This is a genomic window from Acinetobacter sp. C13 (assembly GCF_016809775.1).
GTDB lineage: Bacteria > Pseudomonadota > Gammaproteobacteria > Pseudomonadales > Moraxellaceae > Acinetobacter > Acinetobacter pittii.
The window spans coordinates 806,563-921,905 of record NZ_JAFBJL010000001.1; the positions used below are offsets into that span (position 1 = coordinate 806,563).

Sequence of the window (115,343 nt, forward strand, 5' to 3'; positions counted from 1 at the left end):
ACGATATGGTGAACGAATAATCGACATAAACAGTGCTTGATGCTCTGGATTATCGCGATAACTTTGGTTGATTCGTTTCGCAGCAAGAATAAGTAAGCGTAAAGTCCGAGCGCGGATTCCTTCAATATCTGGTCGATTGGCTAAAATATAGAACAACTCTAAAATCGCGCTTGGATGCTCTGCGAATATTTTGTGATGCTGTACGGCAAGTTTATTATCGACAATTTTAAAGTGATCGTTAACGACTTCAATTTTGCGTTCATAGTTGGGCAGTCGAGGAGTAATGACTGACTCGCTAAAATACGCAAGCAACATTTCATTCAGCGTTGAAACTTGCTGCGCCGTACGGTAGTAGCGTTTCATGAATTGCTCAACACCATAATTTACAGGTTGACCTTCTTGACGCACATATCCAAATTTAGCGGCAATTTCCCTTTGGTGGTCAAAGAGTAAACGGTTTTCGTCACGTTTAGCTAAACGGTGTAAATGATGTCGAATTTCCCAAAGAAAACTTTCAGCTTCTTCTAAAACTGCCAATTCAAACTCTGAAATGAAACCTAAATGCACTAAGTCATAAATACGATTTACGCGAAAGTGACGTTTAGCAATCCAGCCAATTTGGTTAATGTCACGAATACCGCCCGGTGCATTTTTAATGTCGGGTTCTAAATTACTTTCAGTATTGTTGTGTTGATGGTAACGCTTGGCTTGTTCGGCCATTTTTGCGTCATAGAATGTTTTGTCAGTCCATGTCTGCGAAACAATACGGCGAGGCCATTTCGCAAGCTGACTATTGCCAGTAATTAACCGTGCCTCAATTAAAGTTGTTGCAACGGTTAAATCGGTAGCGGCCTGTTCAACACAGCTTTGAATCGTGCGAACACTAATGCCGGGTTTGAAATTGCCAACGTCCCATAAAGAAGAAATAAATGTAGAGATACGTTTTTCGTTTTCTTCGTTAATTTCATGCTCCGATAGGATCATGATATCGACGTCGGAATAGGGCAACATTTCACGGCGCCCATAACCACCTACAGCAAAAAGGCCCAGTTCTGTCTGATCGAGTTCAGCATGTTTCCATAAAAAGATCAGTGCTTCATCTACTAAATCTGAACGGGCTTTAATGATTTCGCGAATAGATTGCCCATTTTCATATGAATCTTGCAACTGCTTTTCTACATCCGTTCGCCATTGATTAATGGCTTTAATATCATGATGACTTGAGACATAGTTCAACAATGGCGATATATTGATCATGAAAATGGGTCTACCAATAAGTAAAAATTAAGAATTTGTTTGAACGCTTACTTGATCAGCGGTTTCTTTCGCTAAAGTACGAGCAAGATCAGTATTTTCAGCACGAGCGGTTGCTACACCCATACGACGACGTTTGAAACCTTCTGGTTTGCCAAACAGGCGTAAATCGGTGTCTGGGTGTGTTAAAGCTACATTGAGGTTGCCATAACTTAAATTGCTGGAATCAACTCCAGCATAAATTACTGCACTTGCTGCAACACTGTGGCGTGCTGTGTTTACAGGTAAACCTAAAATTGCACGTGCATGCAGTTCAAATTCACTTTGAAACTGAGATGCTAAAGTTACGAGTCCTGTATCGTGTGGGCGAGGTGAGACTTCACTAAACCAAACCTTGTCGCCTTTAATAAACAGTTCTACACCAAAAATACCACAGCCACCAAGTGCAGTTGTCACTTTATTTGCAATACGTTTTGCTTCTTCGAGTGCCGCCGCCGTCATTGGTTGAGGTTGCCAGCTTTCTACATAATCCCCGGCATCTTGGCGGTGACCAATTGGGTCACAGTAATGAGTTTCGATTTCACCAGTTTCAGGGTTTTTAGCGCGAACGGTAAGTAATGTAATTTCAAAATCAAAATCAATTTGAGATTCAATAATAACCGTGCCTTGGTTAACACGGCCACCTTGCAATGCATATTCCCATGCTGCATCGACTTCATCGAAACTTTTTACACGAGACTGACCTTTACCTGAAGATGACATGACCGGTTTTACAAAGTTTGGATAACCAATGTCATCGCAAGCGGCGCGGAAGCTTTCGAGCGTATCAGCAAAACGATAAGCAGAAGTAGGTAGGCCAAGTTCTTCAGCCGCAAGACGGCGGATGCCTTCGCGGTTCATTGTGAGGTTTACAGCTTTAGCAGAAGGGATGACAGTTGCTGTTTTGCTCGCTTCAATTTCAAGTAAAACTTCTGTCGCAATTGCTTCAATTTCTGGAACAATTAAATTTGGTTTAATTTTCTCGATGAGTTGTTTTAATTGGGCAGGATCTGCCATGTTTAATACATAAGAAAAATGTGCAACTTGCATTGCTGGTGCGTGATCATAACGGTCGGCTGCATGTACTTCTACACCAAGGCGTTGTAAGGAAATTACAACTTCTTTGCCAAGCTCTCCTGAACCTAACAATAAAACTTTAAATGCAGAAGATTGAAGTGGGGTACCGAGTGTTACGCTCATGCGAATCATCCTGACAAAATTATTTTTTTAAGCATAGCAGAACTTATGGTGGAGTTAAGCCTTATCATGCATAAAAAAGTAATTTTGTCGGACAATTAAAAAAGTGGTTTTTAGATATTAACCTGATAGTTTAAAAGCAATTCATCCGCATTTTTACCACGGATGCCCCAATTTTCTTTAGGTGTTTCAAAAATAGTAATTTCAATGTCTTGTGGAGAAATTCTACATTGTTCTTGAATATTACGGAATAAGGTTTGAATAAGCTGCTTTTTAGTGGCTGCACTGCGGCCTGCAAACATTGAAAGTTCAATAATAATGTAATGCTGGCTTCTGTCAGAAGGGTAAATGAAATTTCCTGGTTTAAGGCTAATAAAACGTTGAAACTTCTTCTCAACAGGATATTTCAATTCTTCAATAAGCGCTTGATGGATTGCATGAGAAAGTAATTCCCGGTACTGCATAATGGTTTGTTCATTTGCATAAATTTTAACTTGTGACATTTTTATCTCTAATCGCTAGATGGATTTATCTTCTAATAAATTTCAAAAATGATTTTTTATGCTAGAAGTTATTATTCTTAATCACTTCTAGCATTTATATATTATATAAGGTTGATCAGTTTATCTATTTATAAAGGTAAATAAGTATAGATCAGACCATAAACAATTGCGGCAGTTAAAGTTGCCGGTACGATTTTCTTAAATTTAAAATAAAGACCTGCTAAAACTAAAAAACCGATAAGCATTGCGAAACTCTTATTGGGAGTTTCAAGGAGAGGTGGAAGGGTAGCAACTACAAGCATGGCACTAATTGCAGATATTCCAATACTTCCCAAAGCAATTTTTATCCAGATTGAGCCGCGTCTTTGCTGCGAACCCTGTAATTTTTGTATTACAAAAAAAGGTCCAAAGCGTGAAGCAAAATTGGCTATACCCACAATAATGCCGACCAGAATAATTTCTAGGTTCATATTAAGCCTCAACCTCATCATGCTGTTTCAACACATAATGTTTAAATAGACCAGCTAAAATGCCTGAAAAAATACCTATAAAAATAGCGGCTGATAAGTTAATCCAATAACACGCCAAAGCTGAAACTACTAAAGATACAGCAACAACAAGGCTATGCTTTCGTTCAAACGCTGCTAATAAAAAACTTAAAAATAAAGCAGGTAACAAGAAGTCTAAAGCTGCTTGTAAAAACTTTGGTAAATGAGCAACTTGATCGGCAAATAATCCGCCTAACAATGAGCCAGTTGCCCAAGCCATCCAACTAAATAGACTTAAGCCTAACATCCAAGACTCGGACCATTGTTGTCTGCGCTGTGAAAGTTGGATCATTCCACTGGCAAAAACTTCATCCGTTAAGCCCCAAGCCCATACTGCCGTTTTCTTAAGATTTAATTTGTTTGGAATCAGGTTGTATAGAGCAGGTCCATACAGGACATGGCGAATATCTAGTGCTATGACTGTTAATGCTGTTAGCCAAATGGATGAACCGCTAGCTAAAAGCGCGACAACCAAAAATTGGCTAGCGCCAGCATACATTGAACAAGATAGAAAAAAGGCTTCCCATGGTGTAAAACCAAACTGAGATGCAGAAACGCCAAAGGCAAAAGAAACGGGTAAATAAGTGAGTACGATAGCTTGACTATCTTTGGCGCCTTGCCAAAAAGTTGCTGTTTGGGCAGGCATCAATTGTTGTTCGGACACAATACACCTTGGCAATAAACCAAATGATAAAAATACTTGAAAGATTGAGTATTGTAGCCGAATTTAATAGCATAGTGCCGAAATGTTTAATCGGCAGTTTGATATGTTCAAGGCAAAGATTCGTTTAGTTTATATCGCCATGATGAGTGCAGGTATTTTTACATTGCAGGGCTGTGATAATGGTAATCAAGGTGCAGAAAAAAAAGTAGAAATTAAGCCAGCACCGAAACTAACCAATGATGCAACTGTTTATGCTCAAAAAGCATGGACATTAATTAACACGGTTGAGCATTTAGTTTATGAAAAACAACTCAGCCAAATTGATGACAAAGTTCGTAAACCTTTACGCCAATTAAGTACAGACTGGCGTATTAATGTAAAAATGACGGATTCAGTGACAGAAGGGAAATATGCACTCTGTCGTAAAGCTTTAACGAGTCTAGATATATGGGCACGCGAAACGCTAGAAAACAATAGTTCAGTTGCCCAAAAACAAGCGGACTATGAGCGAGATAAGGCTCAATGTAAGGATGCGATCGATACGCCGAATCTTGGAAATACTTCGCCAAAATAAAACTAATGAATTTAAAAAAGCGAGATGATCAATCTCGCTTTTTTGCTTTTAAACAATAATGAGTGAATGTGAATTACGGTTTTGTGGCAGCTTTAGCGGTGTTTGCAGTCTTCACAGCATCTTATTTCATTTGATGAGTCATTTGCTGTGATTCATGTTGAGCATGAGTCGCGCTGGTCATTGCATCATGTTTTTGAGTGCTTAAGTCTTTTTTAACATCCTGTTTAGTTTTAGTTACCTCTTTCTTGGCTTTTTGAGCGGTAGCTTTTCCATGTACCGCTACACATTTTCCACCTTTGTGATTTGGTCCTGTACCGCCTTGTAGTTGAGTCCCTTTTGGACATGCAAATGCCGAAACACTTAACATAGCCAATACGCCTGCTGTAAGAATTGTTGATAATTTTTTCATGTTAATCAGCGCCTTGTTGAGTATTATTGCTCAGCTTGAGTGTAGGGTGAAAATATCTGCTTTAACACATTTATTTTGTGGAAATAGAGTTTGAACAATGTTTTGATTTGCAGTGTTATCTAATTTTTTAATTTAATTTTAAGTTTTTATTATTTAGACGCTTTTAAAAAATTAGCATTGTGCTTTAGCAACTACTTTCAATTTCTCAATATCTAGAATCTCAATTTTTCTAAAAGCAATTTTAATGATTTTCTGTTTTTCGAGCAGGTTCAGTTCATGATTGATCGTTTGTCTAGATGTGGTCAGCATATTTGCCAACTGTTCTTGAGAAATATGTATGTGATGATCTTGAATAAGAATATGATTCCCATATCCTTCTAAAATGAATAGAAGACGCTGAGCCAGCCTTTGAGAAATACTACGTGTTTGGATAGCAATCTGTTCTAAGAAAACGTACCTGAGTTTTTGGCTGGTTAAACGTGCAAAATAGTACCAATAATATGGATTATCCTTGAGTAGCTCATTTAAAGGCTTCGCTGGAATATGTAGAACTGTACTTTTTTTCAATGCAATCGCATCGTGTGAGCGCGGTTCATGATCAATCAATGATATTTCACCAAACCACATGATTGGCTCAGCAATAGCAGAAAGAGCTTCATTACCATTTACATCGACATAACCCAAGCTAATCGAGCCTTCAAGTACGGTATAAATGCCATCAAATAGATCTTGAGCATGGAAAACATAGCTATTTTTCTCAAAGGTGATTTGTTTGCCATGTTCTAAAATAAAATTTTGGAATGTTTCCGGAAGCACACTAAACCATGTGTTTTCTTTTAGTCGATTAATATAAATTAGGTCCAATATTCGGTCATCCATGAAAAAATTCATTACTTTGTCAAATAGCTGACAACTTTACGTTTTCCTTATATGTACAGTATGACTATATGTAAGTGAATAGGGAATAACTCATGTCAAATCTGGAGCAAGAGCTTAGCAAATATGCGGCTTACCACTTAAATCATAAAAATATTTTGACGCACTTTATCGGTATTCCGCTCATCGTGTTTTCAATTTTGTGTTTAACCGCAAGAGCTGGAGCCGATATTGGTAGTTTTAAACTGACTTTAGCCATAGTTCTGATTGCAGCTAGTACGATCTATTATTTTATTTTAGATAAAGTATTTGGCTTAATCATGCTCGTTCTTTTAGCTGCTGTGTATCCACTAGCGAGCCAAATTGCTCAATTGTCTTTAGGAGAATGGTTAGCAGCAAGTATTGGCTTCTTTGTTGTCGGTTGGGTCTTTCAGTTTGTGGGACATTATTTTGAAAAGAAAAAACCGGCTTTTGTTGATGATGTGATTGGACTTGCGATAGGGCCGTTATTTGTATTGGCAGAATTTATATTTATGCTAGGTTTTAGAAAGCCTTTGCATGCACGTATTTTACAAGAGGCGCGCAGTAAACGAGAGGCGATGGATTTAAGTCATTAAATGTAAAAAAGCCCCAACATATTGGGGCTTTTTTAGCTTTAACTTAAACGTTAAAACGGAAGTGCATTACATCGCCGTCTTGAACAACGTAAGTTTTACCTTCTAAACGCCATTTACCAGCTTCTTTAGCGCCGTTTTCACCGTTGTATTGTACGAAGTCATCATATGCAACAACTTCAGCACGGATGAAGCCTTTTTCGAAGTCGGTATGAATCACACCAGCGGCTTGAGGAGCGGTTGCGCCAACTTTTACTGTCCATGCACGAACTTCTTGTACACCAGCAGTGAAATAAGTCTGTAAACCTAAAAGCGCATAACCTGCACGAATAACCACATTTAAACCTGGTTCTTCCATGCCCATTGCTTCTAGGAACTCAGCACGGTCTTCATCTTCTAATAATGAAATTTCAGCTTCGATTTGGTTGCAAAGAGGAACAACAATCGCATTTTCCTCAGCAGCAAGTTTTTTAACAGCTTCTAAGTGTGGGTTGTTTTCAAAACCGTCTTCTGCAACGTTTGCAATATACATGGTTGGTTTTAAAGTCATTAAACCAAAACCACGAACTAATTTGCGTTCGTCATCAGACAAATCAGCTGCACGCGCTGGTTTACCTTCGTCAAGTAACGGTTGGATTTTTTCTAAAACTGCTTTAGTTGCTACAGCTTCTTTGTCACCACCTTTAGCAACTTTAGTTAAACGTAAAATTGCTTTAGCAACAGTTTCAAGATCGGCAAGCGCAAGTTCAGTATTAATAGTTGCGATGTCGTCTAATGGATCAATTTTACCATTTACGTGAATCACGTTTTCGTCTTCAAAACAACGTACAACATGAGCGATTGCATCAGTTTCACGGATGTTAGCAAGGAATTGGTTACCTAAGCCTTCACCTTTTGATGCACCAGCAACAAGACCTGCAATGTCCACAAATTCCATTGTAGTTGGCAAAATACGCTGTGGTTTAACAATCGCAGCAAGTTTGTCTAAACGTGGATCTGGTACAGGAACAATACCTGTGTTTGGTTCAATGGTACAGAAAGGGAAGTTTTCCGCTGCAATCGCTGCTTTCGTTAATGCATTGAAAAGGGTAGATTTCCCTACGTTTGGCAGACCAACAATACCGCAATTAAAACCCATGAAAACCACTCACAAATGTGTAAATTAAAAATTGTCGCTGATTTTACATGAAAGCCATGACAAAGTCATGGCTAGAGCAGGGTTGTATTGCGTTTAAACTTTACGTTTATCAAGTTGCTGGGCTAATGCATCGCCAGTCGCTTGTACCAACATGACTAAAACAATGAGCACTAAAATTACAGCCAACATAATTTGCATATCAAAACGTTGATAGCCATAACGATAAGCAATGTCTCCTAGACCACCTGCACCAATAGCACCAGCAATCGCAGAGGAGTTAATCATAGTCACAATAGTCACGGTAAAACCCGCCACAATACCCGGCAAAGCCTCTGGTAAAAGTACATGCCAGATAATTTGTTTACGGTTACAACCCATGGCTTGTGCTGCTTCAATTAAGCCTTGATCGACTTCGCGTAAGCTGACTTCTGCAATACGCGCAAAGAAGGGAATTGCCGCAATCGTCAATGGAACAACGGCTGCCCAAACCCCATAACTTGTCCCGACAATCCAGCGAGTAAGCGGAATAAGTGCAACCATTAAAATAAGAAAGGGTACAGAGCGAGTAATGTTGATGACCCAACCCAAAGCTTGATTAATCTTTTGTGACGGATGAATGCCGTGCTCAGAAGTACTGACTAAAACAACAGCAATCGGTAAGCCAATTAAAAAAGCAATAAATGCAGATGCACCTACCATGAGTAAGGTATCTACAGTTCCAGTAATTAATAAATCAATGAGCTGGTCGTGCATAGCCAAGTACCTCAAATTGTGCAATTGCAGTTAATGCATCTTGTCGTATAGATGAAATATCAATTTCTACGTTAGGAATACCGACTAAAAGTGAACCAATAATATGCCCTTGAATGGTATCGACCTGACTTTGATATAAATTGATGGGCGCTTTAAATTTGGCAAGTAATTCTTGAATATCAGGAACCTGATGTGCTTCAGCCTCATATTTCAGTTTTACAATAATATGAGTCGAATCTTCATCGGGTAGAGGACTGATTTTAAAAGGCAGGGTAATTTGCTCAAGGTTTAACAATTCTTGAGTAATTTGTTGTTCTGGTCGTGAAAATACAGACCAAACTTGTCCAGCCTCTACTATCTCACCTTGATCAATCACCACCACTTGATCACAAATTTCTCGAATGACCTGCATTTCATGAGTGATGAGTACAATCGTTAGACCCAGTTCCTGATTAATCTTTTTAAGTAAAGCCAAAATAGTGGCGGTACTTTCAGGGTCAAGTGCCGAGGTGGCTTCATCACAAAGCAAAATTTCTGGGTGGTGCACAAGTGCACGTGCAATACCGACACGTTGCTTTTGTCCGCCTGAAAGTTGCGATGGGTAGTAGCCAGACTTATTTGCAAGACCTACGAGTGCCAGAACTTCATTTACACGTTGATCGATATCTACTTTGTTGTAATTGGAAACTTTTAAAGGCAATGCCACATTTTCCCAAACCGTTTTTGCAGACATTAAATTGAAATGTTGAAAAATCATTCCAATTCGTTGACGGGTTTGAATGAGTTCAGCATGGCTCAATTCAGCAATATTTTGTTGATGAATATGAATACTGCCTGTATTTACTTGTTCTAAGCCATTTAAAGTGCGGAGTAGGGAAGATTTTCCCGCACCACTTTTACCAATAATGCCTAAAATCTTACCTTGAGGAATATCAAGGTTAATATCTTTTAATGCATGCAGTTTTTGACCTTGCGATTGGTAAAACTTATTTAAACCGCGAATTTTGATATGGGGTAGAGAAAAATCAACTTGCGATCCAAAACTCACCATCATCATTCTCCTTATTTCCAGCCTTGAAACCACATACCTTTACCAAAGTCTTTATCCAGAATGTCTTGTGCTTGTTTTGAGTTCTGGAATGCTTTAACAAAGGTTGCAAGTTTTTGGTTTTTGTCTTGGTAATCGCGACGGGTCACAAACAAAATTGCATATTTTTTATCGATTGGATCTAAAAATAATGCGCTATGTGGGTCGGTTACTTTTGCCATTTTTAAGTAGTGGGGGAAGCCGAAAATTAAATCGACATCGTTATAGGCATGTGCTGTCTGTGGGCCTTCAACTTCAACGAAGCTCAACTGTTTAGGATTAGCAATAATGTCTTGAGTGGTTGAAAGCTCATTATTTATATCTTTAAGCTGAATTAAGCCTGCACGATGCAATAAAATTAAAGCACGAGCTAAATTGACCGGATCGTTTGGAATAGCCACACGGGCATTTGAAGGTAAGTCTTCAAGTGATTTATATTTTTTTGAATATAAACCCACATGACTTCCTGAACCCACACCAAATGCGTGTAAGTCATAACCTGTTTCTTTAACAGCATTACGTAGAAATACGCTTTGCTGGAAAAAGTTTGCATCAATATCGCCGTTTTGTACGGCAACATTGGGTGCTCGCCAATCAGAAAATTCAACGAGTTTGACATGAACGCCTTGCTTCTCTACTTTATTGGCTACGCTTTGTAATAGCTCAGCATAAGGTGGGCTAATGCCAATCGTTAAAACATCATCGGCTTGTTTATTTTTAATATAACGGTAACCGACGAGGCCCAGAACTACGATCAAAATCGTAATTCCGAGTAACCAAGGTTTATGCTGTTTGAACTGAATCGCCATAATCTTTCCGTTATTACTTCCAGCCAGGGAACCAAAGTGTTGGCCCAATCTCAGCATCTAACACAGCTTTAACTTTTGGCGAGTTTTGATAGATCTCAACAAATTTCTTTAATTTGTCGCCCTTATCTTGGTAGTCATCACGCACTACAAACAAAATTGCATAACGTTTATTGGTATTGTCATCAAGTAAAAGTGCACTTTCAGGGTCAGCTGTTTTTGCTAAGCGTAGGTAATGCGGATAGCCAAAAGCCAAGTCAACATCATCAATTGCACGAGCAGTTTGTGGCCCTTCAACTTCTACAAATTGTAAATTTTTAGGGTTTGAAACTACATCTTTAAGTGCAGATAAATGATTGTTTGAATCTTTAAGCGTAATTAATTTAGCTTGCTGTAAAAGTAGTAGGGCACGACCTTGGTTCACTGGATCATTTGGAATGACTACGCGTGCGTTTTGCGGCAATTCATCAAGGCTTTTATATTTCTTTGAATAAAGTCCCACATGTGATGCTGCACCCACTGCAAATGCCTTTAATTTAAAGCCTGTTTCTTTAATTGCATTGTCTAGGAAAGGTTGGTGCTGGAAAAAGTTCGCATCAATATCCCCATGATTTAAAGTAATGTTTGGTGTATTCCAGTCAGAAAATTCGACCAGTTTTACATTTAAACCCTGTTTCTTTGCTTCATCGGCAGCAGCTTGTAAAGTTTTTGCAAATGGTGGGCTAATACCAATCACAAGTTCATTTGAGCCACTTTGGCGATGTTTATTCCAAAAGAATAAAGCAACAATAAGGACTACAACGACTAAGCCTACGCCTAGCCATTTTTTTGAGGCTGTTTGAGCCATGTCTATCTCCAAATTTAAGCGGTTATTTCTTCAATTGTTGTTAAGTTTTTGCTGTTGTTATAGGGACTACATCGGAACGCTTGAACAGGGTGTTGTTTTGGTAATTGGTCACCCCGATTAAAAATTTTGTTACGTAGTGAACCCGTTTTATATGCAGTTTTATAGCGACCACGTTGTTGTAGCTCAGGAATGACCAAGCGAATAAAGTCGTGGTGAGACTCTGGTGCTACTGTACGTGTCAAATTAAAGCCATCAATATCAGTCTCATCTAAAAGATGAATTAAGTATTCAGCAACTTCTTCGCCACTGCCCACAATGAGGGGATAACGACCACCTAAAACATGCTGAGCTTTTAAGTCATTTTTCGTGATTTGTTGCTCTTTAAATTTTTCGGTAATCGAAACAATACTGTTACTTTTTTGGTAAGGAATTGCTTCATCGTCGGCAAATTTACTTAAGTCGATACCAGTTGAACTCGCATAATGTGCTAAGCCTGCTTCAGGACTTGCATGTTGACGATATTCATTAAGTTTCTGTACAGCGAGATCATGTGTTTCAGCAACAACAACGGTTATACCGACAAAGACTTTAATGTCATCCGCTGAACGGCCTTGCTGTTCTGCAAGAGCACGAATCTTTTTCACTTGTTCGCGTATTTTTTCGGGTTTATCTCCACCAATAAATACACACTCAGCATGACGAGTCGCAAACTGCATACCTTTAGGTGAAGCACCTGCTTGAAACAGTGTCGGGGTGCGTTGCACAGAAGGAGACACCTGAAACACACCTTCGCTTTGGTAATATTTGCCGTGGTGGTGAATGGTGTGAACTTTAGATGGATCTGTAAAAACACGCCGTGCTTTATCTTTTTTAACTGCGTCGTTTTCCCATGAACCTTCCCAATACTTGTAGCAAAGTTCTAAAAATTCTTCGGCTTGTTCATAGCGAGCATCGTGGTCTTTTAAACCTTTTTGACCAATTAATCGTTCGGCACTATCTAGATAACCTGTCACGATATTCCAGCCAATACGACCTTGAGTTAAATGGTCGAGACTCGCAAAGCGGCGTGCAAACTGATATGGATGTTCGTAGCTCAAATTCACAGTGACCCCAAAACTTAAGTTTTGAGTGACTGCCGCCATAGCTGAAATGAGTGTAGATGGGTCATGGCTCGGAAGCTGAATGGACTCTTTTAAAGTCAGATCAATACCGTTTTGATAGACGTCATAGACGCCTGTAATGTCCGCAATAAATAAACCATCAAATAAACCACTTTCTAGAGTTTTGGCTTGTTCTGTCCAATAGCTCAGTTCATTAAAGCGGTGTGATTCATCACGTGGATGTGTCCATAAGCCATGATTTATATGCCCAACACAGTTCATATCAAAAGCATTTAGTAAAATCTCTTTCGCTTTGAAATCTGCCATTACAATGTCCCCCGACGAGGTGGAAGCACACCGTTAAGCAGATAGTTCCCAATAAAGTAATATTTCCATCGTGCGGCATCATGTAAGGTATGTACTCGCGCATTACGCCAGAAACGATCTAGGCCATCTTGAGACTGACTACCACGGCTACCAGCAAGTTCAATCAGCTTAGACGATGCTTTTAGGGCGATATCTGTACTATGAGCACGCACTTTAGCCACATCAATGGATGCTTTAGCAATAGTTTCAGGTGTGGTCTCAATTTTTGCGGCATCGATTGATTGCGCAGCTTGTTTTAATAACACTTCGCTTGCTCGTACATCTACGGCAATGCGTCCTAGTTCATAAATCGTTAAAGGATCTTGGTTGGCTGTTTCTACTTGTGAGTCAATCCATGGGCGGGCTTGATGCACTCTTTGCAAGCTTTCTTCAAAGGCTGCACGTGCAATGCCTACCTCAATCGATGCATGCATAATTTGCGCAAAAGGACCCACTAAGGTTGGCTGTAAAAATGCAGTATCAAAAGGAATAACATCATCTGCTTCGACAAAAACCTGATCAAACTTGACCGTGCCGCTGCCTGTGGTTTTTTGCCCAAAGCCAGACCAGTCATCAACTAGTTTCAATCCTTGTGAACCACTTTTTACAAAGGCTAGATACTCTCGGCCTGCATCATCTAAAACTAAGGTTGGAATACGGTGAGCAAATAAACTTCCTGTGCAGTAAAACTTTTCACCCTGAATGAGATATCCATTTTCGTGAGGACGGATATTGGTTTGTTTGTGAGTTGAAGTTTTAGTTTTAAACTCGGCAAGTGCATTCCCAAAACGAGTGCCATTTAAAACTTCGCTGTATAAACGTTGTTTTTGAGCTTCTGTGCCTGTATTGCGCAATACTTCTAAGGCATAGAAATGGTTTTGTGGAATTTGTCCAATTGAACCATCTGCACCGCTTAAAAGTGCAATCACTTTAGCAACTGTATGACTTGAAACTTCGGCACCGCCATATTGCTTAGGTACTGTAATTGCCCAAAGACCAGATTGGCTCAAAGCATCGATTTCGGTATACGGTAAAATTCGTTTAGCGTCTCGCTCAACTGCGGTTTTTTTAAATTGCTCAGCAAACTCTTTGGCAACTTCTAATGCTTCAGCATCATTTTGAATAATGTGCGCTTGACCAGATGCCGATGTTTGTTTGGTTTGAACCGATTGATATGAAGTCATGACAATTTCTCCTTAAATCCAAGCATGGCGGGCAGGGAAATGACCATTAAGGTAATAATTGCCAATGGCATGTAATTTCCAGCGAACAGGGTCGTGTAAGGTATGTACACGGGCATTTCGCCAATGTTGATCTAAATTATGTTGGCTTAAGCTTGAACGACTACCACCCAGCTCTAGCAATTTTTCTGAAATTTGTAGAGCCGCATCATTGGCGTAGACTTTCGCTTCAGCAACCAAAATTGAAGCTTTAGCTACTTGTTCATCAGTCACCGTTTGAAGTTGATCAAGTTCATCTAAATACTCAGCAGCTTCATCAAGCAGTAAAATTGCAGCATCGAGCAAAATATTTAACTTACCTACCTCTTGCAGGGTGTAATGTTCAAAGCTGGCTTTTTCAACCTTTGCATCAATAATTGGGCGTGCTTTATGAATAGTCGATAAAGTATCGTCAAATGCAGCTTCTGCAATCCCCACATCAATGGCAACTTGTAATAACTGAGAATAAGCACCGCGATAGGTTGGAGTTTTCGTCAATAATCGTTCATCAAAAATAAGTTCAGGATTAACTTCAACTTGATTTAATTTAACTGTACCGCTCGCTGTCGTACGTTGCCCAAATCCATTCCAGTCATTAATGACTTCAATGCCTTGAGCGTCTCGGTTAACAATGACTAAAACCACATGACCTTCAGGATGAATTGCTTTAATTGCGAGCCAATGTGCAAAACTCGTACCTGTCGAATAAAACTTTTCGCCGTTTAAAATATATTTGTCGTTTTCAACAGTAAGTGTGGTTTTTAAAGTTTTTGAATCATGGGTATTTCGTTCTGGCCCACCGTTGGCAAGACGTTTACCTGCTAATATTTCTGAAAAGATAAATTGTTTTTGTTGTTCTGTGCCCATGATTTCGATCAGGTTTAACAGGCTAATCTGATTTTGTGGAATCTGACCAACATTTGCATCACCTTTACTTAAAATACGGAAAACTTGTGCCAGTGTTTTATTGGAAACAAAAGCACCGCCGTATTTTTTTGCAATGCGAATTCCGCCTAAACCTTTTTGGCTAAAGCTTTCAATTTGCTCATGCGGTAGTAAGCGTTGTTGATCACGTGTATTACGGCCCTCTAAAGCAAAATCAGCTACTTGATAAGCAGCATTAATTGCTTGTTGATCATTTTGAATGATTTGGACGTATGCCGTCGTTTTAGATAGAGAATTAGACATAATGACACCTTGTATTGCTGTCATTACCTTACAAAAGAAATATTTTTCCACTAAACGAGGACTTATGCTCAGCTTATGAAATAAAGTGCAAAGCATTTTTTTTGCTTTTTAATGAAAAAATAGAGATATTGAAAGATTATAAAAAACAATAGTTTAAGTTTGTTATGTGGAAAAATAATAATAGAATTGGTTTTAATATGAAAAAGAGCAATAAGTACGGTAAAAAAAGATATAAAAAAAATAGACTTAAGTGTCAGTGAAAAATGAGCACAATATCCATTGTTTTAAATAAAAATAGCTTCTAAAGTATCTACTTACCATCGACCATTTTTGTACAAATAGTCAAATAAAAATAAACGTGGAGATTTTATGCGGGTTTTGTATCAGTTTCCTTTGTCCCATTATTGTGAAAAAGCTCGCTGGTTGTTAGACCATAAAGAACTTGATTATGTGGCTCATAACTTAATTCCAGGCTTTCATCGTGCTTTTGCACAACTCAAAACAGGCCAAAATTTACTGCCTATTTTGAAAGATGATCATCAATGGATCGCTGAATCGACTAAAATTGCACTTTATCTGGATGATACTTATCCGGAGCATTCACTGTTACGTCGTGATGAACAATTAAGACAGCAAACATTAAAAATAGATAGCTTGGCTGATGAGCTGGGTATTCATGTCCGTCGTTGGGCTCTAGCTCATACGTTGGCGCAAGGAGACCATGCTTTAGAAATTATGATGGGTGAACAAGGCTATTTACGCCAATTTGAAAAAATATCGAAGCCATTCCTCAAAACACTGGTAAAGAAGAACTATAAACTTGAAGAAGAGCTAGTCAACCAGTCAAAAGAACGTATGGATGAACTCATAAATGAACTAAATAACTGCTTAATCGAAAATCAGGCACGTTATATGGTAGGCGATCGCTTAAGTCTTGCTGATATTTCTGTATGTTCTATGCTTGCTCCTTTATTAGAAATAAAGGGTACGCCGTGGGAGAGGGAAGAGGCTGAAGGTGTTTCGGAAGAATGGAATAACTATCAACAAAATTTACTCGATTTACCTCTAGGTCAGTATGTTTTAAGAATATATCAAACTGAGCGTAATGCGCGAGTAGATTGGCGCGGAATTTAAAATTATAAAATGCCCTGAGAAAATCGGGGCTTATTTTTATCTTTGCTAGTTATTTTATTAATGTAGATATTACTATCAATTTTCTAAATGATTTTTATTAAGCCATTTGTTTATATTATTTTGATGCCAAGATTACTTTTTACAATATAAATTCCATTTTATCTAAATGACTAATAACTTTAATTTTTATGATTTTTTGGAAAATACAATTTTTCTAAATACTATTTTTAGCCAAAGTTAAGCCACTTTATTGTGCATGTGTTTACAATGTAATCAATAATTGCCACATTTAAGTGTAAATAGATGAGCTTAATAATAGACAGAAGATTAAAACATAGATTAAAGTAGAAACATGTGAGCAGTTTTAAAGGTATTAATTCTGCAAAACAGATTGAATAGAATAAGTGAAGCAAATGGATGGGTCCGACTTGGAAAAGTTGGCTCGATAATTGCAATTTAATAAAAAATCACTCTATTGCTCTATATGAATGATTCTATAGATAAATAGAGAGAATGATCATCAAGGAGTTCTTATGAAACGTTCTGCAACCTCTCTCATTATTTCAACAGTTATGCTTTGTACGGTTGGCGCTACTTCTCAAATTCAAGCAGCAGATACATTAGCTAAAATTAAAAGTACCGGAAAAATCGTAATTGGTCATCGAGAATCCTCAGATCCAATTTCATATGTTGTTGCAGGTAAACCAGTAGGTTATGCAGTCGATATCTGTAACCAGTTTGCAAATGACATTAAAAAAGAATTGAAAATGCCTGGCTTAAAAGTTGAGTACAAGGCAGTAACTTCATCAACACGTATTCCTGAGCTTTTGGCAGGCAATATCGATATGGAATGTGGTACCACTACAAACTCTAAACAACGTCAGCAACAAGTTGGTTTCTCAACTAACTACTATGCAACAGAAGTGCGCATGGCTGTTAAAGCAAACTCTGGCATTAAGAGTTTGGCGGACTTAAATGGTAAAGCAGTTGTTACTACTCAAGGCACTACATCTGACAAATACATCAAGATGAATGAAAAAGGTCAGGCAGTTAATGTTCAAAATATTTATGGTAAAGATCATGCTGACTCTTTTGCCATGATGGCATCTGGCCGTGCTGCTGCATTTGTAATGGATGATAATATTTTAGCAGGCTTGATTGCGAAGTCTTCTACACCTAAAGCTTTCGCAATTGTAGGTCCGGTACTTTCATCTGAACCTTATGGAATTATGCTTGCTAAAGATGATCCAAAATTTAAAGCGGTTGCAGACCGTACTGTAAATAACTTGTGGAAAACTGGTAAAATGGACACTTTATATAAGAAGTGGTTCTTATCTCCAATTCCACCAAAAAACACAAATTTGAACATGCAACAAAGTTCATCTTATAAGAAATTAAAAGCTAACCCAACAGATGCAGGAATCTAACTGGATCTTTTTGTCCTAAATTTACTTGTGTAAGTGTAAAGATTCATTTGCACAAGTGGTCTATTTTCTAAAGATATTAATTTAAGGGGCAAACATGTCAGTCGGCTCGCTAAACTGGACTATATTCTGTGCGGAGTCTAATGAATATGGTGTCGATAAAGCCGCATGGGCAGAATCAGTTTGTAAAGCTATTGGTAGCTCAAGCTACAATGCTTATGCTGAGGCACCCACATGGTTACAAATGTTAGGTTCAGGCGTGTTCACTATGGTTTGGACAGCTATTATAGCCTTTCTTATCGCATTTTTATTAGGTTCTCTCCTAGGGGTAATTCGTACATTACCCAACAAACCTCTCGCATTTATCGGCAATTGTTACGTTGAAATTTTCCGTAATATTCCACTTATTGTGCAACTATTCTTCTGGGCTTTTGTTTTTCCCGAGTTTTTACCGGATAGCTTAAGTGCAGGTAGTGGGGATGTAGTTGCTGGTGGTTGGTGGAAAAATATTTTAAATCAGCAACCGGCGGTTATTGGTGTTTTTGCATTAGGTCTCTACACGGCTGCACGTGTATCTGAGCACATACGTGCCGGAATTAATACCGTTTCTCGTGGACAGAAGTTCGCAGCTTCCGCTATGGGTTTTACTACTGCACAAAGCTATCGTTATGTCATTTTACCGGTTGCATATCGTACCGTATGGCCAACGATTACATCTGAAGCAATGAACGTTTTTAAAAACTCAGCTGTTTTATATGCGTTGAGTGTGTTGAATTTCTTTGCTTACACGAAAACCATGCGTGAAGAAACTTCTCAGGACATTATCATTCTTATTCTCTCTACGCCTGTTTATTTGATTATCACTTATAGCATTAAGTTTGTGATGGCATGGATTGAGAAACGAATGGCTGTACCTGGCTTAGGTTCAGGAGGGAAGTAATCATGGATTTTTCTTTATTACAAAACCCTGATGTGATCGCGGCACTCAAAGAAGGTTTCATTTTTACGCTTACCGTAACGGTATTAGCAATGATGGGCGGTATCCTAATTGGAACCCCATTGGCAATGATGCGTTTATCTAGTAATGCCATCGCAAGTAATTTTGCAAAATTTTATGTTGATCTGTTTCGTGGTATTCCACTGATTCAGGTGATCTTTATCTTCTACTTTTTGTTGCCGAAAATATTTGAGTTTCAATCTGATACCTATTGGGGACCATTATTTTCGAGTGTCGTGACCTTTGCTATTTTTGAAGCAGCTTTTTTCTCGGAAATTGTACGTTCTGGAATTCAGTCTATTTCAAAAGGTCAGGTACATGCAGGCTATGCGCTAGGTTTTACCTACGGTCAATCAATGCGGTACGTGGTATTACCTCAAGCCTTTCGTAACATGCTCCCAGTATTGTTAACTCAAACAATCATTCTATTTCAGGACATCTCTTTAGTTTATGTGATTAGTGCACCTGACTTTTTAGGTCGTGCAGATACATTGGCTAATACTTATGGACCTGAAACAAAAGCAACATTCTATTTAATCGTCGCTGTAGTGTATTTCTGTAGCTCGTTTGTGCTGTCGCATTTAGTCAAACGCTTACAGCAAAAAATTGCCATCATTCGCTAATTGGAGATTTTAAATGCCAATGATAGACATCCAACATATCTCTAAATGGTATGGTGATTTTCAGGTTTTAACAGATTGCACGACGAGTATTGAAAAAGGTGATGTCGTTGTTGTTTGCGGACCATCTGGTTCAGGAAAATCAACACTCATCAAAACAGTAAATGCTTTAGAACCATTTCAACAAGGTGACATTATTGTTGATGGAATTTCGCTTAAAGATCCAAAAACAGATCTTGCTAAATTTCGTTCAAGAGTAGGAATGGTCTTTCAGCACTTTGAACTTTTTCCGCATATGACTGTTTTGGAAAATTTGACGATTGCTCAAGTTAAAGTGTTAAAGCGTTCAGTTGCAGATGCTCGTGCAAAAGGTCTGAAATATTTAGAGCGTGTAGGCTTACTTGCTCATAAAGATAAATTTCCGGGCCAGTTATCGGGTGGTCAGCAGCAACGTGTAGCAATTGCACGTGGTTTATCTATGGACCCAATCTGTATGTTGTTTGATGAACCAACTTCTGCACTTGATCCTGAAATGGTCGGTGAGGTTCTTGAAGTTATGGTACAGCTCGCACATGAAGGTATGACCATGATGTGTGTTACGCATGAAATGGGCTTTGCTAAAAGAGTATCTAACCGTTTAATTTTTATGGATGAAGGTAAAATTTTAGAAGACTGCCCAACCCATGAATTCTTTGACAATTTAGAAGCTCGTCATGAGCGTGCTAAACTTTTCTTAGAAAAAATTCAGGCGATGCACTAATAACCCTAGTAAAAAAAGAGCCATTAAAGGCTCTTTTTTTTATATCTAATTTTTAGAAGCTATACTTTGCTAGCAGGTTGATACGTGAATAATCACCCTTGTCACCTGCAAAAGTTTCACGTTGACCGTAAGTATATTCTGCTCCTAAATCAATATTTTTAGTTGGGTTCCAGATTAAATTGACTAAAGCGTTATAAATTTCTTTGTTATAGCTGGTATTGGTTAAATTGCTATTTGCATAGACATTATCATCTTTATATTGAATACCACCTACAGCAAAAGTAGAACGCAGAATAGGGCTCCATTTACGTTGATATCCAATTACTGCGCTATCGAATTCTCCTAAATTAATATCTTGTGTTGTTGTGTCATAGCTATAAGCCGAATTGCTATAAAGTAAATAACGGCCATCACCTTTAACATGATAGTAGTTAGCAACCACGCTATCTTGAGGCGTTAAATCATATTTACCACCAACACCGACACCCCAGCCAAATTTCTCTTCAGAAGTGCTATCTTTTGGAGCCACACGGTTTTCATGGGCAAGACCATGTAACTGTAATAGGCCTTTGTTATCCGTAGTTTTGAAATCATATCGTGCTGTTAAAGCAGGAAAACGGCTTCCACCGGCAGCATTACCAGCTTTTTCAACATCACCGCCTTCTAAGGCAACTAATATTTTTTGTTGTGCATTAATTGGCTGGGTGTAACGAACCTGTACTGTACGTGTAGTACCTGTACCAATAGCACCATTAAAATCTACTGTTTCTGGTGATGTATCTGTGTTTACAAAAGGTGAGGTCGTTTGACCAGCTAACCATTTTCCTAAAGACATATAGGCATGACGAACACGGAAAGTACCATTGCCATTATCTCCATTGCCACCCATGAAATCGGCTTCAATTTTACCTGTTAAATCTCCATATTGAGTTGGACGAGTAATATCTAAGCCAATTCGTGAAGTTGCTGCAGATACATTTAGTGAGTCTTGTTTTGGATCATCTTTATTGAGTGGATAATTGGCACCATTTGAAATACTGCCATTTGAACCTTTAAAGTCATAGGTTGCATCTGCGCGAACACTACCATAAAGCTTGACTTGAGTTTGCCCATCGGCCATAGCCATCCAACCCGGTTTTGATGCAGGAGGTGTAGGGGTAACTGGTGCTGCGGGAATTGTTGCTGGAGCAGTGACAGTTAAAGCTGTTTTTTGTTGATCAGATAGTTTCTGAACAAGTTGTTTTAACTCCTTTACTTCATCACGTAAGGCGTTAACTTCAGCATCTGTAGCGGCATGCACAGGCATCGTCACGCTCATTGCACCTAAAGAACTCATTGCTAATACTAGTGTTTTGATCTTATTCACAGGAACTCCCCCGACATGGATAAAAATTTTCCTGCAAATACATAACAAAAATGATGCCAACTTTAAGAAACTTGAAAAATAGTCAAATTTTGATGATTACTTCCTTTTTAGCGTTAAATAGTAGTGAGAATAAGGATTTTGCATCGATAAAACAGATTTAAGCATAAACCGACTCTCTAAAATGAATCGCCCCTGACACTACTTGCACGTTTAAAAGGCATAAAAGAATTAGGCTCTATAAAGGAAAAAGAGTTTTACTGTCTATAAACCTTTGTATTTTCAATGCAGAGGTGGTGGTATAGGGTTATACTGTCTTTACTGTGAAATTCTGGCTGGAGATAAGAGTGGAGTTAGATCGTTTTGATAAACAAATTCTAGAAATTTTGTCTCATGAAGACTTAAATTTGAATGAACTTTCAGAACGGATCAATCTGTCAGTCAGTTCTGTGCATCGCCGTATTAAGCACCTGATTGAAGCCAACATCATGGGGCAGCTCAAAAGGGAAATTAATTTTAGTAAGCTTGGTTTTACTTTACATATTTTATTGCAAGTTTCATTGAGTAAACATGATAGTGAAACATTTGATAAGTTTCTGTCTGAAATAGAAGCAATTCCAGAAGTAACCAATGCATTCTTGGTAACGGGTCAGAGTGCTGATTTTATTTTAGAGCTTGTAGCACGCAACATGGATGACTACAGTGAAATTTTATTAAGACGTATTGGAAAAATCGACAACGTAGTTGCTTTGCATTCTAGCTTTGTCATTAAAGAATATAATGTATTTAATTGCTATAACTTGCTCAACAAGCTATAAAAAAACGCACCAAATGGTGCGTTTTCTTTGATTCAAATGTTTGATTTAAGCATCAAGTTGAGCCAAAACCTCATCCGAGAATTCAACGTTAGTATAAACGTTTTGTACATCGTCAAGATCTTCAAACATATCAATCATTTTAAGAATTTGTTTTGCTTGGTCAACATCTGTAATTTCAGCTTTTGTAGATGGACTCATCACAACTTCTGCGTTATCAGATTTTAAACCAGCAGCAGTAAGGGCGTCTTGCACTTCACCGAAAGTTTCTGGTGAAGTGATTACCAAAATTTCATCTTCTGAAACTTCAATATCTTCAGCGCCAGCTTCTAAAGCAACTTCCATGATTTTATCTTCTAAAGAAACATCTTCAAAAGTAATCTCACCACGTTTAGTAAATAGATAAGATACAGAACCCGCAGTTCCTAAGTTACCATTTGTTTTACTAAAACAGTGACGTACGTCTGGTACTGTACGGTTTAAGTTATCTGTCATTGTTTCAACAAGAACAGCAACCCCGCCAACACCATAACCTTCATAAGTTACTTCTTTTAGATCATCATTATCTTCACCACCAGCACCACGTTGGATAGCACGGTTAATGGTGTCACGTGTCATATTAACTGAGAGAGCTTTTTCAACTACTGCACGCAGACGAGGGTTGCTAGCAGGATCTCCACCACCAAGTTTGGCAGCAGTCACAATTTCACGAATATATTTAGTAAAAACCTTACCGCGACTTGCATCTTGTTTAGCTTTACGATGCTTAATATTGGCCCATTTAGAATGACCCGCCATGGACGTGAACTCCAAAAAAAGAAAATGCAAAAGTGCTGGAATATTAGCATAGGCTTGGTTTTGTTGAAAACTGTTGCCCTGCGTTTTGTTAGCCAATTGAATAAGAACAATAAGCTTAAGACCTAATGAGTGAGATTAGGTCAAATCAAGTCCAATTTGATTTAGTTAATTTTTACATCTATACCAAATTGAGCGTATAGCTCTTTAATGGTTTCCAAGTCTTTTTGTAAATCAGTCGGGTAAATTTTACCTAAAATCCCACCTTGTTTACTTCGAGCATTGGCATACATTAAAACAATAGGAACATTGGCTGCTTTTGCAATATGCCAAAAACCTGTACGGATAGGCTTACGTTCAGAGCCATCTTTAGCACGTGTAGCTTCTGGAGCAATCACTAAGTTAAAAGTTTCATGGGTTTGAAATTGTTCAACCATTTGCGAAACGATATCTTTACTTGCTTTACGATCAACAGGAATGCCACCCAATTTTTCTAAAATTGGCTTAAGTGGGCCTTTGAAAAGTTCTTTCTTTATTAAAGTATGAATTTTGATGTCTAACATTTGGAATAGGGCAATCGAGAGCACTGCATCTAGATTTGAGGTATGTTCAAAGCCAATAATAACTTGTTTTTTCTCAAGAATTTGTGGGTCTACATTGTAGGTCCAACCAACGGCTTTAAAGATAGAGTTACCTAGAAATTTTTTCATACATCAGTGCAAATTGATAAATTTTCAGGATTCTAATATGAGTTTGTAAAAAAGCCTAGAAAAATTATGAAAGCTAAAGTAGAGCACAAAAGTTAAGGATTATCTAAGTTCTAAAATACTTTTAAAGTTCTTTTTTTATTTTTCTCAAACTTCGTCTGAAAGTAATAAACCTAGATAATTTTAAAATTAAGATACTGGCTGTGGTATCTCTTCATTAATTAAATATTCAATATATTTCCAAATTTTTTCAGGGTTAATAAGGTTTTTATCTGTCGTTCCATCAATAATCATCCCATCAATAATGGAAATAATGATATGAACAAGGGGCGTTGGATTTTCTATACCTAATTGATTAAGCTTTTCATGTAATAGATTAGTCAACCATTTTGTATATTCATAAAATGGTTCACGAATTGAAGTATATTGTTTAGATACTTCAATAAATGCCTTTTTAAATAAACAGCCATTAAATGTTTCGCTATTGATCCATTCAATATACCAATTAAAAATAATATGAATTTTCTCAAGAGGACTAGCATCTTGATGTAAATTTAATTGTTCATTGATTGAGTTTTGAATATTTATGTTTCGATGTTGCAAGCATTCCATAATTAAATTTTCCTTTGACGGAAAATATTTATAAAAAGTCATTTTTGCAACATTTGATTCAGCAATAATACGGTCAACACCAGTAGCATTGTACCCAATCTGATTAAATAAATTTAAAGCAGTATTTATAATATCTTCTTTTTTTGACATTACTATTCCATATAGTTAAAACTAATTATAACTTAATCTAAAATATTAAATTTTTAATACAAATTATGATAATAAAAAACTGATTTTGATTCAAGTTGAGATTGTGATAATGATTATCATTAATTGAAGTTTTTTTTAATTTTTCATTTGATTTCGTACGATTTTAATTCTAATATTAATCGATGAAGGAACATATTTAAATATTAATTTAAGTCATTGTTTTTATAATAAAATATGTAAAAATCGATCATGCTTCAATAAGTTTAATGAGAGCGGATATGCCTAAGAAATTTGAGAATTTTAATAATCCTAGAAAGAAAGCACTCGCAGGGATGAAACAAAGCATTTCAGCTGAACTATGGGAAAAAAATTCAAACTTTTTGACCCGATTAAGAGCAAAGATTGCAAAACATCCTGTATCCCATCATCCTGCAATCGATACTTTAAATAATGGCGAAATTAATAAAGAAGATTTAAAAAAAATTCATTTAGAGTATCGTCATGCAATTGTGCAAACTTTTACTGATGCATTGCTCATGGCCCAATTTCAAACTAAACAATTAGAGCCGAGATTGCATGCCGGTGCAAAAATGTTCCCGCGTTTTCTTTTGAGTTTAAATATTTTTGATGAGTTTGGATTTCGGCCAGGTTTGGATAAAGACGGCTACTATCAGGGAAATCCTGAATATGCTCATTATCCCTTATTTGAAGATATATTGAATGATTTCGGTATTACAGAACAAGATCGTCTAACTTATCATCCGACTGAAATTGCAGATCAGGTTAGAGTATTTTTAGAAAATGCTTATGATGACTATAAAGCTGTTTCAGCTTTATTAGCAGTCGCAGAAGAAGAAGTCATTCTGTATAGTCCACCTTTACGTAGAGCAACTAAAGCAGTTGGTCTAGATGTGGAGGGTGGTGGTTATTATCATGTACATGGTATTTCTGAAGATGAAAGTGCTGAAGCAGCAGATGATGATCATGAAGAAGATTTATGGTATGTCTTGATGCAAGCTTGTACAGAAGAAGACTATAACTATATTGAAAAATTATGCTTAGAGTATTGTGATTTATGGGAAAAGTTTTGGGATACACAATTAGAGAATTCTGAGCCCATGCGAAAGCAAATCTTAGCTTAATAGATGAAAGATGGATATTTAGTACGGAACGTAAGTGTATTTTAAAACATCTAAAATTTAGGGATAAAATAAATTTAAATTTTGAGTATTTTTTATAAGAGTAAAGCATATTCTATTTAGATATATATTAAAAAACCCCATAAACTTTTTGTTTATGAGGTTCGGTATTTGGTGGGCCCACACAGACTTGAACTGTGGACCAACGGATTATGAGTCCGCTGCTCTAACCAACTGAGCTATAGGCCCTATAAGTCAGAAAAGCTTTTAATCTCAATGCTTTTCAGTGCGTGCAATACTAATCAATTTTTTAATTAAACACAAGTCATTTTCTGAAGTAGACGCAAACTAAACCCCAAAATATTGTGTCATATTGGTTAATATTTCAAGCGATAGTGATTCTAGCTTATGTGTACTTCAAGAGTAAAGTGGGAGAAGTTATTTATCGATCAATTAGAATTTATTCCAACAATCTATTGTGACGATGACTTAATTGTATCTGTAGTTTGAGACATTAATTTATATAAAATAAATTTTGTTTAAAATATAAGCAGGAGTTGTAGATGTGCTGTTTGTGTGTTGTGAAAATATAGAATTAGAAAAACTTATTTAAGATAAATATAAATGGAGATTAAAAATACTATATAAAAGTTTCTATATTTTCATACTGTCATTAAGCTTTAGATATATAATAAATCATCTTTTAACTATATCTTTCGAAAAATAATAGTTACAATAATTCTCTTAATAAGATTTTAGCCTATATGTAGTAAAAAATATAGACTATTAGGGCCAACTTACTTAAGAAAATAGTATTATTAATTTTTAAATTAGCTTGAAATTTAAACTCAACTTAAAAAAGTAAACATTAAGATATAAAGTTAGCAACTTTAATAAGGAAACATAAAACTAACGAATAAACGGATTCAATTTTTTTTGATGCAAATAAATTTAATTAAAATATAATACTTTTTCTTAAGGTGTTTGTTGTGTTTTTCTAAAAAAAAGCTGTTAAGGGCGGTAATAGAAATTTTTATCATTAAAATATCTTTCCTTCTCTAAAGTATTTTCTATATAAAACCTAAATTGTGATTGTCTTCACAACAATACAAATATTTGTATCTTATAAACTTTATTCTTGACTAAAACACTTGGTTTTAATAAAGTATAAGTGTATTTTTTAAAAAACAAAATATTATTGCTTAATCCTGAAATACAACAAAAGGCCTACTTTCTAAGTAGGTTTTTTGTTTTTAGTAGTATTTAGAGAGATGGTACAGAGTAATAAGTTTAAGCTTTAAATAAGCTAGATTTAACAAGAATAAAATTATAAAAAATCTTTAGACTTTCAGAACTATCCTATAAAGTTTTATAAATTTTCTTGAATAATTGGAATTAACTCTCTAGCTGCTTTAGGTAAAGGGCGGTCTTGGAGCCAAATTAAATAAATAGATAGAGGTAAATGATTTTTCGTATTTTTAAAATCTAAAAGGACTAAGTGACCTTGATCAATTTTATCTTGTACTAGTGACAACGGAAAATTTCCCCAACCAAGTCCAGCTTCAACCATATTAATTGCTGTTTGTAGACTATTGGTTTTCCAGTACATTGCACCAATAATTGAACGGGGATCTGTCATTTCATGTTCACTACTCGCCACAACAATTTGTCTAATATTGATTAATTCTTCAATAGAAAACTGCTTTGTTCTATCTTGTAGAAGAGCGTGGTTAGAAGAAATCGTAGCCGCCACTGTTTCAGTCATTACCAATTGTAGATTCTCGCGCATTTTTATATTGAGGTCTGAACCCGCTAAGCAAAGACTAATTTGTTCTGTATAAAGTAGATTAACAATGTCGTCTTGGGGAGCAGTAATCACCTCTATGTTTAGTAAAGGAAATTTATCGGCTAGTTTCTTTATTGAATGGAATAATAATTTTGTATTTACATCTGAGACCACACCAATCCGCAATTTACTTTCAAGTCCTAAAGAAAGTTCATGGGCATGAGTACTAAATAGCCTAAGTTGTTCAGAAATGATCCGTGCTTGAGGTTCCAAGGCTAATGCTGTGGCGGTTGGAATGACCTTGCGAGGAGTACGCTCAAATAATATATAACCCAATTCTGCTTCTAAATTAGCAACGGCCATACTTACTGCTGAGGGGACTCGATTTAGTTTACGAGCAGCCGCAGAGAAAGAACCTGTATCGAGTACGGTTATGAAAAGTTCAATATTTTCACTGTTAAAATTCATTTTGATATCAGCTGAACTGAAAGCTATTAACTTTATATATGATTTTGACTGAAATTAAAATATAAGGAATGAAGCAGAGTTTATTGATTATGCAAGGTATAAAGCGTCGAATTGTATATGTTTCTTCCTATGAAATAATCGGAATGATTATTTCATCAGTAGGGTTAGCGATTTTGGCAGGTGATAGTGTTGAACATACAGGACCACTCTCTGTCATGATTACGACCATCGCTGTAACTTGGAATTTTATCTACAATATTTTATATGAGAAATGGGAAGCTAAACAAAGCAGTCATATCCGTACAGTTAAGCGTAGAGTTGGACATGCCATCGGTTTTCAACTTACTTTGGTTCTGTTTTTAATTCCGCTTATTTCATGGTGGATGGATATTTCCCTCATTGCTGCTTTTTGGTTAGATGTGGCCTTTATTATCATTATCCCTATCTATACTTTTATATTTAATTGGAGCTTTGATAAGTTATTTGGATTGCCTATTTCGGCGCAGGCTAAAGCGCTACCAGAATAACTGTAAAATCATTTTAATAAGCTATCAAGGTGATCGACTTTGATAGCTTATCTAGCTTCATTATTTGATTTGATCAATAGCTAACTTTTTTGAAAACTTTAATTGAGCTTTCTTGGCGAAAATATAATAAATTAAAGCAGTTGAGATAAGGCCTACCAGCCACGATAAATCGATTCCTCCTAGCATTGCCGCAATTTGACCCGTATAAAATTTACTATCAATAAATGGTAGTTGAATCAAAATACCTAGAAAGTAGCAGGTAATACCAATCCGATTCCAACGTCCATACTTACCATTTGGATCATAGAGCGCATCTACATCACATTCTTCTTTAGAGATAAAGTAGTAATCAACAAGATTAATGGCACTCCACGGAATAAAAAAGGTAAGCAAAAACAAAATAAATGCTTTAAAGGCGCTTAAAAAAGTATGTTCACCTATAATTGCAATAAAGGTTGAGACTACAACCATAGCAAGGACAATCAATAATCTTGTTATTTTTGAGATTTGATTTGTTGATTTGAAACTATTCCAAATCGTAGCAATACACATAAAACTGCCATAGGCATTTAAGGTCGTCAGAGTAACTTTCCCAAAAGCGATACTAAAATATAGAAAAGTCACGACAAGGGTAATTGGGTTCATACCAACAACATATTGAACTTCATTTCCGACAAAATTGCCGTTAGCAACTTGAGCGATTAAAACACCTAAGCTCATAGAAATTTGTGAGCCAATTAAAGAACCTAAGCCCACTGCCCAAAAAACACGAGATGAAGATGTTTTAGTTGGAAGATATCGAGAATAGTCTGCAACATAGGGACCAAAAGAAATTTGCCAAGAAGCAGAAAGGGAAACTGCTAATAAGAATGAAGACCAGCTGAAATGACGTACTGCTAAGAGCTCAGAAAAATCAGAAAGTGCTAAGATCTGAGTCAAAATAATCACAAAAGCAATCAAACCAATAATACTGGCTACTTTGCCTACCAAATGGATTAAACGGTATCCAATCGTTGCGAATAAAATGATTAAACTTGCATAAATTAAGATACCAGTTGTATTACTGACATGTGCTAAATGTGCAATTGCTTTACCCGCTAATACCTCTCCAGTTGCGGTAAAGCCAATGTACATGAGGCAAACGAGTATGATTGGAATACACGCACCATAAACCCCAAATTGCACACGACTTGAAATCATTTGAGGCAGACCAAGTTTAGGACCTTGTGCAGCATGTAGTGCCATGACGGCAGCCCCAAAACATTGTCCTACTAATAAGCCAATAATAGACCAAAAAACATCCCCGCCTAACACAACGGCTAGTGCGCCTGTCACTATGGCTGTGATTTGTAAGTTGGCACCGAACCATAAGGTAAATTGAGCAAATACTCCGCCATGTCTTTCATTTTCAGGAATAAAGTCGATGCTTCGGTTTTCTATAAAACTACTATTAGGTTTCCCAGCCGATGAGTCCATTTCACTCTCCTTATCCTTTAAGAGCCATCCTATTCTTATTCATTCATATTTGTATAATCAAATATAAACATGTATATACAAGTAATTTTAAGAAGAATCAAATATTTTTGAAGTGTGGGATGTTAAAATTGAGTTAAATAATTAATAGATAAAAGAAAAAGTATTTGACTGATTTTATTTTTAAAAACTTAAATGATAGAAAATAATATATGAAAAAGCCCTCTGCAGAGGGCTCTATTTTATGCATTTGCGTCTAAAACTAGTTGGAAATAAGTGGGAAGTTCAGAAAATTGTACCAGTTGGGTTTTATCTTCTTGCTTAAAATAATATTGATAATTTGGAGTGTCTAAATGGCTATCTAGATATTGGGTTGCATCTGTAAACTGTGCTTTTGCAATCGGCTTATCTTTCTTGCATTTAATAATAACAGGATTTACGGAGTTTAATTTTACAGGAACACCATTTTCAAATTTAGCAGTTTCAATCAATAAGGAAATTTTGAAATCTCCGAAGGTTACACAGAAGTGACCTCCATTTTCAGTCTTAATTTCTCGGTCGGAGAAAAGATCTTTAAATAAATTCTTTAGGGATTCTCTGTGCTTATCTAAGGCAACTTGAAATTCATGATCTCGTTGCTCGATCTTTTCTTGCTCTTCTTTTAGCAATTTGGCTTGCTTTTCAATTGTTGTAAAATCCAGCTTCATTTTAATATCTCCTTTGGTAGTTTTAAAACTATATATGGCAATCTTTTATTAAGTTTTAAAGAAACATACAGTATTTGTTACAACGGAATAATTAAGATGAGCTTTTGTATAAACCATCACAAATGTAAAAAAAATTTGAAAATATAAGAATTTAAAGAAATTATTGAGGAATAATTTTTATATTTGAAAATGCTGCTACATATTAAGGATAAATTTTTAATGTAGCAGCACATTTCTTATTTTGTACAAGGTTTTGCTATAAGTGCAGTGCTTTTAATTTTAAAAAATCCTCCGCTACTCATTACACCAAGCATCACTAAAACTGTTCCTACTAACTGCCAGATATTGAGGGCTTGTCCAGTAAGTAGAGCAATTATCATACTGAACACTGGCACAAAGTTAAAAAAGACAGAAGCACGACCAGCACCTAACTTTTGTATGCCATTAAACCAGAATAGATAAGCAATCATGGTAGAGCAGATAACAACATATCCCATGGCTAAGTGCGCATTTATAGGGGCAGATGTAATCGCTGTAAGAGGATCTTCAAATATCACACTCAACAAACCAAGTGTTATTGCCCCGAATAGCATAGAAAAAGTTGTTGTTTCTAGCGGAGTCGCATTTTTTACATAACGGCGAGACAGTACATTTGCAAGACAAAATCCAAATGCGCCTAATAATATAAATAGATCTCCAATGTCTATTTTGAGGTGCAGCAAAGTCGTTATATGTCCCTGACTAATCACCAGTAACACGCCACTTAAGCCAAATAAAACGCCTAAGAATTTATTAGTAGTAAGTTTTTCACCATCTAAAAGGATTGTCATTAATAGAGTCATTAATGGCGTGGTTGCCATAATTAAAGCACCGTTAACAGCTGATGTGGTTTGAAGTCCATAAAAACAGCCAATGTTAAATCCCGCAATTCCGATAATACCAATAATCAGATAGATAGCTAGATTCTGTCTTAAGGCTGTCCATCTAAGCTGGCCTGTTATTGAAAAGATTAAGAGTAAGCCTAGACTTGCAATAAAAAAACGTTCAGACGCAGCAGATAACGGGGGCATATGTTGAATAATATAAGACATTGCATTAAATGCTGATCCCCAAAAAAACATCGTTAAGACAACACCAGCATAGGCGTAAGCCACCGTTCTGTTCATGGACGGGCTCCCATTAAGAAAGGTTTTATTCTCGACAAATCTATAAAGGTGTACAATTCCATATTAATACACTTCTAATGTGAAAATTTGCACAATGATTGATTGGGAAAATTTGCATTACTTTTCAGTTTTTACCGAAGAAAAGTCACTTTCCGCTGCTGCCAGAAAATTGGGAGTAGATCATGCAACTGTATCTAGAAGAATTGCCCAGCTAGAACAAAATTTAAAACTTAAATTAGTTGATCGTAGACCACGGACATACATTCTGACTCCTGATGGGGAACGTCTTGCACAAGTAGTTGCTCGTATGATGGAAGAAACTTTTTCTATTGAACGTCTAACTCAAGCAGGTCAGCAAGAAGTAATGGGAAGTGTTTCTATTAGTATGCCTCCTTTAACTGCTGCACATCTCATCATGCCCCATTTGGGTAAATTTTATCGCCATTATCCGCAATTAAAATTACGGGTGCTCGGTGATGTTCATTATGTTTCTTTGCAGCATAGTGAGGCTGATATTGCGGTACGATTTGGACGTCCCAAAGATGAAAATTTAGTTGCTCGCAAAGTAGGTGAAATACCTTTTGGAATATATGCAGGTCCAAATTATTTAGCTTCAACAGATCCTGAAAATTATGAATGGATTAGTGTAGAAGTGGGGGGAGTGCATGGTCAAAAACAGCAAAAGTTAAAAGAAAGGTTAAATCATAAAGAACCTATAATGGTTACTAATAATCCCGAGTTACAGTGGAGAGCTGCATGTGGAGAAATTGGTTTAGCGGTCTTACCTGATTTTTTAGGAGCTCTTAGTAATTTGGTCAGATTACAAGATGATTATCCGATGAGTGCTGAAATATGGTTAGTCACACACGAAGATTTACGGCATAGCCCTGCAATACGGGCAGTAATGGATTTTCTAGTAAGCTGCTTCGAATCTTTCAAAATATAAATTTTCTTTAATAAACAAGCTAGATATTGATAGTTATACCCAATTGGTTTCATCTAGTTATCAGAAAAAAAGCCTGCATCTTCACGTGCCTGTTTTAAAGCTAAAATAAAAGATATTAGTAAAAGTAGCCCTATGAGGAAAAGAAAAAGATCAATTTTACTGATCGCGTAACCTATACTTGTAGCTCCTAGACTTAGTAAAACAATACATAATATTTTCCAAAAAATGAGCATGTTACGTTCTGATAAAAGCCTAAGAATATTGTTTGTAATTGAAGGGGATTTCTAAATTTATTTATGTTTTTTTTATTATAGATTATGTAATTCTTTATAATTTTATAAAATTCGTTTTTATTAAGCTTTTGAAAAATAAATAAATTATTTTTAAGTTATATAAATCAATTTCTTTTTTTTTCTTAAAATTAAGTTTTTATTAATTAATAGAATGATAATTCTTTAGAAACACTATAAAATAGGAATGTAAAAAATAAATTTAATTTTTTAATTAATATAAAACAATAATTTACTTTGTTTATTTAAATTTTTGTTAAAAAAAAGACTTGATTTTTAAGCTAAATTTTGGAATTATAGTTATGCAAATTGTGATCTATTTCCCACAATTTGTATTTCAGGTTAAGTGGTTATCACTAATGCTCATTTGCTATTTTTGCTTATGAGCATTTTTTTATGTGACTTTTTAATCTAACTACAAAATTTTTGAAACATTAAATTTTAAGATTATTTAGCTGAGCTAAGCTTAATTATTTTTAATAAATTTTAAGAGATAAATTAATCATATTGAATAGTCACCGTCGCAGTGGCTTTAACCTCACCTGCGGTCACATTGGTGGCGGTCTGATAATAACGAGCAGTTAAGGGGATATCGTACTCTATAGTCTGATTAGAGCTGACTATGCCTATATTTTGTTTTATTGTTTTTTGAATTGGGGTAGTGGCACCATTCATATTCCATAATAATTCTACACCCACACCATTGGCTTTGGTTGAGTCCGCGGCACTATTATTAATGACCTGATTATTTGTAGAGTCAGAAGTATAATCAAAACTTAAACTGATCATATTACTTGTAGATATACCAGAAGTATTTTCGCCGCCGTTACATAAAATTGATAGATTAAAATTCTGTTCTCCTTGGGTTGAACCAATCGCTTTAAAACCTGACTTTGTAACAGTTGGGAGCTGAATGGGTATATCCACACCATTTTGAATTTCACACGATGAAGATGCAATTCGGATAGGAGCATTACTTAATACAGTTGTTGTTAATAAAGGTCGATTTAGTTGTCCTGTTACATAATAACTACTATAACGGCCAGCTACTAATGCTCCAGAGCCAGTAATTTCAGCAGTTTTAATTATCTCCATAACGAAATATCCTTGTGAAAGCGTATATGGTGTATTTGGAGGTAATGGCTGTGAGTATGGATAATATCCTGTAAAATCTGAAACATCTGATGTTTCGCGATAAAGACGAATACCAATACCAGGTATATTTGTCGCAAAGACATTATTTCCAATAGGACTAATAGGATAATTTAAAGGGAGGATGGCATTAATCAGATCACCGGGACGGTTACAAGTTGCAGTTGAGTCATTTGGAGAAATTGCAAATGTACTTTTCTGTAAGATAGTCCCTATAGGGTCCGTAGGACGAACTACAATTGTTCCAACTGTCATTATAATGTCTATTGTTTTAAACCCTTTACTTAGAATGCAATTTGCATTTGTATGACTATATGCAAATAGACTCATCGCCAAAAATCCAATTTTTTTTAAGATATTGTTCATTTACACGCTGCCTTTGTCATAATAATTGACTGATTGTTATGCTTTATTTGATCCGTGATATCGTATTCAAGCTCGCACTTTTCAGTACTCTTATCACCCCATTTCACATATAAACGGTCATGTGTTAAAGGGGTTCGTAAATAAATACGGCTGCCTTGCGCAACAATACCTATCACTTCGTTATTTTGGTTGTATACCTGTGCTGCAAAAGGTAAGTGTGAGCCATCTAAAGTGGTCGTGCTAATAAAAAGTGCATAACCTTTTTTTGTTGTGAATTGAACTTTAGTGATTGAGCCTGCATAGGGAGCAATACGTAAGCTAGTTTCAGCTAGCTCAACCTGAGTAGACATGTTTTGCGGATCAAGACTAATGTCATTCATATGGTAAGGCGTAACATAGGGGATAACCGCATATCCATTTTTGTTTATGCTGAGGCCTGGTGTATTACCGACTTGTGCTCCTGTTGCATCTGGTGCATAAACTAAAACCATTGTTTGTGCTTGATCTGGCCCAAATAGAATTCCTTCGGAGTGGGCAACGATATTGCCACTCAAGTTAAGCATTTCTTGTTGATATGAGTCAGCGTAACTGAATGAAGCACCTAATGTTGTGTAGTTTGTCTTATAGTTGCCATTAATGTTGAGGTTTGTTTGACCATGGTCTTGACTAGAAATTGATGCGCCGTAATTCAAACGGTTTCCTGTAAAACCGCTAAAACTCAAAATTTGGCTATCTTTACTTAGAAGACTATTTAAATTTAAAGAGCTTTTCTTAAAATCTAAGGGAAAGGATAGAGAAATGAGGTATTGAGTATCTTGGTCAGCTCGCCCACCAGTTTCAATAGTTTCACTATTAATTGCAGAGAAACTATAAGTTAAATCTTTAAATTGGTTGCTATAACCTAATTGGAATTGCTTATTAGTAGTAGACTGGTTCCAATAGTTTGTCCACGAACCTACTAAATAGAAATTTCCCCATTGGTTTGGAAGAGCTTGATTTAAATTAATCTGGAATTCACTTTTTTGCTTACCTACCGAAAAACTATCAATGTTTTGCTCTTGTAAGTCCCGAATTAAAATTGCATCTCGTAGCTTGATATAGTTTTGTGTTGAATAACGATAAGTTGCTAGTGTTAAGTTAGTATGCGTTGGAGAAAATAACTTATTGTAACTTAGACGATAACTTTGCCCTGTCATTTTAGGTTGATGGGAAAAATTGGCATTTGACTGAGTTGCATCAAAAGAAATAGCACCAGCTGGCGTTGAAAAAGCTGTACCTAACAATACAGAGAAATACTGCTGCGTTCCTTGAATTGCGCTATAAGTTGTAAGGTAATTATTGATTCCGCGTTGATATTTACCCTGTATTAGCCATGGAGTTAACTTAATGTTTGGGTCTCGAAATTGTCCTAACGTGAATGAATATCGGCTTATTTGAGGACGTAACATTTCAATGACAGAAGCATATGGAATAGAATATTTTTGAACTATTCCATTAGATTCAAGTACCGAAACTTGTAATTCACCTCCAAATCCTGTGGGATAGAGATCATTAATTTCAAAGTTCCCAGGTGGAACAGTGGTCTGGTAAATTAAATTACCTTGTTGTCTAACTTCGACTTTTGCATTGGTTTTGGCATAACCTCGAACTCTTGGAGCATAACCGAGCATGCTATTTGGAAGCATTCGGTCATCACTTGAAATATTCATTCCACGATAGGGCAAAGAGTCAATAAAATCGCTATTAGTAAAATAATCTCCTAAAGTCACAACACCGTGAATATCGGGAAACGCCTTTTGTATATATGTATTTGTCGATGTATAAGAAGAATTATTAGATTGGCTTTGCCATTTCCATTGTCCATTATGGCGAAACTGCCACCTTGCTAAATTTGCTCCAAGATTGGTTCCCATAAAAGCATAACTATTTTGATGTTGTTCATTGACTATTCGATATGCTGTGGCGTTATAGCTTAAAAAAGCTGCATTAATACCGCGATCCCATAAATGTGGATCGATATAGCCTTGCGGATTTTTTTCTAAGACGACTTGCGGGATCGAAATATCAATTCTTAAACGGGAACTATCAAATACATAAAAAGCACCATCTATCCATGACGCGAGAGCTTTACATGAAGGTGATGAATTAGAATCATGTTGACTTAGAACATCAGCTTTTACGCCATATTCAAGCAACGCGGCTTCTGTAAAACATGTTTCAGCATTTGTGTTAGGAGCTGAGGCAGTAAATCGCATACGCCGTTTACCCAGCCATTGACCATTAATATAAACATCTAAGCTATATTCACCAGGCAAGATCGGGTTTCCGTATTTGAAGCGAGCTATATCAATTTTTTGTGCATTACCTACTAAGAAATTGCTATCAAATTCAGCCTTTGTAAAATGTGGAGCATCAGTATTATTTTCAGCATATATAGCCACAGGCATGAATAGCGTAATACTTGAGACGACATACCAAGTAAAGGGGCTTTTTAAACATATATAAGGTATAAACCATTTAGACATAGTTCTAGAGTCTATTCATGATAGGTTTTAAATTTTCTTAAGTAATACAATGAGGTTAGAATTTTATTGGGTGTTCAACTCGTCCACCGTAATCATTGATATATACAAAGCTCATATCGGCTAAGTTTTTATTTTTTAGTTTAATTTTATCCTCTGAATAAGGGGCAATCATTAAGCCTTGTTGCAATAAGTCTGTTTTATGGCCTTCACTTCCTTGAAAAATGGAGGTAATAGTAAGAAAAAAAGGTGTCGGATTTTTTATCATTAGATATTGATCATTTATTTTCCACTCGACTTTGTCACTTAGTTGATCAATATTTTCTTTTAGATCTATAGGGCGGTAAAAAAATTTAATTCGCGAACGAACAGCGAGTTGCAAAAAATTGTTAGAGGTTGTTGTGGTTTGACCTTGTTGAGTTCTCCCTTCAGGTTTAGGAGGTATATCTAAAACATTAAGCCAAAAAATAGATTCTTGTTGTTGGCTTAGTTGAGATGTAGTAGGCAACGCTGTAATTCTTAAGGTTTGCCCCTTAGTTGCTTCTACTCTTGAAATTGGTGGAGTAATAATGAAAGGTACATTTGTTTCATCTGGTGTTAAATTTGCATTTCCATCATCGATCCATGCTTGAACAAGAGACGGGGCCGTGCCGTTATTACTTAGTTGTAATGTGATCTCACGTGCATTTGAAGGGTAAATGACACGAGTACCATGTAAAACAATTTCAGTATGGCCTGTAGTAGTGAGCGCTACTTGCAGACAAACTAATCCCCAAAAAAATTTACGACCACGAAAAAGCATCAGTCATATTCTCAATAATAAATAATAGGAAGGAGATAGCTTCTATTCATGAATAGAAGCTTCAATTTTAAGTTTATTGATAAATGATCGTGTATTTTACTTGCGATGTTACCGTACCAGCAGTAGAAGCACCTGTAGCATAATATTCGGCATAATAGTTAAGATCAGCACTACCGCCTGCTGAAATATTTACCCATTGTGAATTCGTTTGAGTTTCATTTGTGCTTGTAGCAAGTACAGGAATTACAGCGTTATTACTGCCAAGTAACTGAATATTTACATTTGTTGCTGCACCAGAAGTTGCTTGGTTTAATAAACGACCCGTATTAAAGTCAATGGTTGCGCCTGGTTCAAAATAAGTTGCGACTTTACCTGCAGCAGCACAGTTCGTTAAATTAATTTGAAAAGGTGTGCGACCAGCTACATCACCAGCATTTTTTAAGGTTTGAGATGAAACAGTAGGCAAATTGATTGTTAAATTTTTATCTCCAGTATCAATAGTACAAGTATTATCCGTGACAAGACCATTAATAGTAATTGTGCCATCTGCTGCTTGTGCATTTGCTATATTTAAGAGAGAAACCCCCACCACAAAAATAAACTTTTTCATAAAATCCCCAAAATATATTTTTAAAATAAAATCCATTACTTTTCAGTAATTTTATTCTGATTAAGTAAGGCGAAGGAAATATATCACTTTTCAATCAAAAAACAAGAGAAACATTATATTTATATATATTTTGATCAATTGTTTTTATTAATAAAAATTAAAAAAAATTATTTTTATCATTTGGTAAAATAGCAAATTGGTTTTTACTTAAAATGAAATTTAAAAACTGGTAATATCTAAGTTCTTGTATTCTATTTAATTAATGTAATTCTAAAATATTTAAGATAATAAATATTTAATATTTTTATATAAGTATTTGTTTTTTAATAATAAAATTATTTTGTGTGTATCTTATAAATATATTTAATTTTTTAAGAATTTTTTAAGGTTCAATTCCTACTGTTTTAGTTGTAATTCAATAAAAGATAATCTGGAGTTCAGTTCCATGAATACTATGAAGTATAGCTATAAACCTAATTACTTTTTCTTTGCTCATAAATTAGTTTTATTTTTAAAGGATTATCTCATCAAGCATCCGACGGAGCAGCAAACAACGTTTAACTTGCAAACGATTTATGACATCTTTAGCCATGATCTTGCTTCAAGTACGACAAACCTTGAAGGTATCTTAAATATTGCAGATGAATATGTCTTTGAAACAGAAGATGGCTTACTTCCATTAATTAGTAAGCATTCAGTCAATCTCAAAAATCATGTGCTTTCTTTAGAATTTACACCTCAAGCCTTGGCAAGTCTATTGTCAGGTCATTCGTTAGTAAATCCTAAAGCAGCTTAGATTTTCTTTTAAGGTAGAGTGAACTCATATAAAATTCATAAAATTTATTTTTAAGAGTTATTTATGAGTAAAGACTTCAAGGCCTTAACTTATATTGCGGATGAAAATGTAGCAGATACAGTGACTTGGCTTTTACACCATCAAGATGTTTTTGATTCTTTTAATTTTGATGTGTTGAGCCAAGAATTCACAGTAACGCATGCAGCAGGAAAAGATATTATTCGAGTCGGAACCTTTCTGAATGCTACTTACGGAATATTAGTAACTTCTATATAAATGAAAAAAGCCCTGAATGATCAGGGCTTTTAAATTTTCTAATTTGAGTTAAGCACTCATTGCATCTACTGATAAATCAGCAACTGTTGGCTTTGGTTTTTCAGCCGTTAAACCTAGTTTATTAAATAAAGCTTGGTCTTTACCTTCACCAGCATTTGGTGTGGTTAGTAGTTTATCACCAGAGAATAATGAGTTTGCACCTGCCATAAATGCTAATGCTTGATCTGAATCACTTAATGATTCGCGGCCCGCAGAGAGACGGATATAACTATGCGGCATGATAATACGCGCTACAGCAATAGTACGAATCCACTCAATAACATCAAGCTTTTCAACATCAGCTAAAGGTGTTCCTTCAATAGGAACAAGCATATTGATTGGCACAGATTCAGGATGAATTGGTAGGGTAGCTAGTTCATGTAATAAACCAATTCGGTCTTCACGAGTTTCGCCTAAACCCACAATACCGCCACTACAAACTTTCATACCAGCTTGGCGAACATAATCAAGGGTATTTAAACGGTCATCAAAAGTACGAGTACTAATGATGTGAGAATAATACTCGCGAGATGTATCTAAATTGTGGTTGTAATAATCTAAACCAGCAACTTTTAGGCGTTCTGCTTGAGATTGGTTAAGCATGCCTAAAGTCATACAGGTTTCCATACCTAATGCTTTAACTTCACGTACCATTTCTAAAACATAAGGCATATCGCGCTCATGTGGGTTACGCCAAGCAGCACCCATACAAAAACGTGAAGAACCTGAATCTTTTGCAGCTTTCGCTTCACTAATCACTTTTTCAACAGCAATACGTTTTTCTGCTTCTAGTTTTGATTCGTAATGTGCCGATTGTGAGCAGTATTTGCAATCTTCAGGACATTTACCCGTTTTAATAGATAAAAGGGTACTGACCTGAATTGAATTGGCAGTGAAGTGCTCACGATGTACTTGCTGAGCCTTGAAAACTAAATCCAAAAAAGGTTGTTCATATAAAGCTTGGATTTCTTCACGATTCCAATCATTACGTAGAGTCATTGTCATATCCATGATGATGGCATTAATTCACTATACATAATCATACAGAATTCGTATTAAAGCTATAGGGCAAAAAACATCATTTTTTTAATTTGATAGTTGAAGTTGATTAAGTTGCTGTTCAATTGCCCAATCAATATGCACATTGACGATTTCGTCATGTAAATTTTTGCCATTTTGTAGTTGATCTACAATTTCTTTTGAATAAGGAGCATTTCCTAATCCGATTGCAATATTACGTTTAAATGATTGATAACCTGTCCGGCGGATAGGGCTACCTTCTGTATTGGCTAAAAAAGTGGCTTCATCCCACTGCCATATATCAAGCAGACTAATATTATCTAATCCATGTCTAGGATTAAAATCAGTAATAGATGCTGTTTTGGCAAAGCTGTTCCATGGACAAATTAACTGGCAGTCATCACAACCAAATATTCGATTTCCAATACCTGCACGTAATTCTTCAGCAATAATTCCTTTATATTCGATGGTTAGGTAAGCAATGCAGCGTCTAGCATCTAACATATAAGGTTCGACAATTGCTTGCGTCGGGCAAATATCAATACAAGCACTACAAGAACCACAATGTGCTGTTGCAGGCTCATCAAAAGGTAGGTCGAGTGATGTAAATAACTCACCTAATACGAAAAAAGAACCTGACTTTTTATGAATGAGCAAAGTATGTTTACCTGTCCAACCCATTCCAGCACTTTCAGCTAATGATTTCTCAAAAATAGGAGCTGAGTCTGCAAAAGGACGAGATTCAAAGTCACCAACTTTTTCACGAATTCGTGTTGCTAGCGTTTTCAATCGGCCACGCATGACTTTATGGTAATCACGACCACGTGCATAACGGGCGATAATGGCGGAGTTAGGTTCCAAAGGTACATATCGAGGCTTTGGAGATTCCACAAGATAATTCATGCGGACACAAATAATACTTTTTGTACCAGGCACTAATAGTGTTGGATCAGCTCGCTTTTCTAGATTTTCTTCTAAATAGGTCATGTCTGCATGATAACCACGTTCAAGATACTCTAAAAAACGTGGCATTTGCTCTTGAGCATCTGGTTTTGCGATGACACAATCAGCAAAACCCAAGTCTAATGCTTGAGCTTTGACCCATGCTTTTAACTCATGTGGATCAATTTGTTGCACTGCAATGCGTGATGTGTCGGAAGATGTCATAAACCAAAATGCAAGAGGATAATAATATGCAGGCGGTAGTTTACCATAGCGATGATATTCGAGCATGGGAGCGGCGCTGGTTTGCTGCGCAAAACTCCTCATTAGGTTTAATGCAGCAAGCGGCTTGGTCAATTGCCCAGCAACTTATTGAGCTTTTTAACGAGCAGGCTATAAAGAATATTGCTATTTGGTGCGGACAAGGCAATAACGCAGGTGATGGTTACTTTATAGCAAGTTACCTTAAACAAGCAGGATTTAATGTTGAAATCTTTGCAGCTCAATTGGGTGAGTCAACCGATTTACATTGTGCAGCGCAATTTGCTAGAGAAATAAAAGTCCCAATTCACTCAAATTTTGATATTAAAAGAACATTTGATTGTCATATTGATGGTTTATTTGGCATAGGTTTAAACCGAGAATTAAATATAGGTTGGCAACAAGTAATTCGAAAGTTTAATGAACAAGTGGGCCTAAAAATTTCGATTGATATACCGAGTGGCTTACAAGCAAATACAGGACAAGTCTTACCCTGTTCAGTAAGAACTGATCATACCTTTACTGTTTTAGGTCTTAAAGCAGGACTATTTACAGGGCAAGGTAAAGAGTACGCAGGACAAGTTCATTTAATTAATTTAATTCCTATAGACTACGAGTTGAAACCCTTAGCTTATTTGTCACCCACAAATATTAGACTTCCTCAGCGTATGGCATTTGGCCATAAGGGAAGTTATGGGCATGTTTTAGTGGTGGGTGGACATGAGCAAATGGGCGGTGCAGTTATTATGGCTGCTGAAGCTGCTTTTCATGCGGGTGCAGGCAAAGTGACAGTGGTTTGTCATCGCAACCACCATCAGGCCATTTTGTCGCGGGCACCTAATATTATGCTTCGTGATATTAATGCTTTAGATGAAAACAATATTAAAGAGATTCTATCTCAGGTCGATGCAATCTGCTTTGGAATGGGATTAGGCCGTGACGATTGGGCAAAGCAGATTTACCAACAATGGTTTAATTTGTTAAATCAGAGTACACGCCTAGAAGTTGTTTTAGATGCAGATGCTTTATGGTTTCTGGTTAAACAGCCTGAAAAATTAAATACACATATTTATGCCACACCTCATCCTGGAGAAGCTGCTACTTTACTTGGTTGCTCTACAGCGCAAATTGAAAATGACCGAATTGCTGCAATTTATGCCTTACAACAAAAATATGCAGGCCATTGGGTGCTTAAAGGAGCGGGTAGCTTAATTTTAGAAGATAATTTGTATATCTGTACGCAAGGTAATGCTGGTATGGGAACGGGTGGAATGGGAGATGTGTTAGCAGGAATGCTTGCAAGCTTGAAAGCCCAATTCCACCAAGATATTGCGTTACATGAGATTGTTACCCTTCATGCACAAGCAGGAGACCTTTTAGCTAAAAATGGTATGCGTGGCTTGCAGGCTTTTGAGATGAATCAGGCAATTATTCAAGTCGTAAATCAATAAATTTTTAACGTCTGCGACTGCTAGAACGACTTCGCCCACGTGCCATACCACCTAAAGCATTTAAAACAGACAGTTTGCTCATGCTTCCCGATGCATGAGCATGGCAAATGGCAGCAGCAAGGGCATCGGCTGCATCGGATTGAGGCTTAATCGTCAAATTAAGTAATCGCATCACCATCATTTGGACTTGTTCTTTATCGGCAGCGCCATAACCAACCACAGACTGTTTAATTTGACGGGCAGTATATTCTGCAACTTGTAAATCTAAATTCACTAATGCGGCTATGGCAGCACCACGGGCTTGTCCTAGTTTTAAGGCAGAGTCTGGGTTTTGAGCCATAAAGACTTGCTCAACCGCAGCTTCAGTTGGACCATGGAATTTCACAATTCGCTCAACGCCAGCAAAAATACGTTTTAAGCGTTCTGGCATTTCTTGAGTTTCTGTTCGGATTGTACCGGCATCAACAAAACGTAGTTTACTACCATCTTTTTCAATGATTCCATAACCTGTTAAGCGTGAACCCGGATCAATACCAATAATCAATGCCATGTGAAGACTTATATAAATAGTTTAGAGAGTATTGTTACATAGCCAAAAAGGTTCTGCATGCGTAATTTAAAGAATGCTGCGATGAATGGTTATTTTTCGGTTTTTTATCGAACCAATTTATATCTTTAAAATCATTTGATGTAATTCTATTTTAATGGAATACTTATCTATAATTTTGGAATTAAAGTTTATCGGTAGATGGAAGATATTAATATCCGCATTGCGCAGCAAGTGCGTGAAATACGTCTAGCGCGTGGATATACCCTAGATATTCTTGCTAGTCGATGTCAGGTAAGCCGTTCTGCAATTTCACTCATTGAAAGAGGAGAAGCGAGCCCTACAGCTGTTGTTCTTGAAAAGCTAGCAAATGGTTTAGGGGTGCCTTTGACTCAGCTATTTGATTCCCCCCAGAATACTCAATCGCCTCAACCTATGGTACGGCGTACTCAACAAGCAGAATGGAAAGATCCAGAAACGGGATATATTCGCCGTCAAGTTTCGCCACCAAATTGGAAATCTCCATTTCAAATCGTTGAAATTGAATTTCCAGCTCTGTCACGAGTTACTTATGAAACAAGTACGAATTCTAAAGTTGTATTACAGCAAATTTGGGTGATAGAGGGGCAAATTGATATTCAATTGGGTGAAAACTTTTATGCTTTACAAGAGGGGGATTGTTTGGCGATGCAATTAGATCAACCGATCATATATAGCAATCCTTCTTCTAAAGCTGCTCGATATATTTTAGTTGTATGTAATGAGCTCGTCTCTATTCTTAAGGAATCTTCATGATTAAAAATCTTAATCCAAATTTACGTTTAATCGATTGTCATGAAGCTACACATGCAAAGGCTATATTAGATATTTTGAATGAAGCAATTATCAATTCTACTGCTTTGTATGACTATTTGCCGCGCTCTGAAGACTCAATGAAAAATTGGTTCGGGGTTAAAAGGGAAAATGGTTTTCCTGTCATTGGTATTGTAGATGAGACAAACAAGTTATTAGGTTTTGCAAGTTGGGGAACTTTTAGAGCTTTTCCTGCCTATAAATATACGGTCGAACATAGTATTTATATTCATCATGAACATCGTGGCGGCGGATTAAGCAAAATTTTAATGCAAGAATTGATTAAGCGTGCTCAAGAGGCAGACTTACATGTATTGATAGGCTGTATTGATGCAACCAACCAAGCAAGTATCGGTTTACATGAAAAAATGGGCTTTATTCATGCAGGTACTTTTAAGCAAGTCGGTTTTAAGTTTGGCCAATGGTTAGATGCTGCTTTCTATCAGTTAAATTTAAATACACCGCATACGCCAGTTGACGGATAAATAATAAGGTTTTCAAATTTCAAGTTTTAAAATAACCCAGTTTATAAGGATGAATATAAGCTGGGCTATAAAGTTCAAATTATAAAATACCTAGCTGCTCTAATCCCTTATAAGCAATTTCTTTTCGAATAGAACTAGGTATGCCTTTTTTCATTTCTAAATTGAGTGAGAACGCTACAATTTTTCCTTGAGGTTGAACGACCCAGCCTGTTAACCAGCCCACTTGAGGCTCCACATCCCATCCCCAACCACTTTTGGCATAAATTTTCCGTCCATTTTTTTCTTCTATGAACAGCATAGATTGAACTTGTTCTTGCACATTCTTGCTAAAAGGAAGAGTTTTATGGGCTAGTTCATAAGCAAACTGGGCTTCTTGTTGAGGTGTAATTTTAAGTGGACCAACAAGCCAAAAATCATCTACTTTTGAACCAATATCAGCATTACCGAAACCAATGCGTTTTACCTCTTTAGACATAAGATCAAGGCCAATTCGTCGAGCTAGTTCCTGATAAACTGGAATAGCAGAAGCTTTCATCGCATCGCCTAGAGTCATGTCCTTTTCCCAATCAGGAAACAAACGCTTTTGCCCATCCCATTTAAACACTTCAGTTGGTGTTGCTTTATGATGCTCAAGTCCAATCAAAGCATTTAACATTTTAAAGGTAGAGGCGGGAACATATTCGGTTGATGATCTTTTAAGATCATTGCCATAGATTTCCTCTGTTTGCCCACGTTTTATAACTAAAACACCTTCAGTTTGTGCTTGATCAAACAATGATTTAATTTTCTCTGAGTTTTTATTGGTAGAAATTGACTGTATTTGATGTTGTTGTACGGTATTAAAAGAACATGCCGACAAAAACATCGTACCAATGGCAAAGAAAAGAGCTTTTTTAGTCATGAGTTTATGTGGGTTTAAAAGAATTATTCTTTAATTTAACTTGAATAGAGGTACTTTTAGATAGAGAAAATGTAAGTTATTTAGGAAATTCTATATCTATGCACTACTTTTTTAAATTTTATAAAACAACTATATAAATAAAGGAATATATCCAATTTTTCTAAGAACCTAAGTTTTCAACTAGACTAAAAAACTGCTTTCTTGAAGGACTTTTCGTTTAACTAGAGTAAAAAAATTAAAATCTAATTGAAGTCGCACTTGATAAACTTGATACAGCACTCATTAATAATAAAGCATGTTTGTTTTTATCGAGTTAAAATCAAATGTACTCTAGTATTGCAGACTCTGGCTGTTTCGATAGGGTTGGGGCAAATAAACTGCAATGAATTTTCTTTTTGAGATAGATAAAGTTTTACATGAATTTACTTCTTATTGTAGTTCTGGGCGCGATTGTTGAAATTGCCGTATGGATTGGCGTAGCACAGTTCATCAGTGGATGGTATGTGTTCTTTTGGTTCATTCTTGCTTTCTTTATTGGTTTGGGGCTTATTCGCAGAAGTACTGCTGGTATTATGCCTCAATTACAGCAAATGCAGATGACTGGCCAACTCGGTAATGACCCAACAGTAACTAAAAAACTTGCTTATGCTTTTGCAGGTTTCTTATTAATGTTGCCAGGCCTTGTTTCTGATGTGTTAGCAGTTTTAATTTTGATCCCTGGTGTTCAAACTGCTTTCCGTAATATAGCCATGAGAACTCTTGCAAAACGCCAACAAGCTATGATGGATAAAATGATGGGGGGTATGGGCAGTAATATGGGTGGGCAAAATCCATTTGCTGATCTAATGCGCCAAATGCAAGATATGCAGAATCAACAAGGTGGGGGCAGTCAAGGTCAATACCGTGATTCAAGTATTATTGACGGAGAAGCGCGAGAAGTCACTCCAGATCATAAGAAAATTGAACATAAAAATAAGGATTAATAAATACCTTATCTACAGGCCTAAACCTCCAAAGTTTAGGCCTTTTTTATTTTAAGAAGATACAAATTATTTAGTTAGAGATTCAGTCACAGCAGAATCTGTTTGAGCCAATTCAGTTGGGCTTTCTTGTTGTTTTGTTTGAGGTTGGTATTTGTTTGAAGCTAAGGCTGTTTGCTTATTTTCAGATTGTTGATAACCTCGGCTTCGGTTGGCTCGTTCGCGAAACCCACCTTTATTAATGAGCTTTGTATGTGACATGCATTTGCCTAAAATGTGAGATTATTCGCTTATTTTAACAAATTTGGCAAAATATCAAAATAAGAAAAATAGTCCTATAAAAATAATATTTAACTTATAAATATGTTTTTAATTAATATTTTTTAATTGACTCAATTGTTCATCCAGATTGAATTATCTATTCATTTCACATAGGATAAATATAAAGGATGTATAAATTAAAAAATGTAGCAAACCTATTAAAACAACAACGGTTGAAATGAGGGAAGGAGGGTTACCTATGCTATATCAATACCATTGTGCGTGTTGCGACAAAGTTGTGGCATCGACTGATAAATCATGTCCATATTGTGGTTCACAACATATTCGAAGCCCGTATGGCTTATGGATGTTTTGTGTGATGGCTTGTCTAGCTGTTGTCGTTGTATTTAAAGTTGTCCATATTTATATCCAGAACCATCAAGATACTCCAACGCAGTCAACTTTACTGGATGTATTAAATCAGGATGATAAAACGACAAGACAATAGATTTTGATTACAGCTACAAAAGATATGGCGTCAAGGATGATTGCTAGAAGATTAAACCCTACATACCATAAAATTTGAACTATAAATAAAAAAGCCCGCTCAATGGCGGGCTTTTTTACGATTTTATTTTAGAGGCCAGCAGCATCTTTAAGGGCATCAACTTTATCAGTTTTTTCCCAAGTAAATGCAGAATCTGAACCTTCGCGACCAAAATGACCATAAGCCGCGGTTTGTTTGTACATTGGTTGAAGAAGATCCAACATACGAGTAATACCAAACGGTCTTAAATCGAAATGATCACGTACAAGTTGAATAATCAACTCATCAGAAACTTTTGCTGTACCAAAGGTATTAATTGAAATCGAAGTAGGTTCTGCTACACCAATTGCATAACTCACTTGAATTTCACATTTGTCAGCAAGACCAGCAGCTACAATATTTTTTGCAACATAACGACCAGCATAAGCAGCAGAACGGTCAACTTTAGATGGATCTTTACCAGAGAAAGCACCACCGCCGTGACGGGCCATACCGCCGTATGTATCAACAATAATTTTACGACCTGTTAAACCACAGTCACCTACAGGACCGCCAATAACGAACATACCTGTTGGGTTAATGTGGAACTTAGTAGCTGCATGGAACATTTCAGCAGGAATGATCGGTTTAATAATTTCTTCAATAACTGCTTCTTTAAGCTGGCTTTGAGAAATTTCAGGATCGTGCTGAGTAGATAAAACAACAGCATCTAGACGTACAGGCTTGCCATTTTCATAGGCAAAAGTAACTTGGCTTTTTGCATCTGGGCGTAACCATGGCAGGGCACCAGAACGGCGAAGTTCAGCTTGACGCTCCATTAAGCGGTGAGCATAAGAAATCGGCGCAGGCATAAGCACGTCTGTTTCACGGCTTGCATAACCGAACATTAGGCCTTGGTCACCAGCACCTTGATCTTCTGGTTTTTGACGGTCTACACCTTGAGCAATTTCAGGTGATTGTTTACCAATCATATTGATTACAGCACACGTTGATCCATCAAAGCCAAGATCAGAGTGGTGATAACCAATACCGTTAACAGTATTACGAACAACAGCTTCAACATCAATATTAGCAGTCGTTGTGACTTCACCTGCAAGTACAACAGCGCCTGTTTTTACCAGTGTTTCACAAGCAACACGTGCGTATGGGTCTTCTTTTAAGATTGCATCCAAAATAGCGTCGCTAATTTGGTCGGCCATTTTATCGGGATGACCTTCGCTTACAGATTCCGAGGTAAAAACAGCGTACTCGCGCATGAAAGTCCTATCTTGGTTATTTCAAAAGACATAATATGTTACATCGACTTGAGCTTGAGGACCAGTTCATACTGACTAAAAAGCATGAATTTATTTCATTTATAGTGTGTTTTAATTGATAAGTGTATTAGCAAAATTGATATAGAAAGCTTTAATTTAAAGTATTTATATTTTAACAACTTGTTACTAGTGTGTTTTTTAAACATATAAATTAATAAAAATCTTAAATAGCAGAATTTGAATTTTAAAGTAAAGAAACATGATCAACGCGTACAAGATCGACTAAATATTTTATTTATATATCAAAAGCTAACCAGATAAATGTTCTTACATTTGGTTGTTGTGCAGAAAAATGAACACTGTTTTGTATAACTTAAAGATTCAAATGTTTTTTGTGTAACCAAGAAACGGTTAAAAATAAAGAAATATACCGTGTTGGGGTTTACCCTAAGCCTTTTTTTTAAGACAATATAGCGGCATTGAATGGTTATTCATCTTCTTCTTTTCATCAATCTATTAAAATTGGATTCTGATCTATGACGACCCCTTTAAACGAACGTCGTATTGCAAATGCAATTCGTGTATTGGCAATGGATGCTGTGCAACAAGCAAACTCAGGGCATCCAGGTGCTCCAATGGGGATGGCAGATATTGCTGACGTCGTCTGGCGTGAGTTTTTAAATCACAACCCAACAAATCCACAATGGGCAAACCGTGACCGTTTCGTTTTATCAAATGGCCATGGCTCAATGTTGCAATATGCTTTGCTTCATTTAACAGGTTATGATCTTTCAATTGAAGATTTAAAACAGTTCCGTCAATTGCATTCTAGAACTCCTGGTCATCCTGAATATGGCTATGCACCGGGTGTAGAGACGACAACTGGTCCTTTAGGTCAAGGTATTGCTAATGCTGTTGGTTTTGCTTTAGCAGAAAAAACATTGGCTGCTCAATTTAATAAAGATGATTTAAAAGTTGTTGACCATTTCACTTACTGTTTCTTAGGTGATGGCTGTTTAATGGAAGGTATTTCTCACGAAGTATGTTCTTTAGCTGGCACATTACAACTTGGTAAATTGATTGCTTATTATGATGATAATGGCATTTCAATTGATGGTGAAGTAGAAGGCTGGTTCAGCGACGATACAGAAGAGCGTTTCAAAGCCTATGGTTGGCAAGTTCTTCGTGTAGATGGTCATGATGCTGATGCGATTCGTCAAGCGACAATCGAAGCAAAAGCTGAAACTCAGAAACCAACAATCATTATGTGTAAAACGATTATTGGTTTAGGTTCACCGAATAAGCAGGGTAAAGAAGACTGTCATGGTGCGCCATTAGGTAAAGATGAAATTACTTTAACTCGTGAAGCATTAGGCTGGAACGAAGAAGCATTTGTTATTCCTGCTGATGTATATGCTGCATGGGATGCAAAAGCAAAAGGTAGTGAATCTGAAGCAGCTTGGAATGCGGTATTTGCACAATATCAAGCAAAATATCCAACTGAAGCGGCTGAGTTACTTCGTCGTATCAGTGGTGACTTACCAGCAGAATTTGCAGCGCAAGCAGATGCTTTTATTCGTGAAACAAATGCGAAAGGCGAGACAATCGCAACTCGTAAAGCAAGCCAAAATACATTACAAGCATTTGGTCCTTTATTACCTGAATTGTTAGGTGGTTCTGCTGATTTAGCAGGTTCTAACTTAACACTTTGGAAAGGTTGCCAAGGTGTTCAAGAAAACCCAGCTGGTAACTATGTCTACTATGGCGTACGTGAATTTGGTATGACTGCGATCGCTAATGGTGTTGCATTACATGGTGGTTTCGTTCCTTACGTTGCAACATTCTTAATGTTTATGGAATATGCACGTAATGCAGTACGTATGTCTGCATTAATGAAACAACGTGTAATTCATGTTTATACACATGACTCAATCGGTCTGGGTGAAGATGGTCCAACTCACCAACCGATTGAACAAATTGCTTCATTACGTGGTACACCTAACTTAAATACATGGCGCCCTGCGGATACTGTAGAAACTGCAATTGCTTGGAAATCTGCTTTAGAACGCAAAGATGGCCCTACAGCACTTATTTTCTCTCGTCAAAACTTGCCGTTCCAAACACGTTCTGAAGAGCAAATTCAAAACGCTGCAAAAGGCGGTTATGTACTTGCTCAAGAAAAAGGCGAATTAAAAGCGATTATTATTGCAACTGGTTCAGAAATTTCTTTAGCAATGGAAGCTTATGCACAACTTGAAGGTGTGCGTGTAGTTTCTATGCCATGTGCAGAAGAATTTATGAAGCAAGATGCCGCATACCGTGAAGCAGTATTGCCAGCTCATATCCGTGCGCGTGTTGCTGTTGAAGCGGCTCATGTTGACTATTGGTGGAAGTTCGTTGGACTTGATGGCAAAGTAATTGGTATGACAACTTATGGTGAGTCAGCACCAGCAAAAGATTTGTTCCAATTCTTTGGTATTACGACTGAAGCTGTTGTTGCAGCCGTAAAAGAATTAACTGCTTAAATATTAAAGTAGTGTAAAAAAGCGCTCTAGATAGAGCGCTTTTTTATTTGAGAAGTTAAATAGTGAGTTCTGTTTGGATATTAATCTGAGAGGTTAATAACTTATGAATAGGGCAATTCTCTGCAACTTTTAGTAATCGCTTATGCTGATCTTCAGTAAATTCACCTTTGAGTGTAATTTTTCGTTCAATATTATTTTGGCCTTTTTCAGGTTCGCCATTTGGGTTTAATGCTAAATCCACTTGAACATGATCAAGCTTAATACCTTTAAGATTCGCATACATTTCTAATGTAATTGTAGTGCAAGCCCCTAAAGCGGCTAATAAAAGCTGAACTGGGTTCGGAGCTGTATCTTGTCCACCTTTATCAGTCGGTTCATCTGCAAACCATTGATGACCTGAAGGGTCGGTGAGAGTTACTCGATATGGGGTAGAAGTACTTTGTGCTTGGGCTGTATTAACCATGTTTTACCTTGTTATTCATCAATAAAATCATAATAAAAATTAATAAATCTGAAGCTTCGAATAGAAGAATATCTATACTTTATAATATGGTTTTTGAATAACAACTGTAACGCTTTTATTGTTGCATGGATGAAACATATCGTTTTATAAAGAATAGTGAATTAAATTACTTGATGTATACACTAACGACTATATCAATAAAGGATACGAAAAATGCATCTTAAAACATTAAGCTTTGGTTTGGCAGTAGCATTGGCTAGTTCAGTTACTTTAGCTGCACCAGTCGACTACAAAATTGACCCAACACATACAGCTACTGTTTTCTCATGGAATCACTTTGGTTTCTCTACACCAAGCGCTAACTTCTCGGATATCCAAGGTGTAATTAAAGTTGATAATGCTAAACCAGCAAACTCATCTGTAAATGTGACTATTCCTTTAAGCAGTGTAAATACAAACGTACCTGCTTTAGATAAAGAGTTCCAAGAAGAAGCTTGGTTTAATGCTGCTAAATATCCAAATATTACGTTTAAAAGTACTAAAGTTGAAACCAAAGACAAAAAGCACTTTAAAATTACTGGTGATTTAACTGTTAAAGGCGTAACTAAGCCAGTTGTACTTGATGCTGTTTTAAACAAGCAAGGCGAGCACCCAATGGCTAAAGTTCCAGCGATTGGTTTTAATGCTACAACTTCATTCAAGCGTTCTGACTTTGGTTTAGGAAGTTATGTGCCGAACGTTGGTGATAAGATCACTGTAAACATTACGACTGAAGCAAAAGTTGATAAAAAATAAGCAAACTTAAAAGTCTTAAAGAGCTTATGAAAGTTATATAAATCAGCGGCTAGTAAGGACTTGTAAGTTTAGGGCTGCACATCTAAAATTTTAGATGTGCAGCCTAGTTCATAATCTTTTATATCTTTATATATCGTTTCTATTTTTTCTTTTTCATTCTAATTTTTTGTACATTTCTATTTATTAAGTATCTAGCAAAATATTTAAAGATTGCTTTTTTAAACCAGCTAACCTGTTGTTGATACTTTGCGTAAAAATCATCGGGACTATCAAAGACACCGAAATCTTGATTTATTCCTTTATCCTGAATAAAAGTATTGTTAAGGTCCCATTCGATAGGAGGGTTAGCAAAATTATCGGTAAAAACACCAAATCCACAAAAGGTTTTAGTCTGTGTTTGATTTAACCTTTGCAATTGTTTTAAGTATAGTTTATCTAGAATCACTCCCTCTAAAATATACCAATTATTATTTAAATTAACCTCTACCCAACTATGTAAAATATTTTGAGGTGATAATTTATACCAGATGCCATCGATAGCACCTTTTTGTAATTCTTTATCAATAGTGAAACCATGTATACGATTCGGAATTCCAACAGCTCTTAACAGGGTCATGAGTAAGGTGGCTTTTGTATTACATTGGCCATAACCATCACTTAAAACAGTCGAGGCTTTGATAGAATCGCTTGCGTTGTACCCAAATTCGATTTCATCTCTAACATAGTTATAGATGCTTTTGACTTTGTTCACATCACTTAAATAATTCCAATTCTTTTCACTAATTAAATTTTTTATCGACTGATGATTAAAATTTAAGAGTTCGGTCTCTTTTATATAGTTTTCCATTTATTAAAGTCTCATTCGAAAGTAATCTTATTTAAAACTATGGAGTAACTCTAGGGTCAAGAATGAAATTAAATATATAAATAGAATTAACGTTGTTTGCATTTGAATGATTAATTTATATCAAACAAAAAAATATAATGGTTATCTAAATAGATTCTTTTTTATCTGGATCTATAAATACTAAAGGCGCTGAAGGATCGATATTTCTTTTCTGAGATTTTTCTCTTAAGAACTGGTAAGTAGGAACTTTTCTTTTTGCTTGATCACGTAGTTTCTTTTTAATATAAAGAACCAGAGCAAAACATGTAGTTGCAACGGTCAACATCATACCATTCATATAGCTCATGATTGAGCTTACATAGCCAATAGTCGTTAAGCGATGCATCATACGTTCAACTTGAGTGCTACTTTCAATGCCGGTAATTGCCCAACTACATAGATGTTCACAGTTATTAATAATCAAATGATAGTGGTTTTCATGCATACGTGAACGCATTCGGCGAACGACAATCTTTCCTTTATAACGAGGTTTGTCATAAGAACGGACGTGTATTTTTTTGCCATGTGAGAAAGCATCTATTGAAGTGATTTCAATCGGGCGTTTTTTGATGAAATGAGCTAAGCCGGAATAATGAATAACTCGACCTCTCCCTGCATATATACCATGATGGCTATAGCCGAGATGCTTTACGATGAGGTGAGCCCCTAAAGGGTAGCGTTTATTCGGTTGTTGCATGCTTACGCTGATCCAATAAAGTGTAAATGGCTTTTATTGAAAAGCTGCTAAAGATTATAACCAATATCAGCAATTTGGAGTGTATTGATTACGTCGAATGAATGAGTTTGATGCATATCCAATCTATTTATATTTCTTGTATATAATTTAGTTACTTAATATGAAGGATAAATGTCATGTCAGGTGTTATTCAATGAAATGGGTTGTCGGGTGCTTAGCTTTTTATGGGCTTTTGTTTCAGTCTGCATATGCTATAGCACATCAGCAGGTTAAAACGGTGGAAGGTGATCAATACGATGTGGTCTCGATCAGCGATTTTAAAGCATTGCGCTTATTTTTAAAAAATCCTCACAATCAACAATACTATAAAAGCTTTAACACTATTCAGGAACAATTAAAACAATGTGAGCAACTTAGCTTTGCAATGAATGCAGGCATGTTTCATTTAGGGTTTTCTCCAGTAGGGTTGTATATTGAACGAGCTAAGGTGATCCATCCTATAAATAAGAATAAAGGGTTTGGAAATTTCTTTTTACAACCGAATGGTGTATTGGCTTGGAACAAAAAACAGGCCTTTGTTTTAACTACACAGCAATATAGCCAAAAAAACTTGAAAGTTGACTATGCAACTCAATCAGGCCCGATGTTAATTATTGATGGAAAGATAAACTCTCTTTTTGTAACGGACTCTCAATCAAAGAAAATTCGTAATGGAGTTGGTATTCGAGATAATAAACTTTACTTTGTAATATCGAAAAATAGGGTGAATTTCTATAATTTTGCCGAGTTTTTTCAAAGGAACCTTAAAGTAGAGCAGGCTTTATATCTCGATGGTTCTATTTCTAGTTTATATATGCAAAAGAACAATCGGAACGATCAGCAATTTCAAATGGGACCAATAGTCGGTTGGGTAGACGAGTCCAATTGTGCAGTAAAGTGAAATATAAAAAAGCCAGTACGAGACTGGCTTTTTAATTAATGAATAGACGGTTTTTGAGTGAGTTCATTTAACTCTTTTCGGCTATAACCACGGGAAATAAGAACTTTTTTAATTCCCTTAATGACATCTTCATCTGTTGCTTGTGCAAGTGCACTTAGAAGTTGTTCATTAGTTTTACATGAGCAGTCATTTTCAACACAAGCAGTTTGGTTTTTATGCTCGTTATGCTGTTGATCTGCCAAGAACAGCTTTTGCCAAAAACTCATAGAGCCTTCATATACAACCTAACATAGCTCGAAATATAGCCAATTTAAAATAAAATACAAGACTCCATAAGTGATAAATCCACCAATTGAACTCGAAAATTTTCGATGGGAATGCTTGAGTTAAACGAAATTATGACGAATAGATGACTTGATATTTTTTGAAAATTTAAATACTTAACTAATAAAACGTTAAAAAATAAGGAGGTATGTAGCCTCCTTATTTTAAACTTTACAATGAAAGATTTTGTTTAAATCTTCTCAAGTAAAACACCAGACTCGACATGATGCGTATAAGGGAACTGATCAAATAAGGCGAATTTAGTCACTCGATGAGTTTGACTGAGAGTTTTTAAATTTTCATATAGCGTGTCAGGGTTACATGAAATGTAGATAATACGTTCAAAACCTTGTAGAAGTTTTAAAGTCTCATCATCAATTCCTGCACGCGGCGGATCTACAAATACGGTATCAAAGTCATAGCTCTGAATATCAATATTCGCTTCTTGTAGTCGGCGGAATTCACGCTCACCTTGATAGGCTTGAGTAAACTCTTCAGCCGATAAACGTGCTACTTGAATATTATCAATTTGGTTTTGTTCTATGTTCCATTGAGCTGCATAAACAGATGATTTTGCAAGCTCGGTAGCCAATACTCGTTCGAACTTTAAAGAGAGTGGAAGTGTAAAATTACCATTACCACAATAAAGTTCTAACAAGTGTTTCTTTGATCCTTCAGCTGCGTCACATGCCCATTGCAGCATTTTTTTGCAAACTTGTGCATTAGGTTGAGTAAAGCTACTTTCAATTTGCTTGTATTTAAATGAACGATTTAAAAGTTCGAATTCTTCAACAACGAAATCATCGCCAATAACAATTTTCTGGCCACGACTACGGCCCATAATCTTAATATCTAATTTATCGGCAAGCGCTTTAGCGGCTTGTTCCCATTCTTGATCCAGTTTACGGTGATAAATTAGGGTAACCAACATTTCTCCGCTAAGTGTTGCGAGGAAGTCAGCTTCAAATAAACGATTAGAAAGCTTAGACTCAGCCTTAAGTTCTTCCAAAAGTTTTGGCATTAAATCATTGATGCTTTGATCTGCAATTGGAAACTCATCAATGCGTACAACGGTTTTTTGCTTGTCGTCATCGTTACGCTCAAACATGGCATAGAACATATCATTTTCCGTATGCCAGATACGAAATTCAGCACGCATACGGAAATGTTGTTCAGGTGATTCAAACACTTCTAATGTAGGTGGTGTAAATTCAGAAAATTGAGTAGTAATGCGTTCAATTTTAGCTTGAAGTTGTTGACGATAAGAAGAGGTCATAGACAAAGAAAATTTAGACAGAATCAAATAGTGAATGGTATCAAAAAAATTGAACTTACAGGAGCCAATTTTAACCAGATATTCATAAGAGAAAGCAGGTACCTAAACTAGAGCTAATTTAAAACACGATTAATAAAATCTGATTTTATTGTTCTATATTGATCGGGGTCTAAATGGCTACACTGTAATTTTAATTCATTATATTCATTAACCAGCGTGGGTGAGTTTATAAGCTTATTTTTAAAGGCTAAGAAAAAAGTGAATATTGAACCAGATACTACAATTTGAAATGCTACATCATCATTGTTGAGTGATTCGAGCATACAAAGCTCATGTGTTCTTAATGTATTTTGTTTTTCGATAAAGTTAAGTGTTTTTAATTGTTCTATTGCGAATTCAAATTGTTCAGGCATAACTTCAATATAAATATCTAAATCACCTTTTGAAATTGCATTCGGTATAGCGGATGAACCAATATGCTCAATTTTGGCAAATGGTAGAAGTGTGGAAATGTCTTTTTGATATGAATTAAAAAGCTGAGCGCATCTTTGTTGATATTGTTCTGGTTCTAAAAAGACCATTATTAAAATCTCGAATTTATAAAATCTATATATTTAAGAATAGATTACTTTGTTAAATAAAAAAGCCCAAATACTGAGATTTGGGCTTTTTAGAAAGTTATATATTAATCAGTCATTGTCATTAAGCTTGCGTTACCACCAGCTGCAGCTGTATTCACACTAATTGCACGTTCAATCACTAAACGCTCAAGTGGAATAGTTTCATTCGGCTCAATGTGAGTAATACCAACAATTGCGCCAGAACGCGTAGCAACTTCTTGTTGTAATGAGAAGATTTCTTCACGGTTACCATGGTGTAAAACTGCATCAAAATCATCTGATGTGATTTTTTTAACAGTAGTAATTGCTGCAAGCACATCTTTTGGCAATGTTTGTTTGTATTTTGCCAATAACGGACTATTTGGCATTACGGCCGCTTGGCTACCCACTGCAAAAATTGCGAGCAACTGATGCAACTGATTTTGTTCTGTATCAGCGATAGAAAGAACACGATGACGTGGCAAAATAATATATTGGTTACTTTCCCCAGTAGGACCTTGTAACTCATAGAATTTACCAACACCAAATGGTTCAATTTCACGATTTGCTTGTGGTAAATGTTGTTTCGCCCAATTTTGTAAGCTCTGATAAATCTCTCGGTTAAAGCCTTCAAAAGTAGTTTGCTCATTCTTCATAGCAAATGGTGTTGCCAATACTTTGTTTGAACACTGCTGCATTAAGCGGTACATATAAAGCGGACCACCAGCTTTCGGGCCTGTACCAGATAGACCTTCACCACCGAATGGTTGTACACCAACGACAGCACCAACAATATTACGGTTGATATAAAGGTTACCAACTTCAGCATGTTGAATGACCGTTTGGATGGTTTCATCAATACGGGTATGCAGACCCATTGTTAAACCATAACCTTTGGCATTAATACGTGAGATCAATTGCTCAAGCTCACCATACTTATAGGTAATGATGTGTAGAACTGGACCAAAAACTTCGCGCTGCAAGTCATCAAGATTAGGGAGTTCAATTGCTGTTGGTACAACAAAGGTTCCTTTATCTAGTTCATTCTGGCTTGTTGAACCAAACATCAACTGATGTACTGGATAGCCTTTCGACTTCATTTTTTGGATGTGTTGATCAATCGTCTGTTTTGCTTCGTCATCAATAACAGGACCAATGTCAGTTTTTAAAATTGCAGGGTTACCTACAATTAACTGTTGCATTGCACCTTTAAGCATTTTAATAACGGTTGCAGCGCTGTCTTCTTGCACACATAAAATACGTAAAGCAGAGCAACGTTGACCCGCGCTATCAAAAGCAGAACTTACAACATCTAATACAACTTGTTCAGTTAAAGCAGATGAGTCAACAATCATTGCATTTTGACCGCCAGTCTCTGCAATGAGCGGAATAGATTGACCATTTTCAGATAAACGTTTTGCAACGGTCTTCTGTAAAATTTTTGCAACTTCAGTCGAGCCAGTAAACATGATGCCATCAATACGGCTATCTTGGCTAAGCTGAGCACCTACTGTTTCACCGCGGCCAGGAAGTAGCTGTACAGCACCATGTGGAATACCAGCTTCCCATAAAATCTGAACTGCTTGAGCTGCGATTAATGGGGTTTGTTCAGCAGGTTTAGCAATAACGCAGTTACCACTGACTAATGCTGCAGCAATTTGGCCAGAGAAAATTGCAAGAGGGAAGTTCCACGGGCTAATACAAAGTACAGTACCTAAAGGCTGAATAGCTGTATTTGCGGGAAGATTCTCAACTTGAGTTGCGTAATAACGTAAGAAATCTACAGCTTCACGAACTTCTGCAATCGCATTGGCATAAGTTTTCCCACTTTCACGGCAAAGCAAAACCATCAATTCTTGAATGCGGCTTTCCATTATGTCAGCTGCACGTTTTAAGTGTTGAGCACGCTGTTCTTTAGGCGTATTTGACCATTCTGATTGAGCTTGTTCAGCTGCATTAAGCGCAATTTCAACATGCTTAAGATCAGCTTCTTGCACATAACCAACAATTTCATCATTTTGTGCTGGGTTTGTAATTGCAACAGAATGACCTTGCTCTAACGACTCGTTATTTGCCAATAATGGATGACTTTGCCAAATACGATTACGTAATTCTTGAGCTGTACGATCTAAAGCTGCAAGTGGAGTGTCGTTTGCTAAATCATAACCTTTAGAGTTTTTACGAAGTGTTCCGTACATATCTAAAGGTAGAGGAATAGATGGATGTTTTAAGCCAACTGAACCTTCAAGCTTAGCTGCATGACGAATATCGTAAATTGGAGACTGGATAAGGTCTTCAACTTTAAGTGTCTTATCGGCAATACGGTTAACGAATGAAGTATTCGCACCATTTTCGAGTAAACGACGTACTAAATAAGCTAACAACGTTTCATGGTTGCCAACGGGTGCATAAATACGGCATGGTACGCCTAATTTATTTTGCTCACGTGGACCAACAACTTGTTCATAAAGCGGTTCGCCCATACCATGTAAGCATTGGAATTCATATTGACCAGCATAATATTTGCTTGGATCAGCTAAATGATAGATCGTTGCCAATGTTTGAGCATTATGAGTTGCAAATTGGGGATAGATGAACTCAGGTGCTGCAAGTAATTTTTTTGCACACGCGATATAAGATAAGTCTGTATGTACTTTACGGGTAAAGACAGGGTAGTCATCCATACCTTCGATTTGCGCTTTCTTAATTTCGCTATCCCAATATGCACCTTTCACAAGACGAATCATGAGACGCTTCTGGCTGCGTTTAGCAAGGTCAATAATATAATCAACCACGAAGAAACAGCGTTTTTGATAAGCTTGAATAACGAAGCCAATACCTTTCCAGTTTGCAAGTTCTGGCTCGAAGCAAAGACGTTCTAGTAACTCAAGAGAAATTTCTAAACGTTCTGATTCTTCAGCATCGATATTTAAGCCAATATTGTACTTTTTAGCCAAACGAGCGAGTTCAAATACTTTGCCGTAAAGTTCTTGATGAACACGTTCAATTTGTGCGCGTTGATAACGAGGGTGTAAAGCAGAAAGCTTAATTGAAATACCTGGGCCATCATAAACGCCTTTACCATTAGATGCTTTACCAATTGCATGAATGGCTTGTGTGTAATCGTTAAAGTAGCGTTCAGCATCATGTTCGGTTAAAGCTGCTTCACCTAACATATCGTAAGAATAGCGGAAACCTTTGTCTTCGAGTACTTTCGCATGATCTACAGCTTCTTCAATGGTTTCACCAGTCACAAACTGTTCACCCATCATACGCATTGCAACGTCAACAGCTTTACGAATGATGCCACGTCCACTGCGTGCTAAAAGGCCAGTAAGTACACTTGAAAGACTGGTTTGCTTAGGGGTTTCCATAAGCTTACCAGTTAACATGAGGCCCCATGCCGCAGCATTTACAAACATTAAGCTGCTTTGGCCAACGTGTTCTTTCCAGTTACCTTGATTGATCTTATCTCGAATAAGCAAATCACGTGTTGCTGAGTCTGGAATACGAAGCAAAGCTTCGGCAAGACACATGAGCGCCACGCCTTCTTGTGAAGAAAGAGAGAATTCTTGTAATAACCCTTGAACAATACCTGCTTTACCCGAAGAGGTCTTGCGTTCACGTAAATTATTAGCAAGATTAAAAGCTAGGTCATAAATTTTATGATCTAAATCATCAGATACCGCAGCAGCTTGTAATAGCTCTTCTACAGCTTCTGGTTCAGCACGTCGCCAAGCTGTATTAATGCGTTGTTCAAACTCACTTTTATCGTTAAATTCGGTGATATAGCCTTGGTGAGATTTATCCATTTGATGAAAAGTATCCATTGTGTTCATATCTGTTTCCGCCAACCAGCTCTCGTAAACTCATCTTGAGTAGAGAGGTTTAGATAATTTATCATTACAGAAGAAACACCGAATAACTCACTATATTTAGCCCATTTTTTAGAGGAAAATTCAGATGAATGGCCCAATTTTAAGCCTTGACCGCACTGATTTAAAAATTTTGGATATTCTTCAAACAGATGGGCGAATTTCTAATAGTAAATTGGCGGAACTTGTTAACTTGTCGCCAACAGCAGTGATGGCCCGAGTGCAGAAGTTGACAAAGGATGATTTCATTTTGGGATATGAAGCGAAATTGAATCCAATCAAATTAAACGCAAATTTTTTGGTGTTCGTAGAGGTGCTATTAGATAAGACTACCCCCAATGTTTTAGATGAGTTTATTGATGCTGTGGTTCACTATCCTGAAATTGTTGAGTGCCATATGGTGAGTGGTGGGTTTGATTTTTTAATTAAATTACGAAGTGGCAGCATGGAAGAGTTTAGACGAATTGCGGGGCAGGTACTGTGGCAATTACCAGGGGTAAAAGAGACTCGTAGTTATCCTGTCATGCAAGTTGTAAAAGATACTTCAAAAATTAAAATCAAAACTAAAAATAAATAAAGGGGCCGAAGCCCCTTTGATTTATTTCAATAACTTATACACTTTCTTTGTAGAGTTCATCTGCTTTTTCAAAGCGGCCAGTTACTGTCGTATTTGGCGCTTTAGTTAAGAGACTCACTACAATGATGCTGATAAATGCAAGGATAAAGCCTGGAATGATTTCGTAAACACCAGTGTCTGCGAAAAGATTTTTCCAGCCAATCACTACAACTGCACCAACGATCATACCCGCTAGAGCACCCTGTAAATTCATACGTTTCCAGAACAATGATAAGATGATAAGCGGACCAAATGCAGCGCCGAAACCAGCCCATGCATAAGCAACAAGACCAAGAACTTTACTGTCTGGATTACCAGCAAGAGCAATTGCAAGAACAGCAATCGCAAGAACCATGATACGGCCAACCCATACAAGTTCTTTTTGAGATGCATTCTTACGAATGAAGCCTTTGTACAAATCTTCGGTTAACGCACTTGAACATACCAAAAGCTGGCAGCTCAATGTACTCATTACAGCAGCTAAAATCGCAGCTAAGATGATACCTACAATCCATGGATTGAATAAGATTTTAGTCAATTCCATAAATACTGTTTCAGGGTTTTTGCTTACAACTGCTGCTAGTTCAGGGTGTTGCTCAAAGTAAGCAATACCGAAGAAACCAGCACCGACTGCACCAGCTAAACACAAGATCATCCAAGTCATACCAATACGGCGCGCAGCAGGAATTGATTTTACAGAGTCAGCAGCCATGAAACGTACAAGGATATGTGGTTGACCAAAGTAACCCAAACCCCATGCCATGGAAGATAAAACAGCCACTACACTTAAATCTGAAATAATATTAAATGCATGTGGACGAGCAGTTTCAATGAGTGTCACAAATTGTGTTGTATCGCCAATTGCAAGATAAGTTACGATTGGTGTTAATAACAAAGCAAAAATCATTAGGCCAGCTTGGAATGTATCTGTCCAGCTAATCGCTAAGAATCCACCAATACAAACATAACTGATGGTTGCAATTGCGCTGAGCCAAATAGCAGTGGTGTATGACATTCCGAATAAATTTTCAAATAAGCGGGCGCCTGCTACCATGCCTGAAGCACAATAAATTGCAAAGAAAACCAAGATGATAACGGCAGAGAAAATACGAAGTACTTTTTTCTGATCGTCAAAACGACTTGTAAAATAATCTGGCAACGTGAGTGCATTATTTTGGACTTCAGTATGAACGCGTAATCGACCAGCAACCAGTAGCCAGTTAAGCCAAGCACCGATAATAAGACCAATTGCAATCCACGCTTCAGATAAACCAGAAAGATAAATCGCGCCTGGTAAACCCATGAGCAGCCAACCACTCATGTCTGATGCGCCTGCGGATAATGCAGTTACGAAACTGCCTAAACTACGACCACCGAGAATATAATCTGAGAAGTCGCTTGTAGCACGGTAGGCAAATAAGCCGATAAGAACCATTGCTACGATGTACACCATAAACATGATGAGGGTGGGATCAAAATAACTCATAATGGATGTGTGTCCTTATATCCATAATCCGTGATTGTAACCTAATCCAGGTCGCTGTTTTCTTGTACGGCATCCAAGAGGTTGAGATTCAACCACAAAAGATTTTTTTTGCACTGTTATTTTTATATTGTACTTTTGTATCATTGTGTAACTTGAAATAAATTGATTTTATAGATGTAAAATTATAATATTAATCATTAACTTATAATTTTTTAATATTTATTTTTTTAAATTTTTTCAGAAAAAAAACACCATTCTGAAAAAAACTAAATCGATATTGAGTTATAAATAGGCTATTGGTCAAAAAAAAATTATAGAAATTTAGAATAAAGTTAAAAAAATCGACAATTTTTTGTTCAATTAATAATTTTTTTTATGTACGTTGGGCTTATTTAGTGTCTAAAAATAGCAATTAGCCGATTAAATTTTCAAAAAGTTTATGCATTCCTTGAGTCGCTGACATCTTTAATAATTCATATCGGTGAGGAACACGCAGATGATCCGCATTTAGATCTATATAATAGGCTTTACATTGATCTGAAATTTCATGAACTAAAGCCGCAACTGGATATACGCTTAATGTCGAGCCGATCACAATAAAAATATCTGCACTTTGTACTAATTGAATTGCTTCATCATAAGCTGGTACAGCTTCACCAAACCAGACTACATGTGGTCGCAGGGGATAGCCATCTGGGCAAAAGTCTTGTTCTAAATCTAGCTTCCATCCGTTAATATCGTAAAACTGTGTTGTAAATTGTGCATTCGGGCCAGAGCTTTTCGCCAAACGAATATTTCCATGTAAATGTAAAACGTTGGAACTTCCAGCCCGTTCATGTAAATCATCAATATTTTGAGTAATCACTTGTACGTCAAAGTAGTCTTGTAGTTTGGCAATATATTGATGAGCTTCGTTAGGTTTAGCCTCTAAAATATTTTTACGACGCTCATTATAAAAGCGTTGAACTAGAACAGGGTTCTTTTGCCATGCCTTAGGTGTGGCAACTTGTTGGATGTCGTAATTTTCCCATAAGCCATTACTGTCACGAAAAGTGCTGATTCCACTTTCGGCACTCATGCCCGCACCTGAAAATACAACAAGTTTTGTCATAGAATTCACCTATTCGGAAAGCTAATTTTAAATAGATAATAAAAAACCAGTTTAAAACTAAACTGGTTTTATCAAATATTGAAAGCGATGCCTATCTTTTATAAGCCAGCTTCATATTCTGAATTTGTTAAAAGTTTTTCAACATCTGCAATGTTGTCTGGTTTAATTTTATAAATCCAGCCTTTACCATATGGGTCTTCATTTACAAAGTCAGGATCATCTTCAAGGTCAGTATTTACTTCTACTACAGTGCCTGAAATAGGAGCATGGATGTCAGAAGCAGTTTTTACTGATTCAACCACACCAGCTTGTTCGCCAGCAGTAACTTTACTCCCAACTTCCGGAGTTTCAACGTAAACCAAATCGCCAAGTTCATCTTGTGCATGATCGGTAATCCCTGTAATAACAAGATCACCCTCAATCTTTACCCACTCATGTGTACGTGCATACTTCAGTTCCGAAGGATGATTCATGGTAACTCCTTAAGCTTGTGTCCAATAGTTTTAAACATTATAAGTATGGGTCTTTACGCCAGTTGCTCGGACTGCGGCCACTCCAGCGTTTAAAAGCACGGCTAAAATTTGCAACGTCCGAATAGCCAAGTTCATCTGCAATTTGCTCAAGACTATAATCTGTACGTGAAAGCAGAGATGTTGCGTGTCGATAGCGTACTTCATCAACTAACGTGGAAAATGATGTTCCTTCCGCGGCTAATTGACGTTTGAGTGTCCGATCTGACATATGTAGACATTCGGCTACATTTTCGATGCTTAAATAATGTTGTTCGGAATTACTTAAAATATCACGAACACGCATTGCTAAACGACGGCGCTCACCCAAAGCGGAAAGTTCAGCTTCGCATTGATTAATGGCAACCTGACTTGCAATAGGATCTGCATTAACTAATTTAATTCCTAAGTATTTCTTATCAAAACTTGAGATCAAATGTGGCTGATTGAATCGAATTGTGCTACTTAATTTATTTCTATACTTTTCAAAACCTTCTGGCTCAGGAAAATCCAAATCTACCTCACCAGCTAAATCTTCGATACCCGTAATCGCTTTGGCCATACTCATGATACCAATGGTCAAGCCTAAAACGATTTCTGTTCTTAGAGGTTCAAGTTCGATATCACACTGTAATTGTAAGGTGGCTTTGGGCCCAAACGTTGAAAAATAGAGTTGTAAGAAAGGTAAGCGTAATTGAATAAAACGTGCTGCAAGGGCAATTGCTTCTGTAATATCTTTGGCTGTCATAATCGCATAGCCAATGAAGCCATGAATTGAAATACGCATTTGAGTACCAAGATGATAGCCCAACGTGGTTTCACCAGTTAAATTAAGAGCGTGTTTAACCAATTCATTTGCTACAGGTGTAGAAATACGATAATCAGGGTCGGCCAGTTGTTCACTAGTAAGATGAAATGGAGCAAATAATGTTTCATCGTTATATCCCCAACGTGAAACAACATCTAATAGCAATAAGCCATAGACTCCCGGAATACCCTGATCTTGACGAGCTGAGGTAATTTTCATATGCGTTCCATTGCTCTCATCAATTTGTCACATGCATTTCTTACACATCTTGTCATGAAATATAATCTGAGTTTATAAAAACTGTTAGACAATCATATCAACCATGTTTTAAACATTCTTTTTAAAGACAACAATTTTTGTTGTTGAAATAAGTAATACGTCGCCATTTTGATTTAAGGCTTGCGTAACGTAACTTACAATACCACGATCTAATTTTGTTTTGGATGGTGTGATCGCTGAAATTTCTGCTTCAACATGAATTTTATCACCTGGTCGAGTAGGGCGTGGCCACCGTAAGCTGGACTCTGAACCAATCAGGCCGCCATGAATCGGCATACATTCCGTCCATAACCGCATAGTAATTGCAGAAGTATGCCAACCGCTAGCAGCAATTCCCTGAAAAATTGGATCATGTTTAGCTTGTTCTTCATCTATATGGAAGGGCTGAGGGTCATAGGAGTTTGCGAATTTTTTGATTTCATCTAAGGTAATTTCATATTCACGGCTAATGAAGCGATCACCAATTTTCAAATCTTCTAAATAAAGCATTAATCTTGACCCTGTAATACTTTTTGTTCAATTAGGAAACCGCCTGTTTGACGTTTCCATAACTGTGCGTATATACCATTTTGCGCAATTAACTCTTCATGAGTTCCTTGCTCAGCAATTCGACCTTCATCAAGAACGATTAAACGGTCCATTTGTGCAATAGTAGATAAACGGTGTGCAATTGCAATAACGGTTTTATCAACCATCAGGTCATTTAAACTTGACTGGATTGCTGCTTCAACTTCTGAGTCTAATGCACTAGTTGCTTCATCTAAAATAAGAATAGGCGCATCTTTTAAGAATACACGTGCAATGGCAATACGCTGTCTTTGACCACCAGAAAGTTTAACACCACGTTCACCTACTTGAGCGTTATAACCACTACGTCCTTTTAAATCAACTAATTGCGGAATAAATTCAGCAGCTTTGGCTTTATTTACAGCATTCTCCATGTCTGCATCAGATGCATCAGGGCGACCATATTTAATATTTTCTGCAACTGAGCGATGTAATAAAGATGTATCTTGAGTAACTAAAGCAATATTAGCCCTTAGACTATCTTGAGTTACATCTTCGATGTTTTGGCCATCAATTAAAATAGCACCTTGCTTAAGATGGTAAAAATGTAAAAGCAACTGAATCAGCGTCGACTTTCCTGCGCCAGAACGGCCCACAATACCTATTTTTTCGCCTGCTCTAATATGCAAGTTGAAGTGATCAATCACATTTTTATTGTTATAAGCAAAGCTTACATCTTTAAATACAATCTCACCTTTGGTCACTGCAAGTGGTTTCGCATCTGGTTTGTCTTGAATATTGATTTTTTTACCTAATGTTTGCATACCATCTTGAATGGTTCCAACATTTTCAAATAAGGCTGACATATGCCACATCATAAATTCAGCCATACTATTAAGTTTTAAAATCATTGCAGTAGTTGCTGCGATTACACCTAATGCTGCTAAACCTTGGGTCCATAGCCAAACAGAAGTACCAATTACACCTACAAACAAAACAGCAGACAACATATTGATGCTGACCTCAAAGAGGGTGCCTAAACGCATTTGAGCATAGACTGTAGTCATAAACTCTTTCATAGATGCTTTTGCGTATTGGCTTTCACGACCCGCATGGGCAAATAGTTTTACTGTTTGGATGTTGGTATATGCATCTGTTACGCGGCCCGTCATGACAGCACGAGCATCGGCTTGTTGTTGAGAAACTTTACTTAAGCGGGGGATGAAGAACCATGCACTTAATAAGAATAGACTTAACCAAACTAAAAGTGGAATAAGTAAAATTGGTGAAATTGCGCCAAGAACAATGCTGACCGTAATGAAGTAAATGCTGACGTAGGCCAACATGTCACCCAAAATAATCCAGAACTCACGGATTGCTAATGCTGTTTGCATAACCTTCGCAGAAAGTCGTCCTGCAAAGTCATTATGGAAAAAGTCCAAGCTTTGTTTCAATAAAAGATTATGGAAACGCCAGCGCAAACGCATTGGGAAGGTGCTATATAAAATTTGATGTTTGATAATAGATTGAATATTTACAAAAAAGATATTGGTAAATAAGACTGCAATCAAAATGAGTAAATCAGTAGCATGCTGACTTAAAAAGCTTTCCGGATGACTTTTACTTAACCAGTCTACGAGTTGTCCAATCTTTGAAAAAAGTAAGGCTTCAAAGCTTGCAGCACCTGCTGTAAAAAGAATAAGTAAGAATAAGTAAGGGCGTAGGCCTTCCGTAGCTTGCCAAACAAATGGGAAAAAACGAGTTGGTAAAGGTTCATCTAAACCTTTAGTTGGGTAGGGATCTACAAGTTTTTCAAACCACTTCAGCATGAATTACTACCTTTGAGACAAAAGCCACTTTATTAAATCTTTGCAATTTAATTTGCAAAAAGTCAGTTAGATCAATATCACTTAAGGTTTCGATCTTGTGAATATATGCAAATACACATGAACTGATTATGTTGTACGTCTTAAATTAATACATGACGCAAAAAAGGAGACTCGAAGAAATCTTCAAGAACGTCGCGAGGACTAAAAGTATTATTCATTATATCGAGATTAATAGATAAAGGGTGAAGGAATTTATTCTTTAAGTATTTTTTCTTAGTATTTTGAACATTTGTTAAATTGTTACAGCTACACATTAATTAGAAAAGACCTTTAGATCTATATCATAAAGGCCTAAGTATTGTATTACCACATTAAGTCATCTGGAATAACATATGCTGCATATGGATCTTCCTCATCAGTGGCTTGTTCGTTTTTCTCAGCATTATTAATCAAAATGAAGCCTTGCATTTTTTGATCAATTTTTTCAGCTAACGCTTTTGGAAGGTAGGCGTATTGATCTTGATCTTTAGCAATAACTAGGCTACCTGCAACAAGTGCATTATAAACTTGCTGAGATAGATACACTTTTTTGATTTTATTTTCATCAATAAATTGATAAGCCACATCCCCTGCAAAATCAGTAATCTTGTGCTGCTTAATCATCTGAATGATTGATGCTTTAAGTGCTTTTTCTTCAAGCTGTTTCTGTTTTTCTAAATTTAAAGCTTGATCTTTAGCTAACTTTTCTTGTTGAGCTTTTTCAATATTTGCTTTGATTTCAGCCTCATTACTTAGTCCAAGACGCTGTTCGTGATGAGCTTGCTTTGTTAATTTTTTTGCTTTTTTATTATCAACTAAACCAGCTTTTAATAGCTGTGCTTGTAAGGCATTTTTAACCATGTCTTAGTCCTTGTGTGAAGTTGAAGTGCTATAGAGATAAACTACCCAGTAAGAAATACTTAAGGCTAAGCTTAAAGTTGCCGGCAACAAAAATGATTGTAGTTTCAAATATGGATGTACTGAAGCGGCAAGAATTCCACCCAGCAGAAAGCCGATAAAAATAAGTAGATGTAAAACAATACGTCGATTTTCTACTATTAAGCCTCTGGCTTTATACCCAAGTGCTAAACCAATATCAGTTAAAACACCTGATAGATGGGTAGTGCGGATGATTGTTCCTTTATAGTGGCTTACCATTGCATTTTGTAAACCCATTGCCGTACAAGCCCATAATAATCCATAGCGTGGAAAATAAGGAAGCAATAGCCAGCAAAGGAAAATGAATAAGGCAACAAGGCTCAAAGGTAAGCCATAACGACGACCTAGTCGAAAATGACTGCTACCTAAAATAAAACCACTATAAAATGAACCGCAAACATAGCAAATAATCACTAAAAGTAAAAAAATGATATGTTCGGGTTGCCACTCTACCAAACTCATAGCCAGCATACTAACGTTGCCAGTCATATGTGAAATAGATTGATGCAAAAGAGTAATTAACCCTAATACATTAATCATTCCGGCATTAAAAGCCAGTAAAAAGGCTCCAAGTTGGAACCAGTTTGGTAGACGTTGAAATGGCATTTTGTTTAAGACGTTTGCTTGGAGCGAATATCTACAGCTGCAGTAAATAATACATCTGTAGATGAGTTAAGGGCTGTTTCAGTAGAGTCTTGCAATACACTGATAATCATACCAACCGCTACAACTTGCATCGCAATTTCTGTTGAAATACCAAATAGACTACAAGCTACAGGAATGAGTAGTAAAGAACCACCAGCAACACCAGAAGCACCACAAGCTGAAATAGTAGCAACAACTGATAAAATAACCATTGTCGCAAAATCAACATGAATGCCAAGAGTATGTACAGTAGCTAATGTAAGTACAGTAATCGTGACTGCCGCACCTGCCATATTTACTGTTGCGCCTAACGGAATAGACACACTTGCTGTAGATGGATTAACACCTAAACGCTCTGCTAAATCTAAGTTAACTGGAATGTTGGCCGCTGAGCTTCGTGTAAAGAAAGCTGTAATACCACTTTCTTTTAAGCATTTAAATACGAGAGGGTATGGATTTCCACGTATAGTAAGGGCAACAAGAATAGGGTTGATAACTAAAGCAACAAAGAACATGGTGCCTAACAATACCACTAATAATTGTGCATAGCTCTCAAGTGTTGCAAGTCCAGCATCGGCAAAAGTCACTGCAACTAATCCGAAAATACCGACTGGTGCAAAAGCAATTACTTTATGAATAATAGCACTTACAGCATGTGAGACATCCTGCATCACTTGTTTTGTGGTGTCTGAGCTGTGGCGCATAGCTAAACCTAGGCCAATTGCCCACGCTAAAATACCAATAAAATTAGCTTCACTAATTGCTTGAACAGGGTTCGCAATAAAGCTTAAGAGCAAGTTTTTTAATATATCTGCGAGACTACCAGGCGCTTGTAAATCATTATGCGAAACTGTATTGAGGAATAATGTGCTTGGAAAAGAAAGACTGACAATCACAGCTGTGAAAGCTGCAAGCAACATACCTGCCACATATAGAATCATAATAGGGCGTAAATTGGCGCTATGACCCACTTGGAAGTTGGCAATAGAAGAAAGCACCAATACAAAAACTAAAATAGGGGCAACCGACTTTAAGGCTTTAATGAAAAGCTCACCAAATAAACTTAAGTAAGGCGTAACGTTCGGAAATAGTAATGCAACGCCTATCCCTAGAATAATGGCGATAATAATCTTAGTGACTAAGCTTAATCGAGAAAAGAATGCAAGCATATAAAGGCCTTATTAACCTAATCATGGCTAAAGGTTGAACAAGCGGAGTATTTTATACTTAAGTGATGTGAATCTTAAGCTTTTTTATAGCACCTAGAAGTATTTATACTTAATGGTAATATTAAATATTTGTTTTTATTGGCCTTAATTTAATATTTTTAATTTTGGAGTTGGTGATTTTGCTTGTTAATTGCTCATTAAAAAACTAGGTATATCAAAAAGCTGTGAAAGCATGGAATAGGCTAAAGAAAATAGGGTGGCAAAAAGTTAAATATGGTTGAGCTTTTTAGAAAAGCTACGCGAATTTTCAAAACTTTGTGCTTGGATTGGACTCTAAGCTTTCAAGCTGAAAAATCGCATATTTCAGGAAGTTACTACTATTATTATAATTTATAATTTAAAAAATATTATTTACTTGCACAGTACAGCTGATGAAGCGTATTTAAAATTGAATGCATATTGTCATCCTTAATTGAATAAAAAATTTGCTTGCCATCACGACGGGTTGATACAACATCACTTTTGCGTAGCATCATAAGTTGTTGTGAAAGAGTGGGCTGGGTAATTTGGGTCTTCTCTTCAATTTGAGAAACATTTAACTCCTCATAAGCTAAGTGACATAAAATTAATAAACGATCTGTATTAGCCAAAGATTTAAGAATTCCAACGACTGAATCAGCCGCATTTTTCATTTCTTCGATTTGGAGTCCATCTTTCATACTTTATACCTATATCAATATAGCGGGCATAGTATAGATTGATCTTATGAAAATGAATGTAGCAAAACTAATCAATCCAATTGTTTTTGTTGAAAAGCAATATAAGGGGAATTGATAAATAAGTAGTCTTTCTAATTAAAAACAACTATTTGTATTTCTTTTGTGTCTAAAATGTTGCTTTGTGTTATAAGTGTAATTGTTAAGTATAAGTGAAACGAAGTCAACCTAAAACAATTTCAATTTGCTTTCGATAAATAGTTAAATCTAATTTATCTTGAGACAAATCATAAAAAAGGATTGAGTTTTTATTTTTTAAATATATAATCTGTTTTGTACAGACAGGTCTGTATATTTTGGTTCAGTAAGGTCGAAAAAAACGTCTAATTGTGAACCAAAATGACTTTCAGACGCAGCGTGATACATAAGAAGAATCATTAAATATAAGAAGAAGAATATCACGCTTTATTTTTAGGCTGCTCTTTCGAAATCGATTAATTTTTCTACTCGAGTCCAGTAATCATTAATTTTTATTGAACCATGTTCGACTTGAGCCTGTATAGTCATACCTTCCAAAATATTAACGAGTAGTAAAGATAGGGGAACTGGCTCTTTTACATCATACTGGTTAAGAAGATTTTGCATGAGTTGGGTCAGCCAAGCTTTATACAAAGTGGCAGGTTGATGTGTTGAAGGATATTGTTTTAAAACCTCTTCCAAGGCTTTTTGAAACATACAGCCATTAAAATCTTCGCTATTAAACCAGTCAGAATACCATAAAAATACTGCTTTAATTCTTGCAAGAGGATCTAACTCATCATGTTTTGATAAGGCAGAAGTAAGAGAGTTTTGTAGAAGCGTATTTCGAAGAAGTAGACACTCTTCAATTAATTTTTCTTTTGATGGAAAATGCTTATAGAAAGTCATTTTTGCAACGCCAGATTCATTAATGATGCGATCTACACCTATAGAATTATAGCTATACGAGTTAAAAAGTCTTAATGCGGTGTTAATAATGTCATCTTTTTTCGACATATTTTAGCCTCTCACAAATGAATTGCTATTAGCTTGAACGGTGATCTTTATCAATGAGAATCTAGATAATTTAATTTTACAAGGTATTGTTTGTTATTGATAGAAAAAAGATATTATTTTTTTAAACGCTCAAGTTTTACTTTTAGGGGAATGGCAAAGAGTTTTAGGCTATATATTTAAATAATCATACTTCCTTTTTCAAAATCTTTTAACTCCAATATTTTTGCGATAAGTCGATTTTAAAGTTTAAAAAGGAAAATTAATAAACAAAAAAAATTTATTTTTGAGTTTGTCGGCCAATTTAAAAGTGGACTTCCCGTTGCTTTGAAAAGTCCACTTTTATTAAAGTTTCTTACTCTGAAGGTGGTAAAAGCATCAAAATAGATTCATTGAGTAAGTAAGCAACATTTTCAAGGATTTCAAGCTCATTAAATTCGCTATCGAAAGCTAAGCTTTTTCCATCAGCAATAGCTTTTAATTTTGGTGCGAAAGTTTCAGCTATACATAGCGCTTCGCCATTTCCCCAGAAGCTTAGAATTCCGTTATTTTCTGTATAAAGTAGGCGAGAGGCAGGTTCTAATAGAACTTCATAACCTTCATGTAAGATCTCTTGAAGATCATCGGCTTCGATCTCATCAGGTTCTGGAATATTATCTGGATATTTAGGTTCGCTCATATAAGACATGATTGCTGCATCAAGTGCTGCAGAGTCTTGCAACTGAGCTAAAACTAAGTCTTTTAGATAGCTTAGTTCAGTTGAGTTAATTTCGCCAATTTGGCTCATTTGTTTGCGTGCGATATCTACAACAGGATTTTGGAGTAAAGTATTAGCTGAAAATTGATCGCTAATACGTTCCATCATTCCGGCAACGTTTGGCATGCGAAAGCCAAATGAGAAAGTTAAGCAGTCATCTTCTGCGACCCCATAATGTGCCATTCCAGGTGGAACATAAAGTAAATCACCTGGTGCTAAAACTTCATCAAATTGCACATCTATTTCTGGCAAAAGTTTTAATGGTTGATTGGGTACAAATGCAGTATTTACATCGCACATTTGACCTAGCTGCCAGCGACGATGACCATGACCCTGAACTAAAAACACATCATAAAAATCGAAATGTTTTCCAACTGAACCACCCTTAGGTGCATAAGACACCATAATATCGTCGCGGCGCCATTGAGGAATAAAAGGAAATTTTTTCCAAAGTTCAGAAAGATCAAAAGAGTAGTGATCTACTGCCTGTACTAAAATTGACCATAATTTTGGTAGCTTTTGAAAATCACCTTTGGTTAAAGGTGAAGACTTTACGTGCCATTCATTTGGATTTTTATCTTTTTGGCGAATCAGTCTGGCACTTGCATGTTCTTCCAAGGCAAGTTCTTGCACATCCTGAGGTTGTAAAAGACCTATAATTTCTGGTAATCCGTTACGCACCAGTAAAGGTTTTTTCTGCCAATACTCTGCTAAAAATTGCTCGGCAGTAATACCGCCTAAAACTGTTAAAGGTTCTGTCATGGAAATAACCTATTTATAAAATATCTAGAATTAAGGAATTTGTAGATCAAGTTGCCTTAAAATATGGCAAAGTTGAATCATAGGAAGACCCATAAGTGTGGTCTGGTCTTGGCCTATCATTTTTTCAAACAAGCTAATTCCTAAACTTTCACACTTAAAGCTGCCAGCGCAATGTAGTGGCTGATCTAATAAAACGTATCGTTCAATTTCAGCTTGATTCAGGTTTCGAAATTTAACTTGATAATGTTCAACAAGCGTTTGCTCAAAGTCTCTATCGAGCCATTGCACGCTAAGAGCTGTACTAAAAAAAACAGTTCGACCAGAATTATCTGCTAGTTGTGCTTTGGCATTTTCAATAGTCATCGGTTTGCCAATAAAGTCATGCGGGGCATGTTCTCGCCAAGCAACTTGATCTGAACCAATAACGATGGCTGATGGGTTCTGTTCAGCAATCACCTGAGCTTTTGTGAAAGCGAGCCTTTTTGCAAGTTCATCGGCATGGGTTTCATCGCGAGGACTTTCATCAATATCGGGACTAATACAAATATAATTAATTCCAAGACGGTCCATTAAGTCTTTGCGAGTTTGACTACTCGAAGCCAAAATAATTTGTGGCTGAACCATTACACTGCAAATTCCATTAATACATCTAAAGGTACATAGCTTAATACAGCTTGATGACATGCATGTATTTTAATAGGAGGGGCTTCACCAGCTTGATAAGCCTCTACCCAGCGAGTTACGCAGATACACCAGAAATCACCCGGTTTCAGACCAGGGAAACCTACTTCTGGCAAAGGAGTAATAAGATCATTACCAATTTTCTGAGAGAAATTTAAGAAATCAGAGGTCATTTGTGCACATACGGTATGCTGACCAAGGTCTGTTACTGCTGTGTGGCAGAAACCATTTCTAAAATAGCCCGTAATAGGGTCAAAGCAACAACTTGCTAAAGGTTCCCCTAAAACATTTAAGCGATTGATTTGTGGATCTGGATGAATAGACATAATGGGTGAAATATCAAATAACTACCTCTATCATAATCAAAACTGGGGCTTTCTACAGCTTTTATGCAAAAAAACTAACCTTTTTTGAAGTAATCATTTAAAATTGGCGCGTTTTTAAAATCATAAAGAGAGCTTTACATGAATTTTCAGCGTATGACTGACCTTAACTTAACAGGCAAACGTGTCCTTATTCGTGAAGATTTAAACGTTCCTGTCAAAAATGGTGTGATTACTAGCGATGCTCGCTTACGTGCAGCATTACCAACTATTAAAGCTGCTTTAGATAAAGGCGCAGCAGTGATGGTATGTTCACATCTAGGTCGTCCTGTTGAAGGTGAACCAAAGCCAGAACAATCACTTGCACCAGTCGCTGCTTATTTAACAGAAGTATTGGGCCAAGAAGTTAAATTATTAACAGATTATCTAGAAGGCGTTGAAGTTGAAGCTGGTCAAGTTGTATTGCTTGAAAATGTACGCTTTAACCATGGCGAAAAGAAAAATAATCCAGAGCTCGCTCAAAAATATGCTGCACTATGTGACGTATTTGTTATGGATGCATTTGGTACTGCTCATCGTGCAGAAGCATCTACTGAAGGTGTAGCTCGTTTCGCTCCAGTTGCTGCTGCTGGTCCTTTGTTGGCTGCTGAGTTAGATGCACTAGGCCGTGCAATGCAAACTCCTGAAAAACCAATGGTTGCAATTGTTGCTGGTTCTAAAGTTTCAACTAAACTCGATGTTTTAAACTCACTTTCTAGTATCTGTGATCAACTGATCGTTGGGGGCGGTATTGCAAATACATTCTTAGCAGCTGCTGGTTTTAACGTTGGTAAATCATTATATGAAGCTGACTTGGTTGAAACTGCTAAACAAATTGCTGCTAAAGTAAGTGTCCCACTTCCTACAGATGTTGTAGTTGCGGATGCATCGCAAATTAATTTTGAAGATTTCTTAGGTTCTTTAGCAGCAGCTCAAGCTGTGGTGAAGAAAGTAGAAGATGTGACTGCAAATGATATGATTTTAGACGTTGGTCCAGAAACAGCTAAAGCATTTGCTGATATTTTAACAACATCAAAAACGATCCTTTGGAATGGTCCAGTAGGCGTATTTGAAGTAGATCAATTTGGTGAAGGTACGAAAGCGCTTTCTCTTGCGGTTGCTCAATCGGAAGGATTCTCGATCGCTGGTGGTGGAGATACATTAGCTGCGATTGATAAATATAACGTCGCTGATCAAATTGGTTATATTTCTACAGGTGGTGGTGCATTCCTTGAGTTTGTTGAAGGAAAAACATTGCCAGCAGTTGCTGTTTTGCTTGAACGTGCTTAATACTGTTATATAGAAATAAGAAGGGATTGGGTAACTAATCCCTTTTTCATTGATAAGTCATTAAACTGTCATATATTTGCAATAAAATGTCGAGTATTAAATCACCAACTGTGGAAAATAGTGATGAATTTAAAGCTTACATTTGCTGCTATGTTAATTGTACCAATGATGTTGACTGCTTGTGCTAAGAAAGATGAAGCATCTCAAGCGGGCCAAGAATCAGCTGCATCTACTGCTGTTTCTGAAAAAGTAACGCCTGAGCAACAAGCAGCAATTGATGCGATTGATAAGCCAGTTCTAGATGAAAAGAATACAGATGTGGTTGAAGGTAGTGCGCCAAGTGAGGCTGCTGCTTCAGAAACACATTAATTTGTTGTTTTTTGTTAAAAAATCCCTGCAAATGCAGGGATTTTTTTTGAAATACTGTGATTTGTTGCTGAATTGAAATAAATGACAGGGTAGAATAAGCCGCACTACCTGGGAGGATATTATGGCACTCATTTCAATGCGCCAGCTCTTGGATCACGCTGCTGAACATAACTACGGCGTACCAGCATTTAACGTAAATAACTTAGAACAAATGCGTGCAATTATGCTTGCCGCGGATGCAACCAATTCACCTGTAATTGTTCAAGCATCAGCTGGAGCTCGCAAATATGCAGGCGCTCCATTCTTACGCCATCTTATTTTGGCTGCAATTGAAGAATGGCCACATATTCCAGTGGTAATGCATCAAGACCATGGAACAAGCCCTGATATCTGTCAGCGTTCAATTCAGCTTGGCTTTAGCTCAGTGATGATGGACGGTTCATTAGGTACAGATGGTAAAACACCTACTTCTTATGAATACAACGTTGATGTAACTCGTAATGTTGTTGCTTTGGCACATGCATGTGGTGTTTCTGTCGAAGGTGAGATTGGCTGTTTAGGTAGCCTTGAAACTGGTATGGCTGGCGAAGAAGACGGTGTTGGTGCAGAAGGTGTACTTGATCACTCACAACTTCTTACTTCTGTTGAAGAAGCGACTCAGTTTGTTGCCGATACTAATGTAGATGCATTAGCGATTGCTGTAGGTACTTCACATGGTGCTTACAAGTTCACTCGTCCACCTACAGGTGATATCTTGGCAATTGACCGCATTAAAGAAATTCATGCGGCATTACCAAATACTCATCTTGTTATGCATGGTTCAAGTTCTGTGCCGCAAGAGTGGTTGAAAGTAATCAATGAGTTTGGCGGTGATATTAAAGAGACTTATGGTGTACCTGTTGAACAGCTTGTAGAAGCAATTAAACATGGTGTGCGTAAGATCAATATCGATACAGACTTACGTTTAGCATCTACTGGTGCAATTCGTCAGTTTATGGCTGAAAACCCAGCTGAATTCGATCCACGTAAATACTTTGCTAAAACTGTAGATTCAATGAAGCAAATTTGTATTGATCGTTATGAAGCGTTTGGTACAGCTGGAAATGCTGACAAGATTCGCCCGATTTCTTTAGAGAAAATGGTTGATCGCTATAAATAATTCCCGTTAGGGTTTAATTTATAGAAACCGGTTATTTATATAACCGGTTTTTTATTATGTAAATTTCATGCATAAAAAAACCTGTGACAAACACAGGTTTTAATAAAGAGAAAAAGAGTTACTTTTGTAAGTTCTTTTTGTCTAGACTTGGATCTTTGATTTCTACATATGCATTTGCACGTACTTCACGTAACCAGCTATCAATCTCAGTGTTGAATTGGCGTTCACCTAAAATTTGACGTGCCATACGCTCTTGATATTCGTGCGTCATATCTTTTTCACGTTTATCTGTTACTTGTAAGATATGCCAGCCGAATTGAGTTTGGAACGGTTCGCTAATTTCACCTACAGGAATTTCCTGCATTTTTTTATCAAATTCAGGAACCATCATTCCAGGTGTTACCCAACCCAAACTTCCCCCATCACGTGCTGAACCTGTGTCATTTGAATAGGTTGCTGCAAGTGTTGCAAAATCTTGACCAGCTTTTAAGCGTTTATAGATGTTATCAATAATTTGCTTAGCATTCTCAAGAGTCACTACTTCAGATGGCTGAATGAGAATGTGGCGGGTTTGAAATTGAGGTACTAAAGCTTTTTGCTCATTTTGTTTGCGTTCAAGAAGCTTTAAAACATGTACACCATCACGTACTGAAACTAAGTCAGTCGTTTGCCCATCTTGTAATGGTGTAATACGAGCCGCAAGTTCAGCAGGAATATCAGACAGTGGGCGGAAACCCATATCAGCACCTTCAACTTTTACATTTGCAGTTGAAAGTTTTTTCAAAGCATTTATATCATTACTTTGAGCAAGCTTTGAACGCACTTCTTGAGCTACAGATTGAACTTCTTGTGCATTGTCACCAGAAATGCGCATATGAATTACATGTGCTTGATTACCTAACGCAGCTTGTCCCTGAGGTGATTTTAAGAAGTTTTCTACATCTTGATCACTAATTTTAATACGAGACATCACTTGTTGTTGGCGCAAACGACTAATCGCTAAATCCTCAGCGATTCGGCCACGTAAACTTTCATAAGTTCCTGGTGCCATAGCATCCAATTTTTGCTGGAAAGCTTCTAAACTTTTACTTCCAGATTGACTTGCTACTTTTAAGACTGCTTCATTTAAGCTTTTTTCATCAGGTTTGATGCCATATTTTTTAACTTGTTCAAGTTGTGCCTCACGCAAGATGAGTTGATCTAATACTTGAAACTGCAAGTATTGCTGAGGTGGCACTTCTTTTTTTTGAGCTTGAAGTTCATGAGCTGCTTCAGCCATACCTTGTTGAAGATCGCTTTTTAAAATTACGCTATTGTCCACAATTGCCACAACTTCATCAGCGGGTTGGGCAAAACTATGCATTGATGAAGAGATTAGGGCAGCAAGTGTAGTTGCTTTAAAAAACTGTTTAAGATGCTTTGTCTTCATTAACGTTGTGTCCAAGATTGATTAATTTTGTTAAAACCTAAAACGCGATTTTCAAGTAAAGACGCGAGTTTATTGTTTAAACCACCTAAACCTTTTAGTGTAATTTCGGCCATGATCGCGCGCTTTTCACTAACATCTGGAGATTTTGGATCGTCTAGATCGTTATAGTATGAACGGCCATAGACAGAAATACCCCAGCAACATGACTCATAGTTAACTCCTAACAAGAGTTCACGGGCAACATCATTGTCCATGTCATATTGTACGTGGCCCATAATACGCCAATTGTCTTTAATTGGTTGTATAAACGATGCAACAACTTGGTCATAAGTATCTTGACGACCAGGAATATCTTTACGATAGAAATAGCCTAGGTTATATAGATTTCCTTTATCACCTGTGTAGTAAAGTTGGAAGTCACGTTGAGCATTGTCACCATTCGACATCCAAGCTGAGTTGGCAGCAATGGTAAAGTTTTGGTTAAGCTGGCTTGATAGGCTCACAACAGGACCTGTGTTGCGTTCAGTATCAATTTCATCTTGTTGTCGTTGTAAGGTGACACGACGGTCTTCGAAATAGTAACTTTGACCTACACTTGCCCGTAAACGTTCTAAGCCTACTGTGTCAAAGAGGCTATAACTTACACCCAAGGATAAAAAGTTATTGTCTTCTAGGCGGTCATGACCATAAAAACGGTAAGGGTTAAATAATTGATCATAACTTACTGACGCAGTAGTTGAGTCAAAGTTAGGATAACCATCTTGATTTTTGTATGGCGCATATGCATAGAAAGCACGTGGTGTAAGTGTTTGTAAGTACTTACCATCACGTTCAAAGTTCAGTCCAGTGTCTAACGTGAATTGAGGTACAACGACTGATTTGTTTTCAGAACCACCATCTAGATTTTGAGATGCGATACTGTCCTTATCATAAAACGTTTGAATAGAACGTACAGAGACTTCAGGAATCACAAAAGCTGCCGGTGTACGGTAGTTATAACGCGTTGCGAACTGGTTATAAATACGTGTACCACTACTTTCTTGAGCAGAATCATCATTAATTGATTTCTTAAAGTAAGCAGTGTCGTTATTAAATTCGTATTGTAGTCCTAGTGGATTACCAGTGACGTAATTTAATAAGAATTGTGGTAAACGCGCGTATGGTTTATCTGCATCTGCAACTTCAGGATCAAGTGTCTGGAAATCTTCGACTTTAAGCTGTGCTTTTAAACCTGGAATACCATGTTGATAATTAAGTTCCCAAGCTCTACGTAAGTTAAGATCTGTTTTAGAGTTAGGACTGCTATCTAAGTCAGAGAAGTAATCTTTATCTGATGCATAGTTATATTCGAGGTTAGTAGACCACTGATCGTTGATATCCCAATTATGTAAAAAATGGAAATCTTTACGATCTTTGTCATCATAACCTTTGTCAGATGGCAAGATGCCACCCCACATTTCCCCAGCACCAAAGCCATCAGTTAAATATCTAAATTCACCTTTTAGCATTGCACCGCGGTCTGCTAAATATCGCGGAGTAAGTGTCAAATCATAGTTAGGTGCAAGGTTTAGATAAACCGGAACAGAAAGCTCAACACCGCCATCGTTTGAGAAACCAAATTGTGGGTTGAGGATACCTGTAGTACGGCGGTCATCAATCGGGAAGTTAAAATAGGGAACAGCTAGAACAGGAACGTCCTTAACATATAATTTTGTTCCACGAGTTACGCCGCGTCCAGTTTCCTGATTTAACTCAATTTTATTGGCTTGGATTTTCCAACCGGGTTTTTGGCCTGGTGGGCAAGTCGTATAGGTTGCATCATTAAGAACCATAACGTTTGGTGAGGTTCTTTCGATTTTTCCTGCATGACCATGGGCATGTTGCTGTTCAGAAATATAAAAACTATTGTCTAAATTCCCGGTTTGGGTTTTTAGGTTGTAATTAATTTCATCACTCTGTGAAAGTAACCCGCCTTGAGCTAACTGTACTCGACCTTGTGCATGCGCAAAGGTTTGGGTCTTATCAATCGTTACTTTGTCAGCACGAACTGTGCGTCCTTCTTGATCAATAACGACATCACCTTCTAAAACAGAATCACCCGCTGGGTTGTAATGTCCGTAGTTAGCAGTAACGACAGAAGTCGCTTTGTCGGCATCTAAAGCTTTGGTTTCAGGGTTAATTGGTGTAACCCATGTGCCTTGGCAAAATGCCGAGCTTAAATATTTATTGTCACGAAGCTGAGCTTCAGGTGCAGATTTATCAACATAATATTGCTGAAAGAATTCTTGACCTGGGTAAGCTTCCTTGATGCTCGCTTTAAGTTGATTATTGTCTATATTGGAGACAACATCAGTCGACTCAGCATAACTTGATTGTATGGAGCCACATAAGAGCGTAAAAATAGCTGTCGCTAAAGGATTAAATTTAAACTGATGCTTCATTGTCTCATTAACCAAGTATGCTAATTCACAATTAATTATTGTCGCATCATAGAGAAAAAGTTTATAAGTGGCTACACTTAACCCTTCAAAAATCTCAGCTTGTTTTAGATTTTATTGCAAATGAATACACAACGTGAACAATTGATATATACATGGCTTACATCTGTTCTTGAAAATGATCAATTTAAGATCGCTTTTTTAGCAGGTGATGCAAGCTTCCGCCGTTATGCGCGTATCGAGTTACAAAATAAAACGTATATGCTCATGGATGCCCCTCCAGAAAAAGAAGACTGTGTTCCGTTTGTGACCATTGACGAGTTTTTTGCGAGCCATGGCGTACGTGTGCCTCAGATCGTCGCGAAAGATCTGGCTCAAGGTTTTCTATTGTTAGAAGACTTTGGTGATGTGCTTTTGTCGACATTATTAACTAATGAAACTGTTGATAAATACTACGAACAAAGTTTTAAACAACTTATTCAATTGCAGTCTATTGACGGGACTAATCAGTTCCCAGCTTATTCTTACGAAAAATTAATGTCGGAAATGCATCTACTCACAGACTGGATGTTACCGTCGCTTTCTATTCAGCCGACTGCTGAACAGAAAAAAACGATTGATAATGCATTTGACTTCTTGGCTCATGCTGCATTAGCCCAACCACAAGTTATTGTACATCGAGATTTTCATAGTCGAAATTTGATGAAAATTACCGATGAGCAAGAGTTAGGGGTAATCGACTTCCAAGATGCTGTTATTGGCGCTGATACATATGACCTAATTTCGATTACTCGTGATGCATATGTTCAATGGAACGCTGATCGTGTTTATCAATGGTTTAAAGTGTTTTATGACCTGTTACCAGCGTCGACAAAAAAGAATCGTAGCTTTGATCAATTTAAACGTGATGCAGATTTAATGGCCATCCAACGCCATATTAAAATTCTAGGTATTTTTGTTCGCTTGTTTGAACGCGATGGTAAGTCTGGTTATTTGAAGGATTTACCACGTGTCATGTGGTATTTGCTTGAAGAAAGCCGTGGTTACGCTGAGCTTGAAGAGTTTATGGTATTTATGAATAACAACGTGATGCCTAAATTTATCGAGAAATATGGTAGCTATGAGGTAGCAGCATAATGAAAGCAATGATTCTTGCTGCTGGCTTGGGCAATCGTATGCGTCCACTTACGCTATATACACCAAAGCCTCTGCTTGAGGTGGGTGGTAAACCCCTGATTGTGTGGCATATTGAAAAACTTAAGAAAATTGGTGTGACTGAAATAGTCATCAATTCTGCATGGTTGGCCGACAAGCTCATCAGTAGTTTAGGTGATGGCTCTCAATTTGGTGTGGATATCCGTTGGACACGAGAGGATGAAGGGCTAGAAACAGCTGGTGGAATTATTAATGCTTTGCCACTGCTTGGAACAGATCCTTTTATTCTGGTGAATGGGGATGTATGGACCACAATGGATTTTGAAGGTCTGCGCCATATTAAGCTAAATGATGATTTGGCACATCTTGTGTTGGTTGATAATCCTAAACAGCATCCTGAAGGTGACTTTACATTATTGGATGGGCGCGCTTTTACATTCGATCAAGATGTGACGGGCGAAAACCTCACTTTTAGTGGTCTATCTGTTATTCATCCTAAACTTTTTGACGGATTGGAAGCGGGTAAGCGTCCTTTAGCTCCACTATTGAAGCAAGCGATGCATAATCAGAAAATATCTGGTGAAAAGCTTAAAGGTGCATGGGTAGATGTGGGAACGCCTGAGCGTTTAATGGAGCTAGATTTGCAAATTCGTGAAGGCTTCTACGATTAAGTGTGTAATCCCTAATCGTTAACTAGTGTTCCACGATGCATAAATGGGTATACTTTGTTTTAAATTTTACTTAGATGTTATCTGTTTATGCATCCGTTTTTTCAAGAGTTACAACAGGGTAGTCAAAAATTAGGTTTATCGCTTAGCGATGAAGCTTTGACATTATTGTTGAAGTATCAAGATGCTTTGGTACTTTGGAACAAAGCTTATAATCTAACAGCGATTCGTGATCCGAAAGAAATGTTAGTGAAGCATTTGTTAGATAGCCTAAGTATTTTGAAAGATTTGCCAACAGGCCGTTTGCTTGATGTTGGTACAGGTGGTGGTATGCCAGGCATGATCATTGCTTTATGTCAGCCGGAACGCTCATGTGTATTACTTGATTCAAATGGTAAGAAAATTCGTTTTTTGAAACAGTTTATTGCTGACCTTAAGTTAAAAAACGTAGTAGCCGTGCAAACACGTGTTGAAAATCAAGATACAATTGATGAGCTTGGTCAATTTGATGTGATTACAAGTCGCGCTTTTGCTTCTTTAACGGATTTTGTAGATGCAGCTCAGCCATACTTGCATCAAAGCAGTATAATTGCAGCAATGAAAGGAGTTGTGCCAGTTGAGGAAATTGAGCAACTTAAGCAGGACTTTTCATGTAAAGTGATTGAGCTGCGCGTACCAAGACTTGATGAACAACGTCATTTACTTTTACTTCAACGTATTTAAATAAAAAGTATTAGGGTTACCATGGCTCAAATTATTGCGATTGCAAACCAAAAGGGTGGTGTTGGTAAAACAACGACTGCAGTAAATCTTGCAGCGTCTCTAGCTGTATTAAAGAAACGTGTATTACTTGTAGATATGGATTCACAAGGTAATGCTACGATGGGGTCTGGTATTCAAAAGAACGATCTTTTGTATTCCATTACGGATGTTCTACTTGGTGAAGTACCAATTGAAACGGCCATTCAAAAAGCAGAAGTCGGATATAAAGTTTTAGGTTCTAATCGTGAACTTTCCGGTGTTGAGCTTGCTATTGCAGAGCAAGAAGGGCGCGAATTTATTCTAAAAAATGCTCTGAATGAAATCCGAAACTCATTTGATTTTATCATAGTGGATTGTGCGCCAAGCTTGAGCTTGATTACTGTTAATGCTTTGGCAGCTGTAGATAGTGTAATCATTCCAATGCAATGCGAATATTATGCGCTAGAAGGTTTAGCTGATTTAACCCAGACTATTGATCGTATTCAAAAGGCATTAAATCCTGATTTAGAAATTATTGGTGTATTACGTACAATGTACGATGCACGAAATGCTTTAACACGTGATGTATCTGCTGAGTTAGAACAGTATTTCGGTAAAAAACTTTATGATACTGTCGTTCCACGTAATGTTCGCTTAGCAGAAGCGCCGGCGCATGGTTTGCCTGTTATCTATTTTGAGAAAAGTTCTAAAGGTGCAGTTGCATACTTAAATCTTGCAGCTGAGATGTTGAAGAAAAGTAAATTAAAGAAAGGAAGTAAAGTATGAGCATCAAAAAACGCGGATTGGCTAAAGGACGTGGTTTAGATGCATTACTTGGTTCAATTCAAAAAGAAAAATTACAGCTGGAAGCACAGGCACTTGACCACGGACAGTTGAAACAAATTGATGTAAATTTATTGAAACGTGGTGAATATCAACCACGTCGCTTTATTCATGAGCATGATTTGCAAGAGTTAGCATCTTCTATTGAAAAACATGGAGTGATGCAACCTATTGTAATTCGTCCAGTTGATGATGAAGCACATCCATACGAAATCATTGCGGGTGAACGACGCTGGCGTGCAGCGCAACTTGCGGGTTTAACTGAAATTCCTGCAATTGTTCGTGATTTAAATGATCAGGTTGCTATTGCACTGGCGCTTATTGAGAATATTCAGCGTCAAGATTTAAATCCGATTGATCAGGCTATAGCCTTGCAGCGTTTTCATGATGAATTCGGTTTGAGCCATCAAGAAATTGCTGACACAGTAGGGAAAGCACGTACTACAGTAAGTAATTTACTTCGTTTGTTGAGTTTGGCGGATGAAATTAAAGATTTCATGCAGCAAGGCCAGCTTGATATGGGGCATGCTCGAGCTATCTTGACGTTAAAGGATAAAGATCAATTAGACGTTGCTAAAATCGTAATTGAAAAAGGACTATCTGTTCGTCAAACAGAGCAATTGGTGCGTGATAGAAGTGAGCCTAAGCAGGAGAAGGAAAAAGCACCTGTAGCACCTGATATTGAACAATTGACACAAAAATTATCAGAGCGTTTTGGCGCTAATGTGAAAATTGATCATAATCAAAAAGGTAAGGGTAAGCTTGTTATTCATTACCATACCTTAGATGAGTTAGATGGCATTTTAAATATTTGTTTGCCTGATTAATTTACATTTGGGTCATATATTTCTAATTTTATATTCTTGGGGAAGAAGATATGTGGGAACTTGTGAGAGCGGGTGGCTGGTTGATGCTGCCTTTAATTCTATGCTCAATTTTAACTGTTGCGATCAGCATTGAACGTTTTGTTCGGTTAAGACGTTCACAAGTTCTACCCAAAGCATTAATTGATGATAGTTCGTTAAGAACTGAAGATATTGTGGAAAATTTGGAACAAAATGTAGATGTGCAAAAAAGCGCATTGGCTCATATTTTAAAAGCAGGTTTTGATCATCGTGAGCATGGTGAGCAATTTGCACGTGCACAAATGGAAGTAGCCGCTTCTCAAGAAATTTCTTATTTAGAGAAAAATATTAATTTCTTGGGGACTTTGAGTGCTGTGGCGCCTTTATTAGGGCTGCTTGGTACAGTAGTCGGGATTATTGAGTCATTCCTTGTGATTGATTTTGGATCGGCAGGTAGTCCAAGTTTAATGATTCCGGGTATTTCTAAAGCGCTTATTACTACAGCTGTGGGAATGTTAATTGCGATTCCTGCTTTAGTTGCTTATCGCTATTTCCAAAGACTAGTACAAGATTATATTGCTGAACTAGAACAGCAATCGACTTTATTTCATGCCTCATTGTTCTATAAACGTTCCTCGTCTATAGCAGAACATCGTCGTGTTGGGTGATGGGTGAATAGCCAGATGAAATTTAAACGTTCTCAGGTTGAAGACATTCATATCAATTTAACGCCTATGATTGACTGTTTGTTGTTCATTTTGGTTTTTTTATTACTATCGACTACTTTTAATCAGCCAAGTCGCCTCAATTTAACGTTACCAGATGCACAAGGTGTTCCACCAAAACAGTACGATCACAAAATTGAAGTCGTGGTAGACTCTTCTGGTCATTATGCTGTAAATGGTCAGGCACTTTCGTCTAAAGAGGTTGCTGATCTGAGTACTGCGATTAAGCAAGTTGCTCAAGAGCGCCGTGATTTTATGTTCATCATTGCTGCGGATGCCAAAGCGTCTCATCAGGATGTAATTCGCGTTATGGATGTAGCAGGACAACTCGGTTTTGTTAACATCAATATTAGTACCAAAGTTCCTTCTAGAGGTTTTTCTGAGTGAATCAAGATTTTAAGGTTTATTTGCGTCTCATAGCCTATTTAAAACCTTATTGGGGCGTGGCCTTATTAGTTCTTATCGGGTTCGGTATTAACTCAGCAACAGAAGTCTCCGTTGCTAAATTGATTAAATTTATTATTGATGCAATCCAAAATGGCAGTAGAGCTAATTTGGATTGGTTCCCATTATTAATCATTTTATTGGTTTTTTTCCGTGGTTTAGGCCTTTTTATGGGAGGTTACTATACTGCGGTGATTTCACGTAGTTTAGTTTTTAGTATTCGCCAAGAAGTATATGCCAAACTTTTAAGACTACCTGCACAATATTACCTAGATAATTCATCTGGCCATATTACTGCCAAGATTATGTATAACGTTGAGCAGCTAACGGCAGCTTCTTCAGAGTCATTGAGAACCATCGTTAGAGATGGGATGGTTACTCTAGGATTATTGGGTTATCTGTTTTATACCAATTGGCGTCTTACGCTATGTATTTTTGTATTTTTACCCGTAATTGGTGTATTGGTACGTAAAGCTTCAAAACGTATGCGAAAACTCTCATTACAGGTTCAAGATACGATGGGTGATGTGAATCACGTTGTACAAGAGAGTATCAATGGTAATGCTGTAGTAAAAACTTTTGCTGGTGAAGAGTTTGAACAAGAACGATTCTATAAATCATCGGAAGAAAACTTAAAACGTGGTTTAAAAATGGTAATTGTACAAAACCTGAATAGCCCTGTGGTTCAGGTAGTGATGGCTTGTGCGATGGCCCTTATTGTATGGTTAGCTTTACGACCACAGATTTTAGGTAATACCAGTGCTGGTGAGTTCGTGGCTTACATTACAGCTGCTGGTCTATTAGCAAAACCAGTAAAAAACCTGACTGATGTTAATGAAAAGTTACAACGTGGTTTGGCGGCAGCTCACTCTGTTTTTGAACTATTAGATTTGCCTGAAGAGCAAAATAACGGTCAGTTGAAACCTAAACTAAATGGTGCGATTCGTTTTGATCATGTGGCATTAAATTATGCTGATGGCGTACAAGCTATTAAAGATTTCTCTTTAGATATTCTCCCTGGTCAAACTGTAGCATTAGTTGGGCGTTCAGGCGCTGGTAAAAGCTCATTAGTTAATATGTTGGTACGTTTCCAAGAAGTATCAAGTGGGCAAATTTACTTAGATGGTTTGCCAATTAATGACATTGATCTTTCTTGTTTGCGTACCCAAATCGCAATGGTAAATCAGCAAGTTGTATTATTTAATCGTACTGTTCGTGAAAACATTGCGTATGGTCAGTTGCAAGGTGCATCAGATGAGGAAATTCATGCCGCTGCAAAAGCTGCATATGCACATGATTTCATTATGAACTTACCAAATGGTTATGATACTGTTTTAGGGGCACAGGGCCTAAACTTATCTGGTGGTCAGCGTCAGCGAATTGCTATTGCTCGAGCAATTTTAAAGAATGCTCCAATATTAATTTTAGATGAAGCTACAAGTGCTCTTGATAATGAATCTGAACATTTTATTCAGCAAGCATTTGATGAAGCGATGCAAGACCGCACTACGATTGTCATTGCTCACCGATTATCAACAATTGAGAATGCTGACCGTATTGTAGTGATGGATCAAGGACAAATTGTTGAACAAGGTGCTCATCAAGAACTCCTCGCAAAACATGGTGCTTATTATCAATTACATCAGCGTAATTTCGAGGATAACTAAGCATGTCATTAGCCCAGCTGATCCAGAATGCATGGAATAAACAATCGAGTTGGTTGATTGCTTTACGTCCATTGTCTTGTTTGTATCGGGCTGGGTTTTTACTAAATCGTAATCTTTATAATTCAGGTTTTAAGCAAGTTTATAAAGCGCCCGTACCTGTGATGGTTATAGGTAATATCACAGTAGGCGGAAGTGGAAAAACTCCCTTGCTCATACAACTAGTGAATTATCTACAGCAGCATGATGTAAAAGTGGGGGTAATTAGTCGGGGATATGGGGGTAATGGTCCTTTTCCAATGCTGGTTACCTCGGGTGCCCAGGTAACTCAGGCGGGGGATGAGCCAGCATTAATTGTTCAGGCTACAAGTGTACCAATGGCGGTAGGTCCCAATAGACAGGCTGCAATAGAGTTATTGCTTGAGTCATCAGAAATAGATTTGATTATTAGTGATGATGGGTTGCAGCATTGGGCATTAGATCGACAGATCGAGTGGATTGTACTGGATCAAAATCGTGGTTTAGGGAATAAAAAACTATTACCTGAAGGCTATCTGCGAGAGCCTGTTGAACGTTTAGAAACTGGAACAGTGATTGAGCATACTCATAAACCTGATACAGAATTAAACATGCATCTCGAGACAGGACAGCCATATTTACTTAACCCTTTATCTAATTCTAAACCAAGCCTTAATCTTGAGAATAATTATCATGCTGTAGTTGGTATTGGTTTTCCTCAACGGTTTTATCAAACACTCAAAGATCTAGGGGTGAAGCAATTCCAAGAACATGCATTTCGCGATCATCATGATTACACAATCAATGACTTAATTTTTAATGATGAGCTGCCACTTATTACAACTGAAAAAGATGCAGTTAAACTATTACCATTACTTGAAAAACATCCTGAATTTAAACAATCTATTTGGGTAGTTCCTGTTAAAGCTGTCCTGTCTACACAGTGTTATCAGGTTTTAAAAATGCAATTGCAAGAACTTGATATTCAATTATCTTAGGAAGAAAAAATGAAACACATCGTCATTCCAGCACGCTTCTCAAGTTCGCGTTTGCCAGGTAAACCATTGTTGCTTATTCATAACCGTCCTATGATTTTACGTGTAGTGGATCAGGCAAAAAAAGTCGAAGGTTTTGATGATTTATGCGTGGCAACAGATGACGAACGTATTGCTGAGATCTGCCGTGCAGATGGAATTGATGTAGTTCTTACCAGCGCTGATCATCCTTCAGGTACAGACCGTTTAAGTGAGGTTGCTCGCATTAAGGGTTGGGATGCAGACGATATTATTGTAAATGTTCAAGGTGATGAACCTTTATTGCCAGCTCAACTTGTTCAGCAAGTTGCAGAACTTTTGGTTGATAAACCAAATTGTTCGATGTCTACGTTGTGTGAGCCGATTCATACCTTAGATGAGTTTCAGCGTGACAGTATTGTAAAAGTAGTCATGTCTAAACAAAATGAAGCTTTATATTTTAGTCGGGCTACCATTCCTTATGATCGAGATGGGGCTAAGCATGATGAACATACTTTACATTCACAAGCATTTCGCCATTTAGGTTTATATGCTTATCGAGTGAACTTATTACAAGAATATGTAACATGGGATATGGGGAAGCTTGAAAAGCTAGAGAGCCTTGAACAATTGCGTGTTTTGGAAAATGGTCATCGAATTGCAATTGCTGTAGCCGAAGCCAATTTGCCACCAGGTGTGGATACTCAAGCTGATCTTGATCGCTTAAATAATATGCCTGTTGAATCTTTTGAATAAGCGTTAATTTTTAATGAATCCGAATGTAACTTCAAAGGTTTATCCTTGGCAGCAAACAACATGGGAGACTTTAACAACAAGGTTTCCCAATATTGGACACGGCTTACTATTTTACGGCAAGCAAGGATGTGGAAAGCATGCTTTCGCAAAACATTTTTTGGCTTGGGTCCTTTGTTTAAATAAGCAGCCGCAGGGCCCTTGTGGTGAGTGCAGCAGTTGCCAATGGTTAAAATCAGATACTCATCCCAATTATGTCCATATCACAACGGATGAAGAAAATAAAAAGCAGAATGCAAAAATCAAAATTGAAAAGATTCGTGACCTACTGCCTTTTGTGCAACAAACTGGAGAAGGTTGGCGTGTTATTCTGATTGAACCTGCTGAAGCGCTTAACTTGGCGTCATCAAATGCTTTGCTAAAGACATTAGAAGAACCAGGTGAACGTGTTGTTTTAATTTTATTGGCAGATCACTATCTTAAATTACCAGCTACTATTCGTAGCCGATTGCAACATTTTGCTTTAGATCGTATCTCATATGAGCAAGCTACATCATACTTGAATGAGCATTTATCTGAACTTGCCGAAGTACAGCCTGATTTATTGCTTGCCTTATCTAATGATATGCCTTTACAAGCAATGGAAATTGCTAAAAGTGACTGGTTTGTGAAAAGACAGATTTTCTTAAATGATTGGCTTAAAATTGTTGCTCAAAAAAATATGCCTCTATTTTTCTCAGGCAAGTGGCAAAAAGAGTTAAGTTTTAATGATTTTATCGTACTTTTTGAATACTTGTTGGGTGATTTAATTTGTATCAAGCTTAATCAACCACAAAAAAATACTGATATAGATTTTGAGCAGTTAAGTCCATATTATGATTTAGAAAGCTTATTTAATATTTATAATGAATTGCAACAGGCAAAAAAACTTGTTGAACAAAATGTTCAAACTCAACTTATTATAGATCAATTATTTGTAACATTAATGAATATTTAAGGGGAAAATCATGCAAACGCAAATGGGGGGGATTATTCAGGTAAATATTCCTGATAAAGCTACTTTGCAAGCAAGCTATATGGGATATGTGCAAGGTGGAGGCCTTTTTGTGCCGTCAAAACAAAAGGTGAAAATGGGACAAGAAATTTTCATTTTGGCTACTTTACCTGAGCAGTCTCAGAAAATTCCTTTAACTGGTAAAGTGATTTGGATATCACATAAGCAAAGTGGATTTAAACCTCAGGGTTTTGCTATTCAGTTAAGCGGAGATAAGGGAATTTACTATAAAACTGAGGCAGAACGAGTTTTGGCTGGTAGTATGTCTCTAGACCGTCCAAGTTATACGATGTAATTAAATAGGAAAGAAAAGTGTTTGTTGATACGCATTGCCATTTAACGATGTTAGATTTAACACCTTATAACGGTGATCTGGACCTTGCGCTTGCAGCGGCGCGAGCAGAAGGAGTGTCTAAGTTTATGGCAATTTCCGTTGATCTCGATGACCATATTGCATTGGCTGAAATTGCAAATAAACATGCAGATGTTGGTTATACGGTAGGTGTACACCCTTGTGAGGATGTGGGCACAATGGCACGTGCAACAACTGAGTATTTGGTTGAATTGGCTCAATCAGAAAAAGTATGGGCTTTAGGTGAAACTGGACTGGACTATTATCACAGTACTGATTTTATTGAAGAGCAAAAAGCATGTTTTGCAAGACATATCCAAGCTTCAAAAATTGTAAAAAAACCAGTTGTCGTTCATACCCGATCAGCAAAGCATGATACGGTAGATATTATCCGTGCTGAACACTCAACACATGGGATTCTGCATTGTTTTACTGAAGATTGGGAAACTGCTAAAGCTGTACTTGATTGTGGTTATTACATTTCTTTTTCCGGTATTGTGTCATTTAAGAATGCACAGGATTTGCGCGATGTAGCTAAACAGGTTCCACTAGATCGCCTTTTAATTGAAACAGATAGCCCGTATTTAGCACCTGTCCCATATCGTGGTAAAACAAATGAACCAAAATATGTGCCTTATGTAGCCAAAGCGCTCAGTGATGTATATGATAAATCGGTTGAGGAAATTGCAATGATCACCTCACAAAATTTTGAGAACTTGCTAAAAGCGATTTAGGTTATAGAAACTATATAAGAGAGTAATTGCGTGAAGATGGATCGTCAGGCTCAGTTCCGAGCAAGAGAAGTATTAATATTTCAGGTTGCGGAACAATTATTGCTAGAAAATGGCGAAGCCGGAATGACACTCGATGTCTTGGCTGCTGAGCTTGATTTAGCAAAAGGAACTTTGTACAAACACTTTCAAAGTAAAGATGAGTTGTACATGCTGTTGATTATTCGTAATGAGCGTATGTTACTTGAAATGGTTCAAGATACTGAAAAAGCCTTTCCAGAGCATTTGGCCTTTTTCATGTTGCATCATTTACATCATCCTGAACGAACAGTTTTATTTCATCAAATTGAGGAAAAACTCTCAATCACTGCTCAAGGCGTACATCATCTTTTTCACGAACTTTATCAAGTGCGTAAACAGAGATTGCGAATTATCATTCGCATGACAGACCATTACCTGGAATCTATTCAAAGCAGTATGCCTACACGAGATTATCTTGCTTCTATTTGGTCATTAACTCATGGTGCGGCAGCTATTCTCAATTCAAGTTTTTATCAACGATATTTAGGTTCAAGAGACACTTTAAGAGTGGCTTATATTGATCAGGCTTTAGCCTTACCTAAACAAGCTGTTGAGCAATATGCTTAGGTCGATATGAAATTTCAATCACCACTTAAATCCCAAAAAGGTTTTACTCTCATAGAAGTGATGGTGGTGATTGTTATTATGACGATTATGACTTCTTTAGTTCTACTCAACATAGGTGGGGTTGACCAAAAGAAAGCGATGCAAGCAAGAGAGTTATTTTTGCTTGATATGCATAAAATTGGTAAAGAGTCGCTTGATCAGTCTCGTGTTTTAGCTTTATCTACTCTCAGTGAAACAGATGTTTCACCATTTTCTTATGAATTGTATGAGTATCACGACCAGAGTAAATTACAGGTCCAAGATTTAAAAAATCGCTGGCAGAAATATTCTGAGTTTAATACACGCCAGTTGCCTAAACATGTATCGTTTACAATACAACCTTTAGATGAGCAAAACTATTCAAAAGCTACGAATACCGATTTAATTGGAGGGCAGGCTCCGCAGTTAATCTGGTTCGGTAACGGTGAAGCTAAAACTGTGAAAATACAGTTTTACTTTGAACAAAAACCAATTGGTTCAGAAATACAAATTGATCATTTGGGTAAAATAAATGAAATCTAAAGGCTTTACTCTATTAGAAGTAATGGTTGCTTTAGCAATTTTTGCAGTAGCGGCTGTCGCGTTAACTAAAGTAGCCATGCAATATACTCAATCTACCTCAAATGCAATTCTTAGAACCAAAGCTCAGTTTGTAGCAATGAATGAAATTGCTTTAATGGAGATAAATCAGGAATGGCTTGAAGGTACTCAAAGTAAGCAAGTTACTTCTCAAGGCGAAACATGGCAGATTGACAAATCTGCACAATCTACAATTAGCCCGAATGTTCAGAAAGTAGATTTACAAATTAGCTTATATGATTCTGATAAGGGCAAAGTTCAAAATGGTATTACTCACTTGGTGTTTTTTAATTATCCAATGAAAGCAAAATAATGATAAAGAATAAAAGTTTTCGCTCTCCAAGCTCAGCTTCCCGTCTTGCGGTACGATTGGAGCAGATGATGAGGGGTTACTCCGAGCAAAGCTCTTCGTCTTGCGCTCAGACAAAGCATTGCTTTAAAGACTCTCACACTCGAAACATAGTTTCTCATCTTGCGACACGATCGAGCAGTGCTCGATTAACTCGTGCCTCAGGATTTACTTTAGTTGAGCTTTTAGTTTCAATTGCAATTTTTGCTATTTTATCTTTGTTGGGTTGGAAGGTTTTTGACTATTTATTAAAAGTTCGCGATCGTAATACTCAACATGAAGTGCAGCTATTTGAATTACAAGATGCTTATCAACAAGTTTTGCGTGATACATTGCAAATTATACCTTTATCAGCCAATCAAGGCGGGCAATTACGTCCAGCTTTAGAGATTGATAATCAAGTTCTCCGCTTTAGTAAGGCGGGTGTTACTGATCCATTAAAGCAAGGATTATCACCTTTTGAGCGTATCGAATATCGATATGATCCTGATCAAAAAAAGCTTTATCGCCTAAAATATAGTAACTTAAATACTTCAAATAGAGAGCAACCCTTATCAAGTACGCTGTTGAGCCAAGTTGAACAATTTCAAATTATGGTTTTGACACCTCAAGAAGTAACAAAGTGGCCTGAAGTTAACATTGACCCTACAAAACCTGATGAATTTAGGAAGTTGCCAAAAGGAATAAAAATGCAACTCACGGTTGCAGGTGTAAGTTATGAGTGGATTTATAGCTTAAACCAAGGTGACTTATCGCTCTCCAAACAGGGAGGTCAATAAATGTTACTCTATAAAAAAAATCAGCAAGGTGTAGCGTTACTCACAATTTTGATAATGGTTGCTTTGGCTACAATTTTAGCTGCCTCTATCGCAAAGCATCAAACTAATACGATGGAAAATACGGGTTATTTGATGCGTCAAAATCAGTCATTACTCTATGCAAAAAGTGCAGAAGCTTTTTTTTCTGAATTATTAATTCAAGATGCAAATAATGCTGGTGGTATCGATCATTTAAAGGAAAGTTGGGCTCAGCCAATGCCACCTTTTCCAATAGAAGATGGAGCCGTATCGGGGCGCTTACTAGATGAGTCAGGAAAATTTAATCTAAACAATTTAACGACCAATGAAGGCAAGGTAAACGAAGCTGCTAAAAATTGGTTTGAGCGATTGCTTGTGCGTGTAGGATTGCCAGCAGAGTTAAGTCAAGCAGTTATTGATTGGCAAGATCCAGATGATGAACCAAGCGGCCCTATGGGGGCAGAAAGTAACTATTATGAAGGACTTGACCCTGGCTATTTTGCTTCAAATGCTAAATTTCATCGTATAGAAGAGTTGAAATTGGTAAGAGGTTTTGAAGGCAAGAAATATGATTTAATAGCACCATATATTTCTGCATTACCTGAAAATACAAAAGTGAATGTTAATACCGCATCGCCATTAGTATTAGCGAGTATTGATCAAAAATTAGATTTAGGGACTATAGAAAAAGAACTTCAATTACGCCAACAGAATTTAAAGTTCTTTCAAAATATTGATGAATTATGGCAATTGAATGCTTTTTCAGCAGTTGATGCGCAAAAGAAAACTGAAGTTAATAGCCTTTTAGATGTGAAGTCGAACTTTTTTCAAGCACAAATCGAGGTTGTGTTGAATAATAGAAAAAGACAGTTTACAAGTGCCTTAATGCGCAGTGATAAGCAGGTTTATGTATATTCTAGAAATATAGTGCCTTTTAACTAATTGAAAAATTATGATTTATTTACTTTTGATGTTTTTGAAGTTTGTAATTATAAATTTTTCTCAAGTTAAACGTTAAAGTAAATATAAATTTTCTATATGTTTATATTCAATATTTCTTCATCAGTCTTATCATACTTTTTGCTAATTGTTTCTAATTGAAAAGTGGTGCGAAATTTTCGTCTTTTGCTTTATAATAATGTTCTTAGAAGGAATGATCGATTTGGCACATGTTAATTCGTAAGTTATTTAAGTTTGAAAATGCACATGTTGTACGTAACTGTACATCGGATCGTTGTAAGCGATCAATTCATGGACATAGCTATAAAGTTGAGTTATTGCTTAAAGCTTCGAAATTAGATCATGGGCAAATGGTTTATGATTTTGGACTCCTAAAAGGAGTAATAAAAGACCTATTCGACAGCTTTGATCACGCAATCTGTTTTTGGGAAAAAGATGATTCTCAATATATTGATGCATGTCAGACTTTTAGTGCTCGTTGGATTTCTTTACCTGTTTCACCGTCGGCTGAACAGTTTTCACGTATTTTCTTTTATCTAGCTCAGCAAGTTTTACAATCAACAGTCACTCAAAATGGGGAAGGTGATGTTGAAGTATATTCTGTTATTGTTCATGAGACTGATACTGGATATGCTCAAAGCTTTATTGAAGATATTCAAAACGAACAAATGGGTATTTTAAGTCTTGATGGAATTGTTTTTTCAGAACAAATTCAGATAGAGTGGACAAATCCACAAATGTATGAAGACTTGAAAAAAGGGATTAAATTTAATAATCCTCAAGTTGATTTGCAAGTCGAAGTATAAATCGAATTACTTATTTTATTTGTAGAATTGAAAATTGATCTAGGATGACATTAATGCAATTAACTGAGCAACAGCAAGATAAACTCAGTAAAGTTCAATTAGAAGAAAGTTGGAAAAGATCTTTAGCACCTTTTCTATTAAGTCCTCAGATGGATAGTTTGCGCGATTTCTTATTTCAACAGAAACAAGCTCAGAAAATAATATATCCGCCTAGTAAACAGATCTTTAATGCTTTAAATACCACACCACTGGCTGATGTGAAAGTTGTGATTTTAGGGCAAGACCCATATCACGGGCCAAACCAAGCGAATGGATTAAGTTTCTCTGTTCAAAAAGGTATTGCATTACCACCATCTTTGCGCAATATTTTTCATGAATTACATACAGATTTGGGTATTCCAGCTCCTCGCCATGGTGACTTAACAAAATGGGCTACGCAAGGCGTACTTTTACTGAACAGCGTGCTTACTGTTGAAGCTGGACAGCCAACCTCACATCAAAAGCAAGGTTGGGAAGCATTTACTGATGAAGTTATTGATGTTCTAAATGAACAGAGACAACATATAGTATTTATTTTGTGGGGTGCTTATGCACAGCGCAAAGGACAACGTATAAATAGAGATAAACACTTGGTTTTAACAGCCGCACATCCATCACCTCTTGCTGCAAATAGAGGGGGATTTTTTGGATGCAAAGTGTTTTCAAAAACAAATCAATATTTGAAACAACATGGCATTGAGCCCATAGACTGGCAATTGGACGCATGATGAACTCTCCCAATGTAAATAACTATCACCCGGACTTGGTGGTTGAAGAAGCAAAAAACGGCTGGCGTATAGTACGTTTGAATCGTCCTAAATCGTTACATGCTTTAGACGAATCAATCGTAACGGCATTATTGCGTGTATTTGAAGATTTCCGTGACGATGAACAGGTTAAAGCAATTTGGTTAGACTCAACTACACCAAAAGCTTTTTGTGCAGGTGGTGATGTTAGAAAATTACGCCAACTTGTTATAAATCAAGAAGTCGATACCGCAAATAAGTTCTTCCAGCAGGAATATGCTTTAGATCTACTTTTACATAATTATGCTAAACCGGTTGTGGTTTGGGGAGAAGGTTACGTAATGGGCGGTGGTTTAGGCTTGTTTATGGCTGCACCATTCCGTCTAGTGACACCATATTCACGTTTAGCAATGCCTGAAATTAATATTGGTTTATATCCTGACGTTGGTGCGAGCCGTTTCTTGGCAGATCGTGGTCCAATAGGTTTGTTTACGGGCTTAACCGGTTCAATCATGACTGCTGCTGGGGCGTATAGCATCGGTTGGGCAACACATATTTGTGAAGCTCAGCGTGATAATGTTTTGCAAAAAGTTTTAAATATTAATTGGGCTCATTATCCTGCAGGGGATTTCCGAGCAATTGATGATACTTTAAATAGTTTACACCGTCCTGTTGCGGCAGGTCCATTGCAAAACTCACTTGATGTAATTCATAGTGTTTGCCGTGGTTTTAATTTTGAACAAGATTATCAAGCTATTGTTAGCTTACGTGATGCGAGCAGTGATTGGTTACGTCAAGCGAGTGAGAATTTGCAAAAAGGATCTCCTAGTACCGCGGCAATTACTTGGTTACTGTGGCAATGGGGCAAACAAATCCACTCATGGGATGAGGTCTTTGATCTAGAGGCTCAGATTTCTGAGTGGAAAATCCGTCATCCTGACTTTGTGGAAGGTGTTCGCGCACGCTTAGTTGATAAAGATTTATCACCTGAATGGAAACCATGTGACGATCTAAGCTTAAGAGGTATATTGGCTGATTGTCCACCAGTAACTTCAATTGATAGCTGGAATGCCTTACTTAGACAACACGGTGTGATCACCTAAAATAAATGACTGAATATAGTGATGAATACTGGATGCAGCTTGCTTACGAGCAAGCTGAATTAGCCGCCCAGCAGGGTGAGATACCTGTTGGAGCGGTTCTGGTGAGCCAAAATCGAGTAATTGGATCTGGTTATAATGCTCCAATTACTTTATTAGATCCAACTGCACATGCAGAAATTCAAGCTATCCGTGCAGCGTGTTCCTCTTTAGAAAATTATCGATTACCTGAAGATACAACTTTATATGTCACTCTTGAGCCATGTACTATGTGTGTAGGTGCGCTCGTACATGCAAGAATTAAACATGTGGTTTTTGGTACGCCGGAACCTAAAGCAGGTTCTTTGGTGAGTGCGCGTCAGTTATTACAGCAAGGTTATTATAATCATAGATTTACATTTCAGCATGGCTGTCTACAAGAAAAATGTGCACAACAGCTTAGCCATTTTTTTAAACAAAGACGTGAGCAAAAGAAACAAGAGAAACAACAAAAAACGTCCTTAAATGATTAAAAATTAACATACTCTTATGGCAAACTAACGCAGTTTTAATGTCATGATTCTATTTAATAAGGACGATCCAATGCGTAATGTAATTACCGTAGAAAAAGAATTTAATGCTCCTCTTACTGATGTATTTAATTTGCTCTCTAAGCATTCAACTTACAATACTGCTTTTGCACCTTTACAAGTTGTGCGTGTTAAAGACTCTGCAGATTCTAAAAGACCTGATGGTTTAGGCTCAATTCGACGTATGGGATTTGGTCCAATTAAGCCCCTTAAAGAAGAAATTACATTGTTGGAAGAAAATAAAAGTATTGAGTATAAATTAATAGACAATCCTTTGATTAAACATCATTTAGGTAGAATCGAGTTTTCTGAGATTACTCCATACATTACTTTAGTTACATACCGCATCGAGTTAACGGCAAAAGCGCCAGTGGTCAGTAAATTAATCCTTGCACAGCTAAAACTAGCCATTACACTAGGCTTTTCGAGATTAGCTAAAGCATTTGCTTCTTAGTGAGAGTTCAATGACAGTTCAAATTATTACTATTGATGGTCCGAGTGGTTCGGGTAAAGGAACATTGGCCGCAAAACTTGCAGCACATTATCAATATCATTTACTTGATTCGGGTGCCTTATATCGTTTATTGGGGTTGTCATTACATAAACACGATTTATTAGAGAAATTAGACAGTCAGCTTGATGAGTGTATCCAATATGCACGTCAACTGGACATTAAATTTGAAACGTCTACCTCAGGGATTTTGGTCTTCTTGGATGGAGAAGATGTATCTCAAACAATCCGTACAGAGCGAGTTGGTGAGTATGCTTCAAAAGTTGCAGTGGTTCCAGAGCTTAGACAGGCACTATTTGAAAGACAAAGAGCTTTTGTGCAAAGTCCTGGTTTAGTTGCAGATGGCCGTGATATGGCAACATCTATCTTTCCAGAAGCTAATGCCAAAATTTATCTGACAGCTTCGGCTGAGTCACGCGCTGAGCGAAGAGTAAAACAGTTGCAGGGTATGGGGCTAGATGCTAAAATAAACGACATTTTAGCTAATATACAGGCACGAGACAAAAGAGATATGGAGCGAGAAGTTGCTCCGCTCAAGCCAGCCAAAGATGCTTATATCATTGATAGTTCGGAATTAACGATCGATCAGGTATTTAAGTTAATGGTTGATTATGTCGATAGCCGTACTATTTAGTAAATAGAATTATCAGTTGAAGCATAGCTTGATCAGTCTATAAAGACTATGTTGATACTTAACTAAACCGGCCTTGTCTGATCCAAGACCGCTGAATTTATCAGGTATATCATGACCGAATCTTTTGCAGCCCTCTTTGAAGAAAGTGAATTAAACCTCAACGTTGAAAAGGGTGCAGTCATCCAAGGTGTTGTTGTAAACATCGATAGCGACTGGGTAACTGTTGACACTGGCCTAAAGTCTGAAGGCATTGTTGACCGTGCTGAATTTTTAAATGAACAACGTGAACTTGAAGTTCAGGTTGGTGATACTGTTGACGTAGTTGTTGAAGCTCTTGACAACGGTATGGGTCAAACAGTTTTATCACGTGAAAAAGCTAAGCGTGCTGAAACTTGGACTAAACTTGAAAAAATCTTTGAAGATGGCGAAATCGTTACTGGTGTTATCTCTGGTAAAGTTAAAGGCGGTTTCACTGTTGACATCGGTCCTGTTCGTGCATTCTTACCAGGTTCATTAGTTGACACTCGTCCTATCCGTGACACTACTCACCTTGAAGGTAAAGAGTTAGAGTTCAAAGTAATTAAACTTGATGCTAAACGTAATAACGTTGTTGTATCTCGTCGTGCTGTTATGGAAGCTGAATCTTCTGCTGACCGTGAAGCATTACTTGCTCAACTTGAAGAAGGTCAAACAGTTACAGGTACAATCAAAAACCTTACTGATTACGGTGCATTCGTTGATCTTGGCGGTATTGATGGTCTTCTACATATCACAGATATGGCTTGGAAGCGTATCAAGCACCCTTCAGAAGTTGTTGAAGTTGGTCAAGAAGTTACTGTTAAAGTACTTAAATTTGACCGTGAACGTAACCGCGTATCTTTAGGCCTTAAACAATTAGGCGAAGATCCATGGTTAGCGATCATGAGCCGTTACCCTAAAGGTTCTATCGTTAAAGCTCGCGTAACTAACTTAACTGACTACGGTTGTTTCGCTGAAATCGCTGAAGGCGTTGAAGGTTTAGTTCACGTTTCTGAAATGGACCACACTAACAAAAACATCCACCCATCTAAAGTTGTTCAGATTGGTGATGAAGTTGATGTTATGGTTCTTGAAGTTGATGAAGAACGTCGTCGTATTAGCCTTGGTATCAAACAAACTCGTGCTAACCCATGGGAAGAGTTTGCTAAAGCTCATGAGAAAGGCGAAAAAGTATCTGGTACTATCAAGTCTATCACTGACTTTGGTATCTTCATTGGCTTGAATGGCGGTATCGACGGTTTAGTACACTTGTCTGATATTTCTTGGAACGAGCAAGGTGAAGAAGCTATTCGTCGTTACAAGAAAGGTGACACTGTTGAAGCTGTTATCTTGTCTGTAGACGCTGAAGGTAACCGTATCAGCCTTGGTATCAAGCAATTGAACAGCGATCCTTTCAATGACTTCTTAGCTGCTAACGAACGTGGTGCTTTAGTTAAAGGTACTGTAACTGCAGTTGATGCTCGTGGCGCAACTGTTAAGTTAGCTGACGAAGTTGAAGCAACTCTTAAAGCTTCTGAAATCAACCGTGACCGCGTAGAAGATGCGACTAAATTCTTAGAAGTTGGTCAAGAAGTTGAAGCGAAGATCATCAACGTTGATCGTAAATCTCGCTCTATCAACTTGTCTATCAAAGCGAAAGACGAAGCTGAAGAGAAAGAAGCAGTTGCTAGCTTACGTACAGCAACTACAAGTCAAGACAATGGTCCTAAGACTATTGGTGACTTGATCAAAGCACAAATGAAGTAATAAGTTAACAAAGTACAGTTTCATGTAACGGAATTGTACTTTTTATACAAATTACTGTAAACGGTAGCCTAGTATTCAACATACTGCGCTACCGTTTTGTATTTAAACAGGTTATTATCGAACGACATAGAGTAGCAATAAATAACGAGGTCGTAGATGACTACTGAAGCTCTTAATAAGTCTGATTTGATTGAACGCATTGCGCTAAAAAACCCACACTTAGCTGAACCTTTGGTGGAAGAGGCGGTTAAAATTATGATTGATCAAATGATAGAAGCCCTATCAACTGATAATCGAATTGAAATCCGTGGTTTTGGTAGCTTTGCTTTACACCACCGTGATCCAAGAGTTGGTCGCAATCCTAAAACAGGAAAATCAGTTGAAGTTGCAGCTAAAGCTGTTCCACATTTTAAACCCGGAAAAGCCCTTCGTGACGCAGTAAACGAATCTGGGAAATAAATAAAATTTATAAGTCGGGGTGCCTATGCGTTATATTTTAATTGCATTGCTTATTGTTGTATTTGGCTATTCTTTAGCACTTGTTTTGCAGAATCCAACAGAACTTTCTGTTGATTTGTTATTTACCCAAGTTCCAGCTATGCGTTTAGGCTTATTATTGCTACTCACATTAGTACTAGGAACAGTGGTCGGTCTTTTACTTGGTGTACAGGTTTTCAGAGTATTCCAAAAAGGTTGGGAAATTAAACGCCTGCGTAAAGATATTGACCATTTAAGAAAAGAACAAATCCAAAGTGCTCAATTAGCAGCGGCTGAAGCAGCTGCAAATGTAAGACATGAAAAAACCGTTGTAGATATTTATCCGCAAGATAAAAATTCTACTCCGCTATAATCCCCGTACTACTCTTTATTAATGAGTAAAGAGTAGTATCTCTCTAAATTTTATCTCTTCTTTTATTTTTCTAAATATAAATGCTTTTTCTTATCGCTTTAATTTTGGAAAGCAGCTCTCTACATTCCTTTATTCCTTCATGAGTTGTCTATTATAATAACGCTGATTTTATATGATGGAAGAAAGTCTCTTGAGTATCATTGTTGCGTTAGATGCAAAAAGCCAATATGACGCTTTAAAAATTGTTGAACAGCTTGATCCTGCTTTATGTCGTGTAAAAGTGGGTAAAGAGCTTTTTACTCATGAAGGCCCATCTGTTGTAAAAAAACTGCAAGAACAAAATTTTGAAGTTTTTCTTGATCTTAAATTTCATGATATTCCAAACACTACAGCTCAAGCAGTATGTGCAGCGGCTGATTTAGGTGTATGGATGGTAAATGTTCACGCTTCAGGTGGCCGTAAAATGATGGAAACCTGTGTGGAGCGTTTAAAAGCGGGTAACTATCAAACCCAACTTATCGCTGTGACAGTACTCACATCAATGGGTCGTGAAGATTTAAAAGATATTGGTTTAGATGTTGAACCTGTAGAGCATGTAAAGCGCTTGGCTAATTTAACGAAAGAAAGTGGCTTGGATGGAGTGGTTTGTTCAGCTCAAGAAGCTAAGATTCTTCGTGAATTAATTGGGCAAGACTTCTCTTTAGTAACACCTGGTATTCGTCCAGAAGGTTCTAATGCAGACGACCAAAAACGTATTGTAACTCCAAAGCAAGCTATGCTTGATGGCTCTACGCATCTGGTAATTGGTCGACCGATTACTAAAGCAGAAAAGCCAACAGAAATGTTGAAGTCTATTCTTGCTTCGATTGCCTAAAAATTTAGGAATAAGCTAATTAATAACGGGGCGAGTAGGCTTAATAATAAGCCGCTCATCATGGCATGTGGTACATAATGTGTGCCACATGACTGTTTTACCATTGCTAAGGTAACATCCATTGAGGTTGCACCAGCACTTGAGATAGCAGGGCGTGGAAAACGCCAACCCATGGTATACATTAGAAAAATAGCAACAATTTCTCTAAATAAGTCGGTTAATAAGGCGATTCCACCCAACTCTGCCGAATGTAATTGCGTAAATAAAATCCCCGACATTGAATACCAGCCATAGCCTTGTGCTAAAGCTAAAGTTTCATTAAGTGTAAAATGCTTGTTGAGCAAATAGTAATTCAAAAGGCCTGCTATACAAGACCCTATAAAAGCAGCTAAGGGCACAATTAAAATTTTCCAGCTTAACCATGTGCGGTTAAAGTGGGTGAAGGCAAGTTCGATACCAATTAAAAAAATAAAAAGTAATAACAAATACCAGCTATTAAATGCGATATGAGAGGTGAATTGAGTAACGATAGCGCCGAATAAAACACCAACACCTAGTGCAAGAAAAGCCTTCGCAATATTCTTTAAAGCATTTACAAAAAGTTGTAGGGAGATTTTGCCTTTAACACTTTGTTTATCAAAAATTGTATAAGCAAATAAACACGTAAAGAACGAACCAAAAGACGTGGTAAGAGCAATGATAATAGCGGGTGGGAGTATGGCAGAAGGATTCTCGATTTGATCAAGTGCCAAGGTTAATTCAAAAGCTACACTAGCTAAAAGAATATAAGAAAAATAGGGCAGTATTTTAAATATAAAGTGTCGGATATTTAGAGATAGTTTGGGTGCTAGGAAATAACCGAAAGCCAGTGCTAAAAAAATTTGAATGATGAGATAAAAAGATTGCATATAATAGGTAGATTGTTATCAACCTACCTATTATGTCTTGAACATTTTAAGCTGCATAGCTCTGTGAGCTTTTATTTAAAAGTAAGTAGTCTTTGGGCTTAACTTTACGTGTTTCTAACCAATACTTCCATGTGTAAGTTGGCCATAGTGAAAAGTTCTTTCCATCGGCAGATTGATACCAACTACTACAGCCGCCAGCTTGCCATACTGTTCCTTGCAGCTGCTTTTGGACACGTTCGTTAAAGGCGTCTTGAATTTCAGGCTTGATCTCAATTGCTTTTTGACCAGATTTTTCTACAAGTTGAATAAGCTGTAAAATGTAATTCACTTGAGATTCAATCATAAAAATAATCGAATTATGACCTAGAACTGTATTAGGACCTACCAATTGGAATAGGTTGGGAAAGTTTTTAGTCATAATGCCGTAATAGCTTTCAGCACCATCTTTCCATGCTTGTTTTAACTCGATTTGATTACGTCCGATACATGTGAAATGTTTTAAATAAATACGTGGGTCAGTAATAAAACCTGTACCGTAAATTAAACAATCAATAGGTCGTTCTTGACCATCTTTAGTAACAATACTGTTTTCTTTAATCTCTTGAATGCTATCGGTTACTAGCTCAACATTTTTTCGGTTAAAGGTAGGGAAGTATTTATTGGAGATAAGAATACGTTTACATCCCATAACGAAGTCAGGTGTGAGTTTTTTTGCTAACTCTTTATCTTTGACTTGAAAACGGATGAATGCTTCTGCCAATTTTTGGCCATACTTCATGATTTGAGGTTGAACAATGGGTACAACGCGAGATTCATTACTCCAGTAAAGACGACTACGATGAATCTGGCGATAAATATTAGAAGATTTGAATAATGCTTTACTTAAGCTTGAATATTTGCGCTCATCTCGTGGTATTACCCATGCAGCTGTTCTTTGAAATACATAGAGCTGTTTAACATCTTTGGCTATTTCTGGAATATATTGAATTGCGCTACCACCTGTACCAATAGATGCGACTGACTTTCCGTTTAAATCATAGTCATGTTCCCATTTTGAGGAATGAAATACTTTTCCTTTAAATTTTTCAATCCCTTTGATAGGAGGAATTTGTGGGATGTGTAGGGGACCAGATGCAAAAACTACAAATTGAGCTTCTATAGAAGGTTGGTCATTAAAATCTAGAGTCCACACATGACGTGTTTCATCATATTGGACATGAGTTACGTCATGGTTAAACTTACAGTAATCTTTAATTTTATATTTCTGTGTAATGTCTTGAATATAATTAAAGATCTCTGGTCCCTCAGCATAGCGTTTTGTCCAATCTGTTTTTGGTGCAAAAGACAATGAATACATATGAGATTGAACATCACATGCTGCACCTGGATAACGATTTTCTCGCCAAGTTCCACCGACATCATTTGATTTTTCTAAAATAACAAAGTCTTGCTGTTGATTTTGTAGTAAACGGATTGCCATTGCTAGGCCACCAAAGCCAGCACCAATAATAGCAATTTTAGTTTTTTGAATAGCATCTTGCTTTGCGTTTAGCATTGGAAACCCTGCATAAGCTGAAAAGAGGATTGCACGCAAGACTAACGTTTTTTAATCAGTTTAAACATGATTGTATCGACGTGAAAATTGATAGATTCGGCAATTAATTTTCTTGCTTCTTTATAGTAAAACATTTCAGTCTAGGGAAATTGATAGAAGAATGAAACGGTCGATACTTGGTTTAATCTATTTAATTCAAGGAATGCGCAATGCTGGCATTGATGTCGACTCACGTTTGGCCGATATAGGTATTAAAGTCGATGCTTTAGACCCGAGTTCCACAATTCATGATCGTCTTGAATGGGACATTCAACAAATAATTAGTAAAAATGTAGAGCCTGAAAAGGGTTTATTTATTGGACAGCATTATGCTTTAGCTGGTTACGGCCCATTGCTTATGCTACTTGTCACAAGTAATGATATTCAAACTGCTTTAAATAAGGGTATAAAATATCAAAAGCTTACGCATTTATTTGGTAGCTTAGCTTTATACGAAACTGATGAGCGGACGATTTTAAATTATTTGCCTGTTGATTTAAAAACGGAAATTGGCCAGTTACGGGCACAATGTGAAATCTCTGGAACTTATAAATTTATTCAAGATATTTATACGATGATGGGATTACAAATGCCTACGATGCGTATAGAACTTCCATTTGAAAAGCCTACTGATATAGATACTTTGTCACACTATTTTGCATATTATGGCGAAGATGTGCATTTTAATGGTAAATATGCGGCATTTAGCCTAAGTAAGGATGTACTTGAAATCAAGATTCCTTCTGCCGATATCATTACACATCGTATTTATGAATCAAAATGTATTGCAGAAATAACAAGATTAAATCAACAAGATCATCAAACTCCACATATCATACAATGTGTGCAAGATTATCTTGAACTGCAACAAGGAATTATCCCGAGCATGGCGGAAACGGCTTTTGCATTGAAAATGCCTGAAAGGACATTAAGGCATCAACTGCAACAGCTAAATACGAGTTATAAGCAAATTCGTGAACAAATTATCAAGAATAAGGCATTGAAGCTTATGGAATATAGGGAATACTCAATAGAAGTTGTTGCCGAATTACTCGGCTATTCTGAACCGGCGGCATTTAATCATGCATTTAAACGATGGTTTGGACAGAGTCCTAGACAATATGCAAAAGAGTCATCGTCGTAACTCTTGATGCTAAAAGCTAATGTGGTTGAACAAAATGTTCGCTATACTCTCATCAGTTAAAATTGAAATAAAACGATATGTTAAATTTAAAATCTTCTCATAGTACTGCATTCACACCTTCTTCCCCAGCAGAACGCTATGCTGAGGCTTTAGCTTCAGGTCAATTTATGGCAGATGAAGCGCAAGCACAGGCAGTGCAAGAATTAGATCGCGTATGGAAAGAACTTTTAAACCGTTATAAAGCCTCAAAAAAAGCTTTCCGTCGTTTCCGTCGCCAAACTTCACCTAAAGGTGTATATATGTGGGGCGGAGTAGGCCGTGGAAAAACTTGGCTTATGGATCAATTTTACGAGTCTGTGCCATTTCGCCGCAAAACGCGTATGCATTTTCATCATTTCATGCAACATGTTCATAAAGAGCTAAATAAGCTTTCAGGACAACGTAATCCACTTGAAATCGTAGCTGACCAAATCTATAAAGATGCTGTCGTTATCTGTTTTGATGAGTTCTTTGTATCAAACGTAACAGATGCAATGATCTTAAGCGATTTATTCCAAAAATTATTTGTTCGTGGTGTGACATTAATTGCAACATCAAACATTGCACCAGATGGCTTATATAAAAACGGTATTCACCGTGATCGTTTCTTGCCAACCATTGAAATGGTTAAAAAGAACTGTGCTGTTTTAAATGTAGATGCTGGTGTGGACTACCGCTTGCGTGTACTAAAACAAGCTCAATTATTCAAATCGCCATTAACGAATGAAGCTCAAAGCTGGATGGCTGAACGTTTTAGTGCTTTAACCCATACACAAGCTCATTCTCAAGAGCCGATTGTGATTAATAATCGTGTTGTCGAGACTTTGGGACATACAGAAGATGTGTTGTGGTGTGAGTTTTCTGAACTCTGCTTTAAACCACGTAGCCCAGCCGATTTTATTGAAATTGCGAATATCTATAATACGGTTTTAGTCAGTAATGTTCCTCATTTGACAGATTTCTTGTCAGAAGGTACTCGTCGTTTTATTTATCTAGTCGATGAGTTTTACGATCGAGGTGTGAAATTACTTTTAACGTCTCAAGATAGTATTATTGATATTTATCAAGGTGAAAAATTAGCATTTGAAATTGAACGTACGCGTTCACGTTTGCTAGAAATGCAGTCTGATGAATATTTACATTCTGAACATCGACATATTGATGCTACAAAAACCCCTTAAGTAAAATAGATATGAGAAGCGCTCTGGATTGAGCGCTTTTTTTTACAACAAAAATAGATAAATTTAGTTAAATAGTGCTTTTTCACGCAGCAAAGTTTGATATAACTAAATACGCTTTAGAAAAACAAGATAGTGAAATTTTTTGTCTGTTAACAAAAAGTCTAGTTTCAGTATCTTTAAATATTGAATAAATTGTTGGGAATCCTAGTTAAAATTTTAATACTTTCTATATAGAAAAATTTATCTTTGTCAATAGTTTTACAAGGGAAAATGCTTACTATTTAGGAATGTGATATTAGTATTCAGCTTAATTTAAATCGGTATACTAGGATTCTCTTGGTATAAAAAGTAGCAACTTCAGGAAAGACAATGACTGCACGTATTCAAAAAGGCAAGTTAGCGATTGCTAAAGAACTTTACGATTTTATCGAAAATGAAGCTTTACCAGGTTCTGGTTTAGATAGTGAAACTTACTGGAAGAACTTTGAGCAAGTTGTTGTCGATCTTAGCCCAAAAAATAAAGCATTATTGGCTAAGCGTGATGAATTACAAGCAAAAATTGATGAATGGCACCGTAACAATAAATTTGAATTAGGTGCTTATAAAGCGTTCTTAACTGAAATTGGTTATTTATTACCAGAAGTTGAAGATTTTCAAATCACTACTGAAAATGTAGATGAAGAAATTGCGTTGTTGGCAGGACCACAGTTAGTTGTACCTGTACGTAATGCACGTTATTGCTTAAATGCAGCAAATGCCCGTTGGGGTTCTTTATATGATGCACTTTACGGCTTCGATGTAATTTCTGAAGAAGGCGGAGCTGAAAAGGGTAAAGGATATAATCCTGTTCGTGGTGCAAAAGTTATTGAGTTCGCTAAGAATTTCTTAAATGAAGTTTTCCCGCTTGCTCAAGGTTCACATGCAGATGCAACAAAATATGCAATTGAGCAAAATAAACTCGTTGTAACTTTGAAAGATGGTTCAAAAACAGGTTTAGCTCATGAAGCTCAGTTTGTTGGTTTCAATGGTGAAGAAGCAAATCCTTCAGAAGTTGTACTTTTAAGTAATGGTCTTCATGTCATTATCGAAATTGATGCAAATAGCCCAATTGGACAAACTGATCCAGCGGGTGTTAAAGATTTAACATTTGAAGCGGCAGTAACCACAATTCAAGATTTGGAAGACTCGGTTGCGGCTGTCGATGCAGAAGAAAAAGTTGAAGGTTACCGTAATTGGTTAGGTTTAATGAAGGGTACACTTCAAGAATCTATTGAAAAGAATGGTAAAACGATTGTTCGTGATCTAAATAAAGATCGCGAAATTAAAAACTTAATTGGTGGTACAACAAAACTTCATGGTCGTTCACTTATGTTACTTCGTAACGTGGGTCACTTAATGACTAACCCAGCTATTTTGGTAGACGGCGAAGAAATTTTTGAAGGTATTATGGATGCATTGGTGACTCCATTGTTATCAATTGCTGATATCCGTAGTACAAACGAAAATAAAAACTCTCGTAAAGGTTCTATGTATATTGTTAAGCCAAAAATGCATGGTCCTGAAGAAGTTGCGTTTGCTGTAGAGTTATTTGAACGTGCTGAACAGGCGATTGGATTACCACCTAAGTCGTTAAAAATCGGTATTATGGATGAAGAGCGCCGTACATCTGTAAACTTGAAAAACTGTATTGCTGCTGCTAAAGACCGTACAATCTTTATTAATACTGGCTTTATGGACCGTACGGGTGACGAAATCCATACTTCTATGGAAGCTGCACCAGTTGTTCGTAAAGAAGCGGTTAAAACACAAAAATGGATTGCTGCTTACGAAAATCGTAACGTTGCAATCGGTTTGAAATGTGGTTTACAAGGCAAAGCACAGATTGGTAAAGGCATGTGGCCAAAGCCAGATAGCATGAAAGATATGTTAGCAACTAAAGCTGCACATCCAAATGCTGGTGCTTCATGTGCTTGGGTTCCATCTCCAACTGGTGCGGTACTTCACGCGATGCATTACCATCAAGTAAATGTAAAAGCACGTCAAGATCAGTTAAAAGCTGAAGAAATGTTGTCATTAGATGACTTGTTAACACCACCATTTACACCAGAAACAAACTGGTCAGCAGATGAGATCAACAATGAACTTGAAAATAACTGCCAAGGTATCTTGGGTTATGTTGTTCGTTGGGTTGACTTAGGTGTAGGTTGTTCGAAAGTTCCCGATATTAACAACGTGGGCTTAATGGAAGACCGTGCAACATTACGTATTTCTTCTCAACACGTTGCGAACTGGTTACGTCACGGTATTGTGACTCGTGAACAAGTTGAAGAAGTGCTTAAACGCATGGCAAAAATTGTTGATGAGCAAAATGCAAATGACCCATTGTATAAACCAATGGCAGCTAACTTTGAAACAAATATTGCTTTCCAAGCAGCTTCTGATCTTATCTTCAAAGGTTGTGAACAGCCTTCTGGTTACACTGAGCCGTTACTACACGCTGCTCGTTTGAAGTTAAAAGGTTATACAGGTGATTAATTTCATCCTGTTTTGAAAAAAGCCTCTTCGGAGGCTTTTTTATTTTCGGTATATTTTGTGCTTATGGAATATAGATTAATAGCTAAGAGGTTTTTAATTTGATTAGTCTAAAAGATCTTGATCGTGAGAATTGGATTCGATGTGCAAGATTATCATTAGATGAATCTCAAAAAGATTATGTTGCACCAAATGTATATTCTATTGCTGAGTCTAAAGTGGAAGAACATTACTGTCCAAGAGTGATTTTTTCGGATGATAAAGTCATTGGATTTTTAATGTATTGTGTCGAAGTTGACCTACCTGATGAGACATTATTTTGGTTGTTTCGTTTTATGATTGGCAAAGATCATCAAGCCAAAGGTTATGGTACCAAGGCATTGCAAATGGCAATTGATGAAATAGCTGCAAAAGGAGCTAAACGAATTAGAACGATGTATAAATCGTCCAACTATGTGGCTGGAAAACTTTATAAAAAAAAGGGTTTCCGAGAAACTGGAGAATATGATGAGTGTGGAGATATTATTTTAGAGTTGAATATTTCTAATTAAAAAAACGCTAACTGAAGATTCGAGTTAGCGCAGGAGTTAATAGAGTTAATATATTGAAAAGCAATATTAGTTACTGCTCACAATTCCAATTTTAGTGACACCTAAACGTTGTGCAGTAGCCATGACCATCGCTACATTCTTATATTCAGCCATCTGGTCCGGTTTGAGTTTGATCTGGTCTTGATCTTTTTTAGCAACCACACCTTGAAATAAAGTCTCTAGTGCCTTTCGGTCAGAAACCTCTTGGTTATTCCAAAATACTTTGCCTACCGCATCAATTCTTACATCAATCACTTCAGGTGGCTTTTCATTTGTTGGTGGCGGTGTGCCATTTGGCAAATTAATATTAATCGCGTTGTTTGGTGCAGGTATGGTAATAATAAACATAATAATGAGTACCAACATGACATCAATAAGAGGTGTCATGTTGACTTCTAACATCACATCGTCATCATTATTTGAACCGACATTCATACCCATAAAATTCTCCTTAAGTTAATTACGGGTAGGCTGGAGGGGTAGTAACAAAAGCAATTTTGCCAATACCAGCTTCTTTGGTCGTACTAATGACCTGATCTATCGCTTCAAAATGGGTAAGCTGATCACCCCGAATATGAACTTCTGGCTGAGGTCTTTTTTGTGCAACTGCTTGAAGTTTTGCCAGTAATATCTCTTTACTAGGCACATAACTTTCGTTCCAGAAAATATCGCCTTTCTTATTTACTGAGAGTTGAATATTTTCAGGAGTGGTTGCATATGGAGTATTTTTTTCTTCTGGTAGTTTCACTGGAACCGTATGTGTGACTACCGGAATAGTAATAAGAAAAATAATAAGTAAAACCAACATGACATCAACCAAAGGTGTCGTGTTAATTGTGCCAATCATTTCATCATCATCTTCAGAACCAACACTCATACCCATAATGTTTGCTCCCGATTATTTAATACTGCGATTAACTGAATTATTGGTATTAATTTCTCCACTTAATAAAACCGCGTGTAAATCTGAACCAAATGAACGGACATTTTCCATAACGGCTTTATTACGGCGTGTAAGCCAGTTATAACCAAGTACAGCAGGTACTGCGACTGCAAGACCAATCGCTGTCATAATCAGAGCTTCACCAACGGGGCCTGCAACTTTATCGATAGATGCTTGACCTGAGATACCAATGGCTGTTAATGCGTGATAAATTCCCCAAACCGTACCAAAAAGTCCAACAAATGGTGCAGTAGAACCTACCGTGGCTAAAAAGGCTAAACCACCACCTAAATGATTTTGTATTTTTTCAATTGCGCGTTGAATTGAAATGCTCACCCATGTATTAAAATCGATTCGTTCAAGTAAAGAACCGCCGTGTGATTTAGTTGAATTAATGCCTTTTTCAGCAATAAAACGATAAGCACTACTTTGTTCTAAAGCTTCTGCAGCATTATCAAGGGAAGTGGCTTCCCAGAAATGTTTTTCAGCTTCTTTGCCTTGGCGTTTGACTTTACCTTGCTGCAATAGTTTAGAGATGATGATGTACCAAGTTCCAATCGACATGAGCACTAATATAAATAAGGTAGACTTAGCAACTAAATCACCTTCACGCCAAAGGGCTTCTAGACCATAAGGGTTCTTAACAGTTTCACTCGTTGCGGGTTTCGGTGGTGGAGTTGGAGTATTTGTGCTTGACGTAGCTTCAGTAGTTGCTGTGGCCACAGGAGTATTGCTTGTTTCTTCTGCGAAAACTGAGCTTAATGGAAGTAATGAGCAAGCTGCGATTAGACTTGCAGAAGCGAAACGAACTAACGGTTGAGTTGATTTTTTCATCATATATCTCCAATATTTTTTAATTTCTTGCTAATTCAATTGTTTATTCAATTACAAATGGATATTCAATTTCATACCAATCTTGCTGAGGTACACCATCTTTCATTGCTGGTTTGAACGTACATAAGCTGTAAGCTTTAGTTGCCGCTTTATCTAAAATTTTGCTGCCACTCGATTTTTTTACTTTGGCATCAATAACCTTGCCGGAAGTATCAACTAAAACACGTATGCGCACCGTACCTTGTTCTTCATTCATAAGTGCTTCTCGTGGATATTCTGGTTTTTCACAGCCAGCAGAACCCTCTGAAACACCACGACTTACACCAGCTGGTTTTGGTGCCGGCGCAGCAGCCACTGGAGCAGGTGCGGCAACAGGGCTTGGAGATGGTGTACTAGGTGCCGCAGGAGCTGGGGTAGCCGCTTTAGTCGGTTGAGCCACTGGTGTCGTTTTTTGTACCGGTGTTGCTACTTTCTCTACTTGTTTAGGAGGCTCAGGAACCTTGGCAACTTTTTCTACCATTTTTGGTGGCTCAGGCGGTTTTTCCTTTGGTTTCGGTTCTTCCGGCTTTGGTGGAGGAGGTGGCTTAATATCCTGAATAATTTGTAATTCCACAGGTTTTTCTGCTGGTTTTTGAATATTGTTTGCTAAACCTGACATCAGAATATAGGCAACAAGAAGATGCAGAAAAATAACTGCAGCAATACCAATTAGGTGTTTGGCAGATTTATTTTCTATGTCTGTAAAAGTCATGCCCATAGTTACTCCTGAAACTGTAGACAAACAATTTTTAAAATAACTGTTTGGCTAAGAATGAGTATTTGTTCTGCAAACTAACCGTTGAGAGT

The 115,343-nt window shown here is 37.0% G+C and carries 120 protein-coding genes and 1 tRNA gene (1 of these 121 running past the window's edge); 57 read left to right on the forward strand and 64 right to left on the reverse strand.

Translation table 11 applies throughout. The annotated features are described in order from the left end of the window. The 5 genes from glnD to JGE69_RS03945 form a co-directional block, all read right to left on the reverse strand. On the reverse strand, positions 1-1,257 hold the 5' portion of the coding sequence (gene glnD, locus JGE69_RS03925; RefSeq protein WP_000608324.1) for a [protein-PII] uridylyltransferase. It extends 1,407 nt beyond the left edge of the window; only the first 1,257 of its 2,664 coding nucleotides appear in the window; its start codon is at positions 1,255-1,257; its stop codon lies off the left edge, out of view. Between the two features lie 27 nt (positions 1,258-1,284). Continuing rightward, the gene (gene purT / locus JGE69_RS03930; protein ID WP_199112374.1) at positions 1,285-2,502 is read right to left on the reverse strand and encodes a formate-dependent phosphoribosylglycinamide formyltransferase; all 1,218 of its coding nucleotides are present in this window, start codon (positions 2,500-2,502) and stop codon (positions 1,285-1,287) included. Between the two features lie 101 nt (positions 2,503-2,603). Further along, a complete protein-coding gene (locus tag JGE69_RS03935) occupies positions 2,604-2,993 on the reverse strand; it encodes a tautomerase family protein (RefSeq protein ID WP_032052204.1) in 390 nt (129 codons plus the stop codon). Positions 2,994-3,121: 128 nt separating this feature from the next. After that, on the reverse strand, positions 3,122-3,463 hold the full coding sequence (gene ygaH / locus JGE69_RS03940) for an L-valine transporter subunit YgaH (RefSeq protein ID WP_002133404.1): 342 nt from the start codon (positions 3,461-3,463) through the stop codon (positions 3,122-3,124). 1 nt (position 3,464) lies between these two features. Further along, complete coding sequence (locus tag JGE69_RS03945; RefSeq protein WP_068906686.1) at positions 3,465-4,187, reverse strand: AzlC family ABC transporter permease; 723 nt, start codon at positions 4,185-4,187, stop codon at positions 3,465-3,467. Positions 4,188-4,308: 121 nt separating this feature from the next. Between JGE69_RS03945 and JGE69_RS03950 the strand changes: the two genes are divergently transcribed. Beyond that, complete coding sequence (locus JGE69_RS03950; protein ID WP_025464664.1) at positions 4,309-4,779, forward strand: hypothetical protein; 471 nt, start codon at positions 4,309-4,311, stop codon at positions 4,777-4,779. 121 nt (positions 4,780-4,900) lie between these two features. On the opposite strand, the gene JGE69_RS03955 is transcribed toward JGE69_RS03950, so the two are convergent. Together JGE69_RS03955 and JGE69_RS03960 are read right to left on the reverse strand one after the other, a co-directional pair. Beyond that, positions 4,901-5,188, reverse strand: a complete 288-nt coding sequence (locus JGE69_RS03955; protein ID WP_005069685.1) for a hypothetical protein — start codon at positions 5,186-5,188, stop codon at positions 4,901-4,903. Between the two features lie 171 nt (positions 5,189-5,359). Continuing rightward, the gene (locus JGE69_RS03960; RefSeq protein WP_199113221.1) at positions 5,360-6,067 is read right to left on the reverse strand and encodes a Crp/Fnr family transcriptional regulator; all 708 of its coding nucleotides are present in this window, start codon (positions 6,065-6,067) and stop codon (positions 5,360-5,362) included. A gap of 92 nt (positions 6,068-6,159) precedes the next feature. Between JGE69_RS03960 and JGE69_RS03965 the strand changes: the two genes are divergently transcribed. Further along, positions 6,160-6,681, forward strand: a complete 522-nt coding sequence (locus JGE69_RS03965; protein ID WP_199112376.1) for a DUF962 domain-containing protein — start codon at positions 6,160-6,162, stop codon at positions 6,679-6,681. Positions 6,682-6,724: 43 nt separating this feature from the next. On the opposite strand, the gene ychF is transcribed toward JGE69_RS03965, so the two are convergent. The 8 genes from ychF to JGE69_RS04005 form a co-directional block, all read right to left on the reverse strand. Further along, positions 6,725-7,816, reverse strand: a complete 1,092-nt coding sequence (gene ychF / locus JGE69_RS03970) for a redox-regulated ATPase YchF (protein ID WP_002050104.1) — start codon at positions 7,814-7,816, stop codon at positions 6,725-6,727. Between the two features lie 93 nt (positions 7,817-7,909). Next, the gene (locus tag JGE69_RS03975) at positions 7,910-8,569 is read right to left on the reverse strand and encodes a methionine ABC transporter permease (RefSeq protein ID WP_005069679.1); all 660 of its coding nucleotides are present in this window, start codon (positions 8,567-8,569) and stop codon (positions 7,910-7,912) included. After that, positions 8,550-9,626 carry a methionine ABC transporter ATP-binding protein gene (locus tag JGE69_RS03980; protein ID WP_199112378.1) on the reverse strand — a complete coding sequence of 359 codons (1,077 nt, stop codon included), beginning with the start codon at positions 9,624-9,626 and terminating at the stop codon, positions 8,550-8,552. Before JGE69_RS03980 ends, JGE69_RS03975 begins: the two co-directional genes overlap by 20 nt. A 5-nt stretch (positions 9,627-9,631) precedes the next feature. Further along, positions 9,632-10,465, reverse strand: a complete 834-nt coding sequence (locus JGE69_RS03985; RefSeq protein ID WP_199112380.1) for a MetQ/NlpA family ABC transporter substrate-binding protein — start codon at positions 10,463-10,465, stop codon at positions 9,632-9,634. Between the two features lie 13 nt (positions 10,466-10,478). Continuing rightward, complete coding sequence (locus JGE69_RS03990; RefSeq protein ID WP_039760684.1) at positions 10,479-11,309, reverse strand: MetQ/NlpA family ABC transporter substrate-binding protein; 831 nt, start codon at positions 11,307-11,309, stop codon at positions 10,479-10,481. Positions 11,310-11,323: 14 nt separating this feature from the next. Then, positions 11,324-12,736 carry an LLM class flavin-dependent oxidoreductase gene (locus tag JGE69_RS03995; protein WP_199112382.1) on the reverse strand — a complete coding sequence of 471 codons (1,413 nt, stop codon included), beginning with the start codon at positions 12,734-12,736 and terminating at the stop codon, positions 11,324-11,326. Then, the gene (locus tag JGE69_RS04000; RefSeq protein ID WP_199112384.1) at positions 12,736-13,959 is read right to left on the reverse strand and encodes an SfnB family sulfur acquisition oxidoreductase; all 1,224 of its coding nucleotides are present in this window, start codon (positions 13,957-13,959) and stop codon (positions 12,736-12,738) included. The genes JGE69_RS03995 and JGE69_RS04000 overlap by 1 nt, the downstream gene beginning before the upstream one ends. 12 nt (positions 13,960-13,971) lie before the next feature. Further along, positions 13,972-15,207: an SfnB family sulfur acquisition oxidoreductase gene (locus JGE69_RS04005; RefSeq protein ID WP_199112386.1), complete on the reverse strand. Its 1,236-nt coding sequence runs from the start codon at positions 15,205-15,207 to the stop codon at positions 13,972-13,974. Positions 15,208-15,552: 345 nt separating this feature from the next. On the opposite strand from JGE69_RS04005, the gene JGE69_RS04010 reads away from it, so the two are divergent. From JGE69_RS04010 to JGE69_RS04030, 5 genes are all read left to right on the forward strand, one after another. After that, positions 15,553-16,317: a glutathione S-transferase family protein gene (locus tag JGE69_RS04010; protein ID WP_017386781.1), complete on the forward strand. Its 765-nt coding sequence runs from the start codon at positions 15,553-15,555 to the stop codon at positions 16,315-16,317. Between the two features lie 533 nt (positions 16,318-16,850). After that, positions 16,851-17,744: an amino acid ABC transporter substrate-binding protein gene (locus JGE69_RS04015; protein WP_199112388.1), complete on the forward strand. Its 894-nt coding sequence runs from the start codon at positions 16,851-16,853 to the stop codon at positions 17,742-17,744. Between the two features lie 94 nt (positions 17,745-17,838). Beyond that, complete coding sequence (locus JGE69_RS04020) at positions 17,839-18,681, forward strand: amino acid ABC transporter permease (RefSeq protein WP_002114400.1); 843 nt, start codon at positions 17,839-17,841, stop codon at positions 18,679-18,681. A 2-nt stretch (positions 18,682-18,683) separates the two neighbouring features. Beyond that, positions 18,684-19,361, forward strand: a complete 678-nt coding sequence (locus JGE69_RS04025; protein ID WP_016145033.1) for an amino acid ABC transporter permease — start codon at positions 18,684-18,686, stop codon at positions 19,359-19,361. 13 nt (positions 19,362-19,374) lie between these two features. Beyond that, positions 19,375-20,118: an amino acid ABC transporter ATP-binding protein gene (locus JGE69_RS04030; RefSeq protein ID WP_002114298.1), complete on the forward strand. Its 744-nt coding sequence runs from the start codon at positions 19,375-19,377 to the stop codon at positions 20,116-20,118. A 52-nt stretch (positions 20,119-20,170) separates the two neighbouring features. Here JGE69_RS04030 and JGE69_RS04035 read toward each other — a convergent pair whose 3' ends face one another. Then, on the reverse strand, positions 20,171-21,484 hold the full coding sequence (locus JGE69_RS04035) for a DcaP family trimeric outer membrane transporter (RefSeq protein WP_199112390.1): 1,314 nt from the start codon (positions 21,482-21,484) through the stop codon (positions 20,171-20,173). Positions 21,485-21,828: 344 nt separating this feature from the next. On the opposite strand from JGE69_RS04035, the gene JGE69_RS04040 reads away from it, so the two are divergent. After that, positions 21,829-22,299: an Lrp/AsnC family transcriptional regulator gene (locus JGE69_RS04040; RefSeq protein WP_002050132.1), complete on the forward strand. Its 471-nt coding sequence runs from the start codon at positions 21,829-21,831 to the stop codon at positions 22,297-22,299. Between the two features lie 45 nt (positions 22,300-22,344). Here the strand turns inward: JGE69_RS04040 and JGE69_RS04045 are convergent, their stop codons facing one another. The 3 genes from JGE69_RS04045 to JGE69_RS04055 form a co-directional block, all read right to left on the reverse strand. Continuing rightward, complete coding sequence (locus tag JGE69_RS04045; protein ID WP_002114471.1) at positions 22,345-23,094, reverse strand: YebC/PmpR family DNA-binding transcriptional regulator; 750 nt, start codon at positions 23,092-23,094, stop codon at positions 22,345-22,347. Between the two features lie 161 nt (positions 23,095-23,255). Further along, positions 23,256-23,801, reverse strand: coding sequence for a 1-acyl-sn-glycerol-3-phosphate acyltransferase (locus JGE69_RS04050; RefSeq protein ID WP_002114566.1), 546 nt, complete (start codon positions 23,799-23,801; stop codon positions 23,256-23,258). A gap of 186 nt (positions 23,802-23,987) precedes the next feature. Continuing rightward, on the reverse strand, positions 23,988-24,560 hold the full coding sequence (locus JGE69_RS04055) for a TetR/AcrR family transcriptional regulator (RefSeq protein WP_199112392.1): 573 nt from the start codon (positions 24,558-24,560) through the stop codon (positions 23,988-23,990). A 278-nt stretch (positions 24,561-24,838) separates the two neighbouring features. On the opposite strand from JGE69_RS04055, the gene JGE69_RS04060 reads away from it, so the two are divergent. Further along, positions 24,839-25,702 (forward strand): iron-containing redox enzyme family protein, encoded by an 864-nt coding sequence (locus JGE69_RS04060; RefSeq protein WP_002115982.1) that lies wholly within the window; start codon positions 24,839-24,841, stop codon positions 25,700-25,702. Between the two features lie 169 nt (positions 25,703-25,871). Here the strand turns inward: JGE69_RS04060 and JGE69_RS04065 are convergent. Both JGE69_RS04065 and JGE69_RS04070 read right to left on the reverse strand, forming a co-directional pair. Next, positions 25,872-25,948, reverse strand: a tRNA-Ile gene (locus JGE69_RS04065). A 1,120-nt stretch (positions 25,949-27,068) separates the two neighbouring features. Next, positions 27,069-27,953, reverse strand: a complete 885-nt coding sequence (locus JGE69_RS04070; RefSeq protein WP_199112394.1) for a LysR family transcriptional regulator — start codon at positions 27,951-27,953, stop codon at positions 27,069-27,071. Between the two features lie 89 nt (positions 27,954-28,042). Here JGE69_RS04070 and JGE69_RS04075 point away from each other — a divergent pair, with 89 nt between their 5' ends. Continuing rightward, positions 28,043-28,480: a PACE efflux transporter gene (locus JGE69_RS04075; RefSeq protein WP_086264525.1), complete on the forward strand. Its 438-nt coding sequence runs from the start codon at positions 28,043-28,045 to the stop codon at positions 28,478-28,480. 60 nt (positions 28,481-28,540) lie between these two features. On the opposite strand, the gene JGE69_RS04080 is transcribed toward JGE69_RS04075, so the two are convergent. From JGE69_RS04080 to JGE69_RS04090, 3 genes are all read right to left on the reverse strand, one after another. Beyond that, positions 28,541-29,956 carry a purine-cytosine permease family protein gene (locus JGE69_RS04080; protein WP_199112396.1) on the reverse strand — a complete coding sequence of 472 codons (1,416 nt, stop codon included), beginning with the start codon at positions 29,954-29,956 and terminating at the stop codon, positions 28,541-28,543. A 239-nt stretch (positions 29,957-30,195) separates the two neighbouring features. Continuing rightward, a complete protein-coding gene (locus tag JGE69_RS04085) occupies positions 30,196-30,660 on the reverse strand; it encodes a hypothetical protein (protein ID WP_199112398.1) in 465 nt (154 codons plus the stop codon). A 236-nt stretch (positions 30,661-30,896) separates the two neighbouring features. Continuing rightward, positions 30,897-31,826, reverse strand: coding sequence for a DMT family transporter (locus tag JGE69_RS04090; protein ID WP_199112400.1), 930 nt, complete (start codon positions 31,824-31,826; stop codon positions 30,897-30,899). Positions 31,827-31,920: 94 nt separating this feature from the next. Here JGE69_RS04090 and JGE69_RS04095 point away from each other — a divergent pair, with 94 nt between their 5' ends. After that, positions 31,921-32,772: a LysR family transcriptional regulator gene (locus JGE69_RS04095; RefSeq protein WP_199113223.1), complete on the forward strand. Its 852-nt coding sequence runs from the start codon at positions 31,921-31,923 to the stop codon at positions 32,770-32,772. Between the two features lie 53 nt (positions 32,773-32,825). Here JGE69_RS04095 and JGE69_RS04100 read toward each other — a convergent pair whose 3' ends face one another. The 5 genes from JGE69_RS04100 to JGE69_RS04120 form a co-directional block, all read right to left on the reverse strand. Further along, on the reverse strand, positions 32,826-33,005 hold the full coding sequence (locus JGE69_RS04100) for a hypothetical protein (protein WP_031948130.1): 180 nt from the start codon (positions 33,003-33,005) through the stop codon (positions 32,826-32,828). 555 nt (positions 33,006-33,560) lie between these two features. Continuing rightward, positions 33,561-34,580 (reverse strand): fimbrial protein, encoded by a 1,020-nt coding sequence (locus tag JGE69_RS04105; protein WP_060465772.1) that lies wholly within the window; start codon positions 34,578-34,580, stop codon positions 33,561-33,563. Continuing rightward, the gene (locus JGE69_RS04110) at positions 34,577-37,021 is read right to left on the reverse strand and encodes a fimbria/pilus outer membrane usher protein (protein WP_199113225.1); all 2,445 of its coding nucleotides are present in this window, start codon (positions 37,019-37,021) and stop codon (positions 34,577-34,579) included. Before JGE69_RS04110 ends, JGE69_RS04105 begins: the two co-directional genes overlap by 4 nt. A gap of 139 nt (positions 37,022-37,160) precedes the next feature. Continuing rightward, on the reverse strand, positions 37,161-37,904 hold the full coding sequence (locus JGE69_RS04115) for a molecular chaperone (protein WP_017399866.1): 744 nt from the start codon (positions 37,902-37,904) through the stop codon (positions 37,161-37,163). A gap of 73 nt (positions 37,905-37,977) precedes the next feature. Further along, on the reverse strand, positions 37,978-38,550 hold the full coding sequence (locus JGE69_RS04120) for a fimbrial protein (protein WP_017399865.1): 573 nt from the start codon (positions 38,548-38,550) through the stop codon (positions 37,978-37,980). Positions 38,551-38,959: 409 nt separating this feature from the next. Between JGE69_RS04120 and JGE69_RS04125 the strand changes: the two genes are divergently transcribed. Together JGE69_RS04125 and JGE69_RS04130 are read left to right on the forward strand one after the other, a co-directional pair. Continuing rightward, entirely contained in the window at positions 38,960-39,310 is a 351-nt protein-coding gene (locus JGE69_RS04125; protein WP_017386793.1) for a hypothetical protein, read from the forward strand. Positions 39,311-39,373: 63 nt separating this feature from the next. After that, complete coding sequence (locus JGE69_RS04130; RefSeq protein ID WP_002121471.1) at positions 39,374-39,586, forward strand: hypothetical protein; 213 nt, start codon at positions 39,374-39,376, stop codon at positions 39,584-39,586. A gap of 48 nt (positions 39,587-39,634) precedes the next feature. On the opposite strand, the gene bioB is transcribed toward JGE69_RS04130, so the two are convergent. Then, positions 39,635-40,624 (reverse strand): biotin synthase BioB, encoded by a 990-nt coding sequence (bioB, locus tag JGE69_RS04135; protein ID WP_017386794.1) that lies wholly within the window; start codon positions 40,622-40,624, stop codon positions 39,635-39,637. A gap of 87 nt (positions 40,625-40,711) precedes the next feature. Continuing rightward, positions 40,712-41,812, reverse strand: coding sequence for a tRNA epoxyqueuosine(34) reductase QueG (gene queG, locus JGE69_RS04140; protein ID WP_199113227.1), 1,101 nt, complete (start codon positions 41,810-41,812; stop codon positions 40,712-40,714). A 26-nt stretch (positions 41,813-41,838) separates the two neighbouring features. Between queG and JGE69_RS04145 the strand changes: the two genes are divergently transcribed. Beyond that, positions 41,839-43,299 (forward strand): NAD(P)H-hydrate dehydratase, encoded by a 1,461-nt coding sequence (locus tag JGE69_RS04145; protein WP_199112402.1) that lies wholly within the window; start codon positions 41,839-41,841, stop codon positions 43,297-43,299. Positions 43,300-43,303: 4 nt separating this feature from the next. Here the strand turns inward: JGE69_RS04145 and ruvC are convergent, their stop codons facing one another. Continuing rightward, on the reverse strand, positions 43,304-43,849 hold the full coding sequence (gene ruvC, locus JGE69_RS04150) for a crossover junction endodeoxyribonuclease RuvC (RefSeq protein WP_002121356.1): 546 nt from the start codon (positions 43,847-43,849) through the stop codon (positions 43,304-43,306). A 198-nt stretch (positions 43,850-44,047) separates the two neighbouring features. Here ruvC and JGE69_RS04155 point away from each other — a divergent pair, with 198 nt between their 5' ends. Both JGE69_RS04155 and JGE69_RS04160 read left to right on the forward strand, forming a co-directional pair. Then, positions 44,048-44,641: a helix-turn-helix domain-containing protein gene (locus tag JGE69_RS04155; RefSeq protein WP_033849818.1), complete on the forward strand. Its 594-nt coding sequence runs from the start codon at positions 44,048-44,050 to the stop codon at positions 44,639-44,641. Further along, on the forward strand, positions 44,638-45,183 hold the full coding sequence (locus JGE69_RS04160; RefSeq protein ID WP_002121393.1) for a GNAT family N-acetyltransferase: 546 nt from the start codon (positions 44,638-44,640) through the stop codon (positions 45,181-45,183). The genes JGE69_RS04155 and JGE69_RS04160 overlap by 4 nt, the downstream gene beginning before the upstream one ends. A 79-nt stretch (positions 45,184-45,262) precedes the next feature. Here JGE69_RS04160 and JGE69_RS04165 read toward each other — a convergent pair whose 3' ends face one another. Continuing rightward, a complete protein-coding gene (locus JGE69_RS04165; RefSeq protein WP_032007272.1) occupies positions 45,263-46,084 on the reverse strand; it encodes an OXA-213 family carbapenem-hydrolyzing class D beta-lactamase OXA-506 in 822 nt (273 codons plus the stop codon). 416 nt (positions 46,085-46,500) lie between these two features. Here JGE69_RS04165 and JGE69_RS04170 point away from each other — a divergent pair, with 416 nt between their 5' ends. Then, the gene (locus JGE69_RS04170; protein ID WP_014206565.1) at positions 46,501-47,067 is read left to right on the forward strand and encodes an FxsA family protein; all 567 of its coding nucleotides are present in this window, start codon (positions 46,501-46,503) and stop codon (positions 47,065-47,067) included. Positions 47,068-47,133: 66 nt separating this feature from the next. Here the strand turns inward: JGE69_RS04170 and JGE69_RS04175 are convergent, their stop codons facing one another. Then, entirely contained in the window at positions 47,134-47,325 is a 192-nt protein-coding gene (locus tag JGE69_RS04175; RefSeq protein ID WP_199112404.1) for a hypothetical protein, read from the reverse strand. 259 nt (positions 47,326-47,584) lie between these two features. On the opposite strand from JGE69_RS04175, the gene JGE69_RS04180 reads away from it, so the two are divergent. Then, complete coding sequence (locus JGE69_RS04180) at positions 47,585-47,833, forward strand: hypothetical protein (protein ID WP_002121448.1); 249 nt, start codon at positions 47,585-47,587, stop codon at positions 47,831-47,833. A gap of 128 nt (positions 47,834-47,961) precedes the next feature. Here the strand turns inward: JGE69_RS04180 and metK are convergent, their stop codons facing one another. Beyond that, positions 47,962-49,128, reverse strand: coding sequence for a methionine adenosyltransferase (metK, locus tag JGE69_RS04185; RefSeq protein WP_005069601.1), 1,167 nt, complete (start codon positions 49,126-49,128; stop codon positions 47,962-47,964). 536 nt (positions 49,129-49,664) lie between these two features. Between metK and tkt the strand changes: the two genes are divergently transcribed. Next, positions 49,665-51,653 carry a transketolase gene (tkt, locus tag JGE69_RS04190; protein WP_005076314.1) on the forward strand — a complete coding sequence of 663 codons (1,989 nt, stop codon included), beginning with the start codon at positions 49,665-49,667 and terminating at the stop codon, positions 51,651-51,653. A gap of 55 nt (positions 51,654-51,708) precedes the next feature. Here the strand turns inward: tkt and JGE69_RS04195 are convergent, their stop codons facing one another. Further along, the gene (locus JGE69_RS04195) at positions 51,709-52,116 is read right to left on the reverse strand and encodes an OsmC family protein (protein WP_032057041.1); all 408 of its coding nucleotides are present in this window, start codon (positions 52,114-52,116) and stop codon (positions 51,709-51,711) included. A gap of 213 nt (positions 52,117-52,329) precedes the next feature. Between JGE69_RS04195 and JGE69_RS04200 the strand changes: the two genes are divergently transcribed. Continuing rightward, a complete protein-coding gene (locus tag JGE69_RS04200) occupies positions 52,330-52,911 on the forward strand; it encodes a YceI family protein (protein ID WP_068566101.1) in 582 nt (193 codons plus the stop codon). Positions 52,912-53,050: 139 nt separating this feature from the next. On the opposite strand, the gene JGE69_RS04205 is transcribed toward JGE69_RS04200, so the two are convergent. Beyond that, positions 53,051-53,758 carry a transglutaminase-like domain-containing protein gene (locus tag JGE69_RS04205; RefSeq protein WP_068566105.1) on the reverse strand — a complete coding sequence of 236 codons (708 nt, stop codon included), beginning with the start codon at positions 53,756-53,758 and terminating at the stop codon, positions 53,051-53,053. Positions 53,759-53,903: 145 nt separating this feature from the next. Then, positions 53,904-54,494: a lecithin retinol acyltransferase family protein gene (locus JGE69_RS04210; protein ID WP_068566108.1), complete on the reverse strand. Its 591-nt coding sequence runs from the start codon at positions 54,492-54,494 to the stop codon at positions 53,904-53,906. A gap of 193 nt (positions 54,495-54,687) precedes the next feature. On the opposite strand from JGE69_RS04210, the gene JGE69_RS04215 reads away from it, so the two are divergent. Continuing rightward, positions 54,688-55,434, forward strand: a complete 747-nt coding sequence (locus tag JGE69_RS04215; protein WP_199112406.1) for a phosphodiester glycosidase family protein — start codon at positions 54,688-54,690, stop codon at positions 55,432-55,434. Between the two features lie 35 nt (positions 55,435-55,469). Here the strand turns inward: JGE69_RS04215 and JGE69_RS04220 are convergent, their stop codons facing one another. From JGE69_RS04220 to putA, 4 genes are all read right to left on the reverse strand, one after another. Next, positions 55,470-55,700, reverse strand: a complete 231-nt coding sequence (locus JGE69_RS04220; protein WP_000011679.1) for a hypothetical protein — start codon at positions 55,698-55,700, stop codon at positions 55,470-55,472. Between the two features lie 248 nt (positions 55,701-55,948). After that, a complete protein-coding gene (gene trmA, locus JGE69_RS04225) occupies positions 55,949-57,034 on the reverse strand; it encodes a tRNA (uridine(54)-C5)-methyltransferase TrmA (RefSeq protein ID WP_199112408.1) in 1,086 nt (361 codons plus the stop codon). 113 nt (positions 57,035-57,147) lie between these two features. Further along, complete coding sequence (locus JGE69_RS04230) at positions 57,148-57,615, reverse strand: GrpB family protein (RefSeq protein WP_199112410.1); 468 nt, start codon at positions 57,613-57,615, stop codon at positions 57,148-57,150. A 104-nt stretch (positions 57,616-57,719) separates the two neighbouring features. Next, entirely contained in the window at positions 57,720-61,472 is a 3,753-nt protein-coding gene (gene putA, locus JGE69_RS04235) for a trifunctional transcriptional regulator/proline dehydrogenase/L-glutamate gamma-semialdehyde dehydrogenase (protein WP_199112414.1), read from the reverse strand. A gap of 124 nt (positions 61,473-61,596) precedes the next feature. Here putA and JGE69_RS04240 point away from each other — a divergent pair, with 124 nt between their 5' ends. Then, positions 61,597-62,085 carry an Lrp/AsnC ligand binding domain-containing protein gene (locus JGE69_RS04240; RefSeq protein ID WP_017386809.1) on the forward strand — a complete coding sequence of 163 codons (489 nt, stop codon included), beginning with the start codon at positions 61,597-61,599 and terminating at the stop codon, positions 62,083-62,085. A 34-nt stretch (positions 62,086-62,119) separates the two neighbouring features. Here JGE69_RS04240 and putP read toward each other — a convergent pair whose 3' ends face one another. The 14 genes from putP to JGE69_RS04310 all read right to left on the reverse strand — a co-directional run bounded on the left by putP (position 62,120) and on the right by JGE69_RS04310 (position 75,719). After that, complete coding sequence (gene putP, locus JGE69_RS04245) at positions 62,120-63,610, reverse strand: sodium/proline symporter PutP (protein WP_068566128.1); 1,491 nt, start codon at positions 63,608-63,610, stop codon at positions 62,120-62,122. 412 nt (positions 63,611-64,022) lie between these two features. Further along, positions 64,023-64,730, reverse strand: a complete 708-nt coding sequence (locus JGE69_RS04250; protein ID WP_199112415.1) for an SIR2 family NAD-dependent protein deacylase — start codon at positions 64,728-64,730, stop codon at positions 64,023-64,025. A gap of 89 nt (positions 64,731-64,819) precedes the next feature. Further along, complete coding sequence (gene gcvH / locus JGE69_RS04255) at positions 64,820-65,194, reverse strand: glycine cleavage system protein GcvH (RefSeq protein ID WP_199112417.1); 375 nt, start codon at positions 65,192-65,194, stop codon at positions 64,820-64,822. Positions 65,195-65,231: 37 nt separating this feature from the next. Further along, entirely contained in the window at positions 65,232-66,257 is a 1,026-nt protein-coding gene (locus tag JGE69_RS04260; protein WP_032007260.1) for an AraC family transcriptional regulator, read from the reverse strand. Between the two features lie 108 nt (positions 66,258-66,365). Further along, on the reverse strand, positions 66,366-66,806 hold the full coding sequence (locus tag JGE69_RS04265; protein ID WP_017482285.1) for a MaoC family dehydratase: 441 nt from the start codon (positions 66,804-66,806) through the stop codon (positions 66,366-66,368). Next, on the reverse strand, positions 66,806-68,653 hold the full coding sequence (locus JGE69_RS04270) for an ABC transporter ATP-binding protein (protein WP_032007259.1): 1,848 nt from the start codon (positions 68,651-68,653) through the stop codon (positions 66,806-66,808). The genes JGE69_RS04265 and JGE69_RS04270 overlap by 1 nt, the downstream gene beginning before the upstream one ends. 363 nt (positions 68,654-69,016) lie before the next feature. Next, positions 69,017-69,553 carry a DUF2058 domain-containing protein gene (locus JGE69_RS04275; protein WP_199112419.1) on the reverse strand — a complete coding sequence of 179 codons (537 nt, stop codon included), beginning with the start codon at positions 69,551-69,553 and terminating at the stop codon, positions 69,017-69,019. Between the two features lie 3 nt (positions 69,554-69,556). After that, entirely contained in the window at positions 69,557-70,237 is a 681-nt protein-coding gene (locus tag JGE69_RS04280; RefSeq protein ID WP_032007258.1) for a YoaK family protein, read from the reverse strand. 5 nt (positions 70,238-70,242) lie between these two features. Beyond that, a complete protein-coding gene (gene sstT, locus JGE69_RS04285) occupies positions 70,243-71,445 on the reverse strand; it encodes a serine/threonine transporter SstT (protein WP_057070726.1) in 1,203 nt (400 codons plus the stop codon). Positions 71,446-71,852: 407 nt separating this feature from the next. After that, complete coding sequence (locus JGE69_RS04290; protein WP_002121379.1) at positions 71,853-72,164, reverse strand: ArsR/SmtB family transcription factor; 312 nt, start codon at positions 72,162-72,164, stop codon at positions 71,853-71,855. A gap of 468 nt (positions 72,165-72,632) precedes the next feature. After that, on the reverse strand, positions 72,633-73,196 hold the full coding sequence (locus JGE69_RS04295) for a TetR/AcrR family transcriptional regulator (RefSeq protein WP_002121343.1): 564 nt from the start codon (positions 73,194-73,196) through the stop codon (positions 72,633-72,635). Between the two features lie 352 nt (positions 73,197-73,548). Then, positions 73,549-74,712 (reverse strand): cupin domain-containing protein, encoded by a 1,164-nt coding sequence (locus tag JGE69_RS04300; protein ID WP_199112421.1) that lies wholly within the window; start codon positions 74,710-74,712, stop codon positions 73,549-73,551. Between the two features lie 30 nt (positions 74,713-74,742). Then, positions 74,743-75,336, reverse strand: coding sequence for a Maf family protein (locus JGE69_RS04305; RefSeq protein WP_005069567.1), 594 nt, complete (start codon positions 75,334-75,336; stop codon positions 74,743-74,745). Further along, entirely contained in the window at positions 75,336-75,719 is a 384-nt protein-coding gene (locus JGE69_RS04310; protein ID WP_002121396.1) for a DUF2237 family protein, read from the reverse strand. The genes JGE69_RS04305 and JGE69_RS04310 overlap by 1 nt, the downstream gene beginning before the upstream one ends. A 138-nt stretch (positions 75,720-75,857) precedes the next feature. Here JGE69_RS04310 and JGE69_RS04315 point away from each other — a divergent pair, with 138 nt between their 5' ends. The 3 genes from JGE69_RS04315 (at position 75,858) to fba (ending at position 78,573) form a co-directional block, all read left to right on the forward strand. Further along, positions 75,858-77,045: a phosphoglycerate kinase gene (locus JGE69_RS04315; protein WP_057070728.1), complete on the forward strand. Its 1,188-nt coding sequence runs from the start codon at positions 75,858-75,860 to the stop codon at positions 77,043-77,045. A gap of 123 nt (positions 77,046-77,168) precedes the next feature. Next, positions 77,169-77,414 (forward strand): hypothetical protein, encoded by a 246-nt coding sequence (locus tag JGE69_RS04320; RefSeq protein WP_002121463.1) that lies wholly within the window; start codon positions 77,169-77,171, stop codon positions 77,412-77,414. A gap of 121 nt (positions 77,415-77,535) precedes the next feature. Beyond that, entirely contained in the window at positions 77,536-78,573 is a 1,038-nt protein-coding gene (fba, locus tag JGE69_RS04325; RefSeq protein ID WP_002121428.1) for a class II fructose-bisphosphate aldolase, read from the forward strand. A gap of 118 nt (positions 78,574-78,691) precedes the next feature. Here the strand turns inward: fba and JGE69_RS04330 are convergent, their stop codons facing one another. Both JGE69_RS04330 and JGE69_RS04335 read right to left on the reverse strand, forming a co-directional pair. Continuing rightward, positions 78,692-80,002 carry a peptidylprolyl isomerase gene (locus tag JGE69_RS04330; protein WP_005069560.1) on the reverse strand — a complete coding sequence of 437 codons (1,311 nt, stop codon included), beginning with the start codon at positions 80,000-80,002 and terminating at the stop codon, positions 78,692-78,694. Then, complete coding sequence (locus JGE69_RS04335; RefSeq protein WP_017386818.1) at positions 80,002-82,443, reverse strand: LPS-assembly protein LptD; 2,442 nt, start codon at positions 82,441-82,443, stop codon at positions 80,002-80,004. Before JGE69_RS04335 ends, JGE69_RS04330 begins: the two co-directional genes overlap by 1 nt. A gap of 120 nt (positions 82,444-82,563) precedes the next feature. On the opposite strand from JGE69_RS04335, the gene JGE69_RS04340 reads away from it, so the two are divergent. From JGE69_RS04340 to pyrF, 28 genes are all read left to right on the forward strand, one after another. Further along, positions 82,564-83,577, forward strand: a complete 1,014-nt coding sequence (locus JGE69_RS04340) for an aminoglycoside phosphotransferase family protein (RefSeq protein ID WP_014206588.1) — start codon at positions 82,564-82,566, stop codon at positions 83,575-83,577. Further along, positions 83,577-84,266, forward strand: coding sequence for an N-acetylmuramate alpha-1-phosphate uridylyltransferase MurU (gene murU, locus JGE69_RS04345; protein WP_002121402.1), 690 nt, complete (start codon positions 83,577-83,579; stop codon positions 84,264-84,266). Before JGE69_RS04340 ends, murU begins: the two co-directional genes overlap by 1 nt. Before the next feature lie 87 nt (positions 84,267-84,353). Further along, positions 84,354-84,986, forward strand: coding sequence for a 16S rRNA (guanine(527)-N(7))-methyltransferase RsmG (gene rsmG / locus JGE69_RS04350; RefSeq protein WP_002121443.1), 633 nt, complete (start codon positions 84,354-84,356; stop codon positions 84,984-84,986). 21 nt (positions 84,987-85,007) lie between these two features. Further along, entirely contained in the window at positions 85,008-85,790 is a 783-nt protein-coding gene (locus JGE69_RS04355) for a ParA family protein (RefSeq protein WP_199112423.1), read from the forward strand. Further along, positions 85,787-86,674: a ParB/RepB/Spo0J family partition protein gene (locus JGE69_RS04360; RefSeq protein WP_069123101.1), complete on the forward strand. Its 888-nt coding sequence runs from the start codon at positions 85,787-85,789 to the stop codon at positions 86,672-86,674. The genes JGE69_RS04355 and JGE69_RS04360 overlap by 4 nt, the downstream gene beginning before the upstream one ends. Before the next feature lie 50 nt (positions 86,675-86,724). Next, positions 86,725-87,360: a MotA/TolQ/ExbB proton channel family protein gene (locus tag JGE69_RS04365; protein WP_069123103.1), complete on the forward strand. Its 636-nt coding sequence runs from the start codon at positions 86,725-86,727 to the stop codon at positions 87,358-87,360. Positions 87,361-87,375: 15 nt separating this feature from the next. Further along, positions 87,376-87,804: an ExbD/TolR family protein gene (locus JGE69_RS04370; protein WP_005069548.1), complete on the forward strand. Its 429-nt coding sequence runs from the start codon at positions 87,376-87,378 to the stop codon at positions 87,802-87,804. Continuing rightward, the gene (gene msbA / locus JGE69_RS04375) at positions 87,801-89,528 is read left to right on the forward strand and encodes a lipid A export permease/ATP-binding protein MsbA (protein ID WP_199112425.1); all 1,728 of its coding nucleotides are present in this window, start codon (positions 87,801-87,803) and stop codon (positions 89,526-89,528) included. Before JGE69_RS04370 ends, msbA begins: the two co-directional genes overlap by 4 nt. 2 nt (positions 89,529-89,530) lie before the next feature. Next, entirely contained in the window at positions 89,531-90,541 is a 1,011-nt protein-coding gene (gene lpxK, locus JGE69_RS04380; protein ID WP_069123106.1) for a tetraacyldisaccharide 4'-kinase, read from the forward strand. Positions 90,542-90,550: 9 nt separating this feature from the next. Next, the gene (kdsB, locus tag JGE69_RS04385) at positions 90,551-91,312 is read left to right on the forward strand and encodes a 3-deoxy-manno-octulosonate cytidylyltransferase (RefSeq protein ID WP_199112427.1); all 762 of its coding nucleotides are present in this window, start codon (positions 90,551-90,553) and stop codon (positions 91,310-91,312) included. 13 nt (positions 91,313-91,325) lie between these two features. Further along, on the forward strand, positions 91,326-92,306 hold the full coding sequence (locus tag JGE69_RS04390) for a DNA polymerase III subunit delta' (RefSeq protein WP_069123111.1): 981 nt from the start codon (positions 91,326-91,328) through the stop codon (positions 92,304-92,306). A gap of 10 nt (positions 92,307-92,316) precedes the next feature. Then, on the forward strand, positions 92,317-92,658 hold the full coding sequence (locus JGE69_RS04395; RefSeq protein ID WP_069123115.1) for a PilZ domain-containing protein: 342 nt from the start codon (positions 92,317-92,319) through the stop codon (positions 92,656-92,658). A gap of 17 nt (positions 92,659-92,675) precedes the next feature. Next, positions 92,676-93,449, forward strand: a complete 774-nt coding sequence (locus JGE69_RS04400; RefSeq protein ID WP_005069538.1) for a TatD family hydrolase — start codon at positions 92,676-92,678, stop codon at positions 93,447-93,449. Between the two features lie 36 nt (positions 93,450-93,485). Further along, complete coding sequence (locus tag JGE69_RS04405) at positions 93,486-94,094, forward strand: TetR/AcrR family transcriptional regulator (RefSeq protein WP_005069536.1); 609 nt, start codon at positions 93,486-93,488, stop codon at positions 94,092-94,094. 6 nt (positions 94,095-94,100) lie between these two features. Continuing rightward, positions 94,101-94,655 carry a type II secretion system protein gene (locus JGE69_RS04410; protein WP_199112428.1) on the forward strand — a complete coding sequence of 185 codons (555 nt, stop codon included), beginning with the start codon at positions 94,101-94,103 and terminating at the stop codon, positions 94,653-94,655. After that, positions 94,645-95,025 carry a type II secretion system minor pseudopilin GspI gene (gene gspI, locus JGE69_RS04415; protein WP_002121425.1) on the forward strand — a complete coding sequence of 127 codons (381 nt, stop codon included), beginning with the start codon at positions 94,645-94,647 and terminating at the stop codon, positions 95,023-95,025. The genes JGE69_RS04410 and gspI overlap by 11 nt, the downstream gene beginning before the upstream one ends. Continuing rightward, complete coding sequence (gene gspJ / locus JGE69_RS04420; RefSeq protein ID WP_199112429.1) at positions 95,025-95,840, forward strand: type II secretion system minor pseudopilin GspJ; 816 nt, start codon at positions 95,025-95,027, stop codon at positions 95,838-95,840. Before gspI ends, gspJ begins: the two co-directional genes overlap by 1 nt. Next, on the forward strand, positions 95,841-96,800 hold the full coding sequence (gspK, locus tag JGE69_RS04425) for a type II secretion system minor pseudopilin GspK (protein WP_199112430.1): 960 nt from the start codon (positions 95,841-95,843) through the stop codon (positions 96,798-96,800). It begins immediately after the preceding gene. A gap of 227 nt (positions 96,801-97,027) precedes the next feature. Continuing rightward, on the forward strand, positions 97,028-97,624 hold the full coding sequence (locus JGE69_RS04430; protein ID WP_017386831.1) for a 6-pyruvoyl trahydropterin synthase family protein: 597 nt from the start codon (positions 97,028-97,030) through the stop codon (positions 97,622-97,624). 53 nt (positions 97,625-97,677) lie between these two features. Next, positions 97,678-98,391 (forward strand): uracil-DNA glycosylase, encoded by a 714-nt coding sequence (gene ung / locus JGE69_RS04435; protein ID WP_005069527.1) that lies wholly within the window; start codon positions 97,678-97,680, stop codon positions 98,389-98,391. Next, on the forward strand, positions 98,388-99,512 hold the full coding sequence (locus JGE69_RS04440) for an enoyl-CoA hydratase/isomerase family protein (RefSeq protein ID WP_014206599.1): 1,125 nt from the start codon (positions 98,388-98,390) through the stop codon (positions 99,510-99,512). Before ung ends, JGE69_RS04440 begins: the two co-directional genes overlap by 4 nt. 5 nt (positions 99,513-99,517) lie before the next feature. Further along, the gene (tadA, locus tag JGE69_RS04445) at positions 99,518-100,021 is read left to right on the forward strand and encodes a tRNA adenosine(34) deaminase TadA (protein ID WP_174724493.1); all 504 of its coding nucleotides are present in this window, start codon (positions 99,518-99,520) and stop codon (positions 100,019-100,021) included. A gap of 70 nt (positions 100,022-100,091) precedes the next feature. Continuing rightward, positions 100,092-100,532, forward strand: coding sequence for an SRPBCC family protein (locus tag JGE69_RS04450; protein ID WP_014206600.1), 441 nt, complete (start codon positions 100,092-100,094; stop codon positions 100,530-100,532). Positions 100,533-100,542: 10 nt separating this feature from the next. Continuing rightward, positions 100,543-101,223, forward strand: coding sequence for a (d)CMP kinase (gene cmk, locus JGE69_RS04455; protein WP_174724495.1), 681 nt, complete (start codon positions 100,543-100,545; stop codon positions 101,221-101,223). 111 nt (positions 101,224-101,334) lie between these two features. After that, positions 101,335-103,008, forward strand: a complete 1,674-nt coding sequence (rpsA, locus tag JGE69_RS04460) for a 30S ribosomal protein S1 (RefSeq protein ID WP_002121348.1) — start codon at positions 101,335-101,337, stop codon at positions 103,006-103,008. Positions 103,009-103,164: 156 nt separating this feature from the next. Further along, complete coding sequence (locus tag JGE69_RS04465; RefSeq protein ID WP_002121337.1) at positions 103,165-103,467, forward strand: integration host factor subunit beta; 303 nt, start codon at positions 103,165-103,167, stop codon at positions 103,465-103,467. A 25-nt stretch (positions 103,468-103,492) separates the two neighbouring features. After that, positions 103,493-103,858 (forward strand): lipopolysaccharide assembly protein LapA domain-containing protein, encoded by a 366-nt coding sequence (locus tag JGE69_RS04470; protein WP_002121360.1) that lies wholly within the window; start codon positions 103,493-103,495, stop codon positions 103,856-103,858. 175 nt (positions 103,859-104,033) lie between these two features. Continuing rightward, the gene (gene pyrF, locus JGE69_RS04475; protein ID WP_025466022.1) at positions 104,034-104,732 is read left to right on the forward strand and encodes an orotidine-5'-phosphate decarboxylase; all 699 of its coding nucleotides are present in this window, start codon (positions 104,034-104,036) and stop codon (positions 104,730-104,732) included. Here pyrF and JGE69_RS04480 read toward each other — a convergent pair. Together JGE69_RS04480 and JGE69_RS04485 are read right to left on the reverse strand one after the other, a co-directional pair. Further along, positions 104,729-105,640 carry a lysine exporter LysO family protein gene (locus tag JGE69_RS04480; RefSeq protein ID WP_199112431.1) on the reverse strand — a complete coding sequence of 304 codons (912 nt, stop codon included), beginning with the start codon at positions 105,638-105,640 and terminating at the stop codon, positions 104,729-104,731. The two genes, pyrF and JGE69_RS04480, sit on opposite strands and share 4 nt — an antisense overlap. Positions 105,641-105,686: 46 nt before the next feature. Beyond that, positions 105,687-107,234, reverse strand: coding sequence for a flavin-containing monooxygenase (locus JGE69_RS04485; RefSeq protein WP_199112432.1), 1,548 nt, complete (start codon positions 107,232-107,234; stop codon positions 105,687-105,689). Positions 107,235-107,355: 121 nt separating this feature from the next. Here JGE69_RS04485 and JGE69_RS04490 point away from each other — a divergent pair, with 121 nt between their 5' ends. From JGE69_RS04490 to JGE69_RS04505, 4 genes are all read left to right on the forward strand, one after another. Then, a complete protein-coding gene (locus tag JGE69_RS04490) occupies positions 107,356-108,378 on the forward strand; it encodes an AraC family transcriptional regulator (protein WP_199112433.1) in 1,023 nt (340 codons plus the stop codon). Between the two features lie 77 nt (positions 108,379-108,455). Beyond that, positions 108,456-109,598: a cell division protein ZapE gene (zapE, locus tag JGE69_RS04495; RefSeq protein ID WP_199112435.1), complete on the forward strand. Its 1,143-nt coding sequence runs from the start codon at positions 108,456-108,458 to the stop codon at positions 109,596-109,598. A gap of 369 nt (positions 109,599-109,967) precedes the next feature. Beyond that, the gene (locus JGE69_RS04500) at positions 109,968-112,133 is read left to right on the forward strand and encodes a malate synthase G (protein WP_199112437.1); all 2,166 of its coding nucleotides are present in this window, start codon (positions 109,968-109,970) and stop codon (positions 112,131-112,133) included. A 98-nt stretch (positions 112,134-112,231) separates the two neighbouring features. After that, entirely contained in the window at positions 112,232-112,681 is a 450-nt protein-coding gene (locus tag JGE69_RS04505; protein ID WP_199112439.1) for a GNAT family N-acetyltransferase, read from the forward strand. Positions 112,682-112,747: 66 nt separating this feature from the next. On the opposite strand, the gene JGE69_RS04510 is transcribed toward JGE69_RS04505, so the two are convergent. Genes JGE69_RS04510 through JGE69_RS04525 form a run of 4 tightly spaced genes read right to left on the reverse strand, consistent with a single transcriptional unit; the run spans position 112,748 to position 115,254 of the window. After that, positions 112,748-113,161 carry an ExbD/TolR family protein gene (locus JGE69_RS04510; RefSeq protein WP_002117898.1) on the reverse strand — a complete coding sequence of 138 codons (414 nt, stop codon included), beginning with the start codon at positions 113,159-113,161 and terminating at the stop codon, positions 112,748-112,750. A gap of 19 nt (positions 113,162-113,180) precedes the next feature. Beyond that, positions 113,181-113,603 (reverse strand): ExbD/TolR family protein, encoded by a 423-nt coding sequence (locus JGE69_RS04515; RefSeq protein ID WP_199112441.1) that lies wholly within the window; start codon positions 113,601-113,603, stop codon positions 113,181-113,183. A 15-nt stretch (positions 113,604-113,618) separates the two neighbouring features. Then, a complete protein-coding gene (locus JGE69_RS04520) occupies positions 113,619-114,500 on the reverse strand; it encodes a MotA/TolQ/ExbB proton channel family protein (RefSeq protein WP_199112443.1) in 882 nt (293 codons plus the stop codon). A gap of 40 nt (positions 114,501-114,540) precedes the next feature. After that, complete coding sequence (locus JGE69_RS04525) at positions 114,541-115,254, reverse strand: energy transducer TonB (RefSeq protein WP_199112445.1); 714 nt, start codon at positions 115,252-115,254, stop codon at positions 114,541-114,543. Positions 115,255-115,343 lie beyond the last annotated feature (89 nt).

Coding starts and splice junctions, on each gene's coding strand:
- JGE69_RS04045 (WP_002114471.1), bottom strand. CDS start 23,094: ATGGCGGGTCATTCTAAATGGGCCAATATTAAGCATCGTAAAGCTAAA.
- JGE69_RS04340 (WP_014206588.1), top strand. CDS start 82,564: ATGAATACACAACGTGAACAATTGATATATACATGGCTTACATCTGTT.
- JGE69_RS04025 (WP_016145033.1), top strand. CDS start 18,684: ATGGATTTTTCTTTATTACAAAACCCTGATGTGATCGCGGCACTCAAA.
- JGE69_RS04490 (WP_199112433.1), top strand. CDS start 107,356: ATGAAACGGTCGATACTTGGTTTAATCTATTTAATTCAAGGAATGCGC.
- JGE69_RS04200 (WP_068566101.1), top strand. CDS start 52,330: ATGCATCTTAAAACATTAAGCTTTGGTTTGGCAGTAGCATTGGCTAGT.
- JGE69_RS04195 (WP_032057041.1), bottom strand. CDS start 52,116: ATGGTTAATACAGCCCAAGCACAAAGTACTTCTACCCCATATCGAGTA.
- JGE69_RS04365 (WP_069123103.1), top strand. CDS start 86,725: ATGTGGGAACTTGTGAGAGCGGGTGGCTGGTTGATGCTGCCTTTAATT.
- JGE69_RS04145 (WP_199112402.1), top strand. CDS start 41,839: ATGCAGGCGGTAGTTTACCATAGCGATGATATTCGAGCATGGGAGCGG.
- putP (WP_068566128.1), bottom strand. CDS start 63,610: ATGAGTTATTTTGATCCCACCCTCATCATGTTTATGGTGTACATCGTA.
- rpsA (WP_002121348.1), top strand. CDS start 101,335: ATGACCGAATCTTTTGCAGCCCTCTTTGAAGAAAGTGAATTAAACCTC.
- JGE69_RS04275 (WP_199112419.1), bottom strand. CDS start 69,553: ATGGTTAAAAATGCCTTACAAGCACAGCTATTAAAAGCTGGTTTAGTT.
- ung (WP_005069527.1), top strand. CDS start 97,678: ATGCAATTAACTGAGCAACAGCAAGATAAACTCAGTAAAGTTCAATTA.
- JGE69_RS04515 (WP_199112441.1), bottom strand. CDS start 113,603: ATGGGTATGAGTGTTGGTTCTGAAGATGATGATGAAATGATTGGCACA.
- JGE69_RS04525 (WP_199112445.1), bottom strand. CDS start 115,254: ATGGGCATGACTTTTACAGACATAGAAAATAAATCTGCCAAACACCTA.
- JGE69_RS04270 (WP_032007259.1), bottom strand. CDS start 68,653: ATGCTGAAGTGGTTTGAAAAACTTGTAGATCCCTACCCAACTAAAGGT.
- JGE69_RS03950 (WP_025464664.1), top strand. CDS start 4,309: ATGTTCAAGGCAAAGATTCGTTTAGTTTATATCGCCATGATGAGTGCA.
- tkt (WP_005076314.1), top strand. CDS start 49,665: ATGACGACCCCTTTAAACGAACGTCGTATTGCAAATGCAATTCGTGTA.
- JGE69_RS04390 (WP_069123111.1), top strand. CDS start 91,326: ATGAATCCGAATGTAACTTCAAAGGTTTATCCTTGGCAGCAAACAACA.
- JGE69_RS04295 (WP_002121343.1), bottom strand. CDS start 73,196: ATGTCGAAAAAAGATGACATTATTAACACCGCATTAAGACTTTTTAAC.
- JGE69_RS03980 (WP_199112378.1), bottom strand. CDS start 9,626: ATGATGATGGTGAGTTTTGGATCGCAAGTTGATTTTTCTCTACCCCAT.
- JGE69_RS04075 (WP_086264525.1), top strand. CDS start 28,043: ATGCAAGGTATAAAGCGTCGAATTGTATATGTTTCTTCCTATGAAATA.
- JGE69_RS04175 (WP_199112404.1), bottom strand. CDS start 47,325: ATGTCACATACAAAGCTCATTAATAAAGGTGGGTTTCGCGAACGAGCC.
- JGE69_RS04165 (WP_032007272.1), bottom strand. CDS start 46,084: ATGACTAAAAAAGCTCTTTTCTTTGCCATTGGTACGATGTTTTTGTCG.
- JGE69_RS04050 (WP_002114566.1), bottom strand. CDS start 23,801: ATGAAAAAATTTCTAGGTAACTCTATCTTTAAAGCCGTTGGTTGGACC.
- JGE69_RS04305 (WP_005069567.1), bottom strand. CDS start 75,336: ATGGTTCAGCCACAAATTATTTTGGCTTCGAGTAGTCAAACTCGCAAA.
- JGE69_RS04130 (WP_002121471.1), top strand. CDS start 39,374: ATGAGTAAAGACTTCAAGGCCTTAACTTATATTGCGGATGAAAATGTA.
- JGE69_RS04355 (WP_199112423.1), top strand. CDS start 85,008: ATGGCTCAAATTATTGCGATTGCAAACCAAAAGGGTGGTGTTGGTAAA.
- gcvH (WP_199112417.1), bottom strand. CDS start 65,194: ATGAATCATCCTTCGGAACTGAAGTATGCACGTACACATGAGTGGGTA.
- JGE69_RS03945 (WP_068906686.1), bottom strand. CDS start 4,187: ATGCCTGCCCAAACAGCAACTTTTTGGCAAGGCGCCAAAGATAGTCAA.
- gspK (WP_199112430.1), top strand. CDS start 95,841: ATGTTACTCTATAAAAAAAATCAGCAAGGTGTAGCGTTACTCACAATT.
- JGE69_RS03985 (WP_199112380.1), bottom strand. CDS start 10,465: ATGGCGATTCAGTTCAAACAGCATAAACCTTGGTTACTCGGAATTACG.
- purT (WP_199112374.1), bottom strand. CDS start 2,502: ATGATTCGCATGAGCGTAACACTCGGTACCCCACTTCAATCTTCTGCA.
- JGE69_RS04220 (WP_000011679.1), bottom strand. CDS start 55,700: ATGAGTTTTTGGCAAAAGCTGTTCTTGGCAGATCAACAGCATAACGAG.
- JGE69_RS04370 (WP_005069548.1), top strand. CDS start 87,376: ATGAAATTTAAACGTTCTCAGGTTGAAGACATTCATATCAATTTAACG.
- JGE69_RS03965 (WP_199112376.1), top strand. CDS start 6,160: ATGTCAAATCTGGAGCAAGAGCTTAGCAAATATGCGGCTTACCACTTA.
- JGE69_RS04210 (WP_068566108.1), bottom strand. CDS start 54,494: ATGCAACAACCGAATAAACGCTACCCTTTAGGGGCTCACCTCATCGTA.
- JGE69_RS04015 (WP_199112388.1), top strand. CDS start 16,851: ATGAAACGTTCTGCAACCTCTCTCATTATTTCAACAGTTATGCTTTGT.
- trmA (WP_199112408.1), bottom strand. CDS start 57,034: ATGACCTCTTCTTATCGTCAACAACTTCAAGCTAAAATTGAACGCATT.
- JGE69_RS04070 (WP_199112394.1), bottom strand. CDS start 27,953: ATGAATTTTAACAGTGAAAATATTGAACTTTTCATAACCGTACTCGAT.
- JGE69_RS04000 (WP_199112384.1), bottom strand. CDS start 13,959: ATGACTTCATATCAATCGGTTCAAACCAAACAAACATCGGCATCTGGT.
- JGE69_RS04125 (WP_017386793.1), top strand. CDS start 38,960: ATGAATACTATGAAGTATAGCTATAAACCTAATTACTTTTTCTTTGCT.
- JGE69_RS03975 (WP_005069679.1), bottom strand. CDS start 8,569: ATGCACGACCAGCTCATTGATTTATTAATTACTGGAACTGTAGATACC.
- JGE69_RS04300 (WP_199112421.1), bottom strand. CDS start 74,712: ATGACAGAACCTTTAACAGTTTTAGGCGGTATTACTGCCGAGCAATTT.
- JGE69_RS04315 (WP_057070728.1), top strand. CDS start 75,858: ATGAATTTTCAGCGTATGACTGACCTTAACTTAACAGGCAAACGTGTC.
- JGE69_RS04085 (WP_199112398.1), bottom strand. CDS start 30,660: ATGAAGCTGGATTTTACAACAATTGAAAAGCAAGCCAAATTGCTAAAA.
- putA (WP_199112414.1), bottom strand. CDS start 61,472: ATGAACACAATGGATACTTTTCATCAAATGGATAAATCTCACCAAGGC.
- fba (WP_002121428.1), top strand. CDS start 77,536: ATGGCACTCATTTCAATGCGCCAGCTCTTGGATCACGCTGCTGAACAT.
- JGE69_RS04465 (WP_002121337.1), top strand. CDS start 103,165: ATGACTACTGAAGCTCTTAATAAGTCTGATTTGATTGAACGCATTGCG.
- JGE69_RS03990 (WP_039760684.1), bottom strand. CDS start 11,309: ATGGCTCAAACAGCCTCAAAAAAATGGCTAGGCGTAGGCTTAGTCGTT.
- JGE69_RS03955 (WP_005069685.1), bottom strand. CDS start 5,188: ATGAAAAAATTATCAACAATTCTTACAGCAGGCGTATTGGCTATGTTA.
- JGE69_RS04330 (WP_005069560.1), bottom strand. CDS start 80,002: ATGAAGACAAAGCATCTTAAACAGTTTTTTAAAGCAACTACACTTGCT.
- JGE69_RS04095 (WP_199113223.1), top strand. CDS start 31,921: ATGATTGATTGGGAAAATTTGCATTACTTTTCAGTTTTTACCGAAGAA.
- JGE69_RS04440 (WP_014206599.1), top strand. CDS start 98,388: ATGATGAACTCTCCCAATGTAAATAACTATCACCCGGACTTGGTGGTT.
- cmk (WP_174724495.1), top strand. CDS start 100,543: ATGACAGTTCAAATTATTACTATTGATGGTCCGAGTGGTTCGGGTAAA.
- JGE69_RS04430 (WP_017386831.1), top strand. CDS start 97,028: ATGTTAATTCGTAAGTTATTTAAGTTTGAAAATGCACATGTTGTACGT.
- JGE69_RS04520 (WP_199112443.1), bottom strand. CDS start 114,500: ATGATGAAAAAATCAACTCAACCGTTAGTTCGTTTCGCTTCTGCAAGT.
- JGE69_RS04280 (WP_032007258.1), bottom strand. CDS start 70,237: ATGCCATTTCAACGTCTACCAAACTGGTTCCAACTTGGAGCCTTTTTA.
- queG (WP_199113227.1), bottom strand. CDS start 41,812: ATGACATCTTCCGACACATCACGCATTGCAGTGCAACAAATTGATCCA.
- JGE69_RS04055 (WP_199112392.1), bottom strand. CDS start 24,560: ATGTCAAAAAAAGAAGATATTATAAATACTGCTTTAAATTTATTTAAT.
- gspJ (WP_199112429.1), top strand. CDS start 95,025: ATGATAAAGAATAAAAGTTTTCGCTCTCCAAGCTCAGCTTCCCGTCTT.
- JGE69_RS03960 (WP_199113221.1), bottom strand. CDS start 6,067: ATGGATGACCGAATATTGGACCTAATTTATATTAATCGACTAAAAGAA.
- JGE69_RS04470 (WP_002121360.1), top strand. CDS start 103,493: ATGCGTTATATTTTAATTGCATTGCTTATTGTTGTATTTGGCTATTCT.
- JGE69_RS04360 (WP_069123101.1), top strand. CDS start 85,787: ATGAGCATCAAAAAACGCGGATTGGCTAAAGGACGTGGTTTAGATGCA.
- JGE69_RS04310 (WP_002121396.1), bottom strand. CDS start 75,719: ATGTCTATTCATCCAGATCCACAAATCAATCGCTTAAATGTTTTAGGG.
- kdsB (WP_199112427.1), top strand. CDS start 90,551: ATGAAACACATCGTCATTCCAGCACGCTTCTCAAGTTCGCGTTTGCCA.
- JGE69_RS04320 (WP_002121463.1), top strand. CDS start 77,169: ATGAATTTAAAGCTTACATTTGCTGCTATGTTAATTGTACCAATGATG.
- JGE69_RS04120 (WP_017399865.1), bottom strand. CDS start 38,550: ATGGATTTTATTTTAAAAATATATTTTGGGGATTTTATGAAAAAGTTT.
- JGE69_RS04335 (WP_017386818.1), bottom strand. CDS start 82,443: ATGAAGCATCAGTTTAAATTTAATCCTTTAGCGACAGCTATTTTTACG.
- JGE69_RS04060 (WP_002115982.1), top strand. CDS start 24,839: ATGCCTAAGAAATTTGAGAATTTTAATAATCCTAGAAAGAAAGCACTC.
- JGE69_RS04290 (WP_002121379.1), bottom strand. CDS start 72,164: ATGAAAGATGGACTCCAAATCGAAGAAATGAAAAATGCGGCTGATTCA.
- murU (WP_002121402.1), top strand. CDS start 83,577: ATGAAAGCAATGATTCTTGCTGCTGGCTTGGGCAATCGTATGCGTCCA.
- JGE69_RS04030 (WP_002114298.1), top strand. CDS start 19,375: ATGCCAATGATAGACATCCAACATATCTCTAAATGGTATGGTGATTTT.
- JGE69_RS04010 (WP_017386781.1), top strand. CDS start 15,553: ATGCGGGTTTTGTATCAGTTTCCTTTGTCCCATTATTGTGAAAAAGCT.
- JGE69_RS04260 (WP_032007260.1), bottom strand. CDS start 66,257: ATGAAAATTACCTCAGCTCGTCAAGATCAGGGTATTCCGGGAGTCTAT.
- metK (WP_005069601.1), bottom strand. CDS start 49,128: ATGCGCGAGTACGCTGTTTTTACCTCGGAATCTGTAAGCGAAGGTCAT.
- ygaH (WP_002133404.1), bottom strand. CDS start 3,463: ATGAACCTAGAAATTATTCTGGTCGGCATTATTGTGGGTATAGCCAAT.
- pyrF (WP_025466022.1), top strand. CDS start 104,034: ATGGAAGAAAGTCTCTTGAGTATCATTGTTGCGTTAGATGCAAAAAGC.
- JGE69_RS04020 (WP_002114400.1), top strand. CDS start 17,839: ATGTCAGTCGGCTCGCTAAACTGGACTATATTCTGTGCGGAGTCTAAT.
- JGE69_RS04230 (WP_199112410.1), bottom strand. CDS start 57,615: ATGGTCTTTTTAGAACCAGAACAATATCAACAAAGATGCGCTCAGCTT.
- JGE69_RS03935 (WP_032052204.1), bottom strand. CDS start 2,993: ATGTCACAAGTTAAAATTTATGCAAATGAACAAACCATTATGCAGTAC.
- JGE69_RS04510 (WP_002117898.1), bottom strand. CDS start 113,161: ATGGGTATGAATGTCGGTTCAAATAATGATGACGATGTGATGTTAGAA.
- JGE69_RS04170 (WP_014206565.1), top strand. CDS start 46,501: ATGAATTTACTTCTTATTGTAGTTCTGGGCGCGATTGTTGAAATTGCC.
- tadA (WP_174724493.1), top strand. CDS start 99,518: ATGACTGAATATAGTGATGAATACTGGATGCAGCTTGCTTACGAGCAA.
- JGE69_RS04265 (WP_017482285.1), bottom strand. CDS start 66,806: ATGCTTTATTTAGAAGATTTGAAAATTGGTGATCGCTTCATTAGCCGT.
- rsmG (WP_002121443.1), top strand. CDS start 84,354: ATGCATCCGTTTTTTCAAGAGTTACAACAGGGTAGTCAAAAATTAGGT.
- JGE69_RS04005 (WP_199112386.1), bottom strand. CDS start 15,207: ATGACAGCAATACAAGGTGTCATTATGTCTAATTCTCTATCTAAAACG.
- ychF (WP_002050104.1), bottom strand. CDS start 7,816: ATGGGTTTTAATTGCGGTATTGTTGGTCTGCCAAACGTAGGGAAATCT.
- JGE69_RS04080 (WP_199112396.1), bottom strand. CDS start 29,956: ATGGACTCATCGGCTGGGAAACCTAATAGTAGTTTTATAGAAAACCGA.
- JGE69_RS04205 (WP_068566105.1), bottom strand. CDS start 53,758: ATGGAAAACTATATAAAAGAGACCGAACTCTTAAATTTTAATCATCAG.
- bioB (WP_017386794.1), bottom strand. CDS start 40,624: ATGACTCTACGTAATGATTGGAATCGTGAAGAAATCCAAGCTTTATAT.
- JGE69_RS04090 (WP_199112400.1), bottom strand. CDS start 31,826: ATGAACAGAACGGTGGCTTACGCCTATGCTGGTGTTGTCTTAACGATG.
- gspI (WP_002121425.1), top strand. CDS start 94,645: ATGAAATCTAAAGGCTTTACTCTATTAGAAGTAATGGTTGCTTTAGCA.
- JGE69_RS04155 (WP_033849818.1), top strand. CDS start 44,048: ATGGAAGATATTAATATCCGCATTGCGCAGCAAGTGCGTGAAATACGT.
- JGE69_RS04395 (WP_069123115.1), top strand. CDS start 92,317: ATGCAAACGCAAATGGGGGGGATTATTCAGGTAAATATTCCTGATAAA.
- lpxK (WP_069123106.1), top strand. CDS start 89,531: ATGTCATTAGCCCAGCTGATCCAGAATGCATGGAATAAACAATCGAGT.
- JGE69_RS04180 (WP_002121448.1), top strand. CDS start 47,585: ATGCTATATCAATACCATTGTGCGTGTTGCGACAAAGTTGTGGCATCG.
- JGE69_RS04410 (WP_199112428.1), top strand. CDS start 94,101: ATGAAATTTCAATCACCACTTAAATCCCAAAAAGGTTTTACTCTCATA.
- zapE (WP_199112435.1), top strand. CDS start 108,456: ATGTTAAATTTAAAATCTTCTCATAGTACTGCATTCACACCTTCTTCC.
- JGE69_RS04405 (WP_005069536.1), top strand. CDS start 93,486: ATGGATCGTCAGGCTCAGTTCCGAGCAAGAGAAGTATTAATATTTCAG.
- JGE69_RS04105 (WP_060465772.1), bottom strand. CDS start 34,580: ATGAACAATATCTTAAAAAAAATTGGATTTTTGGCGATGAGTCTATTT.
- JGE69_RS04450 (WP_014206600.1), top strand. CDS start 100,092: ATGCGTAATGTAATTACCGTAGAAAAAGAATTTAATGCTCCTCTTACT.
- JGE69_RS03995 (WP_199112382.1), bottom strand. CDS start 12,736: ATGGCAGATTTCAAAGCGAAAGAGATTTTACTAAATGCTTTTGATATG.
- JGE69_RS04240 (WP_017386809.1), top strand. CDS start 61,597: ATGAATGGCCCAATTTTAAGCCTTGACCGCACTGATTTAAAAATTTTG.
- JGE69_RS04500 (WP_199112437.1), top strand. CDS start 109,968: ATGACTGCACGTATTCAAAAAGGCAAGTTAGCGATTGCTAAAGAACTT.
- JGE69_RS04480 (WP_199112431.1), bottom strand. CDS start 105,640: ATGCAATCTTTTTATCTCATCATTCAAATTTTTTTAGCACTGGCTTTC.
- JGE69_RS04160 (WP_002121393.1), top strand. CDS start 44,638: ATGATTAAAAATCTTAATCCAAATTTACGTTTAATCGATTGTCATGAA.
- sstT (WP_057070726.1), bottom strand. CDS start 71,445: ATGCTTGCATTCTTTTCTCGATTAAGCTTAGTCACTAAGATTATTATC.
- JGE69_RS04215 (WP_199112406.1), top strand. CDS start 54,688: ATGAAATGGGTTGTCGGGTGCTTAGCTTTTTATGGGCTTTTGTTTCAG.
- JGE69_RS04100 (WP_031948130.1), bottom strand. CDS start 33,005: ATGCTCATTTTTTGGAAAATATTATGTATTGTTTTACTAAGTCTAGGA.
- ruvC (WP_002121356.1), bottom strand. CDS start 43,849: ATGGCATTGATTATTGGTATTGATCCGGGTTCACGCTTAACAGGTTAT.
- JGE69_RS04115 (WP_017399866.1), bottom strand. CDS start 37,904: ATGCTTTTTCGTGGTCGTAAATTTTTTTGGGGATTAGTTTGTCTGCAA.